This window comes from Bradyrhizobium sp. dw_411 (genome assembly GCF_018449695.1).
Lineage (GTDB): Bacteria > Pseudomonadota > Alphaproteobacteria > Rhizobiales > Xanthobacteraceae > Bradyrhizobium.
Genome location: NZ_JAAVUY010000015.1, coordinates 114,235 through 210,834, shown reverse-complemented (window position 1 = coordinate 210,834; position 96,600 = coordinate 114,235). Strand labels below are relative to the sequence as shown.

Genomic DNA, 96,600 nt, shown 5'->3' with positions numbered 1-96,600 from the left:
TCGTCAACTAGCTCTAACGTTTGCAAGCCTTCCGTCACGCGCGGTTACGCGGCATAATGATCCCATGGAACTCGCGCCCCGCCTTGATCTGATGAACTGGCTGACCGGCCAGGGCCTGACCGGTGCGTCCGAGAACGATCTCGTGCGCGGCTTCTGCGAACGTTGCCGGGCCGGCGGCCTGGACGTGTCGCGCAGCATCGTCTTCATCGATACGCTGCACCCGATTTTTGAGGGCCGCGGTTTTCGATGGAGCGACATCGAGACCAATGAGGCCGACAGCTTCGAATATGGATCGACCAGCGAGGGCGATTCAGCGAAAAACTGGCGCCGCTCGACCTTCTTTCACATGCTCGAAAATGGCTATGACGAAATGCTGATCGATCTGGCCGATCGCGGCTCGCTCGATTTTTCGATGATCGATGAACTGGCCGAAAAAGGCCATCGGCATTTCCTGTGCTTTGTGCACCGGTTCGGCGAAGCCGGCACCATCGGCCAGATGGATTGCCTCTATTCCTACTGGACCACGAGGCGCGCGGAAGGTTTCAGCGAAAAGGGGCTCGCAGCGTTGCGCGATCTGGTGCCGGTGCTGGGGCTCGCGATCAAGTCGGCTGCACATGTCGATATCGCGCGCACGCTCGGCCGGGTCTATCTCGGGCGTGACGCCTCCGAGCAGGTGATGCGCGGACGGATCTCGCGCGGCGTCACCGAGCGCATCAAGGCCGTGTTGTGGTTTTCTGATTTGCGCGGCTCGACCTCGATCAGCGAAAGCATCGCGCCGGACGAGATCATTCCGTTTCTCAACGATTATGCCCAGGCATCGATCGACGCCGTCCATGACGCCGGCGGCGACGTGCTCAAATTGATCGGCGACGGCGTGCTGGCGATGTTCACCGGCCCGGACATGGCGCTCGCCAAGCGCTCGGCGCTTCGGGCCGAGCATCATTTCCGGAAAAACATTTCGGTGCTCAATGCCCGCCGCGGCGCGGATGGGCGCCCGGTCACGACGGCCTATGTCGGCCTGCACATCGGCGAAGTGTTCTACGGCAATATTGGCAGTGAGGACCGGCTCGATTTCACCGTGGTGGGGCCGGCGGTCAACGAGGTCAGCCGGATCGCCTCGATGTGCCGGTCGGTCGATCGCGAATTGCTGGCGTCGTCGGCGTTCCGGGATGGCCTCGATGCCGCGGGGCGCGGCTATCTCGTCTCCACCGGCCGCTTTGCGCTGCGCGGCATCGGCCACGCGCAGGATCTCTACACGCTCGATCCCGCGGTCGCGGCGGATGAAGTCGTAACCGGACGGTATGAGCGGTATCTGGCGGGTTAACCCGCTCTCATGCGCAAACTACCGTCATTGCGAGGAGCGAAGCGACGAAGCAATCCATTCTTTCTTTGCCGGACAAGATGGATTGCTTCGCTGCGCTCGCAATGACGACGAAACGTCAACCCTTAACCGGCTCACAAACCATCTCCGGCTGCCTTGCCAACCCAACCGCGGGCGAGGCCAAAATCACCAGCGCCTGGGCGCCGAAGATCGCGACCGCCAGATAGAGGCACGCTTCGGCGCCGTAGAAGCCGCCGATGAGGGCGCCGAGCCCGGCGCCGATCGGCCGGGCGCCGTAGCTCATGATGTTGATCGCTGAGACGCGCCCGAGCAGCCGTGGCGGCGTCACCGATTGGCGCAGCGTCGTGGTGCTGATCACCCACAGGATCGGACCGACGCCGAGCAGGAAGAAGCTCACGCCGGCCAGCGAGGCTGAGGGAATGAAGGTGGTCAATGCCATCACGCCGGCCGCGACGAAGCCTGCGACCGGTCCCAATCCGATCACAGTGCCGAACGCCATCCGGCGCATGATCCGCGTCGCCAGCAGTGCGCCGACCACCATGCCGACACCGTACATCGCCAAGGTCGTGCCGACGCCGGTCGCGGTAAGTTCGAGATGGCGCACCGCATAGGGCACGAACACCGCCAGGATCAGAAACGATCCGGTGTTGAAGATGAATTGCGTGATGAAGACCGGCCGCAACAGGTCGTGTGTGAACACGAACACCGCGCCTTCCCCGATCTCTTGCAGCGGATGGCGCTGCGGTGCCGGGACGCGCGCAGGCTCGTAAATGCCCGAAAGCAGCCTCACCGCGATAATGGACAGCGCGGCGGCAACTCCGAATGCCGGTGCCGCGCCGACCCATCCCACCAGCACGCCGCCCAGCGCCGGTCCGCTGGCAAAGGCGATGGTGCGCGCCAGTTCGATCCGCGCATTCGCCGCGGGGAGTAAGTCAGACGACACCAGCGATGGTACCAGAGCGGGTGCCGCGACGCTGTAGACGACGGTGCCGCAGACCGCGGCAAAGCCGAGCAGAGCGAGCAAGGGCAGCGTCAGCCAGCCGAACCAGATCAGCAGGAGAATGCCGAGCAGCGCCGTGGCGCGCAGGCCTTCGGCACCCGTCATCAGCCAGCGCCGCGAGATGCGATCGGCGAGCAGCCCTGAAGGGATCGCAAACAGAATGAACGGCAGCGTCAGCGCGGTCTGCAGCAGGCCGGTCTGGCCTTCGCCGACGCCGAGCAGCAGCACCGCGACGATCGGAGCGGCCGCCAGCGCGATCTGCTCGGCCGATTGCGCCGCGAGGTTGGACCAAGCCAGCCGGTTGAAGGTCGGGGGCAGGCGATGATCTGTGGAACCGGGCATGGAGCCTCCTCTGCGTTGTTATCCGCAAGGTGGCCGCTCCGGCGACCCGAACCCACCCGATTCCGGATCGATCAGGGGATACCGAGTTTCCCGTTCTACGAGACCTTCATCCCCCACTTCTCCGGCAGTGTCCGAAATGCCAGATGGATGCCGTCGCTCAGCGCTGCTGTCTTGAAGCCATGGCGAGCCCAGGCCAGCGTCAGCGCTTGCTTGGTGAAAATGGAGATATGGCCGTTACGCGGCCCGACATACCACCACCCCACACCTTGTTTGTCGAAATCCGCCGGCTGCGTGAGCGTCGAATAAAACACCGCGCCGGGCTCCGCGACACAGTCGACGATCCGCTCGATGCCGGCCACGGGGTCGGGCAGGTGTTCCAGCGTCTCAAAGCATGTGACCAGGTCGAACTTTCCCTCCGGGCGACTGGAAAATTCCGGCACCATCGGATCGTATGTCACCGCTTCCAGAAAGCCGTTGGCGCGAAGCGACGTGCAAAACACGTCGTTGCCGCCGCCGAAATCGAGCACCCGCATGCCGGCCTTGTGAGCAGTCCAGAGATTCGCGACGATGCCTGCGTTGCCGTTCGGTCGCGCGGTTTGGTAATCGGGATCGAAGACGTGATAGCCGTCGTTATAGATGTGCGTCTTGAACTGATCTTCGCTCCAGTCATCGAACGCATCGGTGAACAGAAAGCCGCATGAAGGGCAGCGCCGATAATAGACCGGTACGCCCGACAAGGGCGGCCGCGTGCCGCCCGGAATTTCACAAGGCTTGTTCAAATCGACGACGCCGTAAAGCTCCGAGGGAGCGGCGCAGATTTTGCACGATGTCGCCATCGCCGATGCCGGCCGAAGGCCAAGCGGGTGTGAAGACATTGGCTGCGCGCCCCAACTTCGCGTCGCGATGCCCGAAAGCGAGCGGACGCATTCTCCGTTGCACCCGGATCGTGGCGGCGAGTCAGTGCCGACAGCCGCGCCTCATCAGGGAGCGGGTATGGCTAATTTTTCGTTAACGGGCATCAATGTGCGTAGTCGATGTTGGCGTTTCTTATTGAAAGACGTTGTCCTCTGCGATGCAAACCGGCAAAAATCGAATCGATCCCCAATGCAACCGGGAAAATACTCAAAACCATCGCTACCGTGGCGAACTCCAGCCCGCGCGCATAGAAAACCGATGCGGCGAGTAGCGGACCGCCAATCAATCCAATTATCCCACCGATGATCAGCCGGTCTGTTGTTTCGATCGAACTGTCGTCACGCCCGGCCGCGCGATCGGCCGCAACCGCTCTCGGAATAATCCGGTTACACAGCATGATCACAAAAATCGAAGATGCCGCGATGATCGCAAGCCAAGCCGCGCCGAACCATATTTTGTCGGCGTGTTTCTGCATTTCAAACAATGGAAAGTCATAGGCGGCGTGCAGGACGATCGGTACGAGCAGCGCGTATCTGGCGCTCCACAGGCTTTTGCCGCCATTCAAACGTGAGGCGACCAGCAAAGCCCCCATCGCAAGTCCGTCGATGCCATGGCCGGGAACAGCGGTAACGGCGCGCAGCGCTGCTGTCATTTTCCAGCCGCCGGCCGAAGTGACATAGGAGAAGTTTTCCACCGCAGCAAAACCCATCGACACGGCAAGGGCGAGCACGATGAGATCTTGCAGGCGACGGACATCGACATGCTTTTCGGCTAGCGCCACCAGCACGAAGAATTTGACCGATTCTTCGGGAATCGCCGCGAGGAGAATTGCCTTGGCGATCGGACCCATTTGATCATCTGGCGATAGATATTCGAGCGCGAGTTCGCAAACCACCGCTGCCAGCGCGCCAACGGCTCCGGCCAGGAAAGCATTCCACATTGCTTCGGATTTCCAGGTACCGCGTGCTTTCGCGATTCCGTAGCCTAGAATAAGCAGGGGCGGAGCAATTGCGGCCACCAGGATGACAAATCGGATCATCAGTGACCGGTTTTGTGTCGAACGCTGATGGCGAGGAGTAGCGCCGCCAACATGCTGGCGTAGATCAAACCGGCGAATATGCCGGCAGCCAAGGATACGCCTCCAGCACGCTGCAAATAGTCGGTACGCTCCGAACCGGTCAGGCCCAGTTTGTCAGCCTTGGAAATGCGTCCAAGCCCGTATTTAACGTAGAAGCCCTTTGCCCACATTGCGAACAGGATTGATGTGGTACTGCCAGCGGAACCGAACAAATAGCCAAATATCAGAGGCAGGAAGATGAGCATCGCGCCATAGGCGTACATCTTCCGATAAAAGAACCATGTGAAAGATCCGAAAAAGACCGGCCATGACCATGTGCGCGGCATTGCCCGCCGCGGTCCGGTGGCTGATCGCATTTTCTCGTAGGTGTCGAGAAACGTGTCGGCATGGGGCCCGAAGAACGTCGATAGGTCGGCCCGGATACGCTGCTGATCGGCGTTATCGAGGAGATCCAAATAGGAAGGCTTCTTTGTCGCGCGTGCTTTCGGTTGGCTATAATCGGTAATTGCACTCATTGATCACCCGCGATTGTTCGACGCGCATCCAAATGGCGTACGGAGAGGGACGTTTATGAAATCCGAATACACGCATAGGTTGGCGCGCTTGTGCAGGCTCGTCAACGACGTGAGGTCGCTATCGTTCACAGTTCATGAAAACGATGACCTTCCCTCGACGGCATCCCAGATGCTTTTGCAAATGAGTTGCAATAAAAGAAATTATCCGTCATCCTGACGAGATGGATGCTCGATCGCCGATTTTACCTCCGGATTCTCAGTCGAAGGCGGCCCAAGGGCGGTCGGCGGCAGGCGCCGCGCCGGTGCGCCCAAGCCCTGCACCTGAGACATCCGGCTGGCGCTCGGCGCGGGGGGAGCCGTCGCTGGCGGGAATGTTCGGGTCGGTCGAGACGGCGAAGCAGGGCTCGTTCTGGCGCAAGCTGCTGGCGTTTCTCGGTCCGGGATACCTCGTGGCCGTCGGCTATATGGACCCCGGCAATTGGGCGACCTCGCTCGCCGGCGGTTCCAGCTTCGGCTACACGCTGCTCAGCGTCGCGCTGTTGTCCAACGCGATGGCGATCGTGCTGCAGTCGCTGTGCACCCGGCTTGGCGTCGGTGCAGGGCGCGACCTCGCGCAGGCCTGCCGCGATTCCTTTCCGCGATGGGTATCGTTGCCGCTATGGCTGTCGGCGGAGATCGCGATCACCGCGACGGATCTGGCCGAAGTGATCGGCACCGCGATCGGCCTCAATCTGCTGTTTCACATTCCGCTCGAGATCGGCGTGTTGATCACCGCTGCCGACGTGTTTCTCATCCTGGCGCTGCAGGCGTTCGGGTTTCGCTGGATCGAAGCTTTTGTGGTTGCGATGCTGGGCGTGATTGCGGCGTGCTTTGCGGTGCAGATCGCGCTCGCCGATCCCGATTGGGGCGCTGTGATCAGGGGCTTTGCGCCGACCACGGACCTTCTGGCCAACCCGCAGATGCTTTATCTCGCGCTCGGCATTCTCGGCGCCACCGTGATGCCGCATAATCTCTATCTGCATTCGGGGCTGGTGCAGACCCGACGCTATGGCGAGAGCGTTGGCGAAAAGCGCGAAGCGATCCGGTTCGCAACCATCGATTCCTCCATCGCGCTGTGCCTGGCGCTGGTCATCAACGCCTCGATCCTGATTTTGGCGGCGGCGACCTTCCATCGCGCCGGCAAAACCGATGTCGCCGAACTCGATCAGGCCCATTCCTTTCTGGCGCCGCTGCTCGGTTCGACCCTGGCGCCGACGCTGTTCGGGGTCGCGCTGCTCTGCTGCGGGCTGAATTCAACCATCACCGCGACACTGTCGGGTCAGATCGTGATGGAGGGATTTCTCAATCTTCGCATCGCGCCATGGCTGCGGCGGATGGTGACGCGGATGATCGCGATCGTACCGGCTGTTGTCGTGACGATCTGGGCCGGTGAGAAAGCCACCGGCCAGTTGCTGATCCTGAGCCAGGTAGTGCTGAGCCTGCAACTGCCGTTCGCGGTGGTGCCGCTGGTGATGTTCACCGCCAGCCGCGCCAAGATGGGCCCGTTCGTGGCCCCGCGCTGGCTGACCGCGCTGGCCACCGTGACGGCAGTGGTGATCATCGCGCTGAATGCAAAGCTGGTGTGGGATTATTTCGGCGGGTGAGGGGGCGAAGCGTGCACTACACACCGCCGTCATCGCCCGGCTTGACCGGGCGATCCAGTATTCCAGAGACAGTAGAGAATAATCGAGAAGCCGCGGTGTACTGGGTCACCCGGTCAAGCCGGGTGACGACAAGCTGGCTAATCCTGTGGTTCGGACGGCACTTCGCCTGAGGCATCGATGCGCAGCCAGCCCGAAGGCGCGAGGCGTTGCTGCGGCAGGAAGCGGCCTTTGTAATCCATCTTCTTGGAGCCTTCGATCCAGTAGCCGAGATAGACGTAAGGCAATCCCTGCCGCCTCGCGCGGGCGATGTGGTCGAGGATCATGAAGGTGCCGAGCGAGCGGCTTTCCTCGGACGGCTCGAAGAACGAATAGACCATCGACAGCCCGTCGCTGAGCACGTCGGTCAGTGCCACCGCGACAAGGTCGAGGCCGCGGCCGGTGATGCTGCTGTCGACGCCGCGGCGGCGATATTCGATGATGCGGGTTTCGACATGGCTGTCCTCGACCATCATCGCGTAGTCGAGCACGGTCATGTCGGCCATGCCGCCATGGCGATGGCGCTGGTCGAGATAGGCGCGGAATACCGAATATTGTTCCGAGGTCGGCACGGCGCTGCGCTGTTCGCCGACGATGTCGGCGTTACGGGCGAGAATCTTGCGGAAATTGCGCGAGGGCCGGAATTCGTTGGCGACCACCCGGACGGACACGCAGGCGCGGCACTGGTCGCAGGCCGGCCGATAGGCGATCGACTGGCTGCGCCGGAAGCCGCCATGGGTCAAAAGGTCGTTGAGGTCGCCGGCCTTGTCGCCAACCAGATGGGTGAACACCTTGCGCTCGTGCCGGCCCGGCAGATACGGGCAGGGCGAGGGCGCCGTCAGGTAGAATTGCGGGGTGTCACGCGAATGTTGGGTCAAGGGGGTCGTCAGCCATTGAAAGCGAAGCAGCCCATAGCATCGCGCCACTACGGTTAACGGTCAATCAATTTACCTGACAGGCGGCCAGGAACAAATGGGCCGCCCGAAAAGCAGGCAGATGCCCGCCGGGCATGTCTGGTCCTTCGGATCAATAGGTCCGCGCGGCCGTCGGTACGGGGCTGCGGACCGAACTGTTGATGATCACGGTCCCCAGCACGATATCGTGCAGCAGGCGCCGGCGGCCGTTGAACAGCCCGACCAAGAGAACCAGCGGCGACAGCACCGAGACCGAAACCCAGAACAGCACCGCGTGCATGGCGCCGAGCACGAAGTAGCCGGGCGCGCCGTACCAGGTGCGCAATTCCAGATCCATCACGCGCATGCCGATGGTGGCCGAATGCGGGCCGCCGAGCGAGGCGCCGTAATAAACGATCGCCCAGATCACCGACGCCGGCCACGCGATCCAGAACAGCACCCAGCCGAGCCCCAGCGTGATCACGCCGAACACCGCGATGAAGATATAGCCGAGGATCACCGGGACCGAGAGCACCACGAGATCGATCAGGCACGCAAAAAACCGCCGCGTCAGCACGCCGCGAAACAATTCCGGCTGCATCAGGGGATCGAACGCATGCGGCGGCACACCGCCATCGCTGCGCCAGGCGCCGCCAGCAGTTGTGTTGCCGGCCGTCGTATTGCCCGCAGTCCTGTTGCCTGTATTGGAACCGCCGCCGTTACCGCCATAAGACATGGTCAATCCTCCAGACCGTGTATTTCCGCGCAGGACATGGGAACCGGCAGGGTGCTCGCCAAGGCCTGGGAAGCATTAACTAGCGGCAATATTTTTGACGGCTGTAACAGTATCCGTGTCGCGGGACCGTAGGGTGGGCAAAGCGAAGCGTGCCCACCATCTTGCTTCACGGACCAGACGGTGGGCACGGCGCAAACGCGCCTTTGCCCACCCTACGAAGCTGTCAGCTTTCCATCTTCAACCTCTCCGCGGCCTGCGGCGCGAAGTAGGTGAGGATGCCGTCGGCGCCGGCGCGCTTGAAGGCTAGCAGGCTTTCCATGATCGCGCGGTCGCCGTCGATCCAGCCATTGCCGGCGGCGGCTGCGATCATCGCGTACTCGCCGGACACTTGATAAACAAACGTCGGCATCGCGAAGGTGTCTTTGACGCGCCGCACGATGTCGAGATAGGGCATGCCCGGCTTGATCATCACCATGTCGGCGCCCTCGGCGATGTCGAGTTCGACTTCGCGCAGGGCTTCGTCGGAATTGGCGCTGTCCATCTGATAGGTGCGCTTGTCGCCGGTCAGCGTCTTGGCCGAGCCGATCGCGTCGCGGAACGGGCCGTAAAACGCCGAGGCGTATTTTGCCGCATAGGACATGATCTGCACGTCGAGGAATCCCAGACTATCCAGCCCTTCGCGGATCGCGGCGACGCGTCCGTCCATCATGTCGGATGGCGCGATGATGTCGCAGCCGGCTTCCGCCTGCACCAGCGCCTGACGCACCAGCACCGCGACGGTTGCGTCGTTGAGGATCTGGCCGTCCTCGATCAGCCCGTCATGGCCATGGCTGGTGAAGGGATCGAGCGCCACATCGCAGAGCACACCGAGACCGGGAAATTCCTTCTTGATGGCGCGCACCGACTGGCACACCAGATTGTCCGGGTTGAGCGCCTCGGAGCCGTGTTCGTCGCGCAGGCTCGGCTCGGTGTAGGGAAACAGCGCGATGCAGGGGATGTTCAACTTCACCGCGCGCTCGGCGTCGCGCACGGCCTGGTCGACGGTGATCCGCTCCACGCCGGGCATCGAGGCGATCGCGGTGCGCTTGTTGTGGCCGTCGACCACGAAAAACGGCCAGATCAGGTCATTGGTGGTGAGAACATTTTCCCGCACCATGCGGCGCGCCCATTCCGCCTTGCGGTTGCGGCGCGGCCGGATTGCGAGATCGAGGCTGGGGGCGGAGAGGGCGGTTTCCCGCCGCGGCACGTCGCGCATTTCGATCGGACGCCCGAATTTGATCGCCATGTGATGTTCTCTCCTTGGAGGCGCAGTCTGGTTAAAGCGGGGAGACTGCTTTGGACCGGTCTTTTGATCGGTTCCAGTCTAGCACTTTGGGCGGCTTTCGTCACCGCAGCCTTGATCTGCAGCAAGCCCGATTGATTTTGCCGTCCGGGCGGGCCAAGAGTCACCGTTCGGCGCCGTTACCGGGTATATTCCAGCCCAAATTCTCGCATGTGAGCAGCCTTTTCTGATGTCTGAAATCCCATCGCGCGACCCTTCGCGGGACACGGCCATGTCGGTGGCGGCGATTTCGTCCGAACGGCACGAATCCGACGAAAATGCCTGGACAAGGCGGCTGGTGTTCTTCCTGCGCATCATGGCGGTCGTCTCCGTCGCCAAGGGTCTTTATCACTGGGCGCAGGTCACGGGCTTTGTCGGCGGCGAGGAAGAAGCCTTCGAGAATCAGCCAATGGCATGGCAGGCCGCCACGGTTTATTTCGCGGTGATCGAACTCGTCGCGGCCGTCGGCCTGTGGCTTGCGACGCCGTGGGGCGCGGTGGTGTGGCTGACCACCGTGGTGTCGATGGCGGTGATCGAACTGATGTTTCCTGGAATCTACGGCGGCAGTCTTTACGTCGTGGGATTCGAAGCCGTGACGCTGACGCTGTATCTCGCATTGGCGTGGATGGCCGCGCGCGAACGGCCTCCATAGCGAGTGTTAGATGCAATTCCCGTCCTCATCCTGAGGAGCGCGCACTCGCGCGCGTCTCGAAGGATGGCAGCAACGCACGAACTTGCATCCATCCTTCGAGACGCATCGCTTTCGCGATGCTCCTCAGGATGAGGGCGGTTCAGGATGAGGTCCGGGTGCTTTCCTCTAAAATTTTCGAAGAATTTTTTGCAGTAACTTTTCGGTCACCTTAAACGCTCCGGTTACATCTGTTACGCAGGCGTTTCGAATTTGAACGGTCCTGTTCCCATATGTGACACAGCATCCAGACGAAGCGTGAACAGGGTGCGTGCACCGTCAATGAAAGGTTGCGAAAACCCCTTTGTTGATGGGCTTAATCCGCGATTCACTGTCTTAAATTCATGATCTCTTTATTGTCTTATTTAAGCTGATCTTCAAACGCTCCCCTTAAGTTGAAGCTATCAGACGGGACAAAAGTTTCGTCGAATAAGTCGATAAAAACGACAACAGGGGAAGTGTCATGATGAAAGCCGTTGCAACGGCGGTGGAAACCGCTGACCGCGCTCCGGGCCAGGCTCCGGTCCAGCCGCTCTATCTCGAAGCGTTGACTTTGGTGGAGCGGCTGCACCGCCGCCTGCTCGATGTCATCAAGGACGAATTCGATCGCCGCGGCCGCGCCGATATCAATTCGGTGCAGGCGCTCCTGCTCTATAACATCGGCGACAAGGAATTGACCGCCGGCGAGCTGCGCACCCGCGGCTACTATCTCGGCTCCAACGTTTCCTACAATCTGAAGAAGCTGGTCGAACTCGGCTTCCTCGATCATCAGCGCTCGCGCGTCGATCGCCGCTCGGTCCGCATTCGCCTGACCCCGCAGGGCCAGGAGATTCGCCGCATCGTCGACGCGCTCTATCAGAAGCACGTCAAGACGGTGGAGCAGGTCGGCGGCATCTCGAACGAGGAGTTCGCGACGCTGAACAAGTCGCTGCACCGGTTGGAGCGTTTCTGGACCGACCAGATCCTGTATCGGCTCTGAGAATTTTACGGCTCTAGATTTTTGGCCAAGCCGGCGACTTAAAAAGACCGGCGGCGAGACTTCCCCAAGCGCATCGGCCCGGTTTTCCGGACCGGTGCGTTTTGCTTTTTGCGCGAAAGGGCTACGAAACTCTCTATGACCTTGCAAAATTCTATCGATGCAGAAGGTGCCAACAAATGCGCCTTCGGCGAAAGGTTCAGTAGCCTCGTTTTTGCGTGAGGGGCGTTATTCGAATGCTAACGGTTGAAATTTCCAACATCTTGCCAAGTTGTGCCCGTAAGATCGACCTTGAATTTGAGCTTACTTTCAAGCCGATCGGCTAAATGTTTGCGCGAAGCGAATGAATTTGAAAGATGCACCATATGCTTGCCGGCAATGTCGCTAATATCGCGAATATCGCCGACCTGAACCAGAATAGTCTTGTCGGAATGAGCACCCAATGCCAATCTATATTGGGAAGCCAGCGAAATCGCTGCTAGCTTGCGAGGAAGGTGCTTCGCTGCGACCTCGTCAGAAATTCGCCGATTTATCTGACTGCGACTTAGGCCGAGTTTATTCTCTAGCGCGGTCAGAAGTTTGTGATCGATGGCCATCAGCCCTTATCCTTCTTTGGGCCTCGTGCCTTTGCAACATTAGCAAAGTTAGCGTTCACGCCTAGCAGTCCGCCGATGGCGGAAGCGTCAAAGCCTGCGCCCAATAATCGCCGGGCCGCTTCCTGCTTGTCCATATCTTTCGTAACGCCAATCGCAATAACTCTCGCGAGTTTTTCCATTGTGTCTACCGATTCACTTTTTGCCTTTTTTGCCAACGGAGGCTCCTTTTTTCTTTCGGCTCTCCATCACGCTGACGGAGTTCGCAGTGCTTCCCAAGATCAGGGCCGCGTCAGTTTTAGGAACTCCAATTCCCTCAAGGAATTTGACTTTTGCTAGGAGATTACCAACCCGATCCGGGTCGTCCTGCGCTACGTGTTGAACGCAAAGATACGCGAGAGCCTTGCCGATGACTTCCAACCAGGGACCTTCAGCTTCTTGAGCCACGCTTCCCTCCCTTCGCTTTGAGTACACGCACCGATGCAGCGGTGCTGCCGGCTGCACCGGCAGCGTCTTTGGTAGGGACACCGAGACCCTCCAGAAATTTTACTTTCTTCAGGACGCTGTCGGCTTTGTCGGGATTTTTCTCGGCGTATTTGTCTAAGCAGAGAAAGGCGAGTGCGTTGCCAATTACGGGGAGCCACGTCGCCATAGTCGAGTCATCGTCGGCCACATATCACCTCTATCGTCGGTAGTGCGAATCATCTGGAACAATCCAGCCATTACCAAATACAACGAGTTCCAAGGGTGGACGCTTAACAGATAGGGGTATTTCAGTGCCAATTGCCGACCATCCACAGCTAATAATATAGTTTTGCAAGTGTCGGCCCGGTTTTCCGGACCGGTGCGTTTTTGTTTTTCGCGCTGGTTCGCTGTTTGTGCGGCAAAAAACCAAATTTCCAGAGTGGAACTTTTCCGCCGCGCCGCACTTGTCCCCGTGAACCGGAGAGCAAGGCGATGCTGGTAGAGCGCGGATTGCAGGTCATGAATGTCGCCGTCGTGGGCGATGCCTACGCCATCGCGGCGAATTATCTGCGCCGCACCGGCGCCATCGCCGAGACAACCCACACCGACGATCACCTTGTCGAAATCATCGTGCAGATGTTTCACCGCGGCGAGTCCAACAAGATTCGCCTCGCCAACAAGGCGATCGCGAAGTTCGAGGCCGAATACGGGCGTTACGAACTGGTCTGATCTTCCAAGCATCCCAAAATCCACCCGAAGTTCAAGAGGACCCATGCAAGCCGCCATCGACCGCATCATGATGACCTACGATCTCCTGGAAAACCGCACGGCTGCCGCAAGCATAGCGGCCCGCACCAAGGTGACGGACTACGTCAACACGCTGTTTGCGGCCGGCGAAAAGGATCCGCATCGGCTGACCGTATGCGGCCTGACTTATTTGCGCGAACTCGACGGCTCCAGCGATCCGGTAAAGGCGGGATTTACCGGGCTTTAAGGCAACAGAGCGACGCGAGCGCTGAGCGCGGCGTTTACATTCTAAACTTTGCTAAACTTTGCCAGTCGTCGCAGACATCTTGTGCGGATTGAACAGCCGGCCTTTTTCCGTCACCAGCACCACCGCCAAGGACGCCAGCGTGCACAGGAAAAAGCCGGTCGCGAACGGCACCAGCGTGCCGTCATAGTGCTGGCCGATCGTGGTGCCGATGCCAATGCCGAGCAGGGTGGTGATCGAGCCGTACAACGACGAAGCGGTGCCGGCGATATGGCCCTGCGGCTCCATCGCAAGCGATGTGAAATTGGCGAACATCAGCCCGAATCCGAACATCATCAACGCCGACAGCGCGATGAACAGCGGCAGCGGCAGCATGTGCAATTTCACGGCCAGAAGGAGAATTCCTGCCACCGTCACGAAGCCGACCAATGCACCATGCGAAATCACCCGCATGCCGATCCGCCCCACGAAACGGGCATTGAGAAAGCCGGCGACGGCGACGCCGACCGCGATGGCGGCGAACGCCAGCGGAAAGTAACGCCCGAGGCCGAATATTTCGGTGAACACCTGCTGCGACGAAAAGACGAACGCGAACAGCGAACCCTGTACGCCGCCGGCCGCCAGCGCATAACCCAAAGTCTGCCGGTTGCTCACGGTCTGGCGGAAGGCGCCGAGCACGTCGCGGATGGCCAGCGACTTGCGTTCGGATAGCGGCAGGGTTTCCGGCATCCGCAGCGCGCTCCAGATCAGCGCCAGCACGCCATACAGCGTCAATAAGATGAAGATGCCGCGCCACTGCGTCAGCAACATCACGGCTTGGCCGATCGACGGCGCGATCACGGGTACGGCGATGAAAACCATCATGGCCAGCGACATCACGCTGGCCATGCGGCGGCCCGCGTAGCAGTCGCGAACGATCGAGGTCGCAATCACGCGGGTGGCGGAGGTGCCGAGCCCCTGGAGTACGCGTGCCAGCAGCAACATCTCGAACGACGACGCCGTGACGGCAAGCACGCTGGCGATGCAATACAGCGCCATGCCGTCGATCAGGACCGGCCGCCGGCCGAAACGATCCGACAGCGGGCCCATGACGAACTGGCCGATGCCAAAGCCGATCAGGAATGTCGACAGGATCGCCTGGGGGCGGTTGGCAGTGGTGATGTGGAATGCCGAGGCGATGTTCGGCAGCGCCGGCAGCATCATGTCCATCGCCAATGGATTGAGGGCCATGATCGAAGCGATCACGAGGACAAATTCCGGGAATCCCATCGGCCGATGGCTCGAGGAAACGAAGGTGTTGGCATTAATATCGGTCAAACGGCATACCTCTGGGGGGAGGCGGAGGTATATCCGGCATGCTGCGCTGCACAACCCATCTTCCGGGATGGCTGCTGCGCGAGCAGCGGCTCCAGCGGAGAGACGGTCACGGAATGGTCGCAGACATGAACCGCCTGATAACGCCGCACGACGAACCCAAGTGCTGCGTTTCACGGGCGCTGAGTTTCGACAGAGATAGCCATGGCGTCTGACGCGTTCGAGCGTTTCCGGTTCAGTTTCTTCGAAGATCAGATGTCCGCGCGCGATGGGCTCGATACACGGGCGCTCGCCGAACTCAGGGGCGAGGAAGTCACCCGGGCAGAGGACATGCTGATCGGATTTCTGCCCGACACGCGCGGCGTCATTGGGCTCGGCGTCCTGCGGTCGGGCCGCGCTGAACCGCAACTCACGGAATTATTCGAAGCGCAGCAGCGGGCGTGGCGCGAGGCCAAAACCAGGGCACAATTTGCGGACGGTGAATTTCATGCGACCGACGGATTGGTCTATCTCGCAAAAGCGCTATGGCGCATCCGTCCCGATCCGCGCTGGCGCGACGCGATGATCGACGTGCTCGGCTCTGCCGAAGACTGGCAACGACAGGCGGCCGTCGAGGCGCTCTGCGATGTCAGCGATCCCGTTGCGGTCAAGGCGCTCCGCAAGGCGCTCGACGATGCCGAACCGCTGGTGCGCTACCACGCGGCGCGGGGGCTTCTGCTTATCCACGGCCTGCCTGCGGACTTTAGAGACCCCGCGCACATGATGTACCGGGCGATGTCAAAGGACGCCGCGCGACGCGAAGGCGGCAAGCGGGACATCCTTGCGGCCATCGACGGACGCTCGATCGGCGCACTCTAGAGTGTTTTCGAGCGAAGTGGATACCGGTTCGCGTGAAGAAAACGCGTCAAAACAAAAGATCAGAGCCCGGTTCTGATTCAATCAGAACCGATAAGGCTCTAGTGGAACCGGGCTTTACCAGGCGTAACGCACCACGCCCTTGCCGGCGTAAGAGCGCGTGACGTTGGAGAACTCGCCTTCGAACGTCGCAGCGGTTGACCAGCCGCTGATCCATTTCCATTCGGCGGAGGCGGTGGTCAGCGCCGAGTCGGACGCCTGCGCCGCGCCATTCACGACGAAGCTGGCGCCGGGCAGGGTCTGGAAGGTCGCGCCGACAGCGCGATCGGGATTGTAGTCATGGGCCCAGGCGAAGCGGCCGCGCAGCGTCAGGACCGCGTCCGGCATCGCGAAGGATTTGTCGGTGCGCAGACCGAGCTCGGTGCGGCTGTCGGTGACGTCCCGTGCGCCATAGGCCAGCGCGAAGGTGCCGGCACCGGAGACGACGCTTTCGGCATAAGACGGCAGGCTGAAGGTGGTGGCTTGCCCGGCCGCATAGGGCGTGATGCCGACGCCGCCATCGACCAAGGGTGCGACGAAGCGATAACCGGCTTCGACGCGGCCCGAGAAGGTGTTGGCGTTGAATTCCGCGTGCAGGCGATCGATGCCTGCCGCGGTCACGGTACGGTCGGTGGTGATGTCCTGCCAGCCATAGGCGATGGCGCCGGAGATATAGGCCTGGCCTACATTGTGGCGTACGAACGCACCCGCTTGAAAGAGGTCGGAATGCCCGGTGCCGCTGTTGTTGACGCTAAAGCTGGTGCCGCCGCCGGCGAGCGAGAAACCGGCAATGGTGAACGGCGAGAAGCGATAGTCGGCGCCCACGGCGGTGCCATAGACCCGCGACGTCGCGCTGTTGGATCCGACGGTCGCATTGCCGTCGGTGGTCTGCGACCCGCCGAAGCCCGCGGCCCATGTGCTCCAGCGCGCTTCAAAGGGCGTGACGGGACCCTTGACGAACATCGCATTGGCGTCGCGCACGGCGCCGGTCTTTTCGCTCGAAGCATAGCCGCTCGGTGCGCCGCCCGGTGCATCAAAGCCTTCGCCGCGACCGGCCATGAATGGATCCATCATCACATTCATGAACTGGGTCATCGCGTCGAACGTCGCCTGCTGCGATCCGGTCGCGGTCTCGCCCGAGACCTGGCTCAACCCGGCCGGCGCCAGCGCACCGAACACCAGGGGAATGCCGCCGGTGGCGTTGAAGAAGTTGATCAACGCATTGGCGACGTGCTGCTGGTTGCCGTTGAGGCCATTATAGACAGGCGAACCCGGTGACCCCGGCGAAGTCGGTGTCGTCGGCGGCGTAAAGCTCAAGGCCAGGTTCAGATAGGCGTGGGTCGGATCGTAAGCCAGTGTCGAGATGAAGCCCGCCGGCAGGTTGGTGTTGACCACCGAACCGAAGGGGCTGACAAAACTGCCCGCAGTCAGGATCGTGTATTGCTTCGCGACGTAGCTGCCATTGGCATAGATCGCATTGACGGTCGCGCCGCCCAGTGTCGCGGCGCCGCTCACAGTGGCGAATGACGACGTGGTCGGGTTGATGTTGACGGCATAGGTCGATGCCGCCGTGAGTCCGAGCGTGCCAAAAACCGTCAGCGACGAGCCCGGCGTACCCGAGCCCGGTGCGAACGTGCCGCCTGCGATCGAGGTGTTGCCGACAGCGCCGGTGCCCATAAGCGTACCGCCGGTATTTACCGTAACCCCGCTCGACGATGCGAGCGAGTTGTTGACGACCAAGGTGCCACCATTGATCGTGGTCGCACCGGAGTAACCGATCGAGCCTGTCAGCGTTTCGGTGCCGCCGCTGAGTGTCAGTCCGCCAGTGCCGGAGATCTGGCCTGCGTAGGTGTCGTTTGCGGCGGTCAAATTCAGGGAGTGGTTACCGAGGAATAGATTGGAGCCGGCGTTGGTTCCCGCCAGCGACTTGATCGAGGAGTCCACGGATATCACCGAGAGATCGAGAGAGCCGTTGTTGATCACCTTGCTGGAACTTGCGATCGAGCCGGTGCCGTTGATTCCCAGGATGCCGGTGCTGTTGATCGTTGTCGCCCCGGTATAAGAGTTGGCTCCATTGAGAATCAGGACGCCGTTGCCCGCGATGGTCAGTCCGCCGCTGCCACCGATGTTACCGGAAAAAGCATTTGCCGAGCTTCCCGCGGTGATGGTCAGGGTTTGCGAACCGAGCGTCACGGTGCTGTTGGCGGCGCCCTTCAGCCCCATGATCGAAGCCCCGGCTGTGGTGCCGGAAATATCGAATGTCCCGAGCGAGGCGGTCAGATTGACCAGACCGGAGGTGGCGATGCTGCCCGTTCCCGTCAAAGCCAGCGTTCCGTTACCGATCGTGGTATCGCCGGTATAGGTATTCGCTCCCGTCAAAGTGAGCGTACCCGTTCCGGTTTTCGTCAGGGCGGTTGTCACGCCTGTCCCGTCCAGGATCTGGCCGGAGAAGGCCGTGCTGGTATTCGCGGTGCCGACCGTCAGGGTCTGCGCGGCGGCGCCTCCATTCAGAAGCGAGGAAATAACAACGCCGTTTCCTTCCAGCGACCCGATGCCGAGGATGCCATCCGACTTCTGCATCAGCAACTGTCCGTTGTCGATGATGCGCGCGGCGCCACCCGTCGAGGTGTCGAGCATTTGAAGAACCGAGCCGCTGTTGACCGTGAAGGTCGCCGAGCCGAGTGTTGAGCTGTTCTGGAACTGCGCCGAGCCGCTGCCGCCGTTCTGCAAGGAATAGGCAATATCGCTTCCACCCGCCGAGGCGCCGTTCTTGAAATCGAGTATGCCGCTGACGATGATGGTCTGCGTAAGACCTGAGGTGTTGAAAATCCCTGTGCCGTGGACAACCATCAACTGTCCGTTGAGATCAAGCGTATAAGCGCTCGTTCCATTGAAAGCGATGCTGTCGACCGCCACGCCGCTGGAGAGAGAGACTGCGGTCGTGTTGGATGTGCCGAAAAGTGCGATGGCCGTCGTCGAATCCGGCACAGTCGCCGGATTCCAGTTGGCTGCCGTATTCCAGTCGCCGCTACCAGGCGTAGCCAGCCAGGTCTGCGCTTGCGCTGATGCCGTCCAGCAAACAGAAAGGAGGGCCACCGCGGAGGTCGCCAGAATGCCCGGCTTCAAGCGAATGCGGGAAGAAATTAAGTGACCAGAAAACAAATGTGCCTCCAACGTTCGCCTGATTCCAGGCCCGTTGTGGCGCCAGATGATGCGGCCAAAACCGGAACAGGAAATTTCGAATCCGAGCTATGTTTCTAGTGATTTCCGTGAAATCGGCTTGGACTGGACGTCACCCGTTACGGACTGGGCGTCACTATGGAACGATTGAGCGGTGCTGTTGCCGATGGGAGACAAGTTGTGGAGGGCGTTAACCAAAGCGTCCGGCAGCCGGCACGGAATTCGTCATCGGTCGTCATGTCAGCGTATCGGAACGAACTTGATGAGGTGTCGTTGTTGGATGGCGCAGCTTTTTTCAGCGCTTAAGCGGGAATGGTTTGATGACTCAAAAATTTGATCCGGCCCCCAAGGACAAGCACGCTGTCGATCCAAAAGATGCAATCAGGGCCGACCGATCGAAAGTAAAAACCGACCTGAAAGAAGGTCTTGAAGAAAGTTTTCCCGGGTCCGATCCCGCCAGTGCTGTTCAGCCAAAGAAGTCAAAGGACGCCTGAGAGAAGTTCGAACAAATGTTCCCTTGTGCCGGCTCGATATTCGAGGGAACGAATGATCCATCCTCGCATTTTCCCACCATTGAAATCGGAGGATGGAACATGAAGAAATCTCTGTTTGCTGCCGCTTTGATCGGCATCGTTGCGACGCCTGCTTTCGCGGATGAAGTGGGCGTTCGAGTAGGTCCGGTCGGCGCCGGCGTCACTGTTGGCGAATCTCATGACCGCGACTATCGCGACCGTGATCGCACCACGGTGATCAAGGAGCGTGAGCCCACCGACCGCACGACGGTGATCAAGAAGGAAGATTCTGACGGCACTCGCAGCAAGACGGTTATTCACGACAACGACTAAAACTGATGCGAAGGGGGCTCCGATCATCTCGGAGCCCTTTTGCTTCCATTGTTCGGAGGCGAGACCATGATCCGTAAATTGCAGTCGGGCGAGTACCGGCTTTATTCGCGCAAGCTGAATCCGAAGACCGGCAAACGCCGCAATCTCGGCACCTTCAAATCGCGCGCCGCAGCCGAAAAGCACGAGCGCGACGTTCAGTATTTCAAGCGGCATTAATTTGCCGGTGCATCGCGCGCTGCTCGGTTTGCGTTGGCTCGCAAAGGAGAAAGCCATGCCGAAAAATGAAAAACGACAGGGTATCGTTCTTGACGAAAAGGCGCAGGAACAGCCGGCCGACAAGGAGCGGGCCCAGACCGCGACCAAAACCAGCAATGCCAAAGAGGATGACGAACTTCAGCCGCTAAGGGAGAAGAGCGGCTTCTAGGGCGCGACCGATACCCTTGAAGCTTCGCGTTCAAGGTGCGTAACGGTTGAAGACGAAGTCGCGAGATTTCACGGTCGTGTGGCAGGCAAAGCAGGCACTGGGCATCGCCTTGCTGGAAGGCTTGCCGTCGTCAAATTCGATATACCCCCAGCCCCCGGTCGAAGCATATTTTCGCGCGTCCTTGACCATGAACTGCACGCCGTTCTTGGGCGTCACCGCGACGAACGATTGAGCGTTGCCGAAAGCCTCCTTGCTTTCCTCCAATGGATGATAATCCCAGGCCAGCCGTGCGATGATGGTGCCGTCAGGGTAGGGAAGCGTTCCCGCTCGAGCGGCCTTGATCGCTATCTCGTTGCCCAGGATCGCGCGCAAATCATTGAGCTTGCCTTCTTCGTGCGCCACGGCGATCAGCGGCCAGTCCCGATAACCGGGAGGAAGTTCGAGCATGACCGGCGCGTTGTCCCCGGCGACCTGTCCAGACGCAGGAGTATCGTACCCGATCAAACCGGTCAGCAGACCACCTGCACACAGCACCACGACAAACTGTTTCATCTGGGTCTCCTGCCATCCGGGCGCGGCGGCGACGGTCGCAGACGGTTCGGAAGGTGGAAATCATACCTTGATATGGTCGCATGGCGCGAGTCGGGGGAGAAGGCAACGACAATGTTTCTGAATTTCCGAAATTTTGCTTTTCGCGGGACCCAAATCAGTTGTATAGATTTCGCCGTCTCGTCCCACAGGAGGGGCGTATCGCGATCGTCACGGACGCGGGGCGGGATGCGGTGGACGCAAGCGGCGCTTTGACGAATGCGCATGGCTTGCGGACGGCGAAGTCGTGTGGTCCTGACGCCTCGACGCTGGCGTTCAAGTTTCGCAGACGTTTTGCGAAGCGACGGTGACAAAAGAGCCCGATCACCGGGGAGAGTACGAAGGAAACCGTTAACACCATCGCGTGCGGGAATGCCGGGTGATCCCGGTGTACTCGTGGTGACTAACGCGCGTGCTACCTACCAATACACGCGCGGCTGCGGGTGCACGGGCACCCGGCATTCCCCACGCCCTCGAAGGGGCGGAAATTTGAAGCATGACTCGGGCGGAACATGCCGCGAGAACGAGAGCGCATGTGTTTACACATCGTCGTCCCTGCGCACGCAGGGACGACGGGTGGCGAGAGTGGGGACGATAGACCCGTCATTGCGAGCGAAGCGAAGCAATCCACTCTTACTTTCTTTCTTTGTGTCGCCCGATGGATTGCTTCGCTCCGCTCGCAATGACGGTGTTATAAGCCTCGGGTAAATTCAGCCTTCAAAAAGAGCCCGAAGGAAACCCCATGCTCACGCTGCATCATCTCAACGACTCGCGCTCGCAGCGGATTCTGTGGCTGCTGGAAGAACTCGGCACGCCCTATGAGATGAAAAAATATCAGCGCGATGCGATCACGCGGCTGGCGCCGCCGGAGTTGATGGCGGTGCATCCGCTCGGCAAATCGCCTGTGATCACCGACGGTAACGTCAGGATTGCGGAGTCCGGCGCGATCGTGGATTACCTCATTCGCCGCTACGGCCAACAGAGCGGCAAGGCTGCGCTGATGCCTGCGCCCGACAGCGCCGACTTCGAGCCTTACAACGAGTGGCTGCACTATTCGGAAGGATCCGGGATGCTGCCGCTGATGCTCAATCTCTATGTCGGCAGGCTGAAGGAGGCGGGTGCGCCGCTGCATCCGCGGATCGACAGCGAAATCGCAAATCATCTCGGCTATGTCGAAGGCGCGCTTAAGGGGCGGGAGTTCTTCATCGGGACGTCGCTGACCGGCGCGGATATCCAGATGAGCTTTGTCGCCGAGATGGCCAAGGCCTTCAAGAAGCTCGAACCCTATCCCAACCTCAGCGCCTGGCTCACGCGCATGCATGCGCGCCCCGCCTTCCAGCGCTCGGTCGAGAAGGGCGGGGCCTACCGCTTCGCACAATAGCGTTCACGTGTTTGCGAAGGCGGAATTTAGCGGGTTATCCTGCCTGCCGCGGTCTGCTAGTTCTTGGTCATTCCGGGGCGCGCGACGCGCGAGCCCGGAATCCATAACCACGATCCGGGAGTATGGATTCCGGGCCTGCGCCAAGGGGCGCATCCCGGAATGACGAACGATGGAAGATGTGACTAATCGCATGGCCAACTTGCTCACCCGCCGATCTTTTATCGCTCATGCCGGCGCCGGTCTCGCCGCGAGCGCGCTCGTGGGCGCGGCGCATGCGGCCGACGACCAGACGCCCGATCAGATGCTCAACGACCTGATCAGGGAAAACCAGGACAGCGGCCTCGGCAGCGGCTTCGACAATGCTTCGCGCAACGTCAAGCTGCCGAAGAAATCATTGCCGACGCTGTCGCCCTCGACCGCGGAAACCACGCAGACTTCAATTGCGCAATATGAGACCATCGTCGCCAAGGGCGGCTGGCCGGAAGTATCCGGCGGCGAGGGGCTTAGGGTCGGCGTCAAGAGCCCGGCGGTGCCGTCGCTGCGTGCGCGGTTGTCGATCGTGGGCGATCTTGAACTCAATTCCGGCGAACGCGAGGTGTTCGATTCCTATGTCGATGCCGCCGTGCGCCGCTTTCAACTGCGCCATGGATTGCATGCCGATGGCGTGGTGCATGACGCGACGCTGCGCGCGCTCAACGTCCCGGCCGACAGGCGGCTGGCGCAGCTTCGGACCAATGCGGTCAGGCTGAAAAGCCTGAGCGGCAATCTCGGTAACCGCATCGTGGTCGCCAATATTCCGGCGGCGCAAATCGAGGCGATCGAGAACGGCGTCGCGGTGACGCGCCACACAGCGGTCGCCGGCAAGCCGGACCGCCCGTCGCCGGATGTGCGCAGCAAGATCGTGCAGATCAACTTCAATCCGTTCTGGACCGTGCCGGTGTCGATCATCCGCAAGGATCTGATTCCGAAGATGCAGGCCGAGCCGGATTATCTCACCCGGAATCACATCCGCATCTTCGATCCCAAGAACAACGAGCTGCCGCCGTCGCAAATCGACTGGTATTCGGCCGAGGCCGTGAATTACAAGTTCAAGCAGGACGCCGGTGATTTCAATTCGTTGGGCTCAATGAAGATCAATTTCCTCAGTCCTGATGGCGTCTATATGCACGACACGCCCTCAAAGGGGCTGTTCGGCGAGGATTTCCGCTTTGCGTCCTCGGGCTGCATGCGTGTGCAGAATGTCCGCGAACTGGTCTACTGGATTTTGGCCGATAGTCCCGGCTGGTCGAAGGCCGAGATCGACGAGGTCATCAAGTCGGGCGAGCGCAAGGACGCCAAGGTCGCCAAGGCGTTGCCGCTGTATTGGGTCTACGTCACGGCGTGGGCGACCCCCGACGGCGTGGTCCAGTTCCGCGACGATATCTACAACCGCGACGGGCTGGCGGGCTGATCCAAAAGGGGGTGTGAGGGCGCCGCTGGGCTGGCATCCCACCATATCTTGCATAAATACCGGGCGCGTACCGCAAGCGCTTGGCCATTCCCGGCCAATGTGATATCCCGCAAGGACCCTTTCGACCGCCACATCAGACCGCCCGCAATGCCCGTAAACGCTTGCGGCGGTGGAGATATTTCACTCATGAGCTCTTCGTCCAGCAGCGCCAAAACCGCCTCCGCGCCCGACTCGTTCTTCACCGCCACGCTGGCTGACGCCGATCCGGAGATCGCGGCCGCGATCCGCGGCGAACTCGGCCGGCAGCGCCACGAGATCGAGCTGATCGCGTCCGAGAACATCGTCAGCCGCGCCGTGCTGGAAGCACAGGGCTCGGTAATGACCAACAAATACGCCGAGGGCTATCCGGGCCATCGCTATTACGGCGGCTGCGAATGGGTTGACGTCGCCGAGACTTTGGCGATCGAGCGCGCCAAGAAACTGTTCGGCGCGGGCTTTGCCAACGTGCAGCCGAATTCTGGCAGCCAGATGAACCAGGCCGTGTTCCTGGCGCTGCTGCAGCCTGGCGACACCTTCATGGGTCTCGATCTCGCCGCCGGCGGACATCTCACCCATGGCTCGCCGGTCAATATGTCCGGCAAATGGTTCAAGGCCTCGCACTACACGGTGCGGCGCGAGGACCAACTCATCGACATGGATGCCGTGGCAAAGCAGGCTGAAACAGTGCGGCCGAAGCTGATCATCGCGGGCGGCTCGGCCTATTCGCGGCCGTGGGATTTCAAACGCTTTCGCGAAATCGCCGACAGCATCGGCGCGTATCTCTTGGTCGACATGGCGCATTTCGCTGGCCTCGTGGCCGGCGGCGTCCATGCCTCGCCGGTGCCGCATGCGCATGTCACCACCACCACGACGCACAAGTCGCTGCGCGGTCCGCGTGGCGGGTTGATTTTGACCAATGACGAGGCGCTGGCCAAGAAACTGAACTCGGCGATTTTCCCGGGCCTGCAGGGCGGACCCTTGATGCATGTGATCGCGGCCAAGGCGGTCGCCTTTGCCGAAGCGCTGCGTCCGGATTTCAAGGTCTATGCGAAGAACGTGGTCGAGAACGCCAAGGCGCTGGCGGAAAGCCTGCGCGCGCATGGCTTCGACATCGTCTCCGGCGGCACCGACAACCATCTGATGCTGGTGGATCTGCGGCCCAAGGGTCTCAAGGGCAACGCCTCGGAAAAGGCCTTGGTGCGCGCGGCGATCACCTGCAACAAGAACGGCATTCCCTTCGACCCGGAGAAGCCGTTCGTCACCTCGGGTCTTCGTCTGGGCACGCCGGCCGCGACCACGCGTGGATTCGGCGTCGCCGAATTCCAGCAGGTCGGCGGCCTGATCGCCGAAGTGCTCAATGCGGTAGCGCAGTCGCAGGACGGCAGTGCGCCGCTGGTGGAAGCTGCCATCAAGGAACGGGTGAAGGCGCTCACTGACCGTTTCCCGATTTATCAATAAGGTTTTTGCCGGATGCGATGCCCAAGCTGCAACAGTCTCGATACGCAGGTAAAGGACTCGCGTCCGACCGAGGATTCCGCCGTGATCCGGCGGCGGCGGGTGTGCATCGCCTGCAATTTCCGGTTCACCACTTTCGAGCGGGTGCAACTGCGCGAACTTACGGTGATCAAGCGTAACGGCCGAAGGGTGCCGTTCGACCGTGACAAGCTGGTGCGCTCATTGCAGATCTCACTGCGCAAGCGCCCGGTGGATCCGGAGCGGGTCGAGAAAATGGTCTCGGCCATCGTGCGCGAGCTTGAAAGCGGTGGCGAGGCCGAGATTTCATCGGAAGCGATCGGCGAGATCGTGATGGAGCATCTGCGCCAGCTCGACGACGTCGCCTATGTGCGGTTCGCCTCGGTCTATCGCAATTTCCGCGAGGCCAAGGATTTCGAGGCTGTGCTCGGCGAGCTCTCCGGCGACGACGACGCGCGGCTCGCTCTGTTACGCAAATGATCTTCCGCATCCTGGAAGAGCAGTTCGCGCAAAAATCGCGAAAATCGAAGGCGGCCGACCAGCGTTTCATGCAACTCGCCTTAGCGCTCGGGCGGCGCGGGCAGGGGCGCACCTGGCCCAATCCGGCGGTCGGCGCCGTCGTGGTCAAGGATGGCGTGATTGTCGGGCGCGGCTGGACCCAGCCCGGGGGCCGTCCCCATGCCGAGCCGGTGGCGCTGGCGCAGGCCGGCGAGGCCGCCCGTGGCGCCACGCTTTATGTGACGCTGGAGCCGTGCTCGCATGTCGGCAAATCGCCGCCATGTGCGGACGCGATCATTGCCGCGGGGATCGCGCGGGTGGTGTCGGCGATCGAGGATCCCAATCCTGATGTAGCCGGGCAGGGCCATGCCCGGCTGCGCGCCGCAGGCATAGCCGTCGATATCGGGCTCGGCGCACAGGAAGCCGCGCACGACCATGCCGGGCATTTTCGCCGCATTCGCGACAAGCGCCCGCATGTGATCCTCAAGCTCGCCGTCTCGGCGGACGACAAGATCGGCGCGGCCGGCCGCAAGCCGGTCGCCGTGACGGGTGAGGCGGTCAGGGCGCGGGTGCATCTGCTGCGCGCGCAATGCGACGCCGTCCTGGTCGGAATCGGGACCGTACAGGCGGATGATCCCGTGTTGACCTGCCGCCTGCCGGGCATGGAGGCACGCTCCCCGGTACGGGTGGTGCTGGACCGTGCGTTGCGGATATCAGGCACCAGCCGGCTGGTTCATTCCGCCCGCGCGACGCCGCTGTGGGTGATGACGTCGAGCCTGTCGGAAGCACCGGCCGCGATGAAACTCGGCGCCGCGGGCGCGCAGGTGATCCGTGTGCCCACCACATCGGCACCGCCGCCGGGGCTGGATCTGATGGGTGTGCTGCACGCGCTGGCGGAAAAAGGCATCACGCGGCTGTTGGTCGAGGGCGGCGCGCGCGTTGCCGCGTCGTTTGTCGCTGGTGGGCTGGCCGATGAAATCTGGCTGTTGCGTGGGCCTGATACGATCGGCGCCGACGGCGTCGCCGCGCTGGACGCATTGCCGCTGTCCGCGATCACCGGGTCGCCCGCGTTCAAGGTCCGTGCTAGCGACACAATGCAAAACGACACACTCACCATCTACGAGCGGGCCTGATGTTTACCGGCATAGTTACCGATATCGGCGAGATCACCGCCCTGACGCCCACGGCGCAGGGCCAGTTGCACCGGCTGCGGATCGCATGCCGCTATGATCGCGCGACCATCGCGGATGGCGCATCGATTGCCTGCAATGGCGTTTGCCTGACTGTGGTGGCTTCGGGTGTTGAGAACGACAAAACCTGGTTCGACGTCGATGCCGCGGCCGAGACGCTCGCGATGACGACAGCCAACCATTGGGTGAGCGGAACCAGGCTCAATCTCGAACGCGCGCTGAAGATCGGCGACGAACTCGGCGGCCATATCGTCGCCGGCCATGCCGATGGAGTAGCGACCATCGTCAGCCGCGACGATCTGACCGACATGGCGCGGTTCGTGCTGCGGACCACGCGCGATCTGGCGCGCTTCATCGCCACCAAGGGCTCGGTGACGCTGGATGGGGTGTCACTGACCGTGAATACGGTCGATGACGTCACGTTTTCGGTGTTGATCATTCCCCACACGCTGGCGGTCACGACGCTGGGCGCGTGGCGCGCGGGCGGCGAGGTCAATCTCGAGGTCGATTTGATGGCGCGCTACGCGGCGCGGCTCTCGGAAATGAAGTAGAGTTCAACGTTAAATGTGTCATACGCGGGCTTGACCCGCGTATCCATCCTCTTAACAAGATGGATTGCCGGATCAAGTCCGGCAATGACGAGTAGTAGTTCGAAAGATAGATGATGGCAGAGTCACGGCGCGCGCAGTTGAAAGATCAGACCGACATTTCCGGCGCTCGCGCGCTGATCGTCGAGGCACGCTTTTATGACGATATCCAGGATGCGCTGCTGGAAGGCGCTGTTGCCGAACTGAAGGCCGCCGGCGTCACCCATGATGTGATCACGGTGCCCGGCGCGCTGGAAATCCCCGCCGCGATCGCAATCGCACTCGATGCCGCCGAGAAAAACGGCAAGCCCTATGACGCGGCAATCGCGCTCGGCTGCGTGGTGCGCGGCGAGACCATCCATTTCGAAATCGTGTCGATGGAATCTTCGCGGGCGCTGATGGACCTTGCGGTGGCGCGAAAGTTTCCGCTCGGCAATGGCATCATCACGGTGAACACCGACGCGCAGGCGTGGGAGAGGGCGCGTGCTGGCGAACTCAACAAGGGCGGCGATGCCGCGCGCGCGGCGCTGGCCATGTTGCGGATCAAACGCCGGCTGGCGCGGACCTGATGATGGCAGACAACAAGAAGACCCAGGAAAAGAAGCCCGCCAAAGGTCCGGACAAGAAAGCCAACCGGCGCGGTGCGGCGCGGCTGGCGGCGGTGCAGGCGCTCTACCAGATGGATATCGGCGGCGCCGGGATCAACGATATCTTTGCCGAGTTCGAGAGCCATTGGCTCGGCAACGAAGTCGAAGGCGATACCTATCTGCCGGCTGAAGCCGCTTTCTTCCGCGACGTGGTTTCCGGTGTGGTGCGCGATCAGGGCAAGCTCGATCCCGTGATCGACGAAGCCTTGTCGAAGGGCTGGCCGCTGAAGCGGATCGACGCGATTTTGCGTGCGGTGCTGCGCGCCGGTGCTTACGAACTCGAGCATCGCAAGGACGTGCCCGGCCGGGTCGTGGTGTCGGAATATGTCGACGTCGCGCATGCCTTTGTCGAGCCGGATGAGACCGGCATGGTCAATGCGGTGCTCGACCAGATCGGCCGTCAGTTTCGCGCCGACGAGTTCGTGCGCGGTTAGCACACGGGTTGACAGTCATGATGGATCGCACGGGATGACATCCGGTGAAGACTCGCTGATTGCGCGGTATTTCCGCCCGCTCGCGACCGATCCCGGCGCGTTCGGTCTCGGCGATGATGCGGCGGTGCTCCGCGCGCACGGCGACGACATCGTGGTCACGACGGATGCGATCGTCGAAGGCGTGCATTTTTTCGCAAGCGATCCGCCCGATACGATCGCGCGCAAGGCGCTGCGCGTGAACCTCAGCGATCTCGCGGCCAAGGGCGCCACGCCGGCTGGGTTTGTGCTGACGCTGGCGCTGCCTTCCGCCGAAGATGCCTGGCTGGCGCCATTCGCGCGCGGGCTGGGCGACGATATCGGTCTGTTTGATTGCCCGCTGCTGGGCGGCGATACCGTCTCGACGCCGGGCCCGCGGATGATTTCGATCACGGCGTTCGGGCGTATTCCCGCAGGCAAAACGGTTCATCGCAGCGGCGCCAAGCCTGGCGATCGCGTGATGGTGACGGGAACGATCGGCGACGCGGCGCTCGGCCTCGCCATCCTCAAGGGTGGCGCGGCGGCGACGGCGCTCGCCAATGATGCCGCGGCCAAAGAGATGCTGGTCGGGCGTTATCGCGTACCGCAGCCGTGCAATGCGCTTGCCGAAGCTGTCCGCGATTACGCGCATGCGGCGATGGATGTGTCCGATGGCCTGGCGGGAGACTTGGCCAAGCTGTGTGCGGCATCAGGCGTTTCCGCCGCCATCGATGTGCAAAGCATTCCATTGTCCGAAGCCGCCGCGGCATTGCTTGCGCGTGGCACGGTCGGCATCGAAACGCTGATTGCCGGGGGCGACGACTACGAGGTTTTGTGCGCCATCCCGGAAGACAGCGTCGAGGCTTTCGCGCGGGCAGCAGGCCTTGCAGGGGTGCCGATAGCCTCGATCGGGACGATCATCGCGGCGACCTTGCCCCCAAGGTTTCTGGACAGGCAGGGCAGCGAGATCGCGTTGGAGCGCCTGTCCTACAGCCATTTCTAGGATTCCCCGGGATTCTCTGGATTTTTGGGTAAAGCCCCGGTTTGGAACAAATACAGGGCTGAAATCGACCGTTTAGCCTTTCGCAGCGTTGCGCCGGGGATGCGATTTTGGCAAGGTCTTGGCGATTTGAGGCCACCCTTTGGGCAGGGCAGGCCTTATTTTTATGCGCCGGCCGCTATTGCGGTGAAGAGCGTGGGTGGGAAACAAGAAAAATCTGAGGCAAATTCAATGACAGCATTATGGGTGATTGTGCTCTGCGGAGCGCTTTCGATCGTTTACGCTATCTGGGCGACCTCTTCGGTTTTGAACGCGGATGCCGGCAATCCGCGGATGCAGGAAATCGCGGCCGCCGTGCGCGAAGGTGCGCAGGCCTATCTCCGACGCCAATACACTACGATCGGAATCGTCGGCATCGTGATCTTCGTGCTGCTGGCCTACTTCCTCGGCATGCTGGTCGCCGCGGGTTTCCTGATCGGCGCCGTGCTGTCGGGTGCCGCAGGCTTCATCGGCATGAACGTTTCGGTACGAGCCAATGTGCGCACCGCGCAGGCGGCGACCACATCGCTGGCTGGCGGACTTGAACTGGCCTTCAAGGCCGGCGCCATCACCGGCATGCTGGTCGCGGGGCTGGCGCTGCTCGGCGTCACCATCTACTTCGCCTATCTGACGCATTACCTGGACCTCGCCGCCAACAGCCGCACCGTGGTTGATGCGCTGGTGGCACTTGGTTTCGGCGCTTCGCTGATTTCGATCTTCGCGCGTCTTGGCGGCGGTATCTTCACCAAGGGTGCCGACGTCGGCGGCGATCTCGTCGGCAAGGTCGAAGCCGGCATTCCCGAAGACGATCCGCGCAACCCGGCCACTATCGCCGACAATGTCGGCGACAATGTCGGCGATTGCGCCGGCATGGCCGCCGACCTGTTCGAGACCTATGCGGTGACCGCGGTTGCCACCATGGTTCTGGCCGCGATCTTCTTCGCAACTTCGCCGCTGCTCGTGAACATGATGACGCTGCCGCTCGCAATCGGCGGTGTCTGCATCCTCACCTCGATCGTCGGCACCTTCTTCGTCAAGCTCGGCGCCAACCAGTCGATCATGGGCGCGCTCTACAAGGGCCTGATCGCCACCGGCATCCTGTCGCTGGTCGGCGTCGCGGCTGCGATCTACTGGCTGGTCGGCTTCGGTCCGCTGGCGGGCGTAAAATACACCGGCATGGCGCTGCTTGAGTGCGGCATTGTCGGCCTCGTCGTCACCGGGCTGATCATCTGGATCACCGAATATTACACCGGCACCGAGTATCGCCCGGTGAAGTCGATTGCAGCATCCTCGGTCACCGGTCACGGCACCAACGTGATTCAGGGGCTGGCGATCTCGATGGAATCCACCGCCGGTCCGGCGCTGGTGATCATCGCGGGCATTCTCGTCACCTACAGCCTTGCCGGCCTGTTCGGCATCGCGATTGCGACCACCACGATGCTGGCGCTGGCCGGCATGATCGTGGCGCTCGACGCCTTCGGCCCGGTCACCGACAATGCCGGCGGCATTGCCGAAATGGCCGGCCTGCCGAAGGAAGTCCGCAAGGCAACCGACGCGCTCGACGCGGTCGGCAACACCACCAAGGCCGTTACCAAGGGCTATGCGATCGGCTCCGCCGGTCTCGGCGCGCTGGTGTTGTTTGCTGCCTACAATGAAGATCTCAAATTCTTCATCGCCAATGCCGCGAAGTATCCGTACTTCCAGGGCGTGCTGCCTGACTTCTCGCTGAACAATCCCTACGTCGTGGTCGGCCTCTTGTTCGGCGGCCTGCTGCCGTACCTGTTCGGTGCGATGGGCATGACCGCGGTCGGCCGTGCGGCCGGCGCGATCGTCGAGGAAGTGCGGCGTCAGTTCCGCGAAAAGCCCGGCATCATGCAGGGTACCGACAAGCCGGATTATGGCAGGGCGGTTGATATTCTGACCAAGGCGGCGATCAAGGAAATGATCATTCCGTCGCTGCTGCCGGTGCTGTCGCCGATCTTCGTCTACTTCGTGATCTTCGGAATCGCTGGCGGCGGTGCGGCGGGCAAGTCGGCCGCGTTCTCGGCCGTCGGCGCGATGCTGCTCGGCGTGATCGTGACCGGCCTGTTCGTCGCGATCTCGATGACCTCGGGCGGCGGCGCCTGGGACAACGCCAAGAAGTACATCGAAGACGGTCATTACGGCGGCAAGGGTTCGGATGCCCACAAGGCCGCGGTAACCGGCGATACCGTCGGCGATCCCTACAAGGATACGGCGGGTCCCGCGGTCAACCCGATGATCAAGATCACCAACATCGTGGCACTGCTGCTGCTGGCGATCCTGGCGCACTAAGTCGACATACGACCAAAACAAAACCCCGCGGTGAGAGCCGCGGGGTTTTTAATTGAAGTGAGGAGCGGGAAGGGGGCGCCTCTCGTTGGCGCCTTGCCGCGCTTCGAGTTTGCAGATCGTCTTAGTTATTGCCCTGACCGACGTTAAGCGCCTTGAACAGCGGTGCCACGTAGTTGACCTCCTGGCCAGACGTCGGCGTGGTGCGGCTGATGAAGTCGAAGATCCTGCCGTCCTGCAGCCCGTAATTGGCAAGCTTGCGCACCTGGCGGTTCTTGTCGAAATAGATCGCGATGACCCGCTGGTCGATGATCCTGTCGTTCATGAACGCGACCGGACGCGAGGCGCGCTGCGAGATGTAATAGAAGACTTCGCCGTTGAGGGTCGCGACCGTGGAGGGGGTGCCCATTACGATCAGGACCTGATCCTGGCTCGCGCCGATCGGAATCTGTTCAAGCGCCCCGACGGGCAGGACGTAGCCCTTCTGGAACTGCTCGCCGGCACAGCCGCCCAACGCCGCACATACCAGGGCAATGGCGGCAGCCGCACGCAGACCTCGCCAACGCGCCGTCAGGCCGCGCGGAGAGCATGTCTGTGAGCGTGTCTGGATCGGCTCAATCATTTGGGAAATGGTCCCATCCCCTTGCATCGGGTGAGGCGTTGACGTACCGGGCAGCACGCTGGATTGCAACATGCGCGGGCGCCCAAGACACAAACCTTGGGGCTCGCTTGCGGAACCCACAATGCTTTGGCCGTTCAATCACTTCAGGAAACCCCGGGCACCCCTGCGCGGCACCATTGAGGCCATCTATGGCATGATCGTGACACAGACGCGAGAACCGTTGTTTTATCAGGATTTGGGCGTGCCAGATACGGTTAACGGCCGTTTTGACCTCTTGGTGTTGCATTTATGGATCGTGTTGCGGCGATTTAAATCACTTCAGGGCGGTGCGCCCCTTTCCCAAGCGCTGTTTGACCGTTTCTGTGAGGATATGGACGCCAATTTGCGGGAAATGGGCGTCGGCGATATCACCGTCCCCAAGCGCATGCGGGCCTTCGGTGAGGCCTTTTACGGCCGGGTCGCGGCCTACGACGTGGCGTTGGACCAGGGGCAGGAGGCGCTGGCTCAGGCGCTGTGCAAGAATATTCTCAACGGCGAAGGCATCGCAAATGCGCGGCGGCTGGCCATCTATGCCGAGAAGGTCATGGCAAGCCTGGCAGGCATAGACCAGACGGCGCTGTTGGGCCCAGCCTGGACATTTCCCTCGCCAGCGCAAGCGGGCGCGGAGCCATAAACAGAAACGATTGATACGATGATTACAGCAGATCCCTGGAGCGTTCCCGTCGTGGTGGCGCAACTACCCGATACCGGATTGCACCGCGACATCGAAGCCGATCCGGCCGCGCGCGCGTCGATGGCTGAAGTCGCCGGCTTGCGCGAAGTGCTGTCGGCGAGTGCCTCGCTCGACGTAACGCCCCAGCGCGGCGGTCGTTTCCACGTCACGGGCCATGTGCGGGCGCGGATCGGACAGACCTGCGTGGTGACGCTCGACCCGATCGAGAACGAGATCGACGAGCCGATCGATCTGGTGTTCGCGCCGCCGGATCAGATTCCGCAATTGTCCGATCTGGTCGATGACGCCGCCGAAAGCGTCGTTGAGATTCCGGATCCGCCGGAGCCGATCGTCAATGGCGTCATCGATCTCGGCCGGCTTGCGACCGATGCCGTTTTTTTGGCGGTCGATCCCTATCCGCGCCGGGCCGATGCGGTATTCGAGCCGCTGATCGAGGCCGCCGACCCCGAGGATCATCCGTTCGCCGCACTCAAGGCCTTGCAGGTCGACGCCAAGCCCGGTGGTTCCAAGAAACAGCCGAGGAAGCCCGGGGGCGGCAAGCCCGGTTGATGGGTGGTTGCAAGGCGGTTGTGGCGCGCATACCGCAATAGGGTGGATATGCGCTTAATCCAAAAATTCGGCTTAATGCCTTGAATCAACTTGAATTCTTCGCATATATCGAATCCGGTCCGGCGCGACACGGGCTGCAAAAGGCGGCGGTCAAGAGGTTGTGTCGGAGCGGGGAAACGCTATTGTCGCGGCCCGGCTTGGGCGCAGCTTCGCGCTCTGCCGATCGCTGCTATCGCTAGCGAAATACAGTCCGAGGCCAAGCGCTTCAAGTCCGCAAGAGATCAGGTTTCCGGGACGTTCATGCCTCAAAAGGTTCGAATCGCGCTTGACGCCATGGGTGGCGATGTCGGCGCATCGGTCGTCATTCCCGGCGCCGCAATTTCGTTGACCCGACATCCCGACACCGAATTTTTGCTGTTCGGCGATCAGGCGTTGATCGACGTAGAATTGGCGAAGCATCCGGCGATGAAGGCCGCATCGCGCGTGATCCATACCGATGTCGCCGTCAGCATGCATGACAAGCCCAGCCAGGCGTTGCGCCGCGGCCGCAAGTCCTCGTCGATGTGGCTGGCGATTGAGGCCGTCAAGAAAGGCGAGGCCGATGTCGCCATATCGGCCGGCAATACCGGTGCGCTGGCGGCGATGGCGCGGTTTTGCCTGCGCATGCTGCCCGGCATCGATCGGCCGGCGCTTGCAGCGATATGGCCCACGGCCCGCAGCAATTCGGTCGTGCTCGATCTCGGCGCCACCATCGGTGGCGATGCGCATCATCTGGTGGCCCTGGCGGTGATGGGCAGCGCGATGGCGAGCGTGCTGTTCGGCCTCGAGCGGCCGACGGTCGGTCTGCTCAACATCGGGGTCGAGGAGATCAAGGGACGCGAGGAGATTCGCGAGGCTGCGGAATTGCTGCGCGCGATGAATCTTCCGCAACTCGAATATATCGGGTTCGTCGAAGGCGACGGCATCGGCAAAGGGGCCGCTGACGTGATTGTCGCCGAAGGATTCAGCGGCAACATTGCGTTGAAAGCGGCCGAAGGCACCGCGCGCCAGATCACCGAATTCCTGCGCAGTGCGATGGCAAGCACCTGGCGCTCACGGATCGGCTATCTGTTTGCAAAGAATGCTTTCAAGTCGCTGCGCGACAAGCTGGATCCTTCGAAGTCCAACGGCAGCGTGGTGCTTGGCCTGAACGGAATCGTCGTCAAGAGCCATGGTGGAACCGACGCCGAAGGCTTTGCCTATGCGGTCGATGTTGGCTATGAGATGGTCCGCTACGATCTCCTCACCAAGATCAATCAGATGCTCAATCGCGACGGCAGCGCGCTGGTTCCGGCGCCGACCGCGCAGGAGGCTGTCTCGTGACTGCGATACGTTCGGTCGTGCTCGGCTGCGGTTCCTATTTGCCGCAACGGATCCTGACCAATGCCGAATTGGCGGCGCAAGTAGATACCTCAGACGAGTGGATCGTTCAGCGTACCGGCATTCGGCAACGCCATATTGCGGCCGAAGGCGAGTTCACCTCGCATCTGGCGCTTAACGCCGCGCGCGCGGCACTCGCCAATGCCGGGATCGATGCGCAATCGATCGATCTGATCGTGCTGGCGACCTCGACGCCGGACAATACGTTTCCGGCGACGGCGGTCGCGGTGCAGAACGGGCTGGGGATCAACCACGGCGCAGCCTTCGATCTGCAGGCCGTATGCTCCGGGTTCGTGTTCGCGCTGGCCACCGCGGATAACTTTCTGCGCACCGGCGCGTTCAAGCGGGCGCTTGTGATCGGTGCGGAGACTTTCTCGCGCATTCTCGACTGGAGCGATCGCGGCACCTGCGTGCTGTTCGGCGACGGCGCCGGCGCTGTGGTGCTGGAAGCACAGCAGCAGCCGGGCAAGCCCTCCGATCGCGGCATCCTGACCACGCATCTGCGCTCCGACGGCCGGCACAAATCGAAATTATACGTCGATGGTGGACCGTCTTCGACCCGCACCGTCGGGTTCCTTCGGATGGAAGGCCGCGAAGTATTCAAGCATGCGGTCGGCATGATCACCGATGTGATCGTCGATGCCTTCGAGGCCACCGGCACCAGCGCCGAGGACATCGACTGGTTCGTTCCGCACCAGGCCAACAAACGAATCATCGATGCTTCAGCGCACAAGTTGCATATTGCGCCGCAGAAGGTGGTGCTCACGGTCGACCTGCACGGCAATACATCAGCGGCCTCGATTCCATTGGCGCTATCGGTCGCGGTCGCCGACGGGCGCGTGAAGAAGGGCGATCTGGTGCTGCTCGAAGCCATGGGTGGTGGCTTCACCTGGGGCTCGGCACTATTGCGCTGGTAAGCGTCACGTTAAAATGTTTATCTATATTGCGACCTCTTTTGATGTTGTTTCATGCTTTTGAATCGATGAGCGCTGTTGACCATCGCTTGTTAAGCTCATAATTTCAGATACATATTGTTCGCCGTGAGTTGGGGCAGGCGATGACTGGAACCGGAAAAACCGTTACACGCGTTGATTTGTGCGAGGCCGTCTACCAAAAGGTGGGCTTGTCGCGCACGGAGTCGTCTGCGTTTGTCGAACTGGTGTTGAAGGAAATTACCGACTGCCTTGAGAAGGGTGAGACGGTGAAGCTTTCATCATTCGGCTCGTTCATGGTGCGCAAGAAGGGTCAGCGCATCGGCCGCAATCCCAAGACCGGCACCGAGGTGCCAATTTCTCCGCGTCGCGTGATGGTGTTCAAGCCGTCGGCCATTCTGAAGCAGCGGATCAACGGCCACAGTGCCAGTAACGGCGACGGCAACGCCGACTGAATTCCTTCAACCGGGGCGAGCAGAGGAGCGAGCATTTGGACAAGGCGCCGGATGCGTTCCGAACCATTAGCGAGGTCGCCGACGACCTCGATATTCCCCAGCACGTCCTGCGGTTTTGGGAGACACGGTTCACCCAGATCAAGCCGATGAAGCGTAGCGGCGGCCGCCGCTACTATCGCCCCGATGATGTCGATCTGCTGCGGGGCATCCGCCGCCTGCTGTATGGCGAGGGCTACACCATTCGCGGGGTGCAGCGCATTCTCAAGGAGCATGGCATCAAGTCGGTCCAGGGGCTGATGGACGATACGTCTTCGGTCCCGTCTTTCGCCATGATCGACTCAGCCTTGCACGAGGCTTTGCACGAGCCGGAAGAAGAGGGCGATGACGAGCCCGATATCGATGCCGAGGACGACGAGGAAGTAATCGAGCCGCCTGCGCTGGTGCGGCGTGCGCCGGAGATTGCCTCGCCGTCCCCACGCGTCGATCTGACGCCGAGGCCGCCGGCAGTACCGATGGCAACCCCGCGGGTGGAAAATGCCGCCGTCGCGCGCAAGCTCGATACCGCGAAGCTGGAGGCAGCGCTGCGGGACCTGCTTGCCTGCCGGCAATTGCTCGATTCCGCGCTCAAGGACGGTTAGGGCGTGGGTTCTGGTTGAACCGGTATCACCCGGGATCACGTGCATGGCGGGCTTTTGCTCCAAAACGCCCCTCGGTGCCTGGGAACCGAACTACTCCCGGGCATGGAAGCATCCCGCCGATCAGGCCTGCCGGCCGATCGCGCTTCTTGCGCGCAAGCCTGATCGAAGCTAATGGAACGGTATCGGAGCGTGGCGCAGCCCGGTTAGCGCACTAGTCTGGGAGACTAGGGGTCGGAGGTTCAAATCCTCTCGCTCCGACCATTTAAAACCCTCGGGATATAGGGCTTTCTTGCTGTTCGTCCCTTCTGCCGGGAAGGGTAAAATGGCGAACAGATCACGGCATAATCCCCGAAATCACGACATAAACCACCGGAAATAACCGGGCGCCCAAACGCCCCGGCGGCATCCGGGAAGGACCTGTCTGTAAGGGTGATATGTGGTGAAATAAAAATGCCCCGGTGTTGATGCAGGGCGTCATTTGCGCGGCGGTGCTTGCGGAAGGACCCGAGCAGAACAATCTAGCGTTCTTTTGGCGCACTGCTGTTGCCTTCGAAGAAGCGTCCGACACCACAGGAGACCACCGTGCGAAAGACTATTCTCAGTGTTCTCGGTGCGACCATCCTTGCGGGCTCACTGATGCAGACGGCTGTAGCTGCTGAACACCATCACCGCTCAACGAGGGTGGACCGTGCGCCGCGCAATGCCGACGACCAGGCGGCTGGGCTTTCGCCGGCGCAAGCGAACGTGGAGTATTGGCGGGCTCGCGGGCTCTCGTCAGGAGGCCCGTCAGCTCTGCGTTACTAAACCGACCGCTGAGTTGCCCCAATAGGCTCGCATGAACGCGGCGCGACGGGCGCGCAGCGATATCCGGCGCGGCGCTTGCGCGCGCCGTGAATTGCCGACGCAGCAATCAGACGCCGCCTGGTGCCACGTAGCAATAAACGTAATCGCCCCGGCTCAGGAAAATGATCCCGTGACCGGTCGGATTGGACTGGTCGTATTTCAGCTTGTGGTTCGGGATCACGAACCTGGTTCCGATATCGATGTGCTTGCGCCTGAGTGGTTCGTCAGGTCTCGAGTCGGTAATGATGGCGACATATTTATCGCCATCGACTTCAAACGAGTCCGCCCAATAAGCATCCGCTTCGCCGCAACATGAGACGGCCGGATTATCGGGCTGCATCAAGGCCTGATACCATTCTCGCACACCGGGGTCTGTCGACTCCCATTGCCCGAGATCACGCGCACTCGCTACGCTCATCAAGCAACCGAACGCTGTACAAAGGACGAGGCGTTTCATGCCGCACTCCTGAGTTTCCCAGCCAGCTTATTCAAAGCAATGTTCGTGCCGCGAATCAGTTCGTGTGATAGCTTAAGTTAAAATATTACGACGCGGTGGCCGCGCTAATTCTTTTGGCGTTCAAGTTCCATATTGATCGACGCCTTATCTTGGCCATTTGCGGCGACTCAGATCAGTGCGGCCGCTTGTCGCGCTGTTCTCGCTGACGTGAGAGTGTTGCAGTGAGCCGCGCGCGTGATCAAGCGGCGGCTATTTGTTATAATTACGACACGATTCTCGTTCACGGATCACGGATTTTACCAATGACCATTATCAAGTCGGGGGATCTCGTGGTGTTGAAATCCGGTGGCCCCACCATGACGGTGGATACGGTCAACACGGATATCTTCGACGACAATAAAATCACCGGGATACTCTGCGTCTGGTTTGTCGGCGAGAAACTCGAGCGGGCGCGGTTCGACTATGGGGCCATCGAACCCGCGCCGTTGCAGAAGGCGCCTGCGGTGAGAGAAGGGCGTCCGGAGGAAGCGAGCGGCGAATACAAGATGGTTCTGGATGAGATGGCCGCGGCGATGAACATCCCGGCCGATGCGGAGCAGGATAGATCAAAGCCGGCTGCCAGGCGGCCAAAGCGCGTGGCTGCCTCCAAGTACAAAGATCTCGCCGCGTCGCCGGCTGTGAACGGCGTCCCGAGCTGATCGATTCCGTATTACTACGTGATTTTGTTGTTGCGCGATTCTGGCGCGTGGATGCGCGTGTGCGAAACGGGCTGTACTTCCCACGTTTCGAACAGGGAGAGGGGCGTCAAAAAGCTGCGCTGTCCTGGAACACATAGAGCGCGATCAGGGAAATGGTAACGATCGTCGAAAATACGGCGATCACCATCGTCCAATCGATGTGCTTTTTCGAGCGGCGTCCGATCATCAAAATCGTCGCCAGGGCTTTGAACCCGGTTTTCCGCATCTGGCTCACCGCTCCGCTTCGCGGGTGATCGACTGCGCGGCCAAAGCCTAGCATTTTTCCAAGGCGATGCGACGTTTTCCTGCAACCTGAGGGTTTCCAGCCATTGCTGGGGTCCGGGTACGACCCCGGTTTTTCCGGCTGCGTACGGCCCCGTCAATTCCCCTGTATGATCGCCTTTTAGTTGGCGATACCGCGGCCCGGTGATATGAAATCGGCAGGAGGGAGCCTACGCATGAAAGTTTTTCGAACCGCCGCCTTCATCGCCTTCATGATGGCCGGGCCGGCTTACGCGCAAACCAACAAACCGCCCGCTCCGGCGCCGGAGCCCCCGAAGTCGCAGTCAGAGATTGACGCCGATAGAGCCGCCGACAAGGCCTACAAGAGATCGCTCGGCAACATTCCCGACAAGCCGCCCGCAGATCCCTGGGGTATCGCGCGCGACGCCGATGAGCCCAAGGCTGCAACAAAAGTCCAGACCAAGCGGACCAAGACCGGCACCACGGCAAATTAAAGATCGAGTGAGCAAACGTTGCAGGCCGCGGCGATCACCGCCGGCCTGCAGCAGCACTTCTCGTCGCTTTACAGCGTCTTCAAATATTCAATGAGGTCGAAGCGCTCTTCGTCGGTTAGCAGGCGGCCGATGACGCCCGGCTTGCCCGGACCCGGCGTCCCCTCAAGCGAGTGGCCAAGCACGCTGTTGCCGTTAACAGCCGAGCCGTCCGGCGCCGTCACCGAGAACAGGGTTTCGCCTTTGGCGCAACTGGTGGTCACGCTCAGGCCAACGTGCTTCGGATCGAAATCGCGTGAGCCAAGGCAGAATTGCGTGGGACGCTCAGCCGCGGGCATCAGCATCAAGTACAATGACGGCACCGAGCCATTGTGAAGGTAGGGAGCCGTTGCCCAGACGCCGTTCAGCGGGCGCGCGCGATAATGCGGTGACTGCACGCTGACGGGGTTGGGGCAGTTCTTTCGAGCGGCCTCCCAAAGGGTCGCGCGATCGGCTTCCGGAATGTGGTGATCGTCCATCCATTTACGGCTGGTGCGATCGACCACGTCCATAAGCGCGATCGAGAACGGCGTGCTGGACGAAGGGTAAGGCTTCAGGCCCTGACATCCCCAGCTCTTTGCCAGATCCTCCACCGCGTCCATTTTCAGGAAGCCGGGAATGTCGACCATTCGTGAGAACAGAACATTGGCCTGCGCGGGGTCGGTCCCCATGCCGGCCACTGTTTTCTGGACCGGCGTGAGCACCGCGGCTTTGGCGTCCCATTGCGGCGAAGACCAAAAACTTTTCTCCGGGAATTGCTTGTCGAAGGCGGGATCATTGACCGGCCCAAGGTGACACTCGGCGCAAATTTCAGCGTAGAGCGCGCGGCCCTTGGGCACGCGCGTCTCATTGATCTTCCAGGCGTCGTCATTGGGAAATAACTGGGACGGCCACTTCGGCGCCTGCAAGCCGCCGAAGTTCGGGCCGGTGAGCTCCGGACCGCGCAGCATCGCTTCGATGCGAACCAGGTTTTCGAGCGCCATGGAGGAGCGGAACAGATTTTCAGGCGCATAATCAGGCGAGAGATTCAACAACGCAAAAACCCCGAGCGCTTCACCGGCGTTGCGGATCAAAGGCTGTTCGATCGAGGCGTCGTATTGCGCGAACAGAAACCATGGCACGGTCCAGATCGGCGGGAAGCTGACCGGCGCGTCCTGCGCGTGCAGGTTCTTTTCAAACCCGGACAGACCGGACACGGCGAGATCGGTGGCGAAAACCTGATTGCCGATCCGGTTCAGCGCATCGAGCCGCCCGAATCCTTCCTCGGTATTCTTCTGATGCAGGTCCGCGACCGCCTTATCCAGGGCATTAGCCTGAGCAAGTAGCTTGGCGCCGAGCGCGGTCAGATCCGCCTTGAGCTTGTTGTAGTCCTCCGGGACGATATCGGGGCCAAGCACGCGCCTCGCGAAGCGCGGGAAACGTCCGGGTATGTTCAAGGTGTACCAAACGGACAGGCCGGTCGCGAGTTCGAGCTTTCGCAGGTCGACCATGGCCGGCCCGCCGTCGAAGCGCACGCTGACATCCTTGTAGCGAATGCTTCCGGTGTGACAGGCCGCGCAGGTCAGTCCGATCTGATCAGGGACGGGAAGACCAGAGCCGGGGTCGGTGGCGGCGGTCAAGCGTGCGAAACCGACCGGCAGACCGTCAAAATTCTCGACCTGCGTCGCCCGCAAGCCGCCAACCGATTCGGGCGCCGGCGGCGCGTTGGATGAGGCGGGATAACCAAAGCGGCGCAGACTTGTTGCGTCGGTGTGGACGGATTTCGGGCTGGGCAGGAATCCGAACCGTTCGAGATAGGCACTGTCACTGAGCAGGCCGGGCTTGGTGAACAGATGAAGGCCAGGCTGTTCCAGCGCAACAAACCAGTCATAAGGCACCTGAAAGGTCGCGGTGCCCTGGCTGGCATGATGGAACCAGTGCCGGTCTTCCGTCGTCCAATTCTGGTCGAGCCATGCTGCTGACTTTGCCGGCGCGCGATCTGGTAGAGGGGGCGGCAGTAATTGCGCGATCTTGGTCGGCAGGATTTTCTGCATCTGATCGGGGAGTTCGATCATCGCTAACGCCAACGCCAGGAGAGCCAATACGGCTACGCCGAGCGCGTTCTTGACAAAAACGCCGAGCGGATTCGGGGCGGGCGCTGGAAGGCGCGCGGCGATCCGCTCAGGCAACCGGCGTTCGACAAACAGCGTTCTGACTTCCGCCACACTGAGGTAACGGTCGGCGCCTTCGCCCTTGCCCATGATATCCAGCAGGACAGGCCATTCGCCGTTCATCAACTGCCGGTCGAACCACCGCCTGTGACCTTTGGCGCGTTCGAAATTCGCATCCATGAAAGCCTTGATTTCCGGGGCCGTCAGTCCGCGTTCGACTCCGCCCGATGGATCAGGCCGGTCCTTTCCGAATTCGGCGAGGCGCGCAATCTCCGTTTCGTCAACATGGGCGTTCACGTCGAGGATGCGCGAACCGACGCCATGCTTGTCGAGCGGACCGTTGCGCAATTCGTCGAGCTGCGCGCCGGACCACCAGCTACGCAACAGACGCAGCGGCCTCAGGCCATTCGCGATCAACGCGACCTGATAGGTCTTCAGGCCGACGATCGCTTTGTTCAGCCCAGTTGTGCCGCTCGCAGCCTCGACGGTTGCGGCCAGCCTCGAAAGCGGCACCGTGTGGCCGCCGACGAACCCTTCCGCAACGGCCGCGCGCAAGAACGGGCATGGATTATTGGACGAAATGGCGATGGGCCGGGATGGCGTGCGGTCGTCGGGCATGAAGCTCAATCCTGAATAGCGCCGAATGATAGGGCTGGATTGTGAAAGGAAGCAGTTTGATTTGGAACGAATACAAAAGAACTTGTCGCCGGTTTCTCTACCTCAGGATGTATCGGAGTTTTGGCAGTATTTGGCGCCGTGTCAACTTTAAGTCATGTCGACCGGCGTCATGCCAATGGACGAATGCTCGCGGTTCGTGCCGGCTTTCGCGGCGATTTGAAGTTCGTGCGGCTCAGGCTGTGCGCTTTGAGGCCGACTCGGTGGCCGCCAGTTTGCGCAAGGGAACGCCGGCTTTCAACAGGCCGTCGCGGTAATGCGCGATGTCGGCCGGATTCTTCCAGCGGAAATTCCGCAGATGCCGCTCAACATTCAGGTCGGGAAAATTGTTTTGCAGAATTTCAGCGGCCGTTGCCGCTTCCTCGGTTCGATCCATCTGCGCCAGTGCGGCGGCGCGCACGGCCAGCACCTGAAGATGATTGGGATTCAAATACAGAGCTTCCCGCGCCCAGGATAGTGACGCGTCATATTGTCCCAGCAAATAGTGGCTGAACGCATTCATGGCCGACCATTGATATCGGGGATCGGTGTTGCCGCGCTGCACAGCCATGGAAAACAGTTCGATGGCCTCGCGATACTCGCCGCTGACGAAGTGACATATTCCAAGAACGCCGCGAGCGCCCATATCATAGGGGTTCAACTCGACCGACTTGTTCGCAGCCTCCATGGCGGCATCGAAATTTCCGCCCATCGCCTGCATGTAGGACAGCGTCGAAAAGGCGTAGGAGGAGCGGGGATCGAGCCGAACGCTGCTTTCCGCAAGGCTCATGGCCTCGGCCCACAATCGGCTGGTACTTTTGATCCATCCATAATGCACGCCTTGCACCATGATGGTGGCGAGATAGGCGCGGGCAATCGAAAGCGCCGGATCGAGCGTAACGGCTTCCCTGAACAGGCTGATCGAGGTTTCGAAATCGGTTTTGGTCTGCCGGTAATAGTGTGAAAGCCCTCGCAAGAACCGGTCCCATGCAGTCAGATCGGTGGACGACGACCGCGCCGGGGCAGAAGCTTCCGCACGATAGATCTCCGGAGCCAATGCCGCGGACAGGTTTGTGGTGAGTTCATCCTGCATGGCGAACAGGTCGCCCATGTCGCGGTCATAGCGGCCGGTCCATAATTGCTCACCATTTTCAGGGGCTATCAGTTCGGCCGTTACCCGGATTTTGGTTCCGGCGCGCCGTACCGAACCCTGGATCAAATAGGTCGCGTCGATCTCCCGCGCGATCAGGCGCGTGCTGAGGTTTCTCCCCTTGAACGAAAAAGTCGAACTCCTGCTCAGCACCCGATAGAACGATTGCAGCGAAAGCGCGTAGATCAAATCCTCGGTCAGTCCGTCGGAAAAATATTCATCCGTGCTGTCACTGAGATTGGTGAACGGAAGCACGCCCACGATCGCCGTTCGATATTCCGCCGGCAGGTTTGATGGGGTCCGCGGTTGGAGATCGCCAAGTTCGGATCCCCCCGGTTTCCACGCCCAGATGCCGACCGGCTCGGGGATGTTCTTGAAACGATGACTGCCGGTGTCGACAAAGGGGGCGGTGAGATGTTTGCTGGCCTCTCGATAGGCCTTTGCCGAAACGGCGACGCCGCCGGGGGCGGCTACGGTTTCAAGGCGGACGGCGATGTTGACATCGTCGCCGAAAACATCGTTGTCGTCGGCCATCACATCGCCCATGTGGATGCCGAGACGGAACTGCATGATCCGCTCGGCTGGGAGATGATTATTTCGTTCAGCCATCAGTCCTTGCATTGAGATCGACGCCTCGATGGCCCCGACGACGCTTGGAAACTCCAGCAGGAAACCGTCGCCGGTGTTCTTCACCAGCCGGCCGCCGTGATTGAGAATGATCGGATAAACGGCGCTGCGATGGGCCTTGAACGCAGCATGGGTGCCGGCCTCGTCGATCCCCATCATGCGCGAATAACCGGCGATGTCAGCGCAGACTATGGCGGCGAGGCGTCGTTCCATCTCCTTTCATCTCCTGTGCCGCTGAACGGGTGGATATCACGGTACGTGGTCACTCGACCGAAGCCAATGCTTTTAAGACACAAGCTCCCCCACGGAAACCGGACATAGGTGAGTGGTAATACCGCGCCTTTTACGAAAGATTAAACCTGTCTCACACCCAGTCGATCGGACCCGCATTCCATCAGGGCATTCCGCTCGAAACTTAAGCAGCTTCTGTCACATTTATCCGTGCACAATGGCCTTTGCGATCATGCAGTGGATGCCCTTGGAGCCGTTCACGGTCTGCGTCACCCGCAAGTCGGCGGCCAGGCTGCAGAGGGTGTAGGCGTCCTCGCGCGACAGATTTCGCTTTTCGCCGATCAACACAATCATGTCACGCAACGCCCGCACCACGCATTGATCGAGATCAGGATCCATCGCCATCGTCATGTAATGCGTCGGCGTTTCGGCGCGGGGATATTCGAGCCGCAGATCCTTGCGCACCGTCAGCCGAAAACGCCCCTGCAGCGCGGTTTCGATCGCGGTGACACAGACCTCGCCGTCGCCTTGCACACCGTGGCCGTCGCCGCAGGAAAATAGCGCGCCCGGCACGAACACCGGCAAATAAAGCTTGGCGCCAGGCGTCAATTCCTTGTTGTCGAGATTGCCGCCCATCGCGCGCGGAACCAGCGAGGTGATGCGGCCCCAGGCCGGCGGCGGCGCCACGCCCATCACGCCGAAAAACGGCGCCAGCGGCAGATCGAGCCCCCATGGCATCCGGCCGACCATCCGCGTCTGGTCGAGTGGAATATTCATCAGCCGCAGTTCATGGAAATCATCGGGCAGCGTGCCGGCAAGCGGCCGGATCATGTTGTAACCCCAGTCTTGCCGCAGCTTGACGTCGAGAATCTCGACTTCCAGCACATCGCCGGGCTCGGCGCCTGTGACCGCGACCGGACCGGTCAGGATATGGCCGGGTACCATCCGCTCGCTTCTGGCATGAACATCCGCAAGTTCGGGCGGGACATGAAATTTGCTGCGATCCGGCACCATTTCCGGGCCGCCGGTGATGGTGTCGATGGTCACCTCATCGCCGCTGGCGATGGTGAGCACGGGTTTCAGCTTCGCTTCGAAGAAGCCCCAATGACAGGTCTCGGGGCTGGAATGCAATTGGTGATGCGTCATGACGGGGCTTCTTGTTGGGGCGGGGGTCGCGTATGACGCTGTACCAGACATTCCCAGAGGCCTCTTGTGTTTTTTTTCTTCTCCAAAACGCTCGGCATCATGTCGTTGCCGGCCAATTTCCTGATCGGCATTGGGGTTCTCGGCGCGATCCTGCTGGCCACGCGACGGGCGCGTCTTGGCCGCCGGCTCCTGGTCGCTTCGGTCGTACTGCTGGCGATATGCGGTTTTTCGCCACTGGGGAATTTACTGCTCTATCCGCTGGAGCACCGCTTTCCGCCATGGGACGAGACGCGCGGCGCGCCGGACGGCATCATCATCTTAGGGGGATCGATCGAGCCTGAGCTTTCCGCCGCGCACGGCCGAGCAGCCGTGATGTATGCGGCCGATCGCTTGATCGCTGCAGTGGCTTTGGCTCGTCGCTATCCGAACGCACGCGTCGTGTTTTCCGGCGGAAACGCCAATCTGATCGCGGACGATACGGCGAAGGAAGCCGATTATGCGTTGCCGCTGCTGGAAAGTCTTGGCATCGCCAGAGAGCGACTGACGATCGAGCGGCTTTCGCGCAATACCCGTGAAAATGCCGAATTTTCGAAAGCGCAGATCAATCCGAAAGATGGCGAGCGCTGGCTGCTGGTGACTTCGGCCTTTCACATGCCGCGCTCTGTGGGTTTGTTCCGCAAGGCGGGATTTGCCGTGGAGCCCTATCCGGTGGACTGGCGGGTGGGCAAGCCCGCGGATATCCTGAAGTGGGCGCCGGTCAGTCTGGAAGGGCTGAAACGCACCGACATTGCGATGCGCGAATGGATCGGCCTTACCGTCTATTGGGCCACCGGCAGGATCGATCAGTGGTTTCCGGGGCCGGCGCGAGGTTAGCGGCGCGGGTCGCAACATCGGCGCAATCGGGCTAGGATTGGCGCCAGAGGGAGTCCACGCCATGCAGCAGCAAACACCGCCGGAACCGTTCGATCTGCCCGCTCTGGTGGCCGATCTGAATAGCCTGCTGCGGCTGAAAACCACCGTGATCGGCATGAAGATGTTCGCAAGCGTCGACGAGATGGCGGCGATACCGAAAATCAGGCGGCCGAGCGCGGTTCACACCACCGACCAGATCGTCAGCATGGCCTCGCGGCTGGGATGGACGGTCGGCATCACGGCGGACGATCTCGTCGGCGCGCAGTGCCGCGCCGTGATCGGGCTTGCGCCGCAGGATGAGAAGTGGCTCGCCGGCCAAGCCTATGTCGGCGTCTGGCATGAGAACGCCGAGGATGCGCGCAAGCGGCAGGAAGCGCTGGATGTGGTGCCGCACGGCCAATACCAGGCGTTGGTAGTTAGTCCGCTGGCCTCCGGCCGGCTCAACCCACCGGATATTTGTCTGGTCTACGCGACGCCGGGCCAGATGATCATTTTGATCAACGGGCTTCAATATACCGGCTACAAGAAATTCGAATGGGGCGTGGTCGGCGAGACCGCCTGCGCCGATTCATGGGGGCGGGCGCTGAAAACCGGAGAACCAAGTCTGTCGCTGCCGTGCTATGCGGAGCGGCGTTATGGCGGCGTGCCGGATGAGGAGATGCTGATGGCGCTGTCGCCGGCGCATCTCGCCAAGGCGATCACGGGGATGAAGGCGCTGGCCAGGAACGGCCTGCGTTATCCGATCGCGCCTTATGGAATCCAGAGCGATGTCCGCGCCGGCATGGGTGTTTCCTACGCCCAAAAATAAGCCGATAAGAAGCCCGCCGCGCTTTCCAACCTACTCGTAAAACCTGCAGGAATTGAAGATGAAGCCTTCGTCGAAATTCGACATCGTTGTTTATGGCGCCACCGGTTTCACCGGCCAGCTCGTCGCCGAATATCTCGCGGCGCATTATTCGGGCGAGGGCGCGCCGAAATGGGCGATGGCTGGACGCAGCCTGGACAAACTGGCCTCGGTGCGCGACGCAATCGGCGCGCCAGCCGATACGCCCTTGATCATCGCCGATGCCAGTAAGCCAGAGTCGCTGAAAGCCATGATCGAGCAGACCCGCTCCGTGCTGACGACGGTCGGCCCGTATCAGCTCTATGGTTCGGAACTGGTCGCGGCCTGCGCTGCCTCGGGCACGGATTATCTCGATCTCTGCGGCGAACCGGTATGGATGCGCCAGATGATCGACGCGCATCAGGCTGCGGCGCAATCGAGCGGGGCGCGCATCGTATTTTCCTGCGGCTTCGACTCGGTGCCGTTCGAACTCGGTACCTTCTTCGTCCAGGAAGAAGCCAAGCGCGTGCTCGGCGGACCTGCGTTGCGCGTCAAGGGCCGTGTGCGCGACATGCGCGGCACGCTGTCCGGCGGCACGGCGGCAAGCGGGCGCGCGACGTTCGAGGCCGTCGCCAAAGACCTGAGTCTTGTGACCATCCTGAACGATCCATTCGCGCTGACGCCGGGCTTTACTGGCCCGAAGCAGCCGAAAGGCAACCGGGCGGTCTATGAGGAAGACATGCAATCCTGGGCGGCGCCCTTCATGATGGCGTTGATCAATACCCGCAACGTCCATCGCGCCAATATGCTGATGGGCTTCCCCTATGGGCGCGAGTTCATTTACGACGAGATGGTGTTGACCGGTCCCGGCGAGAAGGGGGAGGCCAACGCCAAGAAGGTGATGGCTGCAAATTCCGAGAAGACAGGCCCGAACGCGCCAAAGCCGGGTGAGGGACCATCGAAGGAAGAACGCGAGAACGGCGGCTTCGATCTGCTGTATGTGGCGATCGCGCCCGATGGCCGGCAGGTCCGCGCCTCCGTGAAGGGCGATCGAGATCCCGGCTACGGATCGACGTCGAAAATGATCTCGGAATGCGCGATCTGCCTGCTGCGCGACACGCCGGAAGTCTCGGGCGGCTTCTGGACTCCCGGCGCGGCGATGGGCAACGCCCTGATCAAGCGGCTGGTCGATCATGCCGGGCTGACCTTCGAGGTGGAAACGTAGCGACGTAATCACGGCGGCTCACGCGGCGCGTGGGTCGCCTTCCGCCATCATCGCCGGTTCGGCGCTTGTTCTGTAGGACTGCTTGTAGGGCTGTGCGGCGGCAAACATGCCCCACATCGCGCCCAACATCATCCAGAAGTGCCGCCAATGGTCGGTATCGATGATGAAGCTCTCGCCGACGGTCCCCAGAAAGGCCGCGAAGATCGCGAGATAGGCGCGTTGCCACGGCACCGGCGTGAACACGTGCCGGAATCCGAAGATCACCGTGATGAACACCAGCGTCGGATAGCAGAGACCTGATATCCAGCCGCCGGACATAAAGGCGTTCAAATAGGAATTGTGGGTGTCTTCGGGGAAGTAGTTGTGGAACTGCAGCGGACCGATGCCGAAAGGCAAATCGAGCGCCATGTCCGCGCCGAGGATGTGCCGTCCGAACCGCCCGAAGCGGCCTTCGTCATAGCTTTGATCGAAGCTGGCGCGCTGCTGGAACATGTCCCGGATCGAATCGAACGACAGCAGCACCGCGATCAGCAGCATCACGAGAATGACCGCGACGACCGACATCACGATGATGCGGGAGCGTTGCGCGCGGGACTGGCTGGTCAGCACCATCAACGCCAGCATGAAGGCCGAGGTGATCGCGAGTCCGCCCCAGGCCGCGCGCGAGAACGCCAGCAGGATCGCCAGCGCCATGATCGCCAGCGCGATGGTGCTGCGGAACGATTTCCGTAATTTATCAGTCACGACGCTTTGTAGTGCGAACAGCGCGGGCAATATCAGGAACGCGCCGAGCACGTTAGGGTCCTTGAAGGTGCCGCGCGCGCGTCCATACAGCGTCAGCAGGTCGTAGCCACCGGGGACGAGATTGAGATAACCGGCAATGCCCGCTACTGAAGCGATCACGCCGCCTACGATCAGGCCGCGGCGCAGCATGTCGAGCCGGGCCGTCGTGTCTTCGGACAGCACCATCGCAAAGAACATCACGGTAAAAGCCATATACCATGATGTTGCGATCCAGTTGCTGACGTCGGATTTGTCCAGAAACGGGATGGCGCCGATGCTGTAGCCGATGTTGAGCGAGACAAGCAGCAGCAGCAGCGGGATGAAGACCAGCCGCATCCGCAATCCCGTCGCGAAGAAAAGTACGGTGGCCGTGAGCGTCGTCAGCTCGTAAGGGCTGGGTTCGATGAAGACGATCGCGCCGGATGCGCCGACCAGCCACACCAGCGCCCGCTGCAGCGCGATCACGCGCGGCGCTGACGTCATGGATGGAGGAAATCCCTCGGCTGTCGCCGTATACGACATCAGGCGCTCGCAGATTTGCACAAACCGGGGATTGGGCCCCGGCGCTTAATAGGCGTTCTCGTTCTTCGAAATCAGCGCCAGCGGGGTCTTGAGAAGGATGTAGAGATCGAACAGCACCGACCAGTTCTCGATGTAATAAAGGTCGAACTCGACGCGCTTCTGGATCTTCTCTTCGCTGTCGACTTCGCCGCGCCAGCCATTGATCTGCGCCCAGCCGGTAATGCCCGGCTTGACGCGGTGGCGCGCGAAATATCCGTCGACCGCTTCGTCGAACAACTGGCTCTGCAATTTGCCCTGCACCGCGTGCGGGCGAGGGCCGACCAGCGAAAGGTTGCTCTTGAACACGACATTGAAGAGCTGCGGCAGCTCATCAAGGCTGCTCTTGCGGATGAAGCGCCCGACGCGGGTGACCCGGCTGTCATTCTTGGTCACGACCTTGGAGGCAGTCGGATCGGCGTGATGGTGGTACAGCGAGCGAAACTTGAAGACGTCGATGCGTTCGTTGTTGAACCCGAACCGCTTCTGGCGGAACAGCACCGGGCCCGGACTGTCGAGCTTGATCGCAAGCGCGACCAGCGCCATCACCGGTAGCGCCAGCAACAGGATGACGGCGCCGACGACATGGTCGAACAGCCACTTCATCACCAGATCCCAATCAGTGATCGGTGCTTCGAACACATCGAGCGTCGGCACCTTGCCCAGATAGGAATAGGAGCGGGGACGGAAGCGCAGCTTGTTGGTGTGGGCAGACAACCGGATGTCGACCGGCAACACCCATAATTTCTTCAGCATTTCGAGAATGCGAGTTTCGGCCGAAATCGGTAGCGCAAACAGCACGAGATCGATCCGGGTGCGCCGGGCAAATTCGACGATGTCGTCGACCTTGCCGAGTTTCGCGCTGCCCGCGCAGGTATCGAGCGCGCGACTGTCATTGCGGTCATCGAACACGCCAAGGATATCGAGATCGGAATCATCCTGGGCGTTGAGCGCCTCGATCAATTGTTCGCCGTTCTTGTCCGAGCCGACCACGATGGTGCGGCGGTCAAGCCGGCCCTGCCGGGCCCAGCTACGCACCATCGCGCGCAGGAACAGCCGTTCGGCGACAAGCACGCCCAGGCCGATAAAGAAGAATGCCGAAAGCCAGAGCCGCGAGATCTCACTGCCGAGCTTGGCGAAGAACGACGCGCCGATGAACAGCAGGAACACGAACGCCCAGGACGAAATCATCCGGGTCATCTGCCGCAACTGACCGCGAAACACCTGCACCTGATAGATGTCGGCGGCCTGGAAGCAGACCACCGCGGCGACGGTCATTCCGCAGATCGCCGCGACGTATTCCCAGTGGAAGCCGGTGAGCGGGACCATGTAGCCGATATAGAGCGCGATGCCGACGAAACTCAACAGCATGAAATCGGCGAGGCGAACCACGCCCGCGATCACGACCGGCGAATAGGCCCGGCGAACTTTCTGGTTGGTGACGGCGAGGGCGGCCTGCGACAACCGGCGGCGGCGTTCGATCGGAGGAGCGCCCTCCGGGGAGGCTGCCGCGGCCGTTGCGGCGGCATCTAGCATAGAGCGAGCGTTGATCGGTTCCACTTTATCCACATCCGTTCTTGCACGCGTTCTTGCACAGGCATCTAGGCACGCGCGCGCCGAGGCGGAATTCCCCACCGCACGGAATAAGGGACAAATCGGAAGAAACAGTTATCGCTGGTAAAGAAAGGTTAACGATCCGCGAATGCGTCGCGGTAGCCCGCCAGCACGCCTTCGACCATCGCTTTCTGCGAAAAATGCATGAAGATTCTTTCGCGCAGCGCTTTGGCGCGCTCCAGTGCGGCCGCGGGGTCATCGAGTGCAATCTTGATGGCGTCCGCCATCGCGTCGACGCTGCTGGGGGTAAACAGCGCGTCGGTATGCGGTCCGAAAATCTCGGGAATGCCGCCGACATTGGCGGCGATCATGGGAATGCCTGCTGCGGCGGCCTCGATTACGACATAGGGCATCGAATCGCCGCGCGAGGGAACCACCAGCAGGTTCCCCTTGGAGAAACCATACCGCGCCTTGACGTGACCGATGAAGCGCACCGCCCCGGCAAGACCAAGTCGCTGGATCTGAGCCTTGAGAGCCTCGATTTCCTCGCCGTCGCCTCCCAGCGTCAGCGTGACCGGCTTGCCGTCGGCGCGCAGCCGCGCAACGGCATCGATCAGGATATCGGCTCCCTTGATGTGCCTGAATTCACCGACATAGACGATATCGGTGGCGTCATCCGATGTCACGACCGGATCGAATTCGTCCGCGGTCACGCCATTGAACACGCAACGCACCAGACCTGCGGTCGGCGTGCCGACGGTGCGCTGATAGGTGTCGCGTGCGAACGCACTTTCAAACAGGAATAGATCGGTGTTGTTCATCAGCGTCCGCTCGATGCGGCCGTAAACCGAGCCCTTCCACGTCTCGCTCGGATAATGCAGCGAGCCGCCGTGCGGCGTGTAGATGCGGATAGAGTGTTTTGAACGGGCCCGCAGGCGCACGAAAGTGCCGGCCTTGGCGCCATGTCCGTGCAGGACGTCCGGCTTCAGCCGCCAGACCAGATATCTGAAATGTGCCCATACCAGAACATCCGCAGGATGGGGCTCGCGGTGAATGGCGATACGCCGGACGCCCAATTTCAGACGCGGCGCGATCTCCGCCAGCGCTGCTGCGGCGCGTTCACCGCCGGTCAGGCTGTCGGCGATAATGCCGACATGGTGGCCGCGGTCGGCCTGGCCATTGGCGACATCCAGGATGTGACGGAAGATTCCACCGACCGGCGCACGCACCGCGTGCAGGATACGAAGCGGCTGATCTGGCGTTTCGGACATGCTCAGAACCAGCGTTCGCCAACCAGCACGGTATCGCCGGGGCTGATCGCCGTGCCGAGCGGCACCACATAGCGCGTCGAGCCGGAACTGTCCGTGTGGGTCAGCGTCACCTGGTCTCGCTTGGCGCGGGGCGAGAAGCCGCCGGCAATCGCCACTGCACTTTCGACGCTCATATTCGGGACGTAGGGATATTGGCCGGGTGCTGCGACTTCACCGAGGATGAAGAACGGCCGATAGGATTCGATCTCGACCGCCACGGATGGTTCGCGGATGTAACCGTTGCGCAGCCGGCCGGTGATTTCAGCGGCCAATCCTGCCGGCGTTCGTCCGCGTGCCGGCACCGAGCCGATCAATGGCATCGTGATGGAGCCGCCGGCATCGATCGCATAGGTGTTGGTGAGGCCTTCCTGGCCATAGACCACGACCCGCAATCTATCGCCGGCATCGAGCCGGTAGGCGGAATCATAAGCTACCGGCATCGGGGCTGCGGCATAGGCCGCCTGAGGCGGAGCATATTGCACAGGCTGAGGCTGCGCGTAAGCGCGCCGGCGCGCGGACAAACTGGCGTTCAGCGCTGCGATGGCGCCGCCGGAATTGGCTGGAGGCGCAGCGCTGGCAACGGGAGCCGGATAATAAGCCGGCTGACCGTAAGCCATCGCATCGAGATCGCTTCGCGGCTGCGCGGTTGCGACCGGCGAGGTCGTGTGCATGCAGCCCGACAAAGCGAGCGCGGTAAACATACAGACTATTGCGGCGCGCGCGCCTCGCATCGGACAATCCAGGTAAAATTACTGAGCCAATTGTTGATTCCGATTAAGGGCTTTCATGGTTAACAAAGCATGACGGCGTCCGGCCGGGTCCGTTGCCCGCGCCATCAAATCGGCTGAATTAACCCAGCGGCAACCTTAATGGAGTGTAATCGCAGGAACTGAGTAGAGTCGTGGCGTCCGCGGGAGTGGTGCGATGCGTTTAGCGTTCTGGCGATCGGGCAAGGCGTTGGTCCAGAGGGCTCTCGCGAAGCCTGCATCTGTTGTCCAGAAGCCGGTGGCGGTGTCCGGATCTGGCGATCTGGATTTGCATGCGCTGGGTCTGGCGCTGGTCAATAAGCGGCGCTGGATCATCATTCCGACGCTGATCGCCGCGGTGCTCTCGATCGCCGCGGTCAATCTGGTGACTCCGCGTTACAAATCCGAAGCGCGTATCCTGATCGACGGGCGCGAAAACGTTTTCTTGCGGCCGAATGGCGAACGCAACGAGGAGCGCACTGCGCTCGATCCCGAGGCTGTGACCAGTCAGGTCCAGCTCTTGCTGTCGCGCGATCTGGCGCGCGAAATCATCAAGAAGAACAAGCTCGCCGAACTGCCCGAATTCGATCCGGTGCTGCAGGGCTTTTCGCCCTTGAAATCGCTGCTGGCGCTGTTCGGGATCGGTCGCGATCCGTTTTCGCTGACGCCGGAAGAGCGAGTGCTCGATGCCTATTATGACCGCTTCACGGCCTATGCGGTCGATAAATCGCGGGTCATCGTGATCGAATTCCAGTCGCGCGATCCTGAACTCGCGGCACGCGTCGCCAATTCGATCGCCGATGGCTATCTGGTGCTGCAGCAGGGCGCGCGGCAGGATCAGGCCAAATCCGCCGGTCAATGGTTGTCGGGCGAAATCGAAAATCTGCGCAAGAAGGTTGCGGATGCGGAATCCCGCGTCGAGGATTTTCGTTCGAAGTCGAGCCTTTTCGTCGGCACCAACAACACCACGCTCTCCAATCAGCAGATGGGCGAGCTGAACACGCAATTGAACAACGCGCGGGCGCTGAAGTCCGACGCCGAATCGAAAGCGCGGCTGATCCGCGAAATGCTCCAGAGCGGCAAGCCGATTGAAGTCTCGGAAGTGCTCAATTCCGAATTGATCCGCCGACTGTCCGAGCAGCGCGTCACATTGCGCGGGCAATTGGCCGAGCAATCCTCGACGCTGCTTGACGGTCATCCGCGTATCAAAGAACTGAAGGCGCAACTCGGCGACCTCGACCGGCAGCTTCGGGAAGAAGCCGGCAAGATCTCGCGGTCTCTGGATAGCGATGCACGCATCGCCGGCGGCCGGGTTGAGGGGCTGAGCGCCAGTCTTGAGCAGTTGAAGAAGCAGGCGACATCGACCAACGGTCAGGACGTGCAGCTTCGAGCGCTCGAGCGCGAAGCCAAGGCGCAGCGCGATCTCCTGGAATCCTATCTGGCGAAATATCGCGAAGCCAATACCCGCGAGAACATCGAGGCGGCGCCGGCGGACGGCCGGATCATTTCCCGCGCCAGCGTTTCCAATACCGCGGCCTATCCGAAGAAACTCCCGATCGTGCTGATCGCAACGCTGGCCACCCTGATGCTCAGCGCGGGCGCGATCGTCACCGGCGAGTTGTTGCGCATGACGGCGCCCCGCGGAGCGGCAACGTCTTCGCCCGCAACGGCACGTCTGCCGTTCCCGGCGGCAGGCTACAGCGCGCCGCGTCCGGACGTCGTGAGCGGGGTAACCGAGATCGAACGCCTCGCCGACGGTTTGCGCGGCGCCGGTGCGGCCGCCCGCAAGATCACCGTCCTCGGCACCGCCTCGAGCGAAAGCATCACAGTGACTGCACTGACCCTTGCGCGGCTGATGGTGCGCCATGCAAAGGTCGTCGTGGTCGATCTGGCTGCGTCGTCGCCGACGATCGCGGCGGTATCGGCCGATCCGAACGCGCCCGGGCTTGCCGAATTGATGCTGGGCGAGGCTTCTTTTGCGCAGATCATCACCAAGGACCGGCTGTCGCGGGTTCACCTTGTGAGCGCGGGCCGTGCGGGCTCGGACCGTGGATTGTTGCAATCGCCACGGCTGACGCTGGCGATCGATGCCTTGTTGCGGGTCTACGATCACGTCGTGCTGGATGCGGGCAGTGCTTCCGATCTGCCGGCAGAATTATTGACGGCGCAGGCCCGCGCCGTGGTGGTGCCGGATGCTTCGATGGCCGCGGACGCGCGTGCCCTGATGAGCGATCAGCTCAAGGCGGCGGGTTTTAGCAACGTCACGATGTTGAACAAGGCTTCATTGCCTTCCGAGGCTGCGGATCAAGCGCCGCGGGTCGTGGCGGCTTGAACGCGGCGGCCGTCAACGCGGCCCCGGTTCAAGGGCATGCGTTGAATAATATAATTTCCGGATCAGATCAGCGAAGCGCGCTTCGCAGCTTTTGCGCCACATGAAACAGCGCTGGCGTGTGCTTCACCAAATGCTTGGCGCGGTTGACGCCTGACATCGCCGCCGCGGCGAGGGTGCCGCGCAGGCTGAGCGGGATGAAGCTGTCAAAGATCGGCTCATCGCTCTTGCAAAACAGCCTTTTGTAGCTGTCCGATCCGATTCCGAGATCGAGTGCGTGATATCCGCGTTCGGCGTAATGGTCGACGATGTTGCGCACCAGGATCAATCCGGGGCTGTAGCGCGAATTGCCGGACATCGTGTAGGTATTGAACATCATCGAAAAACGATGGCCGTCGGCGACACCGGCAAAGATCGCGATGACCTCGTCGTCGCATTCAAGGGCGTGAATATCGATGACGTGGCCGCCGCCCGCGAGCGGCGTCAGGCAGACATCACGGATAAAATCCTCGACGCCGGGGTCGGCGAACACGTCGGGCAGTTTCTGCTCCGCCATTCGCAGCGGCTTGATGCGGAAGAATGCTTCGAGCAGGCGCCCGATCTCGGCGTCGGTCGTGGCGACGCGATAACGATAGCCGGGCAGGGCACTCAATTTGCGTTCCTTGCCCTTGAGCCGGCGGCGAAACGAGTTGCTGATCCGCTCGGTGGGCGGGGTGTCCGGCACCACCGTCAGCAGCGGACAATCATTGGCGGAAACCTGGTGCGGCAGCATCGCCATCGGATTTCGCAAATCCCGCCAGCTCTGCGGTTGCTGGTTGAAAGCCAGCACATCGGCTTCGGATTGCGCTGATATCGCCGAGATCAGCGTATCGAGATCGGCGCGGTTTGCAGCCGCCGCAAAATCGCGGTCCCACAGCGCCATGTTGAAGGTGGCGTGCTTGCCGCCCATGAAGCTTGCGACGCGAACGCCATGTTCCTGCCGAAGCGCCAGCGGCAGCAGCAGCAGCGGCCGGCGTTCGACGTCATAGGCAATGACGATGAAGGGCCGCAAGTTCTCACGCTCGCCGACCAGTCTTTGCCAGGGGCTGAGAAAATCGAACCGTTGATAGGGCGTGGAGATGTGCTGCTGATCTTCGAGGCGGCGCCAGATCGTCTCGGCCTGTCCAAGATCGCCGAGAATATCGACGCTGGCAATACGGCTTGCCTTCGACCACGCGGGCGCTTCCGCTGTCCGGCTTTCGATCGCGGCAGCCATGGTCATCGCGAAACCTGTCTACAAGGAATTATTTACACTTTTCAGCGTTGGCCGACCTTTGCAAAGAAATGTCAACAAAGAGTAATGACAATGCGGCCGCGGCGGGGCGAAAGCCGCCGGATTGAGGGCTGGACGTTGCCATCGGACAACCGATTACTGACCAGTCTGAAGCTGGAACTCGCCTATTTCAGCGGCCTGCCGTTGCTCAGGGGAAGGCGCACCGGCGGCGCCGGCGTCATCATGCGTTTTGAGCGGGTGCGTCCGCCGCGCAGCGCGCGCTTTCAACCGCTTAAATCCCGGGAAATTTCGCCCAAATTCCTCGATCGAACCATCAAGGCGTTGAAGCGCTGGAAGTTCGACATCGTCTCGCTGGACGAGGTTTGTCAACGCTCGGTCAGGCTGGCCGCGCCAAGACGGTTTGTGAGCCTGACATTCGACGGCGGCTACAAGGATCTGATCGCGTCGGCCTATCCGGTGCTGTCGCAGCACGGCGTTCCCTTCACCGTCTATGTCCCTACCGCATTCCCGGACGGTCTCGGCGAGACCTGGTGGCTGGCACTGGAGGCGGTGATTGCGAGCGAGAGCCGCGTCAGCCTGATGATGGATCGCAAGGAGCGGCATTTCGATATCGCGAGCACATCTGAGAAATATCAGCTCTATGATTTCCTGTCGGGATGGCTGCGCACGCTGGCTCCCACAGATCTTTCTGCGGCCATCAAGGATCTCTGCTCGCGATATTCCGTCGACATCGCGGCATTGTCGCGCGAGGCGTCGCTGGACTGGGACGATCTGGCCAGGCTGGCGGCCGATCCCCTGGTCACGATCGGAAGCGGCACGGTGAACTATCCGGTTTTGTCGAATCTGAAAGACGCCGCGGCGCTGCGCGAGATGATGATGGGGAAGGCGGTCGCGCATACTGCGTTTCACCGCGACATCAGGCATTTCGCCTATCCGTTCGGCGACCGTGCATCGTGGCGGCGGCAACATATGGCGATGGCCGAAGAGGCCGGATTCACCAGTGCAGCCTCGGCGATATCAGGCGTCGTCGAGACCGAGGGACGCACCGATTTGCACGCGCTGCCACGCATCAGTTGGGATGGGCGGCGGCATTCGCTACGCGCGATGCGCGTGATCCTCTCGGGGATTACATTTCCTCAGGCGAGGCCCGCGCGTAGCCAGGAATTTTAGGAGCCGGATTTCAGACGTCGGGCATTTAGATGTCGGGCTTGGACATCCAACTGATGATCGGCATTGCAGGCAGCACCCATCCGATCCCGGCCACGACATAGAAAATGGCCTGCAGCCATCCGGAATTGGCCAGCCACGGCGTCTGCGCCACCGTCATTCCCATCAGCGACCAGAATACGACCAGGACCAAAAGGGCGATGGTTCCAAAGAACTTGCGGGTGCGTATGGTCATGACGGAAATGTGCGGCTCGCGGTCAGGGCGCGCCTTGCGCGCCGGAAGGGGCGGACTATAAGGGGCGCGCCAATTCATTCAAGCGCAGCGTGATGACCGGTATTTCCGCCTCTCAAGCCCAGCCAAACCGCGCCGTCCGCTGGTGGTTGATCTCGATCGCCGTGCTGATCGCGATCATGGTGCTGGTCGGCGGCGCCACGCGCCTGACCGAGTCAGGGCTTTCGATCGTTGAATGGAAGCCGGTCACCGGCGCGCTGCCGCCGCTCAATCAGGAGCAATGGACAAGGGCATTCGACGCCTACAAGACCATTCCGCAATATCAGGCCATGAATGCCGGCATGACTCTGGCCGAGTTCAAGACGATCTTCTGGTGGGAATGGAGCCATCGGCTGCTCGGACGCGTGATCGGTGTGGCCTATCTGCTGCCCTTTCTTTGGTTCCTGTGGCGCGGTGTTTTCAGCGCCGATCTCAAGCGGCGGCTGTGGCTGATCTTCGGTCTCGGCGGACTACAGGGCGTGGTCGGCTGGTGGATGGTGGCATCGGGGCTTTCGCAGCGGGTTGAGGTTTCGCATTATCGCCTTGCCACCCATCTGGTGCTGGCGCTGCTGATTTTTGCAGGCATCGTCTGGACATTAAGGCGGCTGGTGGAGCGGCCGTCTCCAGCAGTTTCAGCGCGGCTGAAAATCACGAGTGTGGTTCTGCTGGTGCTGACCTTCGTGCAGCTTTATCTCGGTGCGCTGGTCGCGGGCCTGCGCGCGGGCAAGATCTACAACACCTGGCCGGATATCGATGGCGGCTTGATACCTTCCGCGGCACGGCTTTTCTTCGAGACGCCGTGGTGGCGCAATCTGTTCGACAATGCGCTGACGGTTCAGTTCGAACATCGCATGGTCGCCTACACGCTGTTTGTGCTGGCGATCCTGCATGTGCTCGACGCGGTTCGTTCGCGGGCCGGGACAGAGGCGATTGGCGGCGCGGTGCGGTTGGCGGTTGCCGTAACGCTGCAGGCGACGCTGGGTATTTTCACGCTGCTCAATCAGGTTCCGATGGATCTTGGTCTGGCGCATCAGGCCTTTGCGATTGTGGTGCTGACGATGGCGGTCATGCAGGCCGAACGGCTGGCCGCGCGGCAGCCGGCGCAGGCGCCGCAAAATTATCCGGTGGGCCAACGCACGGCGGCCTGACACGCGAACGTTCAGATTTCAGCAATAGCCGTAAACGCCGCAGGCGTAGGGCAGGCGATCCCGATAATCGACATAGGGGCCGCCGTAATAGGGGCCCCTATAATCATAGGAATGGGTCGTCCCATAGTAACCCGGCAGCGCCGCTGAACCCTGCAATATCGGCGTGCGGACCAGCGGCGGGATGGTCGGCAGCGCCGGCGTAAACAGCACATCGGAATCGCGTTCGGGCTCCGGCGCGGCTTTATAGACCGGACCCGATCTGGAATGCCGTGGCGGCATATCCGCAGCCAGCACCGCGCCTGATGTCGCCGCCGTCAACAACAATAGCGTTATGGCGCGCAGCATCGCAGGTTCCCGGGTTTCCCGGGGAGCATAACTGATTCTACTGGGCTGATGTCGTCACCCCCGCCACCGGGGCGGCGCGACCACGCCGCCCCGGTGACAGGCTCCGGCATGAGGAACAGTATGCCGGAGCGCTGGAGATCGAACCGCGTGGCCGCGGTGCAGCGTTGTGCTTCGCGCGACTTAAGCGCTCAGCGCCTGATCGAGATCCGCGATCAGGTCTTCCTTGTCTTCGATGCCGATCGACAGCCGCACCACGTCGGGCGCTGCGCCCGACTTGACCTTCGCGGCATCGTCGAGCTGGCTGTGCGTGGTCGATGCCGGATGGATCACCAGCGAGCGGGTGTCGCCGACATTGGCCAGATGCGAGAACAGTTTCAGGTTGGACACCAGGTTGACGCCGGCGTCGTAACCGCCCTTGAGGCTGAAGGTGAACACCGCGCCGGCCCCCTTGGGCGCATATTTGCGGGCGAGGTTGTTGTACTTGTCGCCGGCGAGGCCCGCATAATTCACCGCTGCAACCGCGCGATGGCCGGAGAGGAATTCCGCGACCGCCTTGGCGTTTTCGCAATGCTTCTGCATGCGCAGCGGCAACGTTTCGATGCCGGTGAGGATCATGAAGGCGTTGAACGGAGAGATCGCCGGGCCGAGGTCACGCAGGCCGAGCACGCGGCAGGCGATCGCAAACGCGAAATTGCCGAACGTCTCCTGGATCTTGATGCCGTGATATTCCGGCCGCGGTTCGCTCAGCATCGGATATTTGTTGTCCTTCGACCAGTCGAAGGTGCCGGCATCGACGATGATGCCGCCGAGCGAGTTGCCATGACCGCCGAGAAACTTGGTCAGCGAATGCACCACGATATCGGCGCCGTGATCGATCGGGCGGATCAGGTAAGGACTGGCCAGCGTATTATCGACGATCAGGGGCACGCCGGCCTTGCGCGCGACGGCGGCGATCGCCTCGATGTCGGTAATGGAGCCGGAGGGATTGGCGATCGATTCGATGAAGATCGCCTTGGTATGCGGGGTCACCGCGCGCTCGAAGCTACTGATTTCATCGGGATCGGCCCACACCACGTTCCAGCCGAAGCTCTTGAAGGCATGGGTGAACTGGTTGATCGAGCCGCCATAGAGTTTTCGCGCGGCGATGAACTCGTCGCCCGGCTTCAGCAGTTGCTGCAGCACCACGACCTGGGCCGCGTGGCCCGACGCCACCGCGAGCGCGGCGGTGCCGCCCTCGAGTGCGGCGACACGCTCTTCCAGCACCGCCTGCGTCGGATTCCCGATCCGGGTGTAAATGTTGCCGAATGCCTGCAGTCCGAACAGCGACGCAGCATGGTCGGCGTCATTGAACACGAATGAGGTGGTTTGATAGATCGGCGTCGCGCGCGCGCCGGTGGTGGGATCAGGCTGCGCGCCGGCATGCACCGCAAGCGTTGAAAATCCGGGAAGGCGATCGGTCATTGTATTTTCCTCTGTGACGGCCTCATTGCCCCAAACGGCAGCCGCTGGGCCGCGGGAAGGATGAGAGGCACGGCGTTCTTAGTATTTCGCTTATATTTCGAGACGGTGCCAACCGCCTCCTCCCAACGGGGGACAATCGCGGCAGAGGCGGTCGCCGTCAAGGCGGCACAATGCATCATGCATTGTTCGCAATAGTCCTGCTTTATCTTGTCGCGCCTGTGAAAAAAACGTTTCGCAATTGCGTTAAGTGGGGTCGTTCTTGTTTTTCGCGGCACGATCGGACGCGGTGGTTTCGCCGCCGCCGACGCTCATCCGATTCAGGGAAAGCCGCATGCCCTGGGTCGGCATCGGCGCGCGCTTTGAACTCAGCGTTCGCGAATTGACGCCCATCCACGAGATTTCCGACGACAGCCGCCCATATTCGATTTTCGGGCAGCGGTTCATCACGACCTTGATGCCGGCGGCCTCGGCTTTTTCGGCGGCGGCATCGTCGCGCGCGCCGAGTTGCATCCAGATCACTTTCGGCAGCGGCATCAATTGCAGCGCTTCGTCGACCACCGGCATGATGTGGCTCGAATTGCGGAAGATGTCGATCATATCGATGGGACGGCCGATTTCGCGCAGCGAGCCGACAAAGGGCTTGTCGAGCAGACTTTTGCCGACATGGCCGGGATTGACCGGGATCATGTCGTAGCCGCGCTGTGCGAGATATTTGAAGGCAAAATAACTCGGCCGCACATTGACCGGCGACGCCCCGACCATCGCGATTGATTTCACGCCGTTGAGAATTTCGCGGATGTAATTATCGGCGTAGGTGTCGTGGTTCATGTTGAATGATCATTCGATTTGTATGGCGTCATGGCGCGAGCGTAATTGTTCTCAACGTCATTCCGGGATGGTGCGCTAGCACCAGACCCGGAATCTCGAGATTCTCCAATGTGCAATTGCACATTGTAGTTCGATGCGTTGCATCGCCCCGGAATGACGGAGAGGACCCATCCGTCGCTTGCCAGCAATCGCGACAATTATTTATCCTGCCACTTCGGCTCGCGTTTTTCGATGAAGGCGCCGATGCCTTCCTCGGCGTCGCGGGCCATCATGTTTTCGGTCATCACCTCTGCCGCATAGCGATAGGCATCCGCAAGGCTCATTTCGGCCTGGCGGTAGAAGGCGGCCTTGCCGAGCTTGATCGTGTAGGCGGATTTGAGCGCGACCTTTTGCGCCAGCGCAATGGCGGCCTCGCGCTCGGTGCCGGCGGGAACGACACGGTTGATGAGGCCGATATTCAGCGCTGTCGTGGCCGGGACCGGCTCGCCGGTGAGCAGCATTTCCATCGCCTGCTTGCGCGGAACATTGCGCGACAGCGCCACCATCGGCGTCGAACAGAACAGTCCGATATCGACGCCGGGCGTGGCGAAGGCGGCGGCCTCCGAGGCGACCGCAAGATCGCAACTGGCCACCAGCTGGCAGCCCGCTGCGGTCGCGATACCCTGGACGGCCGCGACGACAGGCTTTGGCAATTGTACGATGGCCTGCATCATCGCGCTGCAGGCGGTCATGATCTCGGCGAAATAAGCGCGTCCGTGATCGGGATCAATGCGCCGCGCGGTCAGTTCTTTCATGTCGTGGCCAGCGGAGAAGGCCGAGCCGTTCGCCGCGATCACCAGCGCGCGTACATTGGCGTCATCATGAACATCCTTCAGCGCCGTGTGCAGCTCGGCAATCATGCCTTCCGACAGGCTGTTGCGGGCCGAGGGGCGATTGAGCGTGAGCACGCAGATGCTGCCGACGTTTTCGCGCAGCAGGATAGGGGTCTGGGGTGTAGCGGCGCGGGCGGCCTGGAGCGTCATCGGCATATCCACGAATAGTCCATGAAATATCCTTCGAATAATCCATTTGGGCAGATGTGACAGCTTAATGTAACAAGCAAGACGAGGCGAGGGTGGACGGAGCAAGAATGGCAATAGCGAAAATGAGCGTGGCCGAGCTGGAGAAGTTTCTTCAGGTCGAGTTCCCCCAGGCCTTCAGCGGTGGCGACATATCGATCGAAAGCGCAGACGGTGCCTCCTGCCTGCTGCGACAGCGCTACAGCAATCAGATGCTGCGTCCCGGCGGCACGGTCTCCGGCCCGACGCTGATGGCGCTGGCCGATTTTGCGATGTATGTGGTGCTGCTGTCGGCGATCGGCCCGATCGGGCTTGCGGTCACGACCAATCTCAACATCAATTTCCTGCGCAAGGGCCAGCCCGGCCAGGATATCCTCGCGGCAGCAAGGCTTTTGAAGCTGGGCAAGCGGCTCGCGGTAGGCGAGGTCAATCTGCTGTCAGGGACGGCGCCCGATCCGATCGCCCATGTAACCTCCACCTATTCCATTCCAAACGCTTAGTGTTTTATACGGTATTATTACACCTTATTTATAAGCGTTTGTTTTTGCTAATATATTTATTGGTGTTCGGCATTGACGCGAACGCCGGACCTATCTAGAAAGCGCGCAGTTCGGCGCGAGCGCGCCGATATTCCCCTTTTACGGATTTCCTCACATGAAAACGTTTTCGGCAAAGCCAGCCGAGGTGACGAAGAAGTGGGTGCTGATCGACGCCAAAGGTTTGGTGGTCGGCCGGCTCGCTTCCCTGGTCGCGATGCGCCTTCGCGGCAAACACCTCCCGACCTATACGCCCCACGTCGATTGCGGTGACCATGTCATCATCATCAACGCGGCCCATATCGTGCTCACCGGACGCAAGCGCGACAACAAGGTCTATTACAACCACACCGGCTTCATCGGCGGCATCAAGGAACGCACCGCGAAGTCGATCCTCGAGGGTCGCTTCCCTGAGCGCGTGGTCGAGAAGGCCATCGAGCGCATGATTCCGCGCGGGCCGCTTGGCCGTGTGCAACTCGGTAACCTGCGCGTTTACCCCGGGGCGGAACATCCGCATGAAGCCCAGCAACCCGAGACGGTGGACATTGCTTCGATGAATCGCAAGAACATGAGGGCCGCATAAGATGTCCGATACCATGCAGTCGCTCGATCAATTGTCGTCGCTGAAGCCGGCCGCGCCGGAATCGCCGCAATACGTCAAGAAGGTCGACAAATACGGTCGCGCCTATGCCACCGGCAAGCGCAAGGACGCGGTTGCCCGCGTCTGGATCAAGCCCGGCGCCGGCAAGGTCACCGTCAACACCCGTGAAGTCGAAGTCTATTTCGCACGTCCCGTGTTGCGGATGATGATTCAGCAGCCGCTGATCGCCGCCGCGCGTGCGGGCCAGTACGACGTGATCTGCACCGTGACCGGTGGCGGTCTGTCGGGCCAGGCCGGAGCGGTTCGTCATGGCATCTCGAAGGCGCTGACCTATTTCGAGCCTGATCTGCGCAGCGTTCTGAAAAAGGGCGGCTTCCTCACGCGCGACTCCCGCGTGGTCGAGCGCAAGAAGTACGGCCGCGCCAAGGCGCGCAAGTCGTTCCAGTTCTCGAAGCGCTAATTGCTTCGTTAGAATTTGTTGCGAAAACGATTCAGAAGGCGCCCGGTTTCGGGCGCCTTTTTTGTTGGGCATTTGCCGACGAGTTGATCCAGTTTTTTCTGAAAACTTGCGCATCGCTGCAAACGGATTGCCAACGCGGCGGTCTTAACGTCACGCCGAAGTGACGGCGCGTATTGCATTTCATCCGCGCCGGGAATGCTGCATCACAAATTACCCGGTGGCCCATGTCGCTTGATACTTCCACGCTTTATCTCGTTGCAACGATGGTCGCGGCAATGCTCGGAGGCATGCTGCTGCTGTTTGGCCGGCAGGAAAATATCCCGGCGTTGAAATGGTGGGGAACGGCCTATCTGCTTGGCGCTGCGTCGGTTGCGTTGTGGACGCTGGAGGGAGCGAGGTTTGGCGAAATATTTTCGCTGGCGTTGAATGCCGTCGGCTTCATCGCCTGCGGCCTGGTCTGGAATGCATCGCGGGTGTTTCATGGCCGCAAGCCCAATCTGCTGGGCCTGCCGCTCGGGGCATTGGCCTGGATCGCCGCCGTCTTGAGTCTGCCGCCTGAAGCGGCGGAACTGCGGATGACGCTCGGCGCCGGTATCGTCGCGGTCTATGCCGCGCTGACGGCCACTGAATTGTGGTCCGAGCGGCGCAGGACATTGCAAAAGCGCTGGCCCGCGATCGTGGTTCCGGTGCTGCATGGTTTTGCGCTGATGCTGCCGATTTTGTTGGGTGATTTCCTGCATCACGAGAATCATGCGTTCGGCACCAGCATCTGGGTCACGGTGTTCGCGGTCGAACTGGTGCTCTATGCGGTCGGTACCGTGTTCGTCATCTTCATGCTGGTGTCGGAACGCACGGTGACCGCGCACAAGAACGCAGCCTCGATGGATCCGCTGACCGGCATGTTCAATCGCCGCGGCTTCGCGGAAGCGACATCGCGGGTGATCGAGCGCGAAGCCAAAGCCGGCCGGCCGGTGACCGTGCTGATCTTCGACATCGATCATTTCAAGTCGATCAATGATCGTTTCGGCCATCCCGCGGGCGACGAGATTCTCAAGCTGTTCTCGGCTGTCGTGATCAACGGGCTGCGGATCACCGATCTTTCCGGGCGTATCGGCGGTGAGGAGTTCGCGGCGTTATTGCCGTGTTCGCTCGAAGAGGGCGTGCTCGCGGCCGAGCGAGTCCGCGAGGCTTTCGAGGCCTCGGGCATTGTCGATGATGTGGCCGGGCCGGTCGACACCACCGTCAGCATCGGCGTCGCCGGTGGTCCGGCGGGTACCGAACTTGAAGTGCTGTTGGCGGCGGCCGATACCGCGCTCTATCAGGCCAAGCGTGGCGGCCGTAATCGCGTCGAGGCCGCCGAGGAATTGCCGCTGTCGCTGGAAAACTGGCGGCGCAAGAGCGCAGGCAACGCGCGTGCGGCTCCGCTGAAGCCGGGTGCGAGCATCGCATAAAATGGCCGGACGGCGGGATTAACCTGCCGTTTATCATGCGGCATCTATCATCTAGGGTTATGAGCCTCCCGCGCAGTCCCAGATCTCGTGCCGCCTTGGCGTCACTCGAAGCCGCCGCCGTCTCGGCGCGCGAGGGCTTTGCCTGCATGTTCTCGACCTCAGACGAATATGAGACGGCGTTGATCGCGCAGCGCCGTACGCAAGGCCGTTACGATCAGCCGAAAAGCCGCTGGCCCGCTATGATGTTCGTCGGCTGCGCGCTGATGGTTGCCGGTACCGTGCTGCTCTTGAACTGAATGGCTGCGGGGGTAGGGGATGTGAGGGCGCCGCGAGGCGCCTTTTTCTTGGGGGGCATGGGCTATGCCCGCCGATACCGGCAGGCAGCAGCGGTTCCCAGCTTTTGCTATTGAACCGATTGGGCTAGAGACGTGCATTCTCAACCAGAGGCCGCCTCCCAATGATCACCGAAATCGCACAAATCGACGTCAAACCGGGTACCGAGAAAGACTTTGAAGCCGCCGTCGCCAAGGCAAAGCCGCTGTTCCTGCGCGCCAAAGGCGGTCTCGGAATCGAACTGCACAAATCGATCGAGAAGCCGTCGCGGTATCGGCTGATGGCCAAATGGGCGACGGTGGAAAACCACACCGTCGATTTCAGGGGCTCCGAAGACTTCGCCGCCTGGCGCGCGCTGGTCGGGCAGTATTTCGCGGCCCCGCCCGAGGTCGAACATACCGAGACGGTATTGTCCTGAGCCATGACAACGATCGGGCGGCGCGCGGCCTCAGGCCGCCGCCGTGCCGACCGCGGGTTCGTCGGCCTTGAAATGATCGATCAGGACTTTCACGATCGCCATCAGCGGCAGCGCCAGCGATATTCCCCACAGACCAAACACGACACCCAGCAGAATCTGGATCGCGAACAGCGTGGCCGGCGGGATATCCAGCGCCTGACGCTGGATGATCGGCGTCAGGATATAGCTTTCCAGCGCATGAACGCCCAGAAACAGCACGAACGCGCTGGCGGCTGCGACCCAGCCGGAGGCGAGACTGGCGAGCACCACGATCAATCCGGCGATCAACGCGCCGACCGTCGGGATGAAGGCAAGCAGCCCGGCCTGGATGCCCAGGATAAACGAACTCTGGATGCCGATCAGCGCAAGGCCGATCCAGGTCACAAGGAACACGGCAGCCATCGTGAGGATCTGCGCGATCAGCCAGCGCTCCAGCGTTTCACTGATCCGGTCGATAATGACAGTCGCACGCGCGCGATGTTTTGCCGGGGCCATATACAACAGTCCGGATCGATAGACACCGGGTTGCGCCGCGAAGGTCAGCCCGAGAAACAGCACGATGAAGAAATTTCCAACGGCGCTTACGGTGCCCAGAAGCAGCTTCAGTGTCTGGCTGACAATCGCGCCGCCGCTGGAGGCCAGCGCACCGGCGCTGGGGAGATTATGCGTCGCAGTTGCCGCCGGCGTTGCCACGCTCCCCGGCGTAACTGGCGTCGTCGATGCGGCCGGTGACGCGGAGAGATTGCCAAGTTCGAAATAGCTGGTGTCGATTCCGTTTCGCTCCAGGAAGGCCTTGACGCCGACCAGTTGCGATTTGATCGTGTCGCTCAGTGCAGTGGCCTGCTGGGCGATGGTGGCGCCGCCGAGAAAGATCACGCCGGACAACAGCCCCGCCAGCACCAGGCAGACAATCGTCAACCGCAGCGAATGCGATAGCTTGACAACCCGGCCGAGCAAATTGGTCATGGCGTTGAGCGCGACGCCAAGCAGCATTCCCGCAAAGATCAGAAATAACGTTGCGGCAAAATACCAGATGAACAGCAAAAGGGCGGCAAACACGACGACACCGATGCCGCCGACCGATATCGCCCATGCCAGGTCGCTGCGGGCTTTGAGACCGGTGTCGGCCGAACCTGCCACGTTGAATCCTTTCAAGTTGTTTCGAGCCGCACTCTTTCGTCAAACCGGGCCGGGATCAAGCGCAGAAGGCGCGCCGGTTTGCCGCTGTAGGCGCCGGACTTGAGGTTCTTGCAGGTCTGCGCAGTGGAAGGAGCGGGCGTAACGTGTTGATCCCTGGCCGGACGCGATGCATGATCCGCCTTGAACTAGGAGCGCAGGACGGGAAACGATGCAATGAGGAGGCCGGTAGTCGGTGTGATCGGGGGAGCCCATCGCATCGAAAACAGATTCGCGACGCAGATGGTCGGTGAACGAAATCTTCGCGCGGTGGCCGACGTCGCGGGCGCGCTGCCGCTGATGTTTGCGGCGTCACCCGAGATCACCGACATCGGCGCCCTGCTGGACGCGGTCGATGGCATCGTGCTGACAGGGGCCCGGGCCAATGTTCACCCGACGCATTTTCATACCGAGCCCCATCCCAAACACGAACCCTACGATCTGCACCGTGACGACGTGGCGCTGGCGCTATCGGAGGCGTGCGTCGCGCGTGGCGTTCCCCTGTTCGGGATTTGCCGTGGCTTGCAGGAGATGAACGTCGCCTTCGGAGGCTCGCTGCATCCCGAGATCCGTGAATTACCCGGGCGGATGAACCACCGCATGCCGCGGCTGGAAAACGGCGAAATCCATCCCGATCCCACAGTGGTCTTCGCCGATCGTCATGATGTCAGTCTGGTGCCCGGCGGTGCCTTTGCGCGGTTGCTCGGGTGCGAGACGATCCGGGTCAATTCGCTGCACGGCCAGGGCATCCTCGAGCCGGGCAAGCGGGTCGTGATCGAGGGCATTGCGGAGGACGGCACGATTGAGGCGATCCGGATCGCCGACGCGCCGGGGTTTGCGCTTGGCGTGCAGTGGCACGCTGAATATGACCCGCAGCGCAATCCGATCAACCGCGCTCTGTTTCAAGCGTTCGGAGAGGCGCTGCTGGCAAACAGGCGCTAGGGATAGGGCACGAATCGGCGTAATGCTGGATTCCGATCCTTGGGAAACACCACTTCAAATTTAAATTGAAGCTAGGGAACCCCCGGGTCTCCGAGATTGTTGGTGGCTAGACCCGAACCTTTCGGGATCGTTTTCTCACCACACTCCTGAATCGCTCATACGCGGACAATTGGCTGAACCGTTCGAAGCCATAAGTGAGCAACTGGCACGAGCTAATCCCAACGGCTCCAGATGAAAGTGCCGGATAATCATGACTGCAGGTGCCGTTCTTCCTACCGTTCTGATCGTCGAGGACGAGATGATGTTGCGCATGCGGGCGGTGGATATGGTCGAAGATGCAGGGTTTTCGTCCGTCGAGGCCGTCAATGCCGACGATGCGCTGGCGATTCTCGAATCCCGCTCCGATATCGAACTCTTGTTTACGGACATTCAGATGCCGGGAAGCATGGACGGCCTCAAGCTCGCTCACGCCGTTCACGAGCGTTGGCCATCGATCAAGATCATTCTGGTGTCAGGCCAGTTGAAATTGACCGACGACGACAAGCCGGTGGACAGCCGCTTCTTCGGAAAACCGCTCGACGTGAAGCAAATGACTGCCGAATTGCAGGACATGATCGGTACCGGCACCCTGGAAATCACGAAAGACGTCGACGCACTGATCGCGGCGGCGCCGCATCCGGAAGCGGGTGGCAAAACGATCCGATCGGAGTCATCAGGTTCAACGCAGGAATTGACCGCGGAAAATGACAGTCTTCGCCTGCTGCTGGAGCAGGCCGGGATCGATGCCAAGGTGTTGTTGGCGCAGGCGGGCATTGATGCCAAAGAGCGTGAAGCGGCCGACAAGCTGCAGAAGCTCATTCTTGAAGAGTTGCATCACCGTATCAAGAATACGCTCGCCACGGTCAGTGCGATCGCATCCCAGAGTCTGCGGACCGCGACAAGCATCGAGCACGGTCAACAGGCCATCGAAGGCCGGCTGGTGGCGCTGGGGCGGGCGCATGATCTCCTGCTTCAGGCCAGATGGGCCAACGCCAGCCTGGAACAGACTATCCGTGGCGCAACCGAACCCTATGTCACCATCGGCTCCGGCAGAATTTCGATACAGGGCCCCGACATCAGGATAACGTCAGGTGCTGTGATCGCGCTCGCGATGACCCTCAACGAACTCTGTACCAACACCACGAAGTTCGGTGCATTGTCAGAGCCGGCCGGCCGCATCGAGATCGTTTGGAAGATCGATGAAAAAGAGCAGCGGCTGCATCTGACATGGTCCGAGAAAAATGGCCCTGTTGTCCATGCGCCATCCCGTCAAAGCTTTGGCACCCGCCTGATCGGGACATTGGGACAGCAATTGAAGGGGTCGGTTAAAATGGCCTACGACGCTACGGGGTTCGTCTATGTATTGGACGTGCCAATGGCTTCGCTGGTCGCGCCGGCATGACTGGATCACACCGGCGCGGCGAATGCTTTGTCTGAGATGGTTTAAGCCGCCTTGCTCACTTTCTCCACCTTCACGCCGCCGCCTTCCAGCAGCATCACCCGGTTGAGCAGTTTCACCAGCGCATAGACGGACTCGATGGCGGGGGCCGCGGTGTTTGTCAGCCTCGCCATTTCCAGGATGGAGCCGATCAAGGCCTCGGTTTCGAGCGAGCGGCCGGCCTCCACGTCCTGCAGCATCGAGGTCTTGTGCGCGCCGACGGCTTCCGCGCCGGCGATGCGCTTTTCAATCGTGACGCGGAAGGTGACGCCGAGCTTCTGAGCGATGTCCTGCGCTTCCTTCATCATGGTCGCGGCCAGCTCGCGGGTCTCGGCGAACTGGCAGATATCCACGAGCGTGGCATGAGTCAGCGCCGAGATCGGGTTGAAGGAGAGATTGCCCCAGGCCTTCAGCCAGATCTCCGAGCGGATATCCGGCAGCACCATCGATTTCAGCCCGGCCTTGATGAAGACGTCGTGCAGCTCCCTGACGCGCGGCGTCTCCTTGCCGTCGAGTTCGCCGATCGGGAAACGGTCGCCCTCGACGTGGTGGATGACGCCGGGCGCGGTCGCCGCCGCGGCGGGATAGACCACGCAGCCGATCAGGCGACTCGGGTCGATATTCTTGGTCAGCACGCCCGAAGGATCGAGGCTTTCCAGTTTGTGATTGTCGTACTGGCCGCCGAGTTTCTGGAAATACCACCAGGGCAGGCCGTTCTGCACCGTCAGCACGACGGTTTCGGGACCGAGCAGCGCGTCGATATCGCGCACCACCTGATCGAGGAAATGCGCCTTCACGGCCAGTACCACGATGTCCTGCTTGCCGGCTTCGGCCGGCTTGTTGACGGCTTTCATCTTGGCGGTCTGGACCTTGCCGTCATGCCATTCCAGCTTGAGGCCGTTCTTCTGGATCGCGGCGAGATGCGCGCCCTGGTCGATGACAGTCACGTCCTCGCCGGCGAGCGCAAACTTGGCCGCCAGCAGGCCTCCGATGGCGCCGGCGCCAACCACGCAGATCTTCTTCTGCTTGGGCGGTGCGCCCAGCAGATAGGGGCTTGGAAGCACCTGGTCGAACACATTGCTGAGGCTGCCGACGCCATCGATCACGATATCGACGACGTTATGCGCATCGCCCATCGTGCCGGCGCCGAGCGAGGTGCCGCAGGCGACGATGTCGCCCGGCATCAGTGTTACGTCCTTGGAAATGGCGGCGACGAGCTTGTGCGGCGGGAAGAACATGTCGGCGACGGGATAGTTCTGGCGCTCCTTGCCATTGAGGATGGTCTTGATCGACAGCTTCATGGGATCGAGACCGGTCGCAATGGCAGGACCAAATACGCCGAAGGTGTCGAAGCTTTTTGAGCGCGCCCATTGTTCGAAGGATTTGTCTTTGCGCAAGAGATCGACGGCGGTGACATCGTTTACGCAGGTGTAGCCGAAGATATAATCGCCGGCCTCTTCCTCGGAGATGTTGAAACATTTCTTGCCGATGACGACGCCGAGTTCGCCTTCATAGATGATCTTTCCGGCATAGGTCGCCGGGCGTTCGATCGGGCGGTTGGCGGGGTGGTAGGAATTCGGCGCCTTCAAGAACCACAGCGGCTCCTTCGGCTGCTTGAAATCGTTCTTGGCCGCGAGTTGATGGAAGTTATTCCACAGGCAGACCATCTTCGAAGGATCGCAGGGGGTCAGAAGCTGAACGTCAGAAAATTTCAGCTTCTCGCCGTTCGGCTTGGCGCCGGCGAACATATCGCCGGTATGAACCAGGATGGTGTCGTCTTCCAGCGTGCCGAAGCCGGTCTTTCCATCCTGCTCAAAACGGATCCACTTTGCCATCTGCGATCTCTCCCCTGGTGGCGGCGTCATTGTGTCGCGCCGCTCTTTCATCACTGTAGTACCGGTGGCGTTGGCAGCCAATCATGCACTGCATCATTGGGGAAGCGGCCAATGTCCGCTATAGACAGTTCTCGCAAGCGGCCGATCAACGGCCGTACAAATTACAGGGAGGACGCCGTGCGGGACCGAAAATGGTCAAGGCGGGAACTGCTGAAGGTATCGACGGCATCAATGGCGGGCGCGCTGTTCGCGCAACCGCTGAGAGCCGCGACGATACCGCCGACGGCCGTCACGCCGGCGCTGATCGAGGCGGCGCGCAAGGAAGGCAAGCTGTCATATTACTGTGCGCTTGAGCTCAATGTCGGCGAACGCCTCGGCAAGATGTTCGAAGCCAAATATCCCGGGATCGCCGTGCGGGTCGAACGCTCCGGGGCGGAGCGGATTTACCAGCGGATCGCCCAGGAGCAGGGCAGCGGCATCAACGCGGTCGACGTCGCCAACAGCACCGATCCCTCACACTATCTTGATTGGAAAAAGAGCGGCTGGCTCGCGGCATACCTGCCGGAGGAGGTCGCCAAGTATTTTCCGGCCGATCAGTTCGATCCCGATGGCATGTACGCCACGTCCTGCGCCTGGACCGAAGCCATCGGTTACAACACCAACCTGGTCAAACCGGAGGACGCGCCGAGGAGCTATGCCGATCTGCTCGATCCGAAGTGGCAGGGCAAGCTCGTCAAGGGCCATCCCGGCTACAGCGGCGCGATCCTGACCGCGACCTTCGTGCTCTCGCGCGAACGCGATCTGGGCTGGCCGTATCTTGAGAAACTGGCCCAGCAAAAAGTGATGCAGGTGCAATCGGCGGCCGACCCGCCGAAGAAAATACAGCTGGGCGAGCGCGCCGTCATGGCCGATGGCAATGACTACAATCTGGTGCTGCTCAAGGACCAGGGCAAACCGGTCGAGGTGGTCTATCCGACCGAAGGCTCACCGCTGATCATTGTCCCGACCGGGGTGTTCGAAAAGGCTCCCAATCCGAATGCGGCGCGGCTGTTTCAGAGCTTCTTCTTGAGCGCGGAGACCCAGCAAATGCTGGTCGACGACTATGCGCTTCGTTCGTTCCATGCGCAGGTCAAGGAGAAGCCCGGTCACACGCCGCTGTCGGCGTTGAAATTGCTCAAGGCCGATCCGGCTTTGGTGCAGGCTCAGAGCGAAGAGATCAAGGCGCGCTATTCCAAGGTCTTCAAGGTCTGATCGCCGGGGCTCGGGACAATAAAAAAGGCGCTCCCACGGGAGCGCCTTTTGCTTTGATGCCGGCGACAATGCCGCCGATTCATTACAGCGAATAGTACATTTCGAATTCGACCGGATGCGGCGTCATTTCGAAGCGCGCCACTTCGGTCATCTTCAGTTCGATGTAAGCGTCGATGAAGTCGTCGTCGAACACGCCGCCGTTCTTGAGGAAGCCGCGATCCTTGTCGAGATTCTCCAGCGCCTCGCGCAGCGAGCCGCATACCGTCGGGATCGCCTTCAGCTCTTCCTTCGGCAGATCGTAGAGATCCTTGTCCATCGCCGGTCCCGGATCGAGCTTGTTCTTCACGCCATCGAGACCCGCCATCAGCATCGCGGCAAAGCCGAGATACGGATTGGCCATCGGATCGGGGAAACGTACCTCGACGCGCTTGGCCTTCGGATTTGCAGTGTAGGGGATGCGGCACGACGCCGAGCGGTTACGCGCGGAGTAGGCGAGCAGCACCGGGGCTTCGTAACCCGGCACCAGGCGCTTGTAGGAATTGGTCGAGGGATTGGTGAAGGCATTGATCGCCTTGGCATGCTTGATGATGCCGGCGATGTAGGACAGGCAGGTCTCCGAGAGGTCGGCGTATTTGTTGCCGGCGAATACCGGCTTGCCGTCCTTCCAGATCGACTGGTGGACATGCATGCCCGAGCCGTTGTCGCCATAGACCGGCTTCGGCATGAAGGTGGCGGTCTTGCCGTAGATGTGCGCGACCTGATGGATGCAGTATTTGTAGATCTGCATCTGGTCGGCCATCAGGGTCAACGTGTCGAACTTCATACCGAGTTCGTGCTGCGCGGATGCCACTTCGTGGTGATGCTTCTCGACCTTGACGCCCATCTTGGCCATCGCGCCGAGCATTTCCGAGCGCATGTCCTGCACTGAGTCTTGCGGCGGGACGGGAAAGTAGCCGGCCTTGGTGCGGATGCGGTGGCCGAGGTTGCCGCCCTCATATTCGGTGTCGGAATTGATCGGCAGTTCCGACGAGTCCAGCTTGAAGCCGGTGTTGTAGGGGGTGGTCTGGTAGCGGACGTCGTCGAATACGAAGAATTCGGCTTCCGGCCCGACGAAAATCGTGTCGCCGATGCCCATCGACTTGACCATGGCTTCGGCCTTCTTGGCCATGCCGCGAGGGTCGCGGTTGTAGGGCTCGCCCGTGGTCGGCTCCAGCACGTCGCAGGTGATGACCATGGTGGTTTCGGCAAAGAACGGGTCGATCGTCGCGGTGACGGGATCGGGCATCAGGCACATGTCGGATTCGTTGATCGCCTTCCAGCCGGCGATCGAGGAGCCGTCGAACATCGTGCCCTCGGCGAAGATGTCCTCATCGATCATGCTGATGTCGAAGGTTACATGCTGCCACTTGCCGCGCGGGTCGGTAAAACGCAGATCGACGTATTTCACGTCGTTGTCCTTGATCGACTTCAGGACGTCTTTGGCGGTCTTCATGAATCCCCCTTAGGATTTTTTGGTTGCAGTGAGCCGGCCGCGGCCGGCGACCGTGGGCAACCGTCAATACAATTGGGGGATGACCAATACAATATCAGAGAATGGGCACCGGAAAGCCGGCAGGGTCCGGTCAGGCGAACTCCTGTCAGATCGCGTCGAGCCCGGATTCCCCGGTTCGGATGCGGATGGCCTCTTCGATATTGGAAACGAAGATCTTTCCGTCGCCGATGCGACCGGTCTGGGCTGCCCGCCTGATCGCATCGATCGCCCGATCGACCAGTTCGTCCGAAATCACGATTTCGATTTTCACCTTGGGCAGGAAGTCCACGATGTATTCGGCGCCGCGGTAGAGTTCGGCGTGGCCCTTCTGGCGTCCGAAACCCTTGGCCTCGGTGACGGTAATGCCCTGCAATCCCACTTCCTGGAGCGCTTCCTTAACCTCGTCGAGCTTGAATGGCTTGATGATGGCTTCGATCTTTTTCACGAAACGCCTCCCGGGCACTTTAATTTCAGACTTCAGGTTGTTCTACACTGCGCAGAGTGCGCAGATATCAGATCATTTTCCCCGGCGCGCGGCCATGCACACATCTATCGGTTACCGGTCAGCACGATGATCCAGAGCCGGGCTTCCTCAAAAGCAGGGTCTATGCCAAGTTATTAAAACGCCTGATTTCGAAATGTTATCAGGCTTTTAACAGGCGTTCATAAGGGAGTAGATCGAAGCAGTCACCATACTCCAGCCTACGAAATAGGCAACTAGATCAATCGGCATGCAATCGGCGGGATTGAACGGTTTACAACGCAAGAACTGCCTCAGGAAAAGGCGCTTCTGTCAGGGGAATTGGCATGGAAATCCTAACGACCGCCGAGATGGAGCATGCCGACCGGCTCGCCATCGCGGCCGGTACGCCGGGCTTCGCATTGATGATGAGCGCAGGCCAGGCCATTGCCCAGGTCGCGATGGACCTCGTGGAGGAAGGCCCGATCATCGTGGTCGCCGGCCGCGGCAATAATGGTGGCGATGGCTTTGTGGCGGCGGCCGAACTGGCGGCGCGGGGACGTGAGGTCTCCGTCATCCTGATATGCGAGCGCGACATTCTGGCGGGCGACGCGGCCTCGGCGGCACGGGGCTGGAAATACCCCGTTCTGCCGTTCAATCCGCAAGCGATCGGCCGGCCGGCCCTGATCATCGATGCGCTGTTCGGCGCCGGTCTCAATCGAAACGTGAAGGGGGAGCCGGAGCAGATGATCGAAGCGATCAATGCCAATGGCGCTCCGATCCTCAGCGTCGACCTGCCGAGCGGCGTCAATGGCACCAGCGGTGCTGTGATGGGCGTTGCCGTCAAAGCGACCGAGACGGTCACGTTCTTCCGGCGCAAACCGGCGCACCTCCTGTTGCCGGGCCGAATCCAATGCGGCCGCGTTCGCGTGGCCGACATCGGCATCGATGCGAATGTGCTCACTGAAATTAAGCCGCAGACGTTCGAAAACATTCCCGCGTTTTGGCGCCGATCTTTCCCAGTGCCGCGGATCGACGGCCATAAATACAGCCGCGGTCATGTCGTCGTTGCCTCCGGCAACATGGCTTCGACCGGGGCGGCCCGGCTGTCGGCGCGCGGAGCGCTGCGGGCAGGGGCGGGGCTGGTCACGCTCGCGTCACCCCGGAACGCGCTGGCCGTCAACGCCGCAGCGTTGTCGGCCGTCATGGTTCGCTCCACGGATACGGCGATCGAATTCGCCGAACTTTTGGCCGACAAGCGCTTCAACATCTGCGTCATCGGCCCGGGCGCGGGTGTTAACCAGCGAACCCGCGATTTTGTCCTGACGGCCTTGTCTGCCAAACGAGGTTTGGTGCTGGACGCAGACGCACTGACCAGTTTTGCCGAGGCGCCGGATCATCTGTTCGAGGCGATTAAGGCATCACCGGATTCGCAGGTTGTTCTGACGCCGCATGAAGGCGAATTTCCACGGCTGTTCAGCGACATCAGCAACAAGAATCCGCTTCGTTCGAAACTTGAGCGGGTGCGGGCGGCCGCCGGACGCTCTGGTGCCGCCGTGCTGCTCAAGGGACCGGATACCGTGGTGGCGTCACCGGACGGGCGCGCTGCCATTGCCAGCAACGCGCCGCCCTGGCTTGCCACCGCCGGTGCCGGCGATGTGCTGGCGGGCATGATATCGGGGATGCTGGCGCAGGGCGTCCCGGCGTTCGAGGCTGCCTGTCTCGGGGTTTGGATGCATGGCGAGGCCGCGCGCGAGGCGGGGCCGGGCTTGATTGCGGAAGACCTGCCCGAGGTTTTGCCCGCGGTGTTCCGTCATCTCTATGACGAGTTCGAGATCGATTATTGATCGATCTTTGTTTTGACGCGTTTTCTTCACGCGAACCGGTATCCACTTCGCTTGAAAACGCTATGGTTCACTCGACGCTGTACCAGCGCACCAGCCGGGGCGCTGCCCAGTCGGTCGCAACCGACTCCATCAGCCACCGTCCGGCATTCTCAGCCGCAAAGGCGATGCGCTGGGTCTGTCCGGCTTCGATCAGGAGCGTATCCAGCCAGAACGGCTTCCAGCCGTCGTCGAGCCGGTCCAGCAGCCTGAAATGATGGCCATGAAGGTGGAACACGGCGGGGATATCGGCGCGATTGGCCAGGGCCAGTACCACCGTACGGCCGGTCTTGGCGCGAAAGGCGGGGGCAGCGGTGCCGGCGAAGCTTATAGGCGCTACCCAATCGGTCTGCTGTCCGCTGAGCGTCCGTGCGCCGAGCGTCACATCGACCCGCAAGGCGCTCTTGAGGTCGAGATGCGCCGGAAGCCCGTTGGACGGCAGCGGCGGCGCCGCCGGCAATGGCGCATTCCGGACCGGCGGCTCGTTTGAGACGACCAGCCGGGCGATCGGACGGGGCGCTTTGCCGTCATGCAGAAGAATGGACGATGTCGAACCCGGCGCTGTGGCATCGAGGAAGGCATCGACCCGGGTTCCCGGCGCCAGGATCAGCGTGCCGTCGCGGGCCAGAAACGGTTCGCTCGGCTGGCCGTCGAGGGCCATGATGCGGACGTCATATTTTTCTATTTTTATAGCAATAACATTCCGTTGAAAGCCATTGATGAAGCGAAGCCTCAGGCGCTCATTGGCGCGCGCTTTGATATCCAGCGTTGCCAGCCCGTTGATGGTGTAGATCGGCGTTGTATCTTTGGGGTCGACGCCGGGCGCGATCGCGCTTCCGTCCGGGCGCAAACGCCAGTCTTCGAGCAGGAACACCTCGTCGCGGTCGACGGTGATCGGCTCGTTTTCGCTCACAATCAGCGGCAGCGCCCGCGAAGGCCGCGTCAGGCCGTCGCCCAACAGCCGAAGGTCACATGAGAGGGTGCCCGCGTGACGCAATGGAATCGTTAGATTTTCACGGGCGCTCAGCCCCAATGGCGCTCGGACGATCAACGCCTCGGCGGCCGGGGCGCCCTCGATTCCGTGCCAATTCAGGACAGCGGGCACCGGCAATTCATTGGCAAACGCGACGTCTAGCGTGTCGCCACGCTTGAAGCGCAGGCTGGGGCTCGCTTTTGCGTCTTGGAGCGACCAGATCGGCGTATCCGGCTCGCCTGGACGTAAGGCGAGCGCTGTGGGTTTGGCCAGCAGCGACAGCGAAGGGCGTCCCTGCGCGGCCGCCAGTCGCGGCATCGCCGGGCCCAGCGCCACCGCGCCCAATCCCGCCATCAGCTCGCGCCGGCCCAGCCGGGGAATTTGATCTGCCATAGAACTGATGCGGACCATTTTCTGCTGGATATGTCCAGTTACCGCGGCTACCTCAGGAGGGCTTTTGAGCGGGCTTTCAGCCAAGCTTTTGAGCCGGCTTTAAAACGGCCATTTTTTTGCTGCGGACCGGTGGGCTCATGTTATAAGCCCGCCGCTCGCGGCATCGCGGCCGGACGTGATGCTATCAGCGGGCGTGGCGGAACTGGTAGACGCGCTGGATTTAGGTTCCAGTGACGAAAGTTGTGGGGGTTCGAGTCCCTCCGCCCGCACCAAGCGCCGATAGCGTTTGCATAAGGATTGCTGGAGGGCCTGTTTCCAAAAGGGCGTCTGCCCATGGAAACCGGTCCGCCGAACCACCGGCGCAGGCTTGCCAAAGCCTTGCGTCGACCAGATTGACAATGTCCGGGCCTTTTTCAGGCCGGACCAAGCGGGAAGAAGATTGAGGCCATGCAGATCACAGAAACCCTCGCCGAGGGATTGAAGCACGAATTCCAGATCAGCGTTCCTGCATCGGATCTTGATGCCAAGGCGGACGCCCGTCTGGTCGATCTCAAGGGCAAGGTTCGTATCAACGGATTCCGTCCCGGCAAGGTGCCGGTGAGCCATCTCAAGAAGGTGTATGGCCGCTCGGTCATGGCCGAGACCATCGATCAGACCATCCGCGATACCAATTCGCAGATCTTCACCGAGCGCGGCTTCCGTCTGGCGACCGAACCCAAGGTCACGATGCCGACCGAGGAAAAAGCCGTCGAGGATATCCTCAACGGAAAGTCGGATCTCACCTACACCGTAGCGATCGAGGTAGTGCCCGCGATCCAGCTCGCCGACTTCAAGGGCTTCACGGTCGAGAAGCCGGTAGCCGAAGTGACCGATGCTGAGGTCGATGAAGCCGTCAAGCGCATCGCCGACCAGAACCGTACCTTCGCTCCAAAGGGTGAGGGCGCCAAGGCCGAGACGGGCGATCGGGTCACGATCTCGTTCAAGGGCTCGATCGACGGCACGCCGTTCGACGGCGGCACCGGTGAAGACATGCCTGTCGTCATCGGTTCGAACTCTTTCATTCCTGGCTTCGAAGACCAGTTGATCGGCATCGCGGCCGGTGAAACCCGCACCCTGAAAGTCGACTTCCCGAAGAATTATGGCGCCGAGACGCTGGCCGGCAAGGCAGCCGAGTTCGAGACGTCGGCGAGCCTGGTTGAAGCGGCGCATGACACCGTCATCAACGACGAGTTCGCCAAGACGCTCGGCCTTGAATCGCTCGACAAGCTGAAGGAAGCCGCCCGCGAGCGGCTGGCGGCTGAATTCGCCGGCGCCACGCGCCAGCGGGTCAAGCGGGTGCTGCTGGATAAGCTCGACGAGACCCATCGCTTTGAGGCGCCGCCGTCGCTGGTCACGGAGGAGTTCGAGCAGATGTGGAACTCGATCAAGGCCGAGATGGAAGCCGGCGGCAAGACCTTCGCCGATGAGAACACCACCGAAGAAGCCGCCAGGGAAGAATATCACAAGATCGCCGACCGCCGCGTCCGGCTCGGTCTCGTGCTGTCCGAGATCGGCGAGAAGAACAAGATCACCGTCACCGACGATGAAGTCAGCCGTGCCGTGATCGAGCGCGCACGCTCGATGCCCGGACGCGAGAAGGAAGTCTGGGACTTCTATCGCAACAATGCCAATGCGCTCGCCCAGCTTCGTGCGCCGATCTATGAAGACAAGGTGGTCGACTTCATCCTCGAACTCGCCAACGTGACCGAAAAGAAGGTGACGCGCGAGGAACTGTACAAGGACGACGAGGAGAAGAGCGCGGCCTGATTGGGTTAGCCGGCGTTAAGGATGAGCGGCGAAAGGCGCGTGGCGGCGGGGTGCGTCGCTATGCGAGGCTGTCCGAATCAGCTTCAACTGCGGTGAATCAGGCTCGAATTGGCTCCGGTCTTGTCACCGGAGAATTGGCCCATATCTGTGAGCCTGTTCTTTTAAGTCCTGCATCACGGGACGTTCGTCCGCGCCCGGCAAAGCCTAAGCCTTTCTGTCTTGCCGATGGATGTTCGCCTCCGCCAACCTCTCTACTAACCCTCTACCAACCCTTGGGTGACTAATGCGCGATCCGGTGGAAACCTACATGAACCTCGTGCCGATGGTGGTCGAACAGACCAACCGCGGCGAGCGTGCCTACGACATCTTCTCGCGCCTGCTCAAAGAGCGAATCATCTTCGTGACCGGACCGGTCGAAGATGGCATGTCGACGCTGACCGTTGCCCAGCTTCTGTTTCTCGAAGCCGAGAATCCGAAGAAGGAAATCTCGATGTACATCAACTCGCCGGGCGGGGTGGTGACGTCGGGTCTGGCGATCTACGACACGATGCAGTTCATTCGTCCGCCGGTATCGACGCTGTGCACCGGACAGGCCGCCTCGATGGGATCGCTGCTGCTGGCTGCGGGCCACAAGGATATGCGCTTCTCGCTGCCGAATTCGCGCATCATGGTGCACCAGCCCTCCGGCGGTTTTCAGGGCCAGGCGACCGACATCATGCTGCACGCCCAGGAAATCCTGAATCTGAAGAAGCGTCTTAACGAAATCTACGTGAAGCACACCGGCCAGACCTACAAGGCGATCGAGGACGCGCTGGAACGCGACAAGTTCCTCACCGCAGAAATGGCCCGTGACTTCGGAATTGTGGACAAGGTTATCGATAAGCGCTCGGAAGAGCCGACGCCGAAAGCCCCCTGATATTGCAGTCAGGCCCAAGCCAGATAGGTTCAAACAGGCTTAACAAGCGCTGCGGCGGTGATTTTGGCCGGTTGGCGGCGGTTTTTGCCTTGCCAGAGCGGAAAGTTCCGCTTTCGTGCCGGTCCGGCAGCGTGGTAATCGCGCAACGCCGGGCCAATTTCGACGGGCCCGGCCAGTGTCAAAGGCGCAAATCACGGTATTGTCACAGATATCGCATGACCGCCTGATTAGCGAATTCTTGATAGTCGGGTGCGACCATGGTTGGCTAGGCTGAATGGGGTATGGTCGCGGGAGATTCGAATAACCTGCGATTCGGTTGGCATCTAAAGCGTAGGGTCTTTTTTGGTACGGATTTTGCTCTATCTACAACTCTGTGCCGGTAATTCCCGGAATAGGGCGATCGAGCGTACGGGATCGAACGGCGGACGGAGATAAGAATGAGTAAGGTCGGAACCAGCGACTCCAAGAACACGCTGTATTGCTCGTTCTGCGGCAAGAGCCAGCACGAAGTCCGCAAGTTGATCGCGGGCCCCACCGTATTCATCTGCGACGAATGCGTTGAACTGTGCATGGACATCATTCGCGAGGAGAACAAATCCTCGCTGGTGAAGTCGCGCGACGGAATTCCCACCCCGAAGGAAATCTGCAAGGTCCTGGACGATTACGTGATCGGTCAGAGCCATGCCAAGAAGGTGCTCTCGGTCGCTGTCCACAATCACTACAAGCGGCTCAATCATCAGACCAAGCACAACGACGTCGAACTGGCGAAGTCGAACATTCTGCTGATCGGACCGACCGGTTCGGGCAAGACGCTGCTGGCGCAGACGCTGGCGCGGATTCTCGACGTGCCATTCACGATGGCCGATGCGACGACCCTGACCGAAGCCGGTTATGTCGGCGAAGACGTCGAGAACATCATCCTGAAGCTGCTGCAGTCGGCCGACTACAATGTCGAGCGCGCGCAGCGTGGCATCGTCTATATCGACGAAATCGACAAGATCAGCCGCAAGTCCGACAATCCGTCAATCACCCGCGACGTGTCGGGCGAGGGCGTGCAGCAGGCGCTTCTGAAGATCATGGAAGGCACGGTTGCCTCGGTTCCTCCGCAGGGCGGCCGCAAGCATCCGCAGCAGGAGTTCCTGCAGGTTGACACCACCAATATCCTCTTTATCTGCGGCGGCGCCTTCTCGGGCCTCGAGAAGATCATCTCCGCACGCGGACGTTCGACCTCGATCGGTTTCGCCGCCCAGGTGCTGGCGCCGGAAGATCGCCGCACCGGCGAAATCTTCCGTCACGTCGAGCCTGAGGATCTCCTGAAGTACGGCCTGATCCCCGAATTCGTCGGCCGCTTGCCGGTGGTCGCGACGCTGGAGGATCTCGACGAAGCTTCGCTGAAGAAGATTCTGACCGATCCGAAGAACGCGCTGGTGAAGCAGTATCAGCGGCTGTTCGAAATGGAGAATATCGAGCTGACCTTCGCCGACGAAGCGCTTGGTGCGGTCGCCCGCAAGGCGATCGAACGCAAGACCGGCGCGCGGGGCTTGCGCTCGATCCTCGAAAGCATTCTGCTCGAAACCATGTTCGATCTTCCGGGTCTGGAAGGGGTCGAAGAGGTCGTGATCTCGCGTGAAGTGGTGGAGGGCACGGCTCGCCCGCTCTACATCTACGCCGACCGTTCCGACCGCGCCGTGGAAAGCAGCGCCAGCGCCTGATCGCATCAGCCGCCGGCGAATAACGCAGGCAAATCAAGACGGCTGCCGAGCCTTTCGGCGGCCGTGTTTGCGCAGAGCGAACGCCGCGTTTAGCCCCGATTGGCGGGCCTTTTTCAGCGACTTGACACCCCCATGGTCGATAGCCACCTAATACTGTCGGTGGCGAAAAATCTGATCTGAGATTCGCCTCGACAACGATCCGGGAAGGCGGGCCAGGTATGGCCATTCGATCCCGGAGCATCTCGGCACCTTGTGGCGGTTGCGCATAGCGGACTGCGTGCAAGGGGGCACAACAAAAGGAAAAGGCCATGACGACCCCAAAACCCCGGCCATCTATCGTTCACGGCGAAAGCCATTCCTATCCGGTGCTGCCGCTGCGCGACATCGTCGTTTTCCCGCACATGATCGTGCCGCTGTTCGTCGGCCGCGAGAAATCGATCCGCGCGCTCGAGGAGGTCATGAAGAATGACGCCTTGATCATGCTCGCGACGCAGAAGAATGCATCGGATGATGATCCGACTCCGGATTCGATTTACGAAACCGGAACGCTCGCCAGTGTGCTGCAGCTGCTCAAATTGCCCGACGGCACCGTGAAGGTGCTGGTGGAGGGGCTTGAGCGCGCCCGCGTGCAGAAATATTCCAACCGCGCCGAATACTATGAAGCCACCGCGATTGCGCTCGCCGACACCGATGCGACCTCCGTCGAGGCCGAAGCTTTGTCGCGCTCGGTCGTGTCGGACTTCGAGAGCTATGTGAAGCTCAACAAGAAGATCTCCGCCGAAGTTGTCGGCGTGGTGCAGGCCATCACGGATTTCGCCAAGCTCGGCGACACCGTGGCTTCGCATTTGGCCGTCAAGATTGCCGATCGTCAGGCGATCCTGGAGACGCTGTCGGTCACCGCGCGCCTGGAGAAGGTGCTCGGCTTGATGGAGAGCGAGATTTCGGTGCTGCAGGTCGAGAAGCGGATCCGCTCGCGCGTCAAGCGCCAGATGGAGAAGACCCAGCGCGAATATTATCTCAACGAGCAGATGAAGGCGATCCAGAAGGAGCTCGGCGACGACGAAGGTCGCGACGAGTTGGCCGATCTGGAAGAGAAGATTGCCAAGACCAAGCTGTCCAAGGAAGCACGCGAAAAGGCGCAGCATGAGCTGAAGAAGCTGCGCCAGATGTCGCCGATGTCCGCGGAAGCCACCGTCGTGCGCAACTATCTGGATTGGCTGTTGTCGATCCCGTGGAACAAGAAGTCCAAGGTCAAGAAGGATCTGGTTGCGGCCCAGGAAGTCCTGGACAGCGATCACTACGGGCTTGAGAAGGTCAAGGACCGCATCGTCGAGTATCTGGCGGTGCAGTCACGCGCCAACAAGCTGACCGGACCGATCCTGTGCCTCGTCGGCCCCCCCGGCGTCGGCAAGACCTCGCTTGGCAAGTCGATCGCGAAAGCGACGGGACGCGAATTCGTTCGCGTGTCGCTCGGTGGCGTGCGCGACGAGGCCGAGATCCGCGGTCACCGCCGCACTTATATTGGCTCGATGCCCGGCAAGGTCATCCAGTCGATGCGCAAGGCGAAGACCTCGAATCCGCTGTTCCTGCTGGACGAGATCGACAAGATGGGCGCCGATTTCCGCGGCGATCCGTCATCGGCGCTGCTGGAGGTCCTCGACCCCGAGCAGAACTCGACCTTCAACGACCACTATCTTGAGGTCGATTACGATCTCTCCAACGTGATGTTCATCACGACCGCGAATACGCTCAATATTCCCGGGCCGCTGATGGACCGCATGGAGATCATCCGGATCGCCGGCTATACCGAGAACGAGAAGGTCGAGATCGCGCGCAAGCATCTGATCCCGAACGCGATCTCCAAGCATGGCCTGGATTCGAAGGAATGGTCGATCGACGACGACGCGTTGCTCTTGATGATCCGGCGCTACACCCGCGAAGCGGGCGTGCGTAACCTGGAGCGTGAGCTTTCGACACTCGCCCGCAAGGCGGTGAAGGAGCTGATGATCTCCAAGAAGAAGTCGGTCAAGGTCACCGAGAAGACTCTGGAAGAGTTCCTGGGTGTGCCGAAGTACCGCTTCGGCGAGATCGAAAGCGACGATCAGGTCGGCATTGTCACGGGTCTCGCATGGACCGATGTCGGTGGCGAGCTGCTCACCATCGAAGGCGTCATGATGCCCGGCAAGGGCAGGATGACCGTCACGGGCAATCTGCGCGACGTGATGAAGGAGTCGATTTCGGCGGCGGCGTCTTACGTCCGCTCGCGCGCCGTCGGATTCGGCATCGAGCCGCCATTGTTCGATCGGCGCGATATCCACGTCCACGTGCCGGAGGGGGCGACCCCGAAGGACGGCCCGTCGGCTGGCGTGGCGATGGCAACCGCGATCGTCTCGATCATGACCGGCATCCCGATCCGGCATGATGTCGCCATGACCGGCGAGATCACGCTGCGGGGACGCGTCCTGCCGATTGGCGGCTTGAAGGAGAAGCTGTTGGCGGCCGCGCGCGGCGGCATCAAGACGGTGCTGATCCCCGAGGACAACGCCAAGGATCTCACGGAGATTTCCGATGCGATCAAGGGCGGGATGGAAATCATTCCGGTCGCTCGCCTCGACGACGTGATCTCCAAGGCCCTGGTGCGGACGCCGGTGCCGATCGTCTGGGAAGAGGACACCAAGGTGCCGGTCAAGCCGGACGCCACGGATGAAGCCGGCGGTGGCCTGACGGCCCACTGAACGAGCTAATATGACAAAAGCGGCGTTCCCCCGGGGGGACGCCGCTTTTTTTATGACGGGTGGCCCCGCTTGCGCCTGACGGTGCGGTGGCGCTAAACAGAGGGCGAGGGCGGCTAGCTCAGCTGGTTAGAGCATCTCGTTTACACCGAGAGGGTCGGGAGTTCGAATCTCTCGCCGCCTACCAGCCTTCGCCCTGCGGGCTTCGGCTCGGCGAGCCAGCAGGGCGAAGGCTGTCGCGCCGAAGTCGCGAAGCAACGTAGGCGGACTAATCCGGCCTATACTGAACATCGAACGCCTATCAAAGCTGCGACCATGTCCATGGAAACACCGGTAGGCCACGAGCAAAACGCCGACCAGATTGCGTATTGGAACGGCCCGGGCGGCAAGCGGTGGGCTGATCGGCAACAGGCGCAGGATATCCTGCTGAAGCCGATCGCCGACGCGTTGATCGATCGCGCCAGGCCCAAGGCTGGCGAGCGGATCATTGATGTCGGTTGCGGCAATGGCGCCACCAGCGTCGCGTTCGCGCGCGAGGTCGGACCGTCAGGTCATGTGTTAGGCATCGATGTATCGGGCCCAATGTTGGCCCTGGCGCGCGCAAGCGCGCCCGGGGATTTGCCGGTCGATTTCGCGCTGGCGGATGCGACGGTCTATCCGTTCGATCCCGCAAGCTTCGATTTGCTGGCCTCGCGGTTCGGCGTGATGTTCTTTGCCGAGCCGTCGCGCTCGTTTGCGAACCTGCGCAAGGCATTGCGGCCCTCGGGGAGGCTGGCATTCGCCTGCTGGCGGGCGCCACGCGACAATCCGTTTTTCATGGCGCCGCTGCAGGCGGTTTACAAACACGTGCCGAAACTGCCGCAGCAGGGGCCGGAAGATCCCGGGCCATTTTCATTTGCCTCCGAGGCGCGTGTTCAACGCATTCTGGGCGAAGCCGGGTTCACCGGGATTGCGATGGAGCCGCTTCATCTGGCGCTCGATGTCGCGAACGGGCGCGGCCTCGATGCAGCGGTGCAGGGCGCGCTCGAAATCGGTCCCGCCAGCCGAGCGCTGGAAGGCCAGCCGGCGGAGCTTCGTGCAGCCGCGACGGATTCGATCCGTGAGGCGCTGGCGGCCTTTGCCAAGGGCGAGACGGTGCCGCTTCCCGCATCGATCTGGATCGTGACCGCGCGCGCTTCGTGAGAAAGTCCTGGCCCAACTGTTTTAGGCTCGCTCTTCCCAGATCGTCGCGAGATGAACGATGGTCTGGACGGCCTTTTCCATGTCCTGCCGGCTGACCCATTCCAGCCGCGAATGAAACGCGTGCTCGCCCGCAAAGATGTTTGGGCAGGGCAGCCCCATGAAGGACAGCCGCGAGCCGTCGGTCCCGCCGCGAATCGACGTCTTTACCGGTGTGAGGCCGGCGCGGCGGATTGCTTCCATCGCGTTGTCGATGATTTCGGGGTGATGATCGATCACCTGCTTCATGTTGCGGTATTGCGGCTTGATTTCCAGCCTGTAGGACGAATGCGGATAGTCCTGCATCACCTCTTTGACGATATTTTCGAGCAGGACTTCCTTCTCTTTCAGCCCGGCGTCGGTGAAATCGCGCACGATGAAGCTGAGTGTAGCCTTCTCGATCGCGCCGGAAATACCGATCGGATGCAGGAAGCCTTCCTTGCCTTCGGTGGTTTCGGGCGAGCAGGTATTTTTGGGCAGGCGGTCGACGATAGCGGCGGCGATCTTGATCGCGTGCTCCATCTTGCCCTTGGCAAAGCCGGGATGGGTGCTGACGCCCTCGATGGTGATGGTGGCGCCGTCGGCGGAGAAGGTTTCGTCCTCGATATTCCCCGCGGTTTCGCCGTCGATCGTATAGGCGAAATCGGCGCCGAGCTTTTTCAGATCGGCCTTGTCGACACCGCGGCCGATCTCCTCGTCGGGCGTGAACAGGATCTTGATGGTGCCGTGCTTGATCTCGGGACGATGGATCAGGAAATGCGCGGCATCCATGATTTCGGCGAGACCCGCCTTGTTGTCGGCCCCAAGCAGCGTCGTGCCGTCGGTGGTGATGATGTCGTTGCCGATCTGGTCCCCAAGGGCGGGGTGATCGGCGGCGCGGATGATTTGGGTGGGGTCGGCCGGCAGCACGATGTCGCCGCCACGATAATTCCCGACGATCTGAGGTTTGACGTTGGCGCCGGTGCAATCCGGCGAGGTGTCCATATGCGAGCAGAAGCAAATCACCGGGACCTGCTTGTCGGTATTCGCCGGAATGGTCGCGTAGACGTAACCGAGTTCGTCGAGATGGGCGTCGCCGATCCCCATCGCCTGCAGTTCGCCCGCGAGCAAGGCGCCCAGCACTTTTTGCTTTTCGGTGGATGGGCAGGTCGGGGAGGCCGGGTCCGACTGGGTGTCGATGACCACGTAGCGCAGGAAGCGCTCGGTTACGGTGTGGGTGAATCCAGGTAGAGAAGCCACAATCCAAACCGTGGGTTAAGACAGGAAAGCTAAAGCGGTAATTGAGGCGTCATCCCGATGAGCCGCGTATGCCGCGCCGGGATGACGCAAAGTCAGGGTTGGAAAACCGGTCTTGTCAGACGGCTTCCTTCAACTCCTTGGCCGCGCGGAAGGCAACCTTCTTGCTGGCCTTGATGTGGATCGCTTCGCCGGTGGCGGGGTTGCGGCCCATGCGGGCGGCGCGCTTGCGCACCTGCAGGATGCCGAGACCGACGATGCGGATGCGCTCGCCCTTCTTCAGGTGCTTGGTAATCCGGGTGACCAGATCGCCGAGAATCGCTTCCGCCTGCTTCTTGGACAACTCTTGTTCCTCGGCGATGGCCGCTGCGAGATGCTTGAGCGTGACGGTCGCCGGGGTCGCTGCTTTCTTCGCCATATTTGGCCCTCCTCGTTGTTGATGGCTTAAGAACCGTAGACGTAGCAGGCCTTAAACGATTCGGGTCTGAGGTGACTACGCTGTTTTGCCTGAAAACAGGCCATTTTTTGCATCGACATCAAGAAAAGGCCTGACTTGTATGGGGATTCGCAACAACCTTGACTTGGCTAGGTCGCCCCTTTAAGTCCTCATTCCCAAGGCGGATCACTGTCTGGTTTCGACATCCGCGGGAGTAGCTCAGTTGGTTAGAGCGCCGCCCTGTCACGGCGGAGGCCGCGGGTTCGAGTCCCGTCTCTCGCGCCATTGTTTTCAATGGCTTACTATCCGCAAACGCTGCATTTTCCGATTTTAGCCCGCTGATCTGACCGTGGCCCGGCCCTTTGTCGGCCGCGGGCATCGGCCTTGCGCGGGCCTGCCCGAGCCCGGCCTGGCCACAGCAGAAAACGGCTCGCCAAAGCAGAAGGCCGCCCCCGGGGGAAGGGGCGGCCTTACTTCGCTTCGCCAGGACGTTGGGGGCCGTCTAGCGAACGATAGATGCATCCGAACTGGTTACGGCCACGGGCTTGCCAGCCTTAACGACGTGGGCGGTCTGGGAGTAATCCGAACTGGTACGGGCGGCGATGCCGAAGCCGGCGACCAGAATGCCAGCCACAAGCGCTACGACCACAATCTTCAGGTGGGTCGCACGGTCCGCTGAATGAATTGAGTGGTTCATCGAAGCCTCCTGGCGTCTTTTCCCGCCGCTTTGTTGCCCGAAGGTGTACCCCCCGTTTGTTTCCGCCCGGTTTCGCGGGTTCCGCAAAATGGTTTCGTGGGGGGTCTTGAAGTGTTTCGCGCGTTGCCGGCCGATCGGGTACTGCCCACGGGCTTATCGGACCCCCCGGTCTTTTCGGTCCGGTTGGCAGGCGGTTTGATGGGCCAAGTGAGAGGCGAAGTATTGCCGGGTATTACAGGGCTTTCTGAGTTTTCCCGTCGCGTCTGGGGGCGGCCGCGACTGTCAAGATAGCTTGTCTTGCGCGCTCTGTTGCGCTGCGCTAAGCCTCAAGAATAATTCCAATTAGCGAATCTGCTGTTGACACCAACCGCAGTGAAAAAGGCCCGCCGATGACCGGCATCTTGCAGAATTATCTTCCGCTCGTGGTGTTTATCGGGGTTGCCGGCCTGATCGGCGTGGTGCTGCTGATTGCGCCCTTCATCGTCGCCTACCAGCAGCCTGATCCGGAAAAGCTGTCGGCGTATGAGTGCGGTTTCAACGCATTCGACGACGCCCGCATGAAGTTCGATGTCCGGTTCTATCTGGTCGCGATCCTCTTCATCATCTTCGACCTGGAAGTCGCCTTCCTGTTTCCCTGGGCGGTGGCGTTCGGCAAGCTCGGCGCGACCGGCTTCTGGTCGATGGTGATTTTCCTTGCCGTCCTTACCGTCGGCTTTGCCTATGAATGGAAGAAAGGCGCGCTCGAATGGGATTGAGCCCCGCTGCTGCAACGCCAGGGTTCGCACCGGCGGTCGCACCCGCCGCGACCGGCATTATCGACCCCTCGACCGGCCGTCCGGTCGGCGCCAATGACCCTTACTTCCTTGAGGTCAATCACGAGTTGTCCGACAAGGGCTTCTTCGTCACCGCCACCGACGATCTCATCACCTGGGCGCGCACGGGATCGCTGATGTGGATGACGTTCGGCCTGGCCTGCTGCGCGGTCGAGATGATGCAGGTGTCGATGCCGCGCTATGACGTCGAGCGCTTCGGGTTTGCGCCGCGGGCTTCCCCGCGCCAGTCCGACGTGATGATCGTGGCGGGCACGCTGACCAACAAGATGGCGCCGGCGCTGCGCAAAGTCTACGACCAGATGCCCGAGCCGCGCTATGTGATCTCGATGGGATCATGCGCCAACGGCGGCGGCTACTATCACTATTCGTATTCCGTGGTGCGCGGCTGCGATCGCATCGTACCCATCGACATCTACGTGCCCGGCTGTCCGCCCACAGCGGAAGCTCTCCTGTACGGCGTGCTGCTGTTGCAGAAGAAGATCCGGCGCACCGGGACCATCGAACGCTAAGGTTTTTAGAATGGACGACGGCAGGCTCGACGCCCTGGGGCAGACGATTGTTAGCGCGCTCGCCGGCGCCGCGACCGGCCATTCGGTTGCGTTCAACCAGCTGACGGTGAACGTGCAGGCCGGCAAGATCGTCGATGTGGTAAAATTCCTGCGCGACGACCCCGGTTGTCGTTTTGTCAGCTTCATCGACGTGACGGCGGTGGATTATCCCGGCCGCGAGAAGCGCTTCGACGTGATCTATCATTTTCTGTCGCCGACGCTGAATGAGCGCATTCGTTTGCGCGCCGAGGCTGACGAGACCACGCAGGTGCCGTCGATCATCGATGTGTTCCCGGGCTCCGACTGGTTCGAGCGCGAATGCTACGACCTCTACGGCGTGATGTTCACCGGCCATCCCGACATGCGGCGGCTGTTGACCGATTACGGCTTCGACGGCCATCCGCTGCGCAAGGATTTCCCGCTCTCGGGCTTCGTCGAGGTGCGTTACGACGACCAGGAGAAGCGGGTGGTCTACGAGCCCGTCCGCCTCAACCAGGAATTCCGCAAGTTCGATTTTCTCTCGCCATGGGAAGGTGCCGATTATCCGGTGCTGCCCGGGGATGAGAAAGCAGGGCCGAAAGTATGACCGAAGCAGCACTGCGTAATTTCACAATTAACTTCGGGCCGCAGCATCCGGCGGCACACGGCGTGTTGCGTCTGGTACTCGAACTCGATGGCGAGATCGTGGCCCGCGTCGATCCGCATATCGGACTGCTTCACCGCGGCACCGAGAAGTTGATCGAGCAGAAGACCTATCTGCAGGCGATCCCGTATTTCGACCGGCTCGACTACGTCGCGCCGATGAACCAGGAGCATGCTTTTTGTCTGGCAGCGGAAAAGCTGCTCGGCATCGCGGTGCCGCGCCGTGGCCAGTTGATCCGCGTTTTGTATTGCGAGATCGGCCGCATCCTGTCGCATCTTCTCAACGTCACCACGCAGGCGATGGACGTCGGCGCTCTGACCCCGCCATTGTGGGGCTTTGAAGAGCGCGAAAAGCTGATGGTGTTTTACGAGCGCGCGTCCGGCTCGCGGATGCATGCGGCCTATTTCCGGATCGGCGGCGTCCACCAGGACCTGCCGCCGAAGCTGATCGACGATATCGACGCCTGGTGCGATCCGTTCCTCGGCGTGGTCGCCGATCTCGAAACGCTGCTCACCGGCAACCGCATCTTCAAGCAGCGCAACGTCGATATCGGCGTGGTGTCGCTGAAGCAGGCCTGGGAATGGGGATTCTCCGGCGTGATGGTGCGCGGCTCCGGTGCGGCCTGGGATCTGCGCAAGGCGCAACCCTATGAGTGCTACGCCGAAATGGATTTCGACATTCCGATCGGCAAGAATGGCGATTGCTACGACCGCTATTGCATCCGCATGGAAGAGATGCGCCAGTCCGTGCGCATCATGAAGCAGTGCATCGCGAAGCTGCGCGCCGCCGACGGGCAGGGGCCCGTCGCGATCGAAGACAACAAGATTTTTCCGCCGCGCCGCGGTCAGATGAAGCGCTCGATGGAATCGCTGATCCATCATTTCAAGCTCTACACCGAAGGCTTCCACGTGCCCGCCGGCGAAGTCTATGCCGCGGTCGAGGCGCCGAAGGGCGAGTTCGGCGTGTATCTGGTCTCCGACGGCAGCAACAAGCCCTACAAGTGCAAGATCCGCGCGCCGGGCTTTGCGCATCTTCAGGCGATGGATTTCATCTGCAGGGGGCACCTTCTGGCTGACGTCTCCGCCATCCTCGGTTCACTCGACATCGTGTTCGGAGAGGTCGATCGGTGATCGCGCTGCCGCCCATTCAGTTTGACCGGGCATCGGGAGCTCTTGAGGGAGCCAACCTGTGGGAGCGGACGGCCGCGCTGGCGTTGTCGACGGGTTCGAAGATTTCCTCACACTTTTCGCATCGCGGCTACATCGGTTGCGCCAATCTGCTGCGCAAGACGCTGCCCGAGCGTAACATCGCGATCAAACTCAATTCCGATGCGATATTCGAATTCCCCTATGGCGAGGGTTACTGGAGCAAGCTGCTCAATCGCTCGTTTCGTTATGAGGATGAGCTCGAATTGCTGTTCCGCGATTCTGCCGGCGTCGACTACACGCTGCTCGATTGCGGCGCCAATTTCGGTTACTGGTCGGTGCTTGTCTCCAGCGCGCCGTTCGGCTCGCACAAGGCGATTGCGATCGAACCGTCGTCGCAGAATTTTGCCAAACTCAAGAATAACGCTGCGATCAACAATCATCGCTTCGAGCCGATGAGATGTGCGATCGGCGCGGCGCGCGGCACCGCGCGGCTGTCCGGCACCAAGCATGAAGCGTTCAGCATTGCCGGTGGTGCCGGTGGCCGCGGCGAAGACGTGCCGGTGCTCGCGCTGGACAATCTGCTCGACGACGGCAAGATTTCGGCCGACGGAAAATACCTCGTCAAGCTCGATGTCGAAGGCGTCGAGATCGAAGCCATCAAGGGCGGCGCGCGCCTGCTGCAGGGTGACAGCGTCGTCATGTGCGAAGAGCACGGCAATGATCCCAACCATACCGTGTCGCGCTTTATCCTGGAGCAAACCCCGCTCAAGCTGATCGTCTACGATCCGCGCAGCAATCGTCTGGAAACAGTGACCGAGCTTTCGATCCTCGATCGCATCAAGGTTTCATCCCACGTCGGCTACAACGTGTTCGGCACCGCAAGCGCCTTCTGGCAAAACCGGATCAATGCCCTGAATGCGAATGCCGCGCGCCGCATGCAATGAGAGACTGAATAGATGTCCGTCCGTCGCCTCGCCCCCAAGGAACTGCAGCCCGCGAACTTCACGTTCTCCGCGGAAAACCTCGCCTGGGCCAAAGAACAGATCGCCAAGCATCCGCCGGGCCGCCAGGCCTCCGCAGTGATCCCGATCCTGTGGCGGGTGCAGGAACAGCATGACGGCTGGGTTTCGGAAGCCGCCATCCGTGCAGTCGCGGATTTGCTGGATATGCCCTACATCCGCGCGCTCGAGATCGCGACCTTCTACACGATGTTTCAGTTGCAGCCGGTCGGCAAGAAGGCCCACGTCCAGGTCTGCGGCACCACGCCGTGCCGGTTGCGCGGCGCGGCCGACATCATCGAGGTGTGTCAGAGCCGCATCCATCACGATCCCTTTCATCTGTCGAAAGATGGCGATTTCAGTTGGGAAGAGGTCGAGTGTCTTGGCGCCTGCGTGAATGCGCCGATGGTGCTGATCTGGAAGGATACTTACGAGGATCTGACCAAGGAAAACTTCGGCAAGGTGCTGGATGGCTTCGCCTCCGGAAACCTGCCGAAACCCGGTCCGCAAAATGGCCGTCAGTTCTCAGCCCCGATCGGCGGCCCGACCACGCTGAAGGAAACCACATGACGCGGATCAGCGCATTGCACGCGTCACAGCCCGGGAGCGTCGGTGCCATGAAAAGCTGGCGCTATATTGCTCTGCATACCCTGACCGCTGCGGTCTTCATCTTTCTGTTGCAGCGCTATGGGCTGAATGCCTCGCTCAATTCAAGCCTGTTATGGGCGCTGACCTTCGGCGGATGCGCCGCCGGGCTCGCCTTTATGCAGTCCAATCGCTGACCCCCGAGGAAGCTTCAAGTCATGCTCGACGACAAGGACCGCATCTTCCGCAATCTCTACGGCCTCGAGGACTGGGGTCTTGAGGGTGCGCGCCGCCGTGGCGGCTGGGATGGCACCAAGGCCATCATCGACAAGGGCCGCGACTGGATCATCACCGAGATGAAGGCCTCGGGCCTGCGCGGACGCGGCGGGGCAGGGTTTCCGACCGGGTTGAAATGGTCGTTCATGCCGAAGGAATCGACCGACGGCCGTCCGAGCTATCTCGTGGTCAATGCCGACGAATCCGAGCCCGGCACCTGCAAGGACCGCGAGATCATGCGGCACGATCCGCATCTGCTGATCGAAGGCTGCCTGATTGCGAGCTTCGCGATGAACGCGCATGCTTGCTACATCTATGTGCGGGGCGAATTTATCCGTGAGCGCGAGCATCTGCAGGCCGCGGTCGATCAGGCCTATGCGGCCAAGCTGATCGGCAAGGACAACATCAACGGCTGGCCGTTCGACCTCTATGTGACCCACGGCGCCGGCGCTTACATTTGCGGCGAAGAGACCGCGCTACTGGAAAGTCTCGAAGGCAAGAAGGGCATGCCACGGCTGAAGCCGCCATTCCCGGCCAATGTCGGTCTCTATGGCTGCCCGACCACCGTCAACAACGTCGAGTCCATTGCAGTTGCGCCGGATATTCTGCGGCGCGGCGCGGCGTGGTTCGCGGGCATCGGCCGTCCCAACAATGTCGGTACCAAGCTGTTTTGCATCTCCGGCCATGTGGAGCGTCCCTGCAACGTCGAAGAAGCGATGGGAATTCCGTTCCGCGAATTGATCGAACGCCATGCCGGCGGCATCCGCGGCGGCTGGGATAATCTCAAGGCGGTGATCCCCGGCGGCTCCTCGGTGCGCATGGTGCCGGCGGAACAGATCATCGATACGCCGATGGATTTCGACAGCCTGGGCAAGCTGCGCTCCGGTCTTGGCACCGCCGCCGTGATCGTCATGGACAAGTCGACCGACCTGATCCAGGCCATCGCGCGCATCGCCTATTTCTACAAGCATGAGAGCTGCGGCCAGTGCACGCCGTGCCGGGAAGGCACCGGATGGATGTGGCGGGTCTTGACCCGCATGGCGGAGGGCCGCGCCCATAAGCGCGAGATCGACATGCTGCTGGAAGTGACCAAGCAGGTCGAAGGCCATACCATTTGCGCGCTCGGCGACGCCGCGGCATGGCCGATCCAGGGCCTGATCGCGCATTTCCGTCACGAGATCGAAGAGCGCATCGACGCCTATTCGCGCAAGGCCGATATTGATGACGTCGGCATTCGCGATCCCGCCCATATGGTCGCGGCGGAGTAGGAGCGATGTCGCAACCGAGCATTTTCTGGTGGCAGAAATA

The 96,600-nt window shown here is 61.2% G+C and carries 97 protein-coding genes and 4 tRNA genes (1 of these 101 only partly in view); 63 read left to right on the top strand and 38 right to left on the bottom strand.

What is annotated here, in order from left to right:
• Window positions 1-64 precede the first annotated feature (64 nt).
• Window positions 65-1,324 carry an adenylate/guanylate cyclase domain-containing protein gene (locus tag HB676_RS24815; protein ID WP_213741097.1) on the top strand — a complete coding sequence of 420 codons (1,260 nt, stop codon included), beginning with the start codon at window positions 65-67 and terminating at the stop codon, window positions 1,322-1,324.
• A 115-nt stretch (window positions 1,325-1,439) separates the two neighbouring features.
• Here the strand turns inward: HB676_RS24815 and HB676_RS24810 are convergent, their stop codons facing one another.
• The 4 genes from HB676_RS24810 to HB676_RS24795 form a co-directional block, all read right to left on the bottom strand.
• Complete coding sequence (locus tag HB676_RS24810) at window positions 1,440-2,684, bottom strand: MFS transporter (RefSeq protein WP_213741079.1); 1,245 nt, start codon at window positions 2,682-2,684, stop codon at window positions 1,440-1,442.
• Between the two features lie 95 nt (window positions 2,685-2,779).
• Window positions 2,780-3,559, bottom strand: coding sequence for a class I SAM-dependent methyltransferase (locus HB676_RS24805; protein ID WP_213741078.1), 780 nt, complete (start codon window positions 3,557-3,559; stop codon window positions 2,780-2,782).
• Window positions 3,560-3,702: 143 nt separating this feature from the next.
• Complete coding sequence (locus HB676_RS24800; RefSeq protein WP_213741077.1) at window positions 3,703-4,638, bottom strand: PrsW family glutamic-type intramembrane protease; 936 nt, start codon at window positions 4,636-4,638, stop codon at window positions 3,703-3,705.
• Window positions 4,638-5,192 carry a DUF2628 domain-containing protein gene (locus HB676_RS24795; RefSeq protein ID WP_213741076.1) on the bottom strand — a complete coding sequence of 185 codons (555 nt, stop codon included), beginning with the start codon at window positions 5,190-5,192 and terminating at the stop codon, window positions 4,638-4,640. Before HB676_RS24795 ends, HB676_RS24800 begins: the two co-directional genes overlap by 1 nt.
• A gap of 302 nt (window positions 5,193-5,494) precedes the next feature.
• Between HB676_RS24795 and HB676_RS24790 the strand changes: the two genes are divergently transcribed.
• On the top strand, window positions 5,495-6,835 hold the full coding sequence (locus tag HB676_RS24790) for an Nramp family divalent metal transporter (RefSeq protein WP_346347419.1): 1,341 nt from the start codon (window positions 5,495-5,497) through the stop codon (window positions 6,833-6,835).
• 137 nt (window positions 6,836-6,972) lie between these two features.
• On the opposite strand, the gene HB676_RS24785 is transcribed toward HB676_RS24790, so the two are convergent.
• From HB676_RS24785 to hemB, 3 genes are all read right to left on the bottom strand, one after another.
• A complete protein-coding gene (locus tag HB676_RS24785; protein WP_213741074.1) occupies window positions 6,973-7,749 on the bottom strand; it encodes an arginyltransferase in 777 nt (258 codons plus the stop codon).
• A gap of 148 nt (window positions 7,750-7,897) precedes the next feature.
• Entirely contained in the window at window positions 7,898-8,500 is a 603-nt protein-coding gene (locus HB676_RS24780) for an RDD family protein (protein WP_213741073.1), read from the bottom strand.
• Between the two features lie 223 nt (window positions 8,501-8,723).
• Window positions 8,724-9,785 carry a porphobilinogen synthase gene (gene hemB, locus HB676_RS24775; protein WP_213741072.1) on the bottom strand — a complete coding sequence of 354 codons (1,062 nt, stop codon included), beginning with the start codon at window positions 9,783-9,785 and terminating at the stop codon, window positions 8,724-8,726.
• 226 nt (window positions 9,786-10,011) lie between these two features.
• Here hemB and HB676_RS24770 point away from each other — a divergent pair, with 226 nt between their 5' ends.
• Window positions 10,012-10,473: a DUF6163 family protein gene (locus HB676_RS24770; RefSeq protein WP_213741071.1), complete on the top strand. Its 462-nt coding sequence runs from the start codon at window positions 10,012-10,014 to the stop codon at window positions 10,471-10,473.
• Window positions 10,474-10,972: 499 nt separating this feature from the next.
• Window positions 10,973-11,488 carry a MarR family winged helix-turn-helix transcriptional regulator gene (locus tag HB676_RS24765; RefSeq protein ID WP_079544163.1) on the top strand — a complete coding sequence of 172 codons (516 nt, stop codon included), beginning with the start codon at window positions 10,973-10,975 and terminating at the stop codon, window positions 11,486-11,488.
• Between the two features lie 236 nt (window positions 11,489-11,724).
• On the opposite strand, the gene HB676_RS24760 is transcribed toward HB676_RS24765, so the two are convergent.
• Genes HB676_RS24760 through HB676_RS24745 form a run of 4 tightly spaced genes read right to left on the bottom strand, consistent with a single transcriptional unit; the run spans window position 11,725 to window position 12,751 of the window.
• The gene (locus tag HB676_RS24760) at window positions 11,725-12,081 is read right to left on the bottom strand and encodes a hypothetical protein (protein ID WP_213741070.1); all 357 of its coding nucleotides are present in this window, start codon (window positions 12,079-12,081) and stop codon (window positions 11,725-11,727) included.
• On the bottom strand, window positions 12,081-12,296 hold the full coding sequence (locus HB676_RS24755; RefSeq protein ID WP_213741069.1) for a hypothetical protein: 216 nt from the start codon (window positions 12,294-12,296) through the stop codon (window positions 12,081-12,083). The genes HB676_RS24760 and HB676_RS24755 overlap by 1 nt, the downstream gene beginning before the upstream one ends.
• Window positions 12,274-12,525: a hypothetical protein gene (locus tag HB676_RS24750; RefSeq protein ID WP_213741068.1), complete on the bottom strand. Its 252-nt coding sequence runs from the start codon at window positions 12,523-12,525 to the stop codon at window positions 12,274-12,276. Before HB676_RS24750 ends, HB676_RS24755 begins: the two co-directional genes overlap by 23 nt.
• Window positions 12,509-12,751 (bottom strand): hypothetical protein, encoded by a 243-nt coding sequence (locus tag HB676_RS24745; RefSeq protein ID WP_213741067.1) that lies wholly within the window; start codon window positions 12,749-12,751, stop codon window positions 12,509-12,511. Before HB676_RS24745 ends, HB676_RS24750 begins: the two co-directional genes overlap by 17 nt.
• Before the next feature lie 284 nt (window positions 12,752-13,035).
• Between HB676_RS24745 and HB676_RS24740 the strand changes: the two genes are divergently transcribed.
• Both HB676_RS24740 and HB676_RS24735 read left to right on the top strand, forming a co-directional pair.
• Window positions 13,036-13,272: a hypothetical protein gene (locus HB676_RS24740; RefSeq protein ID WP_213741066.1), complete on the top strand. Its 237-nt coding sequence runs from the start codon at window positions 13,036-13,038 to the stop codon at window positions 13,270-13,272.
• Between the two features lie 43 nt (window positions 13,273-13,315).
• Entirely contained in the window at window positions 13,316-13,537 is a 222-nt protein-coding gene (locus HB676_RS24735; RefSeq protein ID WP_213741065.1) for a hypothetical protein, read from the top strand.
• Window positions 13,538-13,588: 51 nt separating this feature from the next.
• On the opposite strand, the gene HB676_RS24730 is transcribed toward HB676_RS24735, so the two are convergent.
• Window positions 13,589-14,851 (bottom strand): multidrug effflux MFS transporter, encoded by a 1,263-nt coding sequence (locus HB676_RS24730; protein ID WP_249780447.1) that lies wholly within the window; start codon window positions 14,849-14,851, stop codon window positions 13,589-13,591.
• A 201-nt stretch (window positions 14,852-15,052) separates the two neighbouring features.
• Between HB676_RS24730 and HB676_RS24725 the strand changes: the two genes are divergently transcribed.
• Window positions 15,053-15,706 carry a HEAT repeat domain-containing protein gene (locus HB676_RS24725; protein WP_213741064.1) on the top strand — a complete coding sequence of 218 codons (654 nt, stop codon included), beginning with the start codon at window positions 15,053-15,055 and terminating at the stop codon, window positions 15,704-15,706.
• A 114-nt stretch (window positions 15,707-15,820) separates the two neighbouring features.
• Here the strand turns inward: HB676_RS24725 and HB676_RS24720 are convergent, their stop codons facing one another.
• Window positions 15,821-18,838 carry an autotransporter domain-containing protein gene (locus HB676_RS24720; RefSeq protein ID WP_213741063.1) on the bottom strand — a complete coding sequence of 1,006 codons (3,018 nt, stop codon included), beginning with the start codon at window positions 18,836-18,838 and terminating at the stop codon, window positions 15,821-15,823.
• A gap of 404 nt (window positions 18,839-19,242) precedes the next feature.
• On the opposite strand from HB676_RS24720, the gene HB676_RS24715 reads away from it, so the two are divergent.
• From HB676_RS24715 to HB676_RS24700, 4 genes are all read left to right on the top strand, one after another.
• The gene (locus tag HB676_RS24715; protein WP_213741062.1) at window positions 19,243-19,416 is read left to right on the top strand and encodes a hypothetical protein; all 174 of its coding nucleotides are present in this window, start codon (window positions 19,243-19,245) and stop codon (window positions 19,414-19,416) included.
• 99 nt (window positions 19,417-19,515) lie between these two features.
• The gene (locus HB676_RS24710; protein WP_213741061.1) at window positions 19,516-19,767 is read left to right on the top strand and encodes a hypothetical protein; all 252 of its coding nucleotides are present in this window, start codon (window positions 19,516-19,518) and stop codon (window positions 19,765-19,767) included.
• A gap of 66 nt (window positions 19,768-19,833) precedes the next feature.
• The gene (locus tag HB676_RS24705; protein WP_213741060.1) at window positions 19,834-19,983 is read left to right on the top strand and encodes a hypothetical protein; all 150 of its coding nucleotides are present in this window, start codon (window positions 19,834-19,836) and stop codon (window positions 19,981-19,983) included.
• Window positions 19,984-20,038: 55 nt separating this feature from the next.
• Window positions 20,039-20,191: a hypothetical protein gene (locus HB676_RS24700; protein WP_213741059.1), complete on the top strand. Its 153-nt coding sequence runs from the start codon at window positions 20,039-20,041 to the stop codon at window positions 20,189-20,191.
• Window positions 20,192-20,221: 30 nt separating this feature from the next.
• Here HB676_RS24700 and HB676_RS24695 read toward each other — a convergent pair whose 3' ends face one another.
• A complete protein-coding gene (locus tag HB676_RS24695) occupies window positions 20,222-20,743 on the bottom strand; it encodes a cytochrome P460 family protein (protein ID WP_213741058.1) in 522 nt (173 codons plus the stop codon).
• Between the two features lie 778 nt (window positions 20,744-21,521).
• On the opposite strand from HB676_RS24695, the gene HB676_RS24690 reads away from it, so the two are divergent.
• The 10 genes from HB676_RS24690 (at window position 21,522) to HB676_RS24645 (ending at window position 31,845) form a co-directional block, all read left to right on the top strand.
• Window positions 21,522-22,160, top strand: coding sequence for a glutathione S-transferase (locus HB676_RS24690; protein WP_213741057.1), 639 nt, complete (start codon window positions 21,522-21,524; stop codon window positions 22,158-22,160).
• 190 nt (window positions 22,161-22,350) lie between these two features.
• On the top strand, window positions 22,351-23,610 hold the full coding sequence (locus tag HB676_RS24685; RefSeq protein WP_249780446.1) for a L,D-transpeptidase family protein: 1,260 nt from the start codon (window positions 22,351-22,353) through the stop codon (window positions 23,608-23,610).
• A gap of 186 nt (window positions 23,611-23,796) precedes the next feature.
• Window positions 23,797-25,107, top strand: a complete 1,311-nt coding sequence (gene glyA / locus HB676_RS24680) for a serine hydroxymethyltransferase (protein ID WP_249780445.1) — start codon at window positions 23,797-23,799, stop codon at window positions 25,105-25,107.
• 12 nt (window positions 25,108-25,119) lie between these two features.
• Window positions 25,120-25,602, top strand: coding sequence for a transcriptional regulator NrdR (gene nrdR, locus HB676_RS24675; RefSeq protein WP_213741056.1), 483 nt, complete (start codon window positions 25,120-25,122; stop codon window positions 25,600-25,602).
• Window positions 25,599-26,753, top strand: a complete 1,155-nt coding sequence (ribD, locus tag HB676_RS24670; protein ID WP_213741055.1) for a bifunctional diaminohydroxyphosphoribosylaminopyrimidine deaminase/5-amino-6-(5-phosphoribosylamino)uracil reductase RibD — start codon at window positions 25,599-25,601, stop codon at window positions 26,751-26,753. The genes nrdR and ribD overlap by 4 nt, the downstream gene beginning before the upstream one ends.
• On the top strand, window positions 26,753-27,361 hold the full coding sequence (locus tag HB676_RS24665) for a riboflavin synthase (protein WP_213741054.1): 609 nt from the start codon (window positions 26,753-26,755) through the stop codon (window positions 27,359-27,361). Before ribD ends, HB676_RS24665 begins: the two co-directional genes overlap by 1 nt.
• 113 nt (window positions 27,362-27,474) lie before the next feature.
• The gene (gene ribH, locus HB676_RS24660) at window positions 27,475-27,966 is read left to right on the top strand and encodes a 6,7-dimethyl-8-ribityllumazine synthase (protein ID WP_213741093.1); all 492 of its coding nucleotides are present in this window, start codon (window positions 27,475-27,477) and stop codon (window positions 27,964-27,966) included.
• A gap of 2 nt (window positions 27,967-27,968) precedes the next feature.
• Entirely contained in the window at window positions 27,969-28,478 is a 510-nt protein-coding gene (nusB, locus tag HB676_RS24655; protein WP_213741053.1) for a transcription antitermination factor NusB, read from the top strand.
• Between the two features lie 34 nt (window positions 28,479-28,512).
• Complete coding sequence (gene thiL / locus HB676_RS24650) at window positions 28,513-29,496, top strand: thiamine-phosphate kinase (protein WP_213741052.1); 984 nt, start codon at window positions 28,513-28,515, stop codon at window positions 29,494-29,496.
• Between the two features lie 228 nt (window positions 29,497-29,724).
• Window positions 29,725-31,845 carry a sodium-translocating pyrophosphatase gene (locus tag HB676_RS24645; protein WP_213741051.1) on the top strand — a complete coding sequence of 707 codons (2,121 nt, stop codon included), beginning with the start codon at window positions 29,725-29,727 and terminating at the stop codon, window positions 31,843-31,845.
• Window positions 31,846-31,966: 121 nt separating this feature from the next.
• On the opposite strand, the gene bamE is transcribed toward HB676_RS24645, so the two are convergent.
• Window positions 31,967-32,464: an outer membrane protein assembly factor BamE gene (bamE, locus tag HB676_RS24640; protein WP_249780452.1), complete on the bottom strand. Its 498-nt coding sequence runs from the start codon at window positions 32,462-32,464 to the stop codon at window positions 31,967-31,969.
• Window positions 32,465-32,585: 121 nt separating this feature from the next.
• Between bamE and HB676_RS24635 the strand changes: the two genes are divergently transcribed.
• The 7 genes from HB676_RS24635 to HB676_RS24605 all read left to right on the top strand — a co-directional run bounded on the left by HB676_RS24635 (window position 32,586) and on the right by HB676_RS24605 (window position 37,451).
• Complete coding sequence (locus HB676_RS24635) at window positions 32,586-33,137, top strand: ubiquinol-cytochrome C chaperone family protein (RefSeq protein WP_213741049.1); 552 nt, start codon at window positions 32,586-32,588, stop codon at window positions 33,135-33,137.
• Between the two features lie 18 nt (window positions 33,138-33,155).
• Window positions 33,156-33,746 carry a DUF177 domain-containing protein gene (locus HB676_RS24630; protein ID WP_213741048.1) on the top strand — a complete coding sequence of 197 codons (591 nt, stop codon included), beginning with the start codon at window positions 33,156-33,158 and terminating at the stop codon, window positions 33,744-33,746.
• A 300-nt stretch (window positions 33,747-34,046) separates the two neighbouring features.
• Window positions 34,047-35,108 (top strand): phosphate acyltransferase PlsX, encoded by a 1,062-nt coding sequence (gene plsX / locus HB676_RS24625; RefSeq protein ID WP_213741047.1) that lies wholly within the window; start codon window positions 34,047-34,049, stop codon window positions 35,106-35,108.
• Entirely contained in the window at window positions 35,105-36,082 is a 978-nt protein-coding gene (locus HB676_RS24620) for a beta-ketoacyl-ACP synthase 3 (protein ID WP_213741046.1), read from the top strand. The genes plsX and HB676_RS24620 overlap by 4 nt, the downstream gene beginning before the upstream one ends.
• Before the next feature lie 140 nt (window positions 36,083-36,222).
• Complete coding sequence (locus tag HB676_RS24615; RefSeq protein ID WP_213741045.1) at window positions 36,223-36,552, top strand: integration host factor subunit alpha; 330 nt, start codon at window positions 36,223-36,225, stop codon at window positions 36,550-36,552.
• A gap of 35 nt (window positions 36,553-36,587) precedes the next feature.
• A complete protein-coding gene (locus HB676_RS24610; RefSeq protein WP_213741044.1) occupies window positions 36,588-37,190 on the top strand; it encodes a MerR family transcriptional regulator in 603 nt (200 codons plus the stop codon).
• A 183-nt stretch (window positions 37,191-37,373) separates the two neighbouring features.
• Window positions 37,374-37,451 (top strand) — tRNA-Pro (locus HB676_RS24605).
• A 649-nt stretch (window positions 37,452-38,100) separates the two neighbouring features.
• Here the strand turns inward: HB676_RS24605 and HB676_RS24600 are convergent.
• Window positions 38,101-38,490: a hypothetical protein gene (locus tag HB676_RS24600; protein WP_249780444.1), complete on the bottom strand. Its 390-nt coding sequence runs from the start codon at window positions 38,488-38,490 to the stop codon at window positions 38,101-38,103.
• Window positions 38,491-38,711: 221 nt separating this feature from the next.
• Here HB676_RS24600 and HB676_RS24595 point away from each other — a divergent pair, with 221 nt between their 5' ends.
• Window positions 38,712-39,188 carry a DUF2158 domain-containing protein gene (locus HB676_RS24595; protein ID WP_213741043.1) on the top strand — a complete coding sequence of 159 codons (477 nt, stop codon included), beginning with the start codon at window positions 38,712-38,714 and terminating at the stop codon, window positions 39,186-39,188.
• A gap of 106 nt (window positions 39,189-39,294) precedes the next feature.
• Here HB676_RS24595 and HB676_RS24590 read toward each other — a convergent pair whose 3' ends face one another.
• Window positions 39,295-39,453, bottom strand: a complete 159-nt coding sequence (locus HB676_RS24590) for a hypothetical protein (protein ID WP_213741042.1) — start codon at window positions 39,451-39,453, stop codon at window positions 39,295-39,297.
• 232 nt (window positions 39,454-39,685) lie between these two features.
• Between HB676_RS24590 and HB676_RS24585 the strand changes: the two genes are divergently transcribed.
• The gene (locus HB676_RS24585; RefSeq protein WP_213741041.1) at window positions 39,686-39,964 is read left to right on the top strand and encodes a hypothetical protein; all 279 of its coding nucleotides are present in this window, start codon (window positions 39,686-39,688) and stop codon (window positions 39,962-39,964) included.
• A gap of 68 nt (window positions 39,965-40,032) precedes the next feature.
• On the opposite strand, the gene HB676_RS24580 is transcribed toward HB676_RS24585, so the two are convergent.
• The 3 genes from HB676_RS24580 to HB676_RS24570 all read right to left on the bottom strand — a co-directional run bounded on the left by HB676_RS24580 (window position 40,033) and on the right by HB676_RS24570 (window position 45,958).
• A complete protein-coding gene (locus tag HB676_RS24580) occupies window positions 40,033-42,768 on the bottom strand; it encodes a di-heme-cytochrome C peroxidase (protein ID WP_213741040.1) in 2,736 nt (911 codons plus the stop codon).
• 232 nt (window positions 42,769-43,000) lie between these two features.
• Entirely contained in the window at window positions 43,001-44,794 is a 1,794-nt protein-coding gene (locus tag HB676_RS24575) for a tetratricopeptide repeat protein (RefSeq protein ID WP_213741039.1), read from the bottom strand.
• Window positions 44,795-45,016: 222 nt separating this feature from the next.
• Window positions 45,017-45,958 (bottom strand): acetamidase/formamidase family protein, encoded by a 942-nt coding sequence (locus HB676_RS24570; protein WP_213741038.1) that lies wholly within the window; start codon window positions 45,956-45,958, stop codon window positions 45,017-45,019.
• A 66-nt stretch (window positions 45,959-46,024) separates the two neighbouring features.
• On the opposite strand from HB676_RS24570, the gene HB676_RS24565 reads away from it, so the two are divergent.
• The 3 genes from HB676_RS24565 (at window position 46,025) to HB676_RS24555 (ending at window position 48,918) form a co-directional block, all read left to right on the top strand.
• Window positions 46,025-46,831 (top strand): ElyC/SanA/YdcF family protein, encoded by an 807-nt coding sequence (locus HB676_RS24565; protein ID WP_213741037.1) that lies wholly within the window; start codon window positions 46,025-46,027, stop codon window positions 46,829-46,831.
• Window positions 46,832-46,892: 61 nt separating this feature from the next.
• The gene (locus HB676_RS24560) at window positions 46,893-47,678 is read left to right on the top strand and encodes a DUF169 domain-containing protein (protein ID WP_213741036.1); all 786 of its coding nucleotides are present in this window, start codon (window positions 46,893-46,895) and stop codon (window positions 47,676-47,678) included.
• 58 nt (window positions 47,679-47,736) lie between these two features.
• A complete protein-coding gene (locus tag HB676_RS24555; protein ID WP_213741035.1) occupies window positions 47,737-48,918 on the top strand; it encodes a saccharopine dehydrogenase NADP-binding domain-containing protein in 1,182 nt (393 codons plus the stop codon).
• A gap of 18 nt (window positions 48,919-48,936) precedes the next feature.
• Here the strand turns inward: HB676_RS24555 and HB676_RS24550 are convergent, their stop codons facing one another.
• The 4 genes from HB676_RS24550 to HB676_RS24535 all read right to left on the bottom strand — a co-directional run bounded on the left by HB676_RS24550 (window position 48,937) and on the right by HB676_RS24535 (window position 53,824).
• The gene (locus HB676_RS24550; RefSeq protein ID WP_213741034.1) at window positions 48,937-50,223 is read right to left on the bottom strand and encodes an O-antigen ligase family protein; all 1,287 of its coding nucleotides are present in this window, start codon (window positions 50,221-50,223) and stop codon (window positions 48,937-48,939) included.
• A 45-nt stretch (window positions 50,224-50,268) separates the two neighbouring features.
• The gene (locus tag HB676_RS24545) at window positions 50,269-51,819 is read right to left on the bottom strand and encodes an undecaprenyl-phosphate glucose phosphotransferase (protein WP_213741033.1); all 1,551 of its coding nucleotides are present in this window, start codon (window positions 51,817-51,819) and stop codon (window positions 50,269-50,271) included.
• 128 nt (window positions 51,820-51,947) lie between these two features.
• Window positions 51,948-53,084, bottom strand: a complete 1,137-nt coding sequence (locus HB676_RS24540) for a glycosyltransferase family 4 protein (RefSeq protein ID WP_213741032.1) — start codon at window positions 53,082-53,084, stop codon at window positions 51,948-51,950.
• A gap of 2 nt (window positions 53,085-53,086) precedes the next feature.
• Window positions 53,087-53,824 (bottom strand): polysaccharide biosynthesis/export family protein, encoded by a 738-nt coding sequence (locus HB676_RS24535; RefSeq protein ID WP_249780443.1) that lies wholly within the window; start codon window positions 53,822-53,824, stop codon window positions 53,087-53,089.
• Between the two features lie 223 nt (window positions 53,825-54,047).
• On the opposite strand from HB676_RS24535, the gene HB676_RS24530 reads away from it, so the two are divergent.
• On the top strand, window positions 54,048-56,201 hold the full coding sequence (locus tag HB676_RS24530; protein ID WP_213741031.1) for an exopolysaccharide transport family protein: 2,154 nt from the start codon (window positions 54,048-54,050) through the stop codon (window positions 56,199-56,201).
• A gap of 67 nt (window positions 56,202-56,268) precedes the next feature.
• On the opposite strand, the gene HB676_RS24525 is transcribed toward HB676_RS24530, so the two are convergent.
• Complete coding sequence (locus tag HB676_RS24525; protein ID WP_213741030.1) at window positions 56,269-57,459, bottom strand: GNAT family N-acetyltransferase; 1,191 nt, start codon at window positions 57,457-57,459, stop codon at window positions 56,269-56,271.
• Window positions 57,460-57,588: 129 nt separating this feature from the next.
• On the opposite strand from HB676_RS24525, the gene HB676_RS24520 reads away from it, so the two are divergent.
• Complete coding sequence (locus tag HB676_RS24520) at window positions 57,589-58,641, top strand: polysaccharide deacetylase family protein (protein WP_213741090.1); 1,053 nt, start codon at window positions 57,589-57,591, stop codon at window positions 58,639-58,641.
• A gap of 25 nt (window positions 58,642-58,666) precedes the next feature.
• Here the strand turns inward: HB676_RS24520 and HB676_RS24515 are convergent, their stop codons facing one another.
• A complete protein-coding gene (locus HB676_RS24515; protein ID WP_213741029.1) occupies window positions 58,667-58,873 on the bottom strand; it encodes a DUF2842 domain-containing protein in 207 nt (68 codons plus the stop codon).
• 92 nt (window positions 58,874-58,965) lie between these two features.
• On the opposite strand from HB676_RS24515, the gene HB676_RS24510 reads away from it, so the two are divergent.
• A complete protein-coding gene (locus HB676_RS24510; protein WP_213741028.1) occupies window positions 58,966-60,057 on the top strand; it encodes a COX15/CtaA family protein in 1,092 nt (363 codons plus the stop codon).
• 18 nt (window positions 60,058-60,075) lie between these two features.
• Here the strand turns inward: HB676_RS24510 and HB676_RS24505 are convergent, their stop codons facing one another.
• The 4 genes from HB676_RS24505 to HB676_RS24490 form a co-directional block, all read right to left on the bottom strand.
• Window positions 60,076-60,399, bottom strand: coding sequence for a hypothetical protein (locus HB676_RS24505; protein ID WP_213741089.1), 324 nt, complete (start codon window positions 60,397-60,399; stop codon window positions 60,076-60,078).
• 183 nt (window positions 60,400-60,582) lie between these two features.
• The gene (locus tag HB676_RS24500) at window positions 60,583-61,863 is read right to left on the bottom strand and encodes an O-acetylhomoserine aminocarboxypropyltransferase (RefSeq protein WP_213741027.1); all 1,281 of its coding nucleotides are present in this window, start codon (window positions 61,861-61,863) and stop codon (window positions 60,583-60,585) included.
• Between the two features lie 243 nt (window positions 61,864-62,106).
• Window positions 62,107-62,691, bottom strand: coding sequence for a CoA-binding protein (locus HB676_RS24495; RefSeq protein WP_213741026.1), 585 nt, complete (start codon window positions 62,689-62,691; stop codon window positions 62,107-62,109).
• Between the two features lie 197 nt (window positions 62,692-62,888).
• Window positions 62,889-63,713 (bottom strand): enoyl-CoA hydratase, encoded by an 825-nt coding sequence (locus tag HB676_RS24490; protein ID WP_213741025.1) that lies wholly within the window; start codon window positions 63,711-63,713, stop codon window positions 62,889-62,891.
• 107 nt (window positions 63,714-63,820) lie between these two features.
• On the opposite strand from HB676_RS24490, the gene HB676_RS24485 reads away from it, so the two are divergent.
• From HB676_RS24485 to HB676_RS24460, 6 genes are all read left to right on the top strand, one after another.
• A complete protein-coding gene (locus HB676_RS24485; RefSeq protein WP_213741024.1) occupies window positions 63,821-64,249 on the top strand; it encodes a PaaI family thioesterase in 429 nt (142 codons plus the stop codon).
• 154 nt (window positions 64,250-64,403) lie between these two features.
• Complete coding sequence (rplM, locus tag HB676_RS24480) at window positions 64,404-64,868, top strand: 50S ribosomal protein L13 (protein WP_213741023.1); 465 nt, start codon at window positions 64,404-64,406, stop codon at window positions 64,866-64,868.
• Between the two features lies 1 nt (window position 64,869).
• Entirely contained in the window at window positions 64,870-65,346 is a 477-nt protein-coding gene (rpsI, locus tag HB676_RS24475; RefSeq protein WP_213741022.1) for a 30S ribosomal protein S9, read from the top strand.
• Window positions 65,347-65,570: 224 nt separating this feature from the next.
• Window positions 65,571-66,797 carry a GGDEF domain-containing protein gene (locus tag HB676_RS24470; RefSeq protein WP_213741021.1) on the top strand — a complete coding sequence of 409 codons (1,227 nt, stop codon included), beginning with the start codon at window positions 65,571-65,573 and terminating at the stop codon, window positions 66,795-66,797.
• Between the two features lie 59 nt (window positions 66,798-66,856).
• A complete protein-coding gene (locus HB676_RS24465) occupies window positions 66,857-67,093 on the top strand; it encodes a hypothetical protein (protein WP_213741020.1) in 237 nt (78 codons plus the stop codon).
• A 161-nt stretch (window positions 67,094-67,254) separates the two neighbouring features.
• Window positions 67,255-67,548 (top strand): antibiotic biosynthesis monooxygenase family protein, encoded by a 294-nt coding sequence (locus HB676_RS24460; RefSeq protein WP_213741019.1) that lies wholly within the window; start codon window positions 67,255-67,257, stop codon window positions 67,546-67,548.
• A gap of 30 nt (window positions 67,549-67,578) precedes the next feature.
• On the opposite strand, the gene HB676_RS24455 is transcribed toward HB676_RS24460, so the two are convergent.
• Window positions 67,579-68,727: an AI-2E family transporter gene (locus tag HB676_RS24455; RefSeq protein ID WP_213741018.1), complete on the bottom strand. Its 1,149-nt coding sequence runs from the start codon at window positions 68,725-68,727 to the stop codon at window positions 67,579-67,581.
• A 213-nt stretch (window positions 68,728-68,940) separates the two neighbouring features.
• On the opposite strand from HB676_RS24455, the gene HB676_RS24450 reads away from it, so the two are divergent.
• Window positions 68,941-69,705, top strand: coding sequence for a gamma-glutamyl-gamma-aminobutyrate hydrolase family protein (locus tag HB676_RS24450; RefSeq protein WP_213741017.1), 765 nt, complete (start codon window positions 68,941-68,943; stop codon window positions 69,703-69,705).
• A gap of 250 nt (window positions 69,706-69,955) precedes the next feature.
• On the top strand, window positions 69,956-71,146 hold the full coding sequence (locus tag HB676_RS24445; RefSeq protein ID WP_213741016.1) for an HWE histidine kinase domain-containing protein: 1,191 nt from the start codon (window positions 69,956-69,958) through the stop codon (window positions 71,144-71,146).
• A gap of 41 nt (window positions 71,147-71,187) precedes the next feature.
• Here HB676_RS24445 and HB676_RS34285 read toward each other — a convergent pair whose 3' ends face one another.
• A complete protein-coding gene (locus tag HB676_RS34285; RefSeq protein ID WP_346347418.1) occupies window positions 71,188-73,017 on the bottom strand; it encodes a 2-dehydropantoate 2-reductase in 1,830 nt (609 codons plus the stop codon).
• A gap of 177 nt (window positions 73,018-73,194) precedes the next feature.
• On the opposite strand from HB676_RS34285, the gene HB676_RS24435 reads away from it, so the two are divergent.
• Window positions 73,195-74,268, top strand: a complete 1,074-nt coding sequence (locus HB676_RS24435) for an extracellular solute-binding protein (protein ID WP_346347417.1) — start codon at window positions 73,195-73,197, stop codon at window positions 74,266-74,268.
• A gap of 82 nt (window positions 74,269-74,350) precedes the next feature.
• Here the strand turns inward: HB676_RS24435 and glnA are convergent, their stop codons facing one another.
• Both glnA and HB676_RS24425 read right to left on the bottom strand, forming a co-directional pair.
• The gene (gene glnA / locus HB676_RS24430) at window positions 74,351-75,760 is read right to left on the bottom strand and encodes a type I glutamate--ammonia ligase (protein ID WP_213741014.1); all 1,410 of its coding nucleotides are present in this window, start codon (window positions 75,758-75,760) and stop codon (window positions 74,351-74,353) included.
• Window positions 75,761-75,905: 145 nt separating this feature from the next.
• Window positions 75,906-76,244 (bottom strand): P-II family nitrogen regulator, encoded by a 339-nt coding sequence (locus tag HB676_RS24425; RefSeq protein ID WP_213741013.1) that lies wholly within the window; start codon window positions 76,242-76,244, stop codon window positions 75,906-75,908.
• 362 nt (window positions 76,245-76,606) lie between these two features.
• On the opposite strand from HB676_RS24425, the gene HB676_RS24420 reads away from it, so the two are divergent.
• On the top strand, window positions 76,607-78,106 hold the full coding sequence (locus HB676_RS24420) for an NAD(P)H-hydrate dehydratase (protein ID WP_213741012.1): 1,500 nt from the start codon (window positions 76,607-76,609) through the stop codon (window positions 78,104-78,106).
• Between the two features lie 67 nt (window positions 78,107-78,173).
• Here HB676_RS24420 and HB676_RS24415 read toward each other — a convergent pair whose 3' ends face one another.
• Window positions 78,174-79,508, bottom strand: a complete 1,335-nt coding sequence (locus tag HB676_RS24415) for a multicopper oxidase domain-containing protein (RefSeq protein WP_213741011.1) — start codon at window positions 79,506-79,508, stop codon at window positions 78,174-78,176.
• Between the two features lie 187 nt (window positions 79,509-79,695).
• Between HB676_RS24415 and HB676_RS24410 the strand changes: the two genes are divergently transcribed.
• The 7 genes from HB676_RS24410 (at window position 79,696) to HB676_RS24380 (ending at window position 87,856) form a co-directional block, all read left to right on the top strand.
• Window positions 79,696-79,780: transfer RNA gene (locus HB676_RS24410), tRNA-Leu, on the top strand.
• 175 nt (window positions 79,781-79,955) lie between these two features.
• On the top strand, window positions 79,956-81,314 hold the full coding sequence (gene tig / locus HB676_RS24405) for a trigger factor (RefSeq protein WP_213741010.1): 1,359 nt from the start codon (window positions 79,956-79,958) through the stop codon (window positions 81,312-81,314).
• Between the two features lie 283 nt (window positions 81,315-81,597).
• On the top strand, window positions 81,598-82,230 hold the full coding sequence (locus HB676_RS24400) for an ATP-dependent Clp protease proteolytic subunit (protein ID WP_213741009.1): 633 nt from the start codon (window positions 81,598-81,600) through the stop codon (window positions 82,228-82,230).
• A 437-nt stretch (window positions 82,231-82,667) separates the two neighbouring features.
• Complete coding sequence (clpX, locus tag HB676_RS24395; protein WP_027537232.1) at window positions 82,668-83,942, top strand: ATP-dependent Clp protease ATP-binding subunit ClpX; 1,275 nt, start codon at window positions 82,668-82,670, stop codon at window positions 83,940-83,942.
• A 308-nt stretch (window positions 83,943-84,250) separates the two neighbouring features.
• Window positions 84,251-86,677, top strand: a complete 2,427-nt coding sequence (gene lon / locus HB676_RS24390) for an endopeptidase La (RefSeq protein WP_213741008.1) — start codon at window positions 84,251-84,253, stop codon at window positions 86,675-86,677.
• A 107-nt stretch (window positions 86,678-86,784) separates the two neighbouring features.
• Window positions 86,785-86,861, top strand: a tRNA-Val gene (locus HB676_RS24385).
• Window positions 86,862-86,995: 134 nt separating this feature from the next.
• The gene (locus HB676_RS24380; RefSeq protein ID WP_213741007.1) at window positions 86,996-87,856 is read left to right on the top strand and encodes a class I SAM-dependent methyltransferase; all 861 of its coding nucleotides are present in this window, start codon (window positions 86,996-86,998) and stop codon (window positions 87,854-87,856) included.
• Window positions 87,857-87,877: 21 nt separating this feature from the next.
• Here HB676_RS24380 and pepT read toward each other — a convergent pair whose 3' ends face one another.
• Together pepT and HB676_RS24370 are read right to left on the bottom strand one after the other, a co-directional pair.
• Window positions 87,878-89,131, bottom strand: a complete 1,254-nt coding sequence (gene pepT, locus HB676_RS24375) for a peptidase T (RefSeq protein WP_213741006.1) — start codon at window positions 89,129-89,131, stop codon at window positions 87,878-87,880.
• Between the two features lie 115 nt (window positions 89,132-89,246).
• Entirely contained in the window at window positions 89,247-89,546 is a 300-nt protein-coding gene (locus tag HB676_RS24370) for an HU family DNA-binding protein (RefSeq protein ID WP_213741005.1), read from the bottom strand.
• A gap of 226 nt (window positions 89,547-89,772) precedes the next feature.
• Between HB676_RS24370 and HB676_RS24365 the strand changes: the two genes are divergently transcribed.
• A tRNA-Asp gene (locus HB676_RS24365) sits at window positions 89,773-89,849 on the top strand.
• Window positions 89,850-90,066: 217 nt separating this feature from the next.
• Here HB676_RS24365 and HB676_RS24360 read toward each other — a convergent pair.
• Window positions 90,067-90,261 carry a hypothetical protein gene (locus HB676_RS24360; protein WP_213741004.1) on the bottom strand — a complete coding sequence of 65 codons (195 nt, stop codon included), beginning with the start codon at window positions 90,259-90,261 and terminating at the stop codon, window positions 90,067-90,069.
• 389 nt (window positions 90,262-90,650) lie between these two features.
• Between HB676_RS24360 and HB676_RS24355 the strand changes: the two genes are divergently transcribed.
• The 9 genes in view from HB676_RS24355 to HB676_RS24315 are tightly spaced (at most 21 nt apart) and all read left to right on the top strand, a layout consistent with a single transcriptional unit that may run on beyond the window.
• Window positions 90,651-91,016 carry an NADH-quinone oxidoreductase subunit A gene (locus HB676_RS24355; RefSeq protein WP_213741003.1) on the top strand — a complete coding sequence of 122 codons (366 nt, stop codon included), beginning with the start codon at window positions 90,651-90,653 and terminating at the stop codon, window positions 91,014-91,016.
• On the top strand, window positions 91,013-91,603 hold the full coding sequence (locus HB676_RS24350) for an NADH-quinone oxidoreductase subunit B (RefSeq protein WP_213741087.1): 591 nt from the start codon (window positions 91,013-91,015) through the stop codon (window positions 91,601-91,603). The genes HB676_RS24355 and HB676_RS24350 overlap by 4 nt, the downstream gene beginning before the upstream one ends.
• 10 nt (window positions 91,604-91,613) lie before the next feature.
• The gene (locus tag HB676_RS24345) at window positions 91,614-92,228 is read left to right on the top strand and encodes an NADH-quinone oxidoreductase subunit C (RefSeq protein WP_213741002.1); all 615 of its coding nucleotides are present in this window, start codon (window positions 91,614-91,616) and stop codon (window positions 92,226-92,228) included.
• Window positions 92,225-93,415 carry an NADH-quinone oxidoreductase subunit D gene (locus tag HB676_RS24340; protein WP_213741001.1) on the top strand — a complete coding sequence of 397 codons (1,191 nt, stop codon included), beginning with the start codon at window positions 92,225-92,227 and terminating at the stop codon, window positions 93,413-93,415. Before HB676_RS24345 ends, HB676_RS24340 begins: the two co-directional genes overlap by 4 nt.
• Window positions 93,415-94,377 (top strand): FkbM family methyltransferase, encoded by a 963-nt coding sequence (locus HB676_RS24335; RefSeq protein ID WP_213741086.1) that lies wholly within the window; start codon window positions 93,415-93,417, stop codon window positions 94,375-94,377. Before HB676_RS24340 ends, HB676_RS24335 begins: the two co-directional genes overlap by 1 nt.
• Before the next feature lie 12 nt (window positions 94,378-94,389).
• The gene (gene nuoE, locus HB676_RS24330) at window positions 94,390-95,001 is read left to right on the top strand and encodes an NADH-quinone oxidoreductase subunit NuoE (RefSeq protein ID WP_213741000.1); all 612 of its coding nucleotides are present in this window, start codon (window positions 94,390-94,392) and stop codon (window positions 94,999-95,001) included.
• The gene (locus HB676_RS24325; protein WP_213740999.1) at window positions 94,998-95,213 is read left to right on the top strand and encodes a hypothetical protein; all 216 of its coding nucleotides are present in this window, start codon (window positions 94,998-95,000) and stop codon (window positions 95,211-95,213) included. The genes nuoE and HB676_RS24325 overlap by 4 nt, the downstream gene beginning before the upstream one ends.
• A gap of 21 nt (window positions 95,214-95,234) precedes the next feature.
• Window positions 95,235-96,560, top strand: coding sequence for an NADH-quinone oxidoreductase subunit NuoF (gene nuoF / locus HB676_RS24320; protein ID WP_213740998.1), 1,326 nt, complete (start codon window positions 95,235-95,237; stop codon window positions 96,558-96,560).
• A 5-nt stretch (window positions 96,561-96,565) separates the two neighbouring features.
• Window positions 96,566-96,600, top strand: the 5' end (the start) of a protein-coding gene (locus HB676_RS24315; protein ID WP_213740997.1) for a hypothetical protein. It continues 457 nt past the right edge of the window; only the first 35 of its 492 coding nucleotides appear in the window; its start codon is at window positions 96,566-96,568; its stop codon lies beyond the right edge, outside the window.

Excerpts from the sequence above, each read along its gene's own strand:
- HB676_RS24450 (WP_213741017.1), top strand. The coding sequence starts at position 68,941 with ATGAGGAGGCCGGTAGTCGGTGTGATCGGGGGAGCCCATCGCATCGAA.
- HB676_RS24800 (WP_213741077.1), bottom strand. The coding sequence starts at position 4,638 with ATGATCCGATTTGTCATCCTGGTGGCCGCAATTGCTCCGCCCCTGCTT.
- HB676_RS24540 (WP_213741032.1), bottom strand. The coding sequence starts at position 53,084 with ATGTCCGAAACGCCAGATCAGCCGCTTCGTATCCTGCACGCGGTGCGT.
- HB676_RS24530 (WP_213741031.1), top strand. The coding sequence starts at position 54,048 with ATGCGTTTAGCGTTCTGGCGATCGGGCAAGGCGTTGGTCCAGAGGGCT.
- HB676_RS24515 (WP_213741029.1), bottom strand. The coding sequence starts at position 58,873 with ATGACCATACGCACCCGCAAGTTCTTTGGAACCATCGCCCTTTTGGTC.
- HB676_RS34285 (WP_346347418.1), bottom strand. The coding sequence starts at position 73,017 with ATGGCAAAGTGGATCCGTTTTGAGCAGGATGGAAAGACCGGCTTCGGC.
- HB676_RS24580 (WP_213741040.1), bottom strand. The coding sequence starts at position 42,768 with ATGCCCGACGACCGCACGCCATCCCGGCCCATCGCCATTTCGTCCAAT.
- HB676_RS24470 (WP_213741021.1), top strand. The coding sequence starts at position 65,571 with ATGTCGCTTGATACTTCCACGCTTTATCTCGTTGCAACGATGGTCGCG.
- HB676_RS24535 (WP_249780443.1), bottom strand. The coding sequence starts at position 53,824 with ATGTTTACCGCGCTCGCTTTGTCGGGCTGCATGCACACGACCTCGCCG.
- HB676_RS24805 (WP_213741078.1), bottom strand. The coding sequence starts at position 3,559 with ATGTCTTCACACCCGCTTGGCCTTCGGCCGGCATCGGCGATGGCGACA.
- HB676_RS24460 (WP_213741019.1), top strand. The coding sequence starts at position 67,255 with ATGATCACCGAAATCGCACAAATCGACGTCAAACCGGGTACCGAGAAA.
- HB676_RS24575 (WP_213741039.1), bottom strand. The coding sequence starts at position 44,794 with ATGGAACGACGCCTCGCCGCCATAGTCTGCGCTGACATCGCCGGTTAT.
- HB676_RS24585 (WP_213741041.1), top strand. The coding sequence starts at position 39,686 with ATGAAAGTTTTTCGAACCGCCGCCTTCATCGCCTTCATGATGGCCGGG.
- HB676_RS24695 (WP_213741058.1), bottom strand. The coding sequence starts at position 20,743 with ATGAAACAGTTTGTCGTGGTGCTGTGTGCAGGTGGTCTGCTGACCGGT.
- HB676_RS24510 (WP_213741028.1), top strand. The coding sequence starts at position 58,966 with ATGACCGGTATTTCCGCCTCTCAAGCCCAGCCAAACCGCGCCGTCCGC.
- HB676_RS24795 (WP_213741076.1), bottom strand. The coding sequence starts at position 5,192 with ATGAGTGCAATTACCGATTATAGCCAACCGAAAGCACGCGCGACAAAG.
- HB676_RS24635 (WP_213741049.1), top strand. The coding sequence starts at position 32,586 with ATGCTTTGGCCGTTCAATCACTTCAGGAAACCCCGGGCACCCCTGCGC.
- HB676_RS24560 (WP_213741036.1), top strand. The coding sequence starts at position 46,893 with ATGCAGCAGCAAACACCGCCGGAACCGTTCGATCTGCCCGCTCTGGTG.
- nuoF (WP_213740998.1), top strand. The coding sequence starts at position 95,235 with ATGCTCGACGACAAGGACCGCATCTTCCGCAATCTCTACGGCCTCGAG.
- HB676_RS24710 (WP_213741061.1), top strand. The coding sequence starts at position 19,516 with ATGAAGAAATCTCTGTTTGCTGCCGCTTTGATCGGCATCGTTGCGACG.
- glnA (WP_213741014.1), bottom strand. The coding sequence starts at position 75,760 with ATGAAGACCGCCAAAGACGTCCTGAAGTCGATCAAGGACAACGACGTG.
- HB676_RS24615 (WP_213741045.1), top strand. The coding sequence starts at position 36,223 with ATGACTGGAACCGGAAAAACCGTTACACGCGTTGATTTGTGCGAGGCC.
- rpsI (WP_213741022.1), top strand. The coding sequence starts at position 64,870 with ATGTCCGATACCATGCAGTCGCTCGATCAATTGTCGTCGCTGAAGCCG.
- HB676_RS24715 (WP_213741062.1), top strand. The coding sequence starts at position 19,243 with ATGACTCAAAAATTTGATCCGGCCCCCAAGGACAAGCACGCTGTCGAT.
- HB676_RS24705 (WP_213741060.1), top strand. The coding sequence starts at position 19,834 with ATGATCCGTAAATTGCAGTCGGGCGAGTACCGGCTTTATTCGCGCAAG.
- nusB (WP_213741053.1), top strand. The coding sequence starts at position 27,969 with ATGGCAGACAACAAGAAGACCCAGGAAAAGAAGCCCGCCAAAGGTCCG.
- HB676_RS24420 (WP_213741012.1), top strand. The coding sequence starts at position 76,607 with ATGGAAATCCTAACGACCGCCGAGATGGAGCATGCCGACCGGCTCGCC.
- HB676_RS24500 (WP_213741027.1), bottom strand. The coding sequence starts at position 61,863 with ATGACCGATCGCCTTCCCGGATTTTCAACGCTTGCGGTGCATGCCGGC.
- tig (WP_213741010.1), top strand. The coding sequence starts at position 79,956 with ATGCAGATCACAGAAACCCTCGCCGAGGGATTGAAGCACGAATTCCAG.
- HB676_RS24725 (WP_213741064.1), top strand. The coding sequence starts at position 15,053 with ATGGCGTCTGACGCGTTCGAGCGTTTCCGGTTCAGTTTCTTCGAAGAT.
- HB676_RS24325 (WP_213740999.1), top strand. The coding sequence starts at position 94,998 with ATGACGCGGATCAGCGCATTGCACGCGTCACAGCCCGGGAGCGTCGGT.
- HB676_RS24490 (WP_213741025.1), bottom strand. The coding sequence starts at position 63,713 with ATGACGCTCCAGGCCGCCCGCGCCGCTACACCCCAGACCCCTATCCTG.
- HB676_RS24400 (WP_213741009.1), top strand. The coding sequence starts at position 81,598 with ATGCGCGATCCGGTGGAAACCTACATGAACCTCGTGCCGATGGTGGTC.
- HB676_RS24685 (WP_249780446.1), top strand. The coding sequence starts at position 22,351 with ATGGCCAACTTGCTCACCCGCCGATCTTTTATCGCTCATGCCGGCGCC.
- hemB (WP_213741072.1), bottom strand. The coding sequence starts at position 9,785 with ATGGCGATCAAATTCGGGCGTCCGATCGAAATGCGCGACGTGCCGCGG.
- HB676_RS24815 (WP_213741097.1), top strand. The coding sequence starts at position 65 with ATGGAACTCGCGCCCCGCCTTGATCTGATGAACTGGCTGACCGGCCAG.
- HB676_RS24550 (WP_213741034.1), bottom strand. The coding sequence starts at position 50,223 with ATGTCGTATACGGCGACAGCCGAGGGATTTCCTCCATCCATGACGTCA.
- thiL (WP_213741052.1), top strand. The coding sequence starts at position 28,513 with ATGACATCCGGTGAAGACTCGCTGATTGCGCGGTATTTCCGCCCGCTC.
- HB676_RS24485 (WP_213741024.1), top strand. The coding sequence starts at position 63,821 with ATGGCAATAGCGAAAATGAGCGTGGCCGAGCTGGAGAAGTTTCTTCAG.
- HB676_RS24355 (WP_213741003.1), top strand. The coding sequence starts at position 90,651 with ATGACCGGCATCTTGCAGAATTATCTTCCGCTCGTGGTGTTTATCGGG.
- HB676_RS24495 (WP_213741026.1), bottom strand. The coding sequence starts at position 62,691 with ATGAACCACGACACCTACGCCGATAATTACATCCGCGAAATTCTCAAC.
- HB676_RS24765 (WP_079544163.1), top strand. The coding sequence starts at position 10,973 with ATGATGAAAGCCGTTGCAACGGCGGTGGAAACCGCTGACCGCGCTCCG.
- HB676_RS24380 (WP_213741007.1), top strand. The coding sequence starts at position 86,996 with ATGGAAACACCGGTAGGCCACGAGCAAAACGCCGACCAGATTGCGTAT.
- HB676_RS24340 (WP_213741001.1), top strand. The coding sequence starts at position 92,225 with ATGACCGAAGCAGCACTGCGTAATTTCACAATTAACTTCGGGCCGCAG.
- HB676_RS24665 (WP_213741054.1), top strand. The coding sequence starts at position 26,753 with ATGTTTACCGGCATAGTTACCGATATCGGCGAGATCACCGCCCTGACG.
- HB676_RS24465 (WP_213741020.1), top strand. The coding sequence starts at position 66,857 with ATGAGCCTCCCGCGCAGTCCCAGATCTCGTGCCGCCTTGGCGTCACTC.
- HB676_RS24780 (WP_213741073.1), bottom strand. The coding sequence starts at position 8,500 with ATGTCTTATGGCGGTAACGGCGGCGGTTCCAATACAGGCAACAGGACT.
- HB676_RS24590 (WP_213741042.1), bottom strand. The coding sequence starts at position 39,453 with ATGCGGAAAACCGGGTTCAAAGCCCTGGCGACGATTTTGATGATCGGA.
- HB676_RS24415 (WP_213741011.1), bottom strand. The coding sequence starts at position 79,508 with ATGGCAGATCAAATTCCCCGGCTGGGCCGGCGCGAGCTGATGGCGGGA.
- HB676_RS24345 (WP_213741002.1), top strand. The coding sequence starts at position 91,614 with ATGGACGACGGCAGGCTCGACGCCCTGGGGCAGACGATTGTTAGCGCG.
- HB676_RS24570 (WP_213741038.1), bottom strand. The coding sequence starts at position 45,958 with ATGACGCATCACCAATTGCATTCCAGCCCCGAGACCTGTCATTGGGGC.
- HB676_RS24525 (WP_213741030.1), bottom strand. The coding sequence starts at position 57,459 with ATGACCATGGCTGCCGCGATCGAAAGCCGGACAGCGGAAGCGCCCGCG.
- HB676_RS24630 (WP_213741048.1), top strand. The coding sequence starts at position 33,156 with ATGATTACAGCAGATCCCTGGAGCGTTCCCGTCGTGGTGGCGCAACTA.
- HB676_RS24690 (WP_213741057.1), top strand. The coding sequence starts at position 21,522 with ATGCTCACGCTGCATCATCTCAACGACTCGCGCTCGCAGCGGATTCTG.
- ribD (WP_213741055.1), top strand. The coding sequence starts at position 25,599 with ATGATCTTCCGCATCCTGGAAGAGCAGTTCGCGCAAAAATCGCGAAAA.
- HB676_RS24370 (WP_213741005.1), bottom strand. The coding sequence starts at position 89,546 with ATGGCGAAGAAAGCAGCGACCCCGGCGACCGTCACGCTCAAGCATCTC.
- lon (WP_213741008.1), top strand. The coding sequence starts at position 84,251 with ATGACGACCCCAAAACCCCGGCCATCTATCGTTCACGGCGAAAGCCAT.
- HB676_RS24760 (WP_213741070.1), bottom strand. The coding sequence starts at position 12,081 with ATGGCCATCGATCACAAACTTCTGACCGCGCTAGAGAATAAACTCGGC.
- HB676_RS24735 (WP_213741065.1), top strand. The coding sequence starts at position 13,316 with ATGCAAGCCGCCATCGACCGCATCATGATGACCTACGATCTCCTGGAA.
- HB676_RS24810 (WP_213741079.1), bottom strand. The coding sequence starts at position 2,684 with ATGCCCGGTTCCACAGATCATCGCCTGCCCCCGACCTTCAACCGGCTG.
- glyA (WP_249780445.1), top strand. The coding sequence starts at position 23,797 with ATGAGCTCTTCGTCCAGCAGCGCCAAAACCGCCTCCGCGCCCGACTCG.
- bamE (WP_249780452.1), bottom strand. The coding sequence starts at position 32,464 with ATGATTGAGCCGATCCAGACACGCTCACAGACATGCTCTCCGCGCGGC.
- HB676_RS24555 (WP_213741035.1), top strand. The coding sequence starts at position 47,737 with ATGAAGCCTTCGTCGAAATTCGACATCGTTGTTTATGGCGCCACCGGT.
- plsX (WP_213741047.1), top strand. The coding sequence starts at position 34,047 with ATGCCTCAAAAGGTTCGAATCGCGCTTGACGCCATGGGTGGCGATGTC.
- nrdR (WP_213741056.1), top strand. The coding sequence starts at position 25,120 with ATGCGATGCCCAAGCTGCAACAGTCTCGATACGCAGGTAAAGGACTCG.
- HB676_RS24360 (WP_213741004.1), bottom strand. The coding sequence starts at position 90,261 with ATGAACCACTCAATTCATTCAGCGGACCGTGCGACCCACCTGAAGATT.
- clpX (WP_027537232.1), top strand. The coding sequence starts at position 82,668 with ATGAGTAAGGTCGGAACCAGCGACTCCAAGAACACGCTGTATTGCTCG.
- HB676_RS24740 (WP_213741066.1), top strand. The coding sequence starts at position 13,036 with ATGCTGGTAGAGCGCGGATTGCAGGTCATGAATGTCGCCGTCGTGGGC.
- HB676_RS24700 (WP_213741059.1), top strand. The coding sequence starts at position 20,039 with ATGCCGAAAAATGAAAAACGACAGGGTATCGTTCTTGACGAAAAGGCG.
- HB676_RS24770 (WP_213741071.1), top strand. The coding sequence starts at position 10,012 with ATGTCTGAAATCCCATCGCGCGACCCTTCGCGGGACACGGCCATGTCG.
- nuoE (WP_213741000.1), top strand. The coding sequence starts at position 94,390 with ATGTCCGTCCGTCGCCTCGCCCCCAAGGAACTGCAGCCCGCGAACTTC.
- HB676_RS24645 (WP_213741051.1), top strand. The coding sequence starts at position 29,725 with ATGACAGCATTATGGGTGATTGTGCTCTGCGGAGCGCTTTCGATCGTT.
- HB676_RS24445 (WP_213741016.1), top strand. The coding sequence starts at position 69,956 with ATGACTGCAGGTGCCGTTCTTCCTACCGTTCTGATCGTCGAGGACGAG.
- HB676_RS24600 (WP_249780444.1), bottom strand. The coding sequence starts at position 38,490 with ATGAAACGCCTCGTCCTTTGTACAGCGTTCGGTTGCTTGATGAGCGTA.
- ribH (WP_213741093.1), top strand. The coding sequence starts at position 27,475 with ATGGCAGAGTCACGGCGCGCGCAGTTGAAAGATCAGACCGACATTTCC.
- rplM (WP_213741023.1), top strand. The coding sequence starts at position 64,404 with ATGAAAACGTTTTCGGCAAAGCCAGCCGAGGTGACGAAGAAGTGGGTG.